Below are 115343 nucleotides of genomic sequence, written 5' to 3' on the forward strand. Positions count from 1 at the left end.
GCTCTTTGCTTACGGTAGGTTTTCTTGCTCAAAGAAAAATAATGAGGCTTTATAATTATATTATAATTTTGGAATTCACTAGGCCATTTAGATGGAAAGCGTTCAATACTGCTAGGATAAAAAGTTGGAGCGTACAATATCGTAGGTAAATCATCCCTTAAACCATAGTCCTTTGATAAGGAAAGTCCCGAAACCTCTCCATTAAAGATAGGGTCCAGCTTACAAAAGCCAACATCTACAAAGACCCCTTCCGGATATCTATCTGCAAGCCTTTTTCTTCTGTATTCACCTTCAACAAATCTGACCGTCATAGCGCAATTAGATTTTGAATAATAACTCGTCTTCGGCCCTATTCCATGTCCTAATTGCGCACTCTTTGAAACATTATGTAGGTCATCTAAATAAGAGAACGTATTACCAAAGAACACCCAGTCAGCTTTCTCTTGCTGATAAAAGTTAGAAGCCTCTAAATCATCCTCCACCCATTTGAAAGACAGTCCATTATCCTTCGCTATTTTGATAATAATATCGTTATGGATACTGTCATAAAAAACAAATGTTGTGGTCACTCCAAGTTTTAGCAACTCATTGTGGACTGGTAAATACTGAGGTAGGTAATATAGACTTTTAGTATCAAAAATAACTTTCATGTAGAAACTCTCTTAAGCAATAGTTTAAAACTCAATCTCGAAATCATTGCAGTATCAAGAATCCACACCAAATAAGTCTCGTGTATAAATTTTCTCTTTCACTTCAAGGACATCATCTGTCATACGGTTAGCCACGATCACATCAGAGATATCATTAAACTCTTTTAAATCTTTAATCACTCTAGAGTTGAAAAAGTGCTCTTCTGTTAAAGCAGGTTCATATACAACGACTTCCACCCCTTTGGCTTTGATTCGCTTCATGACACCTTGAATCGCGGACGCTCGGAAGTTATCAGAACCCACTTTCATGACCAAGCGATAAATTCCTACAACTTTAGGCTTGTTTTTGAGGATAGATTCGGCCACAAAGTCCTTACGCGTTGAATTTGCATCGACAATGGCGCGCACCAAGTTGTTTGGCACTTTATCGTAGTTCGCCAAAAGCTGCTTGGTGTCTTTTGGTAAGCAATAACCACCATAACCAAATGAAGGGTTGTTGTAGTGTTTACCAATTCGAGGATCTAGGCCAACCCCTTCAATAATCTGGCGACTATTGAGTTCATGAGATTCCGCGTAGCTATCCAGCTCATTAAAGAAAGCAACACGCATTGCTAAATAAGTATTGGCAAACAATTTAATGGCTTCTGCTTCGGTAGAATCTGTCAGCAATACATCTATGTCTGTTTTTTCTGCCCCTTGTACAAGAAGGTCTGCAAACACTTGAGCTCTCTCCGATTGCTCTCCAACAATAACGCGAGAAGGGTATAGATTATCGTAAAGTGCCTTACCTTCTCGTAAAAACTCGGGGGAAAACAGTAAATTATCAGTCAAATATTTTTGACGAGCAGACTTAGTAAAACCGACAGGAACCGTTGATTTCACAACCATTATGGCATTTGGATTGATTTCCATAACGTCTTTGATAACAGACTCAACATGACTGGTATTAAAATAGTTCGTCTCTGGGTCATAGTCTGTTGGTGTGGCGATAATGACATAGTCCGCATCAAGAAAAGCAGCTCTTTTATCAAGTGTTGCAACAAAATTTAACTCTTCTTCAGCTAGATAACGCTCAATATCTTTGTCTTCAATTGGCGATACTTTACTGTTCAGCATATCTACTTTTTCTGGAACAATATCCAAAGCAACAACCTGATTGTACTTCGCTAACAAAAGTGCATTTGAGATACCAACGTATCCAGTTCCTGCAACAGCAATCTTCATTAACCTTTGCCCTTATCCATCATAAACGCCATAACTATATAGCTAGCTATTTTACAGCCTGTTACACAATTAAAAACGTCTAATTTATCTTTTTTACTAATTCAAAGGAAAAAGTCATGAAAGTGACGTTTCTCGGAGCATTCGTTTAGCCCATTGACTCCAAGATCCAACGTACACTAAATGTGCTTCTATTCCCGCATAATTCAACGCCAGCACATTATGACAAGCTGTAACACCAGAACCGCAATAGTAAACATAATCACTGCTTTTGGACGATAGCCAGTCCTGCCACTCAACATGTAATTGCTCTGCAGGTTTGAAGTAACCATCAGCATCCAAGTTATCACTAAAAGGACGATTTATCGCACCGGAAATGTGTCCAGCAACAGGGTCTATCGTTTCATTCTCACCATTAAAACGATCAGGAGCTCTCGCATCTACCAATTGAAACCGATCTGTTTCGAAATTTTCGACAACCGCTTGCTCATTAACAGCCCAAGGAAAATCCACCTCAAACTGATAATCAACTGATTTGCTCCTCTCACTCTCTAAAGACACAGGCAATCCAGCTTTCAACCATGCAGGAAAACCACCATTTAATACACGAACATTGATACCCTGTTGAATTAGCATCCACCAGGCTCGAGCAGCAATCGCGCCGCCCATGTCATCATAAACTACGACTTCGCTTTCAGAACAGACCCCCCAATCTTGCAACTGTTTAGAAAACACGACCGACTCAGGCAAAGGATGCCGCCCCGTCATTTCTGTCTCAGGAGATGCAAGCTGATGATGAACATCAACAAAAATAGCTTTGGGAATATGCCCTTTTTGATATTCAAACAACCCCTTTGAATGGTCCGTTAAATAAAATCGGCAATCCAGCACAATCACATTTTCCTGCTCAAGCAGTACACTCAGTTCATTTGCATCTATCAAGCTTTTTAATAACACAATCATTCCTTAACAAGGCTAAAATTGACAAGCAAGCTTTTGTTAACGCTTACAAGCCTACTTTGGTTCTTCTGTTTTTGTTAATATTCACACTAATTATTTCAACTTCCGAGTTTTTTTATGTTACGTATTGATATCATTCTTACAGAGCAAGGTTTAACTAAGTCTCGCTCTCAGGCTCAAGCTTTTATCAGCGCAAATCGAGTCTCATACAAACATAACGGAACATGGTTGAAAGCAAACAAACCTAGCTTAAAACTCTCCCCTGACGTAGAGCTCAACATTACCCAAGATGAGTCTGATAAATACGTTTCTCGCGGAGCATTAAAGCTAGAAGGTGCGCTATCGCATGCTCAACTAGACATTAAAGGTTTCAATGTAATAGATATCGGCCAGTCTACCGGTGGCTTTAGTGATTGTGTAATACAGCACGGTGCAGCCCATGTGGTCGGAATCGAAGTTGGCCATGATCAATTAGATTCACGTTTACGCGATAACCCAAACATAACTTGCTTAGAAGGCATTAATGCTCGCAATCTTTGTATTGATGATTTAAATGAGCACTTTCCTGAAAACGGTTTCGACTTGGTTGTAATGGATGTTTCTTTTATCTCTCAAACAAAAATCCTCCCACAATTGCCTGCATTGCTGAGTGAGAGCGGCCACTTAATCACATTGGTCAAACCACAATTTGAAGTAGGCAAAGAATTCATTGGCAAAGGGGGAATCGTAAAAGACCAAAAGCGTGTAAGCCAGTTAAACCATAACATTCAAGCTTTTGTAAAAGAACTGGGATTTGAGACTCAATGCTACATTGAAAGCCCAATCAAAGGCGGAGATGGCAACCAAGAATTCTTACTCTGGGCTACTAAAGCCCAATCGTAAAAAAGAGAGCTTATAGTATTTCGTCATAATTTAGGTGTTGGTTTGGAGTGATTTCCCTAGCTTCTTTTTCTTCCAATTCAGTGATGTAGTTTCTCGCCATATAAAAACCTAAACAGCCGAATATGACAGAACCAATCGCTTGGCCAAACAGTATTCCCTCAGCGCCCATAACCAAAGCAAATATCGTAATCAAAGGCCAAGTTCCTAGGGTCGCACGGCCAAAGTTAAGCAAGGTGCTATTAAAAGGCTTTCCTAAATTATTAAACACGGCGATGGCGATAAACAGCAAACTCTGAAAGAAAAAGCTAAAAGAAACAAAGGTCGCAAAAAAGCGGATCAAATCAGCACTTTCTTGCGTTGCACTAAACACAGACACCAGCCAATCTTGTATTTGATATAAACATAAACACAAGAGAACACAGTAACCAAACGCATATATAACCGCACCACTAATAGCATCGTGCATACGATCAAAACGACCAGCCCCGTAGTTTTGTCCTAAAATCGGCCCAACAGCCCCAGACAAAGCAAACACGCCAGCAAAAACAACAGGAATAACACGACCAATAATCGCCATAGCTGCAACAGCATCGTCTCCAAATGATGACGCATGCTCCATAACAATTGCGTTCGCCAAGGGAGAAGACATATTCGTCAGCATAGCAGGTACAGCGATAACTGAAATGGATTTCACATCTTTGAAGAAATCCATCAAATCAAATTCAGACAACATCTTGTGGACATAAACTACGCCATAATATGACACAGCCACCATGGAAAAACGGGCAATCAACGAAGCAATCGCAGCACCCTGCACACCTAACCCGAATGCAAAAATAAAGATAGGATCGAGTACCGCATTAATTAACCCACCAACTAAGGTGGCATACATAGCACGACGCGCATCGCCCAAAGCACGCATAATTCCAGAACCAATCATGCCTATCATCACGGCTGGCATTCCAAGAATCAATATCTGTAAATACCCGGTTGCCAAATCTAAAGTAAGCCCTGTCGCACCAACAAACAGAAGGATATGAGGGATTTTAGGCCACAAAAACCACACCACGGAAGAAGAAAAAATAATACCAAATGCCAATACATTCACGGACCGCCGTTTGGCTAACTCTAAATCCCCTTTGCCTATTGCCTTTGAAACCAAAGCCGTCGCAGAAATAGAAACAGCGATACTCAAAGAAATCGTAAAAAACATAATAGCACTGGAAAAACCAACAGCAGCAACCGCCTCTTTCTCACCCAACATAGAGAGAAACAGCATATCAACTAGATCGACAAGAAACATGCACATCAACCCAAATGCACCTGTCATCGACATAACAGCAACATGTTTAAAAGTTGAGCCTTGTGTGAGTTTTGCCGAACTTGGCATTTTTTCTCCTGAAAATACGGCCTAAAACACAGTTTATAAGCCATCGCTGAAAATAAAAAAACCGGACAAGCAAGCTCTTGTCCGGTTTTTTTATTTTCTCATGTCTCGCCTTTTGAGAGAATCCTTACTTTACCGATAACGCTAATGAATAGAGGAATTTTCACGATTAAATACGATTTTCTCTACATCGGTAAAACGCTCTGCGAAATGCACCGTCATTCCCTCTTTTACTGAATCCGGTAACTCATCAAAATCACGACGATTAGGCTCTGGCAAAATCACTTCGTTAATTTTACTTCGTTTAGCCGCAATAATCTTTTCCCGAATACCGCCCACAGCGAGCACTTGTCCTGTTAATGTTAGCTCCCCCGTCATGGCCAATCCTCGACGAACAGACTCTCCTTTCGCCAACGACAGTAAAGCCGTCGCCATAGAAATACCCGCACTTGGACCATCTTTCGGCGTTGCGCCTTCTGGCACATGCAGATGCACCAATGACTTATCAAAGAATTCAGGGGATTTTTGGTAACTCTTTGTATGGGAGAAAACATAAGAATAGGCAATTTCTGCCGACTCTTTCATGACATCACCCAGTTTACCGGTCAATTTCAAACCTCTCGTAAGCTCATGCACTTTATTAGCTTCAATTGGCAATGTTGCTCCGCCCATAGAAGTCCAAGCCAAACCAGTAACGACACCCACTCCTTGCAAAGTCTTTTCGGCACGGAAGTACGGCATACCAAGCAAGGCTTCTACATCTTTCACCCCCACATTAATGTGCTCTTTTTCGCCTGTCATTAATTCAACAACCGATTTTCTTAACACCTTTTGTAGAAGTTTATCCAACCCTCGAACACCCGCTTCACGAGCATAATGCTCGATGATATGACGCAATGCGGCATCAGTAATATTGAGCTGTTTCTTTAGCAGCTTGTTTTTCTTAAGTAATTTAGGCCATAAATGCTGCTTGGCAATGGCAAGCTTCTCATCTGCGATATAGCCAGACAAGCGAATAACATCCATACGATCCAATAAAGGCGATGGAATGGTATCAAGCTGATTTGCAGTACAAATAAACAAAGCTTTCGACAAATCAATGCGCATATCCAAATAATGATCAAGGAACTCACTATTCTGCTCAGGGTCTAGCGCCTCAAGTAAAGAAGATGCAGGATCACCTTGAAAAGAAGAACCGATTTTGTCGATCTCATCTAACATGATCACAGGGTTTTCCACCTCAACATCTTTTAGCGCCTGTACAAATTTACCCGGTAGAGCGCCGATATAAGTTCGTCGATGACCTTTAATCTCAGCTTCGTCACGCATTCCCCCCAAACTAAATCGATAGAACTTACGGTTTAATGATTCCGCAATGGATTTACCAATCGAGGTTTTGCCTACACCAGGAGGGCCAACCAATAACAATATGGAGCCGCCCATTTCACCGCGATGCGCACCAAGCGCTAGGAACTCGACAATGCGATCTTTTATATCGCCTAGGCCTGCGTGGTGAGATTCGAGAACATCACGAGCAAGTTTGATATCTAAATTATCTTCAGAATGAACACCCCAAGGCAACGATGTTGCCCAGTCCAAGTAATTCCTTGTCACGCCATATTCTGGTGAACCGGTTTCAAGAATACTCAGTTTATGAAGCTCATCTTGTATTTTATCGTTCACTGCTTTTGTCAGTGTTTTACCTTCCAGTCTGGCTTCAAATGTTTCCACATCGGAAGTGCGATCATCTTTTGAAATCCCAAGCTCTTTTTGGATAACTTTAAGCTGCTCCTTGAGAAAAAACTCTCGTTGATGCTTGCTAATTTTATCGTTTACTTCGGCACTGATTTCATTATGCAAACGCGCAATCTCTAGCTCTTTCTTCAAAAGAGTCAAAGATAAACGCATACGCGCTTGAATCGATTTTGTGGCTAACACTTCGTACAAATCCTCCGCCTCAGCAGAGGTGATGGAAGCTGCAAAATCCGCCAGTAATCCAGACTCATTGAAAGAGAAACGCCCTAAATACAGTTTTAAGTCTTCGCTAAACAGAGGATTTAAGCGTATCAACTCCTTAATCGCATCCAGAATTGCAATGGAATAAGCCTTAGATTCGTCGTCCTTGACTGTTGAGTCATTAATATAGCGAACTCGAGCAAGATAAGGAGCTGTCTCACTTAACCACTCAATCACCTCGAAACGCTTCACACCTTGAGCCAAAAAAGTCAGTTTTTCATTCTGTTTTTCCGCTTTATGGACACGAGCCACACACCCTATCGAGCGAAAAGCATCAACAGTCGGTGCTGCTCCATTCTCTTTTTTATCTGAATAAACTAATCCAACGGCTGCCTGTGGATGTTCTGCAATTCGCTCCAGAGTGTCTTCCCATTTATCCGCATCCACCATAACAGGCTGAATTTGAGCAGGGAAAAAAGGCCGACTGGTGATTGGCAGTACAAATAAAGTTTCTGGTAGCACATCATCTGGTAATGCCAAACCTTTTGGGTCGCTAACCACAACACTTCCGTCTTCTTGGCTTAAATTGTCGTCGTCTTGTATATCTAAATATTGTTCGTCATCAATCATAAGAAACGTCTCAATAATTCCCGTTCTTTTTCAAAGCAATGAAAAATTAACATGGTGATTTATCTTTTATTTCCTCTTATGTAATGACGATCTAGCTAAAAACAACACTTAACCTGAGCTTTCAGCATTCTTCCTCACTTATAAAAATCAACCAAGAGGACAAGATTAGTTATTTGGCCTCTATTCACTTAATGCTATTATAAAAAGTATAAGCACAGCACAAACCCACTTTACCTCCAAAGTTCAAAATAAAGGACAAGCCGATGACCCGCGATGAACTACTTAGTACCTACAATGATATTTTTGTAATCGAGCACCCTTTTGTAAAACACAAACTCACCAGCCTACGCGACAAAAATACCAGCACGAGAGAGTTCCGCATGTTAGTGGAAGAACTTGGAATTCTAATTGGCTACGAGGCAACGCGCGACTTAGAAACGCAGGATATTGAAATTGAAACCCCTCTTGAAAAAGCTATGTGCCCTGCGCTGAAAGGGAAGAAACTTTGTATCGTGACTATCATGCGAGCTGGCAATGGCTTAGCAGAAGGCGTTCTTAAACTGTCTCCTTCTGCACGCGTTGGGCATGTTGGCTTGTATCGAGATCCAGATACCAAGCAGCCGGTAGAATATTATTTAAAAATGCCACATTCCGTGAATGAGCGCACCATCATTGTTGTCGATCCTATGCTTGCAACAGGTAATTCAGCAATTATGGCCATCGATAAAATGAAAGAAATGGGGGCAGCAGACATACGGTTCATTTGTCTTTTTGCGGCTCCAGAAGGAATAGAAGCATTCAAAAAAGCCCATCCAGATGTTGCAATGTACATAGGGGCAATCGATCGCGGATTAGATGATCATGCATATATCCGCCCAGGTGTTGGCGATGCTGGCGATCGTATCTACGGAACTCGATAATCACTAAACCATTAACCCACTAAAAAAGAGCCTCTTTTCTGGTTAAGAAAAGAGGCTCTTTTGCAAGATGCGAACAAGGTCAAAAAATCAGCTCTTCAGGGCTAGAAAAGCACCGGCACTTGCCATGATTCCCCCTGACGTACGGTTCAGCCTCTTCATTGAGCGCTCGGATTTCATTAAACGTCTGGCTTGTGAAGCCCCGACAGAAATTAAACTGATTCCCAACATCAGAGCAGTGAAAGCAAGTACTGCCGCAATCACAATATCAAAACCACTTAATACCGTTAAATCCATGAAAGTGGGTAAAAATGCGATATAAAATAGAATCACTTTAGGATTCGACGCAGAAATCATAAAACCTTGTATAAAACTTGCTACTTCGCTTTTTGACTCAAGCTGAGTAACCCCCTCAGAAGACGTAGCTACTGGCACCACCCACATTTTCCAACCAAGATAAATAAGATACGCAGCGCCAATATAGCGTATCGCCAAGAAAACACCTTCCCAAGTTGATGCAATCGCAGCTAGACCAAAACAAGCCATGACTAAATAAACAATGTCACTCATCACCATGCCAAGACAAAGAGAAACACTGGCTCGAGCGCCTTTTGTCATGCTTTTAGCAATCACAGCAAACACGCCTGGACCTGGCGTCACCGCAAAAATCAAAATTGCAAAGAAAAAAGTAATACCGCTTTCTAGTGTCATTTCTCTTACTCCACGCCACAACTGGCTAATACCATACGAGTAATAAACTGTTTTGCTTCTTCATAGTCGGAATCTTCTAAAGTGTCTTTTTGCAAAACAATTTTCACCTGCGCGTCAAAATCAGCATACGTCTGAGTCATCGCCCAAATACTAATAAAAAGATGCTCAGTAGACACGGGCGCCATCAAACCTTGGTCAATCCAAGTTTGCAATGTCGCTTTTTCACGAGCCAATTCAGTAACAAACAAACGTTTTAAGTAATCGAGAACAAACGGCTCTTCTCCAATCAACGCCATTGCAAACACTTTTGAAGCATTTTTGTTCATTCGAGATTGATCAACTTTCTCATCAATATAACGAGTGAGATTAATTCTAGGCCCATCTTCAATATTAAATTCGCTTACAGAATCAAGCCAAAGTCGCAAAATACGCTCAAGAACAGCTTCTAATAAATCTTTCTTAGAGCGATAATAATAATGAATATTCGCCTTTGGCAGCCCTGCTTCATTCGCAATCATTTGTGTTGTCGTTTTCGCCAAACCTTGGCGCGCAAAAACACGCTCAGATGTTTCTAAAATAAGCGCTTGGTTCTGTTCTCTAATATGGGACTTTAGCTGATCTTTTGCTCTTGTTGTTTTAGTCAAGAATATGCCTCACTGCTTACAGATACACTAAGAAAGCCTTCATACTGAAGTCATTCAATATAAATCATAAGAAAGTAGGATAGCATTTTTTAGAATAAGCACGAAGAAATTAGCAGCATAAAAAAAGGGAGCCGAAGCTCCCCATTTCCCCTCGTAGCAGAGACCTGATGACTATAGGCATTCGTCATTAGGCTAACTGCTACACCACGTTGGCGCTGTGATTGATTGCAATAAAAGCATTGCAGAATCAATGTTTTGAATCGATGGAGAAACCATCGTCAGTAGAAAGAAGTATCTACCGAAAACACACTGTGCTTTCATCATTCATTTTCAGAGAAAAACACAATGGCTTATGTAAGTCATACATTGATTATATGCAGCTGATTTCACAGTGCAATAGGTAGAAGAAAAAAACTGATCGATCGGTCAATTTTTTTTGATTTATTGTGCTTTTTTAGAAGGTAAAGATCTAGAAACAAGGTTCCGACCTTTCTTTTTAGAGCGATACAAGGCCTCATCCGCCCTTTTTAATACAGAATCTGGAAGCTCTCCTATATCAGCAAAAGCAACGCCAATACTTACCGTAACGTTAACATCCACCTCTCGCTTCTTTTTTGGCTCCAAAACCTGAACCAATGTTTCTTGTATATTTTCACGAACCAATTCTAAAATTTCTACGATTTCATCAACTCGATCATGACGAAAAACAACAGTAAATTCCTCCCCACCATAACGAAAAGCTCGACCTGGACTAGAAAAGCGCCTCAGCTGATTCGCAACACTCTTTAACACTTTATCGCCCATGTCATGACCATAAGTGTCGTTAAATTTCTTGAAGTGATCGACATCGACCATAGCCAATGCATATTGCTTTGGTAAACCAACCAACTTTTCATTCAACGCGCGCCTGCCTGGTAATTTGGTCATATCATCAAGATAAGCCATACGATGACTCTCCATTAACAAAAACCAAATCCACAGTAAAAACTGAGCAGAAAGGAGTACATCAAATTGAATATCTGATATCGCGAAATGACTGATGATTAGCAGACTTACAATACTCATCAGACCGCAAGCCCTAAAAGCATCACCACTTAACCACCAAGCAACACTGATCGCAGAAAGACTGACCGCCAACACACACCAAAGTAGAACAACAGACCAAGTGGTTGCCGTCTGAAAGAAAGCTTTATCTAAGAAAGCAAACGACACCCAGTTACGTTCGATGGCATAACACCAACTCACTAACATCAAAATAAATAAGGCACGATTGATCGCAAATCGATTAAAAAAACCTCGCTCTTGAACAAACCCAAGCAAAGCAATACAAAAACATGAAACCACTAAATAAGCTGTTAAAGACCCGCCTTGATCAAAGTCACCATATAACTTCGGAATCAAGAGCAAAAGCACCAAGAGAAGGACACGCCCCTTGTTGAAATGCCATGAAAGCAGCCCCCCCACACTAGCTAAAATCACAGGTAACAAAGGCAACAAACCAAGCCACAGAGATGACAGATGGTTTACATATAAACTGGTATACACACTGACAATGAGGATTAAAAATGGTGCCAACAGTGACTTCAAACGCTCAGACATATTAGCTCAAACCCAAACAATTATTCGAATAAAAAAGTAGATACATGACCTGTAAACAACGACTAAAAATGACACTTTGACTTAACTAGAGTAAATATTTACATTTCTTCATATAGTACTATTATGCATTATCTTGACTGTAGAAATACATCACTGACATATAAGTTTAAAAAAAGTAATTTCATTAATGAAAACAAAGAAATTAGAACATTTCCGATAAAGTGAGCAATCTATCCCACAATTTTTTGGAAGCTAAACAAAAACTAAAGCTATTAAATGGTTTTAGTTTTTTAGATAATAGTACTACCTTTAAGATAATGATTACGGGCTACGCGGAACCTTTTAGGTAAAAAAGCATAGCATGAAACGTATTTGAAATTTTGGCTTTTTTTATGAACAAGAACAAAACTTTAGACGTCTATTTTGTGATCATCATCCTCCTACTGATCATTCTGGGTGTCTTCATTCACAGCAATGAAGACCAGGAAAGCCCTAATTCTATTAGCGGAGTAGAAAATCTAGGCTCGTTTGAGTTTGACGAAGGTGAAGCCACGCCTTTTGAAAAAGCATATTTCAAATCCCACCCAATTAAATCTGATGTACCTGATTTTTCAACCATCGCTAATATAAAAGCTCGAAAAGCCGCTTTTTTCAATTTTCTAGCTCAATTTACATATGAAAAGAACAAGCTCACACAAGATGATCGAAAACGGATAAATGTACTGTTAAACAAAAGCACTATGTCGAAAAGAGAAAATCTGTGGGTATCAACAATGCGCAAATATCATAAGCTCCAACCTTTAGACACTTACTCCAAACAAGACTTAGAAGAGCTATTACACCATGTTGACATTATCCCTACCTCTCTTGTACTGGCTCAAGCAGCCAATGAATCTGCTTGGGGTACCTCTCGCTTCGCCACTGAAGGCAATAACTTTTTTGGTCAATGGTGCTTCAGTAGAGGCTGCGGCTTAGTCCCCACTTCTAGAGATGATGGAGCCGACCACGAAGTTCGCAAATTCCATGATGCAAGGGAATCTGTTTTTGCTTACATTGATAACTTAAACAGTAACTCAGCATATAAGAAATTGAGATCGATTCGCAGTTCATTGCGTGAGAATAACAAAGCTATCACTGGTTTAGCTTTGGTTTATGGACTAGAGCACTATTCTGAACGTGGTTATGCTTATATTGAAGAAATCGAAGCCCTTATAAATTACAACAAACTATGGCGCTTTAACAAATCACACCCCAATACAAAAGCACAATAAATCCATATAAGTATTAGGAAATCTCTTCTATGGGGTGGCTAAGAGTGCCCCCCTTCATTACAATACCGTAATATTTTACCCACTCACCAAACGAGGAAATTCAATTGGCCCGTTTACCTGTTATTGTTGGCTTTGGCGGAATAAATTCGGCTGGTCGTACTTCTTCACATCAAGCATATCGCCGAATTATTTTTGACCTTTTACCAATCTCTATCCAGCAGGACGTTTTACTAGATCTTGCCACTCTGACTAATACGGCAGAATATAAAAATGGTATGTGGCACACTGAGAACGGAGAATCATTAGATTCTGCATCCCTTATCGATAGCATTGGTGACTCTTTACTCGCTCGCACATTAATTCGTCGTATTCACCCTGACCTTTTCGATGTAGATCACGTTGTTTTACATAAATCAACGACATTGAACGCCAGTGCTCCTAATGAAAAATTACGCTTTTCAACAAAAACTCGCTCACTACCAAAAGAGCGTCCAACAAATTGGCAAGTCACCAAGGTCTCAGACACACTGAGCGAAGTTGTTGTCGATGGCAGTTTAGAAACCTTTATAAAAGACACAAGACCTTTATCTGTTAAAGCCGCAGGACAATTGCCAACAGGATTTGATCCTTCCAAACTTTACCAGAGCCGCAACCATCCTCGCGGTTTGCAAATGACGGTATATGGCGCATCTGATGCAATAAAAAGTAGCGGAATCGACTGGGAAGTTATTCGTAGCAAGGTTGCCCCTGATCAAATGGCTGTTTATGCAGCAAACTCCATTGGCCAAATGGATGACCTTGGGTTTGGTGGTATGCTTAAATCTGCCCTAATAGGTAAGCGTACAACATCAAAACACCTTCCTTTAGGTTATGCGCAAATGCCTGCTGACTTCGTTAATGCCTACATATTAGGCAGTGTCGGAAGTGTTGGTACTTCTATCGGTGCATGTGCAACCTACTTTTTCAATTTAGAAAAAGCCATTGATGGCATCAAATCAGGAAAGTTCCGTGTTGCTATGGTTGGAGGAAGTGATGCTCCTATTACGGCTGAAATCATTGAAGGCTTTAGAACCATGGGAGCTTTGGCAGAAGACACAGCTCTCCTTGCCTTAGACCAAATTAGCAATCAAGCAGAGCCAGACCATACTCGCAGCTGTCGCCCTTTTGCACAAAACTGCGGCTTTACTATTGGCGAGTCAAGCCAGTGGACACTGCTGATGGATGATGAACTTGCAATCGAACTTGGTGCAGAAATTTACGGCGCTATTCCTGCTGTATTCTCTTATGCTGATGGACACAAAAAATCCATCTCTGCGCCTGGCATTGGCAATTATCTAACTATGAGCAAAGCCATGGCATATTTGCAAAACATCATTGGTAATGATGGCTTAACTAAGCGCACCTTCATTCAAGCTCATGGCACTAGCACACCGCAAAACAGAGTGACTGAATCTCACGTACTAAGCAAAGCCGCCACCAGCTTTGGTGCGACTGACATCCCCGTTGTTGCCATGAAAGCTTTCTTAGGTCATTCCCAAGGAACCGCTGGCGGAGATCAACTTCATTTATCTCTAGGTGTTTGGAAAGACGGTATTTTACCTGGAATCACAACATCCCACGCAGTAGCTGATGACGTTTATCAAGATGGTTTGAAATTCCAACTGAAGCATGAAGCGTACGGCAAAGATTACTTTGACGCAGCTCTTCTTAACTCAAAAGGTTTCGGTGGAAACAATGCAACAGCTGTTTTGCTGTCACCAAATCAGACAATGAAAATGCTAGAGAAACGCTATAACACTGAACAGATAGACGAGTACAAAACAAAAAATGCCAAGATACTTGAAGCAGCAGAGCAATATAATCAAGCGGCTATTAAAGGAGAAGCTTTGCCTATCTACAAGTTCGGTTTCAATGTACTTGGTGGTGAAGATCTAGACATTTCTAGCAATGAAATCCAGCTACCGGGATACGATGTCGCAGTGAATCTGAGCGATATCGAAAATGAATTTAGCGATTTGAAATAAGAATTCATCTATCAGCCTACGCCTAAACTAAGGTGTTGGCTGATCTATCTCTTGAATAAATACTTTTTTACAGCAACTCACTCCTGCAAAAATTTCTAATCTTTAAATATCGATCTGGAAGTTCGAGACAAGGGTAGTATCAAAGCTGTCAACAGGGTGTTCACCAAACCATAAGATAAAAGATACACCTCTTCAGATAAGCTAAGTTCTAAGTGCAAACTCACAAAGAACAAGTTTGGAAGAACAATAAAAAGCCATATCCCCACCACCAAACAAAATTGCCCAAAGATAGATAAAATCTGAACTTTCCCTAGCAACCAAGCAATGAACAACAAATACATAAAAGCAGAAAAAGCGAACATCAAGACAGCTTTAGCTTCCGGCTGTTGCTGGCTAGCACCTTCCAGTAATGGTCTCCCCAAAAATAATGAAGGGGTTGATGCATACCAAAGCACGCCAACAATGATCTGAAAAACAAACACTAAGATTATTGCTTTAAAATTCATTCTATACACATCATCCACCTTTTCGATTTATGAGCACCTCAAGCCCATCAACTACTGCGCTTGATATAATTCTTTAACCAAATTTCGTAGTTTTGAGCGCCATGGTCTTTGCTTAATACCAAAGTGATTAAACACCCTTCTACAAGATAACGACTGCCTACGCATTACATGATCTTGTACGTCAGGAAATACATCACCAATGGCTTCAACTTCTACTTGAGCTTTGGGGTCAAACTGACCTGACGTCGCCACAATGGCTTCAACCAGACCAATCCAACTTATTTCTTCTGCACAACAATAATGATAGATGCCTGTATTCGTCGAACCGTAATGTCCTTGATTCACCATAGAAAAAATAACTCGAGCTAAATCAGAAATAGGTGTTGGACTACCAATCAGATCATCTTTATAAGCAAGGTTCACACCATCTTGTATTAAACCAAGAGTCCTGCAAACAAAATCATCCCCTTGCCCACTGAATAACCACCCTGTTCTGAGCACAATATTTTTAGGGTTGCTCAATACAATCGATTCTGCTTTTACTAAAGCCTGGGCATAAGGCTCTGTACTATCTGGCTCATCTGTTTCTGAATATGGAGCATCTTTATGACCAGAAAATACTCTTGCACTGCTAATCATAAGCAGCGGCACTTCGACTTTATTACTTAAATAATTCAATACTGACTGAAAGGCAGAGTAATCATCTTGCAAGGCATAACGCAAACTTAGAGCATCAATCACCACATCAAATTGCATAGCAGCGAGCTCTAGCTCTGCATTTTCACCCAACAAGATAGTTTCTTCAGGACACAACCATTCAAACTCGCTCCTTTCTTTCGGCAATTGCAGTAAAGAAGAACCTACTTCGGTATTGCTCCCTAAAAGAAGAATGCGGATTGGCGCGTTAATATTTTGTACTGTATTCAATGTAAATCCTCATGCCACATAGGGAAAATTCTCAGTAGATTAGCACAAGTCTGTGCGGTTATCTGCTCCACACTTTCATCTCGTACCATCGCCGCATGCTGTGCCACAGCGAGAACAGAAAGTGGTGTATTCATCTGCCCTTGAGAACCATATAAAGGCATATCTGGAGAATCCGTTTCAAGCACAAATGCACTGCTTTCTATGGCGTTTAATACTCTGTGCGCTTTTTGAGCTCTAGGATAAGTAATGGTACCGCCAATCCCAAGCACAAACCCCATATCTAAAAAGCGCTTTGCTTGCTCAAAGCTACCATTGAAAGCATGAACAATGCCGCCACGTTTAAATCCAGCTTCACGTAAACATTTAAAGAGAAGGTCGTAACTTTTTCGCGCGTGCAGAATGACGGGTAAATCAAGCGCTTTAGCCACTGACAGCTGCTGGGAAAAGAAAGTCACTTGAATCGCCATATCAACCGACCCAGGCCACAAATCCAAACCGATTTCACCAACGGCCACCACTCGATCAGTCTCACATTGATGACCAAGTAGCTCAATTTGATCAAGCGATGCGTCTTTCAAGAAATAAGGATGCAAGCCATAAGCAACACGCCATTGAGGGTAACGTTTTACTAGAGACTCAAGGTTTGACCAGCTTGAATACTGAGTGGCAGGCACAAGAAAACCTGACACACCACTATTGCAGCAATCTATCATCAATTGATCACGCTGATCATCAAACACACTGAAATCTAAATGGCAGTGACTATCAATTATCATGTTTAAAAGATTACATGATTTACTATATAAAGCACTAGCTATGACGCAGACAAAAATAAAAAAGCCGCACTATAAAAGTACGGCTTATAAAAAGAAAGACACAAAAATACTTTAAAGCGATGGTCCTGCTTTTTTAATCACCTCAGAGACGGTATCAAACTTCCTAAAGTTCTCTACAAATTGAGCGATCAAGTTTTGAGCCTGTTCTTCGTATGCAGTTTGGTCAGACCAAGTTTTTCGAGGGTTAAGTAATAAACTATCCACACCTGGAACCTGTAATGGCACATCTAAATTTACATCATCTAAATGTTCTGTCGTCGCGCCAATCAATACCCCCGATTGAATAGCCGCAATAACCGCACGAGTTGTTGGGATGCTAAAACGCTTACCACCTTTACCATGAGCGCCCCCAGTCCAACCTGTATTGACTAGATACACCTGACTACCAAACTCTTCGATACGTTTGATCAGCAGATCGGCATAAACATCCGCTGCACGAGGAAAGAAAGGCGCACCAAAGCAAGTAGAAAAAGTGGATTTTATCCCCGTTCCAGCTCCAACTTCCGTAGAGCCAACCAAGGCAGTGTAACCACTCAGAAAATGATATGCCGCCGCTTCCTTAGAAAGAATCGAGACAGGAGGTAAAACACCCGTTAAGTCACAAGTTAAAAAGATAATCGCATTAGGTTCGCCAGCATGGTTATCCAATGCTCGTTTCTCAATATGCTCACGGGGATAACCAGCACGACCATTTTGACTTAAGGATGTATCGGCATAATCCGCAACTCGCGTATCAGCATCTAATACAACGTTTTCGACAATAGTGCCAAATTTAATCGCATCCCAAATAATAGGTTCATTCTTCTGTGATAAATCAATTGTTTTTGCATAGCAACCACCTTCAATATTAAAGACTGTTCCTTTCCCCCAGCCATGCTCATCATCACCGATTAAAAAACGCCCTGGGTCGGCAGATAACGTCGTTTTTCCTGTGCCAGACAGACCAAAAAACAAAGTAACATCGTCATCAGAACCTACGTTAGCAGCACAATGCATAGGCAAAACATCGTGCTCTGGCAATAAGTAATTTTGCACAGAAAACATCGCTTTCTTCATTTCACCGGCATAACGCATACCGGCAATTAACACTTTACGCTCAGCAAAATTTAAGATGACACAGCCATCTGAATTTGTGCCATCTCTTTCCGGCTCACAGACAAAGTTTGGAGCGTTTAAAATCTGCCACTCATTTTTTGATGAAGGATTATAAATGTCTGGACGTATAAACAAATTACGCCCAAAAAGGTTATGCCACGCCGTTTCCGTACGCATGAGAACTGGCAAATAATATTGATCACCCGAGCCGACATGAAGATTCGACTCAAAAGACTCACGCCCATCCAAATAACTTGCCACTCGAGCCCATAACGGAGCAAATTTTGCTTCAGGAAAAGGCCGGTTAACCCCACCCCATTGGATATTATTCTTACTAGATGCTTCCTCTACAATATAACGATCCATCGGAGAACGCCCTGTACGAGCGCCAGTTTCAACAACAAGCGCTCCATTATCCGCAAGAACACCTTCATTATTCAGCAACGCTTTTTCAACTAGCTGAGGTGTCGTTAAGTTTCTATGTGTTCGAGTCACACTTGTTGGGGCATTCATTTTGCTAAATCCTCTGAGCAATAAAAGTTAATCTGATTATTTGAATTATTATCGGTGCTTTTTTAGACACCGCCAAATACTAACAAAGCATTCTAAGAAAGCATATCCTTAGAACATTATGTTATTTTATTACCATTTTGAAAGAATGAATAAAAATATAAGCCTTTGATTTGTATGACAAATTAACAAAAAATAGACTTTTTAGCTATATTTGAGGAAGACCAATACTTTTTAGTATTTTTGCGCCCAATGATCTTGTAATTTTCTTTCTTTTTCTTTCTCCACTTCGTCAAAAAAACCCCTTTTAACCAGCGATTTAATAGAAATAAAAAGTAAATTTATTGCCTTAGCTCAATAAACAGACATTAATTGTGTGGGATTTCTATTAAATGACATCAAAAAAACATAATTTTTTAAACTTTTCATGCATTCAATATGTCCTGAACTGTCTCGCTTCGTGATAAGATTAGTTCTTCAATTTCCCCTAATTGTTCAAAAGGTTGATCGATATTTATGTTAAAAACGAATCAGAACTGCAATATTGGATTTGTCGGCCTGGGTGTCATGGGTAAAAACTTAGCCTTAAACTTAGCCGATCATGGTTACCGAGTTGCTGGTTTTGATCTTGATACACATAAAGTAAAAGACGTCCTTGATACCGAGACAAAAGAACGCCCTGATACAGTAACAGACGCTAGAATCATCGGTTGTTCAAGCATGGAAGAGATGCTTTCGAACTTAGTAAAGCCTCGCGTTATCGTGGTTCTGGTTCCTGCAGGAAGCCCTGTTGATGCTGTATGTAACAACCTTATTAGAGCTGGCCTAGAAGCCGACGATATTGTTGTAGATTGCGGTAACAGCCAATGGACTGACACCATTCGTCGAGAATCCGAGTACAAAGAAAAATTCAAGTTCTTCGGCACAGCCGTTTCAGGTGGTGAAGTAGGCGCTCGCTTTGGCCCATCATTAATGCCAGGTGGCGATGCAGATTCCTGGAAATACCTACAGCCAATGTGGGAAGCCGTTGCCGCTAAAGTGGATAAAGATGGCAAACCTATTGTTAGCAACACTCCTGGCAAGCCTGTTACAGAAGGCGAACCATGCACAGCTTACTTGGGACCAAATGGTGCAGGTCACTATGTAAAAATGGTCCATAACGGCATCGAATACGCCGACATGCAACTTATCTGTGAAGCCTATCACCTACTTCGCTCCTTATTAGGCTATGAGCCAGAAGAAATTGGCAAACTTTTTGAAAAATGGAACCAAGGCGTTTTAAACAGTTACCTTGTCGAAATCACAGCGGACATTCTTCAGCAATATGATGAAGCAACTGGTGCACCATTAGTCGATATGATTCTCGACAGCGCAGGCCAAAAAGGCACTGGTCGCTGGACATCTATCAGCGCAACTCAAATGGGCGTTCCAGCAGGTATTATCAGCGAATCTGTTTACGCTCGCGCACTCAGCACATTAACCGCAGAACGTGAACACGCAGCAGGGAAGTTAGTTACTGATGTAGAAAGTGGTGAAATCGAAGCCGAAGAAGTTGAAAAGGCGATTGAACAAGCGCTCTACTGCGCGAAAATTTGTGCTTACGCACAAGGCTTCCAACTCATGCGTGCCGCTCAGAAAGAATACGACTGGAAACTGAACTTTACTGACATCGCTAAAATCTGGCGTGGTGGTTGTATCATTCGAGCTTCTTTCTTACAGAAAATCGCTGATGCCTTTATAGATAATCCAGAGCTTGAAAACCTACTTCTGAACGATTACTTCGCAGATGCTATGGCAAGCAAACAAGCAGGTCTTCGCAAAACAGTTGTTCTAGCCGCTCAATCAGGCATTCCTGCTCCGTCGATTTTCTCTGCTCTTGCCTACTTTGATGGCTACCGCTCTGAGGTATTACCAGCCAATCTATTGCAAGCACAACGCGACTACTTCGGTGCTCACACGTATGAGCGAGTCGATGCTGAGCCAGGCCAGAAGTTCCATACTTATTGGCAAGAAGAAGGCCGACCAGAGCGCAAAGCGTAATCTGTAAAAGCCCAAAATAGCCATAAAAAAAACCGCAAACTGAATAAATCAGTTCGCGGCTTTTTTATGCGCTCAACTTTCTAATCTTTCGGCTTAAACTGTCGCCCTTGCCTCCTACTTTTGCCTTTCATTCTTAATACATAGGCGATTACTTCTTCATCTGCTTTTCCATTGAGGTTAGCATGCCTCTTAACATACCAAGCTCTTGCTGATCTAATCGAGAGCGCTGGAATAGTCGGCGAAAACGCGTCATCACCTGCATTGGCATTTTAGGATCTAAGAATTCTGTTTGGACCAATACTTTCTCAAGATGCTCAAGTAAGTAGTCAATTTGCTCTACATTGGCAGCAGGCACATCCCATTTGCTTTCCACCGCTGGTGCGTCTTTCATTAACAATGATTTCATACGCAGTTCATAAGCAATTACTTGCACAGCAGCTCCTAAGTTCAGTGAACTGAAGGTTTCAACAGACGGAATATGAACATGATAATTACAGCGCTGTAACTCTTCATTTGTTAAGCCTCGATCTTCTCGACCAAAAACAAACGCCGTTTCTAAAGCCTCATTAAATACCAAATCAGCCGCTTCTCTTGGATCAACCAAAGGCCAAGGAATATTACGTTCACGAGCACTGGTTCCGATAACTAATTGGCAATCCGCCAAGGCTTCTTCCAATGTTTCCACGACTACAGCATTTTCCAATATATCCGTCGCACCAGAAGCTCGGCTCACCGCTTCATCACTTGGGTACTGCTTAGGTGCAACAAGATAAAGGTCTGCTAACCCCATGTTTTTCATGGCTCGAGCAGCCGCCCCAATATTGCCGGGATGGGAAGTATTAACAAGGACAATTCTGACTTTATTTTGCATTCTATGAGTCCAACAATAGCGATTTAATAAATCCACGTATCTTATCAGATATTTATTACAAAGCCTTAAACTGATCAGTTTTTCATCAAAACTTAACTAGTAAAGCTGGCTGTATTGAGCTAGAATTCGCGCTCTTATTTAGGCCATCCGCTCATTTTTTATCCAATGGAATAAAAATCAGCTGGTCGCCCGCTCTTTAACACTTACTCTTAAATACTTTAATTTGGCAACTTGTCGTCCTACTGACGGTATGTGCTTTTAATGACGGAATAATCGACGGTAAATTATGCAACCTAGAATCAATGTCGCACTTAAGGCAGCTCGCTCTGCTGCAGAATATATAGTTCACTCTCAAGAGAAATTGCTTTTTGATAAAGAACAAGGTCAATCTGCTGAACACGTTTATGAAACTGTTTGCTCTGGTGCTGAACGCAGCATTGTTTACCACCTAGAAAAAGCCTACCCAGAAGACACAATTACTACTCGCCTTCAAGGTACAGTACAAAAAGGTGAAGAAGGCGAATGGATTATTGATGCGATTCAAGGTCAACATTTGTTTTCACGAGGCTTAACTGGCCACGTCATTACTATGAGCTATTTAGTTGCCGGTAAAGTGGAACACGCTCTTGTGCTAAACCCACATACAAAAGACGAATTTTACGCAAGTAAAGGCCGTGGCGCTTATCTAAACAACTCCCGTATTCGCAGCAGTACAGCTCGTGAATTGAATAATGCAACATTGGCAGCTCAATTCCCTGCGACAGATCGCACATCAACTTATTTGTCTGGTCAATTTGCCGTGCTTACTGAAGTTGCAGAAAAAGGCGCACGCGTTGTAATGCAAGACGCTCCAGCTTTGATGTTAGCGAATGCTGCAGCAGGTCGTCTTGACGGCGCTTGGGGTATTAATCTTCGCGAATGGGAAATGCAAGCACCTTTGTTTATCGCAAAAGAGTCTGGCTGTTTGTTCGCAGGCTTTGATGGTTCGCCAAGCTTAGAAAAAGGCAATGTACTATGTGCAGCGCCTCGTCTATTTAAAGCACTACTGCCTACGCTAAATAAACACCTTAGCGTGTAATATCCAAAACATATAAAAAGGGCCTCTTTCCTATTGCGAAAGAGGCCCTTTTTTATTGTCTGCAACAAGCTTTACTCTGCTAAAAACTCATTAACATCAATGTTTATGGTGATGGTGCTCGTGATGATGTTCCTGCACATCGTGGGAATCACTCACCTCTTCACCCGGGTAAAATAAACCAATATCCTGACGAATTTCATCTAATGTCGCCATTAACTCTAGGCTGTCTTGCCAACTGTGATTAGGGCTTTGAAGTAAGCCTTCCTCAAGACATCGATTTACTTCATCAACCTCGAATTGATAACCATTACCTGGGAAGTCGAATTCCACAGCGCGCTCTTGATCTTCACCTATTACGATGCGGCATGACTTAGCTTTAAACCATTCTGAAGCGATTTCAATATAGCCTTTCGAGCCAGACAACACAGCGCGATTAGGATTATAAGAGATCAAAGACGCCTCTAGTGAAGCCAGCTGTCCGCTTTCCCAACCTAATAAAATCTGCTCAAAGACATCCACTTCTGTGTCTCCGATCACCGCTTGATTTTGTATGAAATCCGGTTTACCGAAGAAAAGTTGCGCTAAGAAAATAGGGTAAATCCCAATATCCAATAAAGCACCGCCGCCCATTTCAAGCTTCATCAAGCGATGCTCAGGATCAGTCGGAGCAAGGAAGTTAAAGTTGGCTTGAATACTACTCAAAGTGCCAATATTCCCTTCTTCAACCCATTCAAGAACTTGTTCAACAACAGGATTAAAGCGTGTCCACATTGCTTCCATGACAAAGACATTATTTGCCAAAGCAAGGTCGTAAAGCTCTTTAGATTGACTTTCATTAAGCGTAAATGGCTTCTCACAAAGCACCGCTTTGCCCGCTAAAATACAAGCTTTAGTCAAATCATAATGATAAATATGAGGAACAGCGATGTAGATAACATCCACTTCATGACTGTTAATCAGCGAAAAATAATCCACAAAGGCTAACTCAATATCAAACTCCGTTGAAAATTTATCCGCAGACGCCTTATCACGAGAAGCAACCGCACGGAGCTCGCCCGACTTCACATAACGAAAGTCACTTGCGAATGAATGGGCCACCTGACCGGTACCAATAATACCCCAGCGTATCTTCTTCATAGGATTGTCCCCACAGACATAATCAACAGACAGACACTAGCAAAAAGGTTCAGTGCCTAAAAACGCCCACAGTTTGACGTCAATTAGAATGATAGTCCACTGGCATTTTTTTATCTTTATTACTGAAAAGAAAATTGATCTATGCCAGCTGGCTTTTAGAAAATGACAGGGTAGAGAATCTAATGTGAGCGCTTCTTGAAGTCACTTTTTTGAAAAGTTTTAAAAGGCATGACTAACAACGCCTTCAAAGAATTCGGCTGGTAGGTTTTTGTTCCTGGAAAACCTATGTTCAAATTTTCATCGCCGTTAAGCGCCAGCTTTCTTTTGCTACGAAACGCCGCATCCCAAATACTCAGAAAAAAACCGTAATTGCTGTTGGTTTCTTCAGACATTCTAGAGTGATGAATACGATGCAAATCTGGCGTAATGATGACAAGTTGAACTAATGACTCAAGCCATTTTGGAAGCCTAGCGTTTGTATGGTTAAACATGGCGGATGCGTTTAACAACATATCAAAAATCAACACAGCCTCAACAGGAATGCCTAATACAAGAACCGCCGAGGCTTTAATCACGAGAGACAAAAGGATTTCAATTGGATGGAAACGTATTGCCGAACTGACATCTAACTCAGGATCAGAATGATGAACACGATGAAGTCGCCATAATAAGGGAATCTCATGAAACAGCCTATGCTGCCAATAGATAAGACAATCCAGCGCCAAGACACTGAGTAAAACCACGCCCCAAAAAGGCAAGTTAAACGTATTAAATAGGCCGAAATTCTGACCAAACACTGCCACCAAAGATAAAAGTAAAGGTTGCGCAATACGGACACACAGAGCACCAAACATAAACAGCACAATATTATGCTGCCAACGCTGACGCCATTGTAAAAGAACGCTTCTTGGACGCTGCCACTGCCAAATCAGCAATGCGCTAAACACCAAAAGAAACACACTTATACGTAAGTTAAAATCAATCATATTGCGCTCTGCCTAAACGGGTGTAAGCCCACTTGCTGTTAATGACAACAGCAATGGACTTCTATTTTCCTGACAAGTTCCACCCTAGAATGTTGCTGAAACTTGCTACATCAGCTTGCTTGATGTGTTTCCAACGCACTTTCTATGCGCTGTATCGCCTCTTCAAGTACTGACTTAGGACAGCCAAAATTCAAGCGAAGAAAGTTAGCATTGCCAAAATCTTTACCATCGGACATGCCGACACCCGCATCAACAAAGAATTGATAAGGATTCTCCAAACCTAAAGCAGACACATCCAACCACGCAAGATACGTAGCTTCTAAATGCAGCATTTTTATCGGTGTAGCAGATAGCCTCTCAGCTAACAGATTTCGATTCTCAGCCAAATATTGTAATAATGCTTGATGCCATTCCTGCCCTTCTTCGTAAGCAGCTATGGCAGCCGTTAAGCCCAACATATTTGGAGAAGCAATCAATCCTGCTCTTTCTTTATTAAAGGCTTGACGCAGCTGGCTATTTTCGATCACAGCAAAAGCATAACCAAGACCCGCAATGTTAAAGGTCTTGCTCGGCGCCATTAGAGTAATGGTTCGATTGGCGGCGTCTTCGTTCAAACTTGCAAAAGGAATATGCGGTAAATCGTCTAAAATTAAGTCGCAGTGAATTTCATCGCTCACAACAATTAAGTCGTATTTTTCTGCCAACTTATGAATCGCCAACAACTCTGCTTTTGTATAAACCGTGCCACCTGGGTTATGAGGATTACACAGTAAAAGCATCTTGCTGTTTGATTTCGCACAGGCCGTTTCGAGTTCAGCCATATTCGGAACCCAACGACCATTCTCAACAAGCATACCGACACTGGTTAACTCTCGGTCAGCCAACAAAGGCGCTTTTGTTAGGTGATAATAAACAGGCCCTGGAACAACAATGCCATCACCTTCTTTAGAAAATACTCGAACACTTAAATGCAAAGCACAAACAAGACCTGGTAAGTGCACTAAATGCGTCCCAGATACATTCCAACCATAACGCTTAACAAGATGTGACTGTATGGCTTCAACTAAAGCCTTGGGTGTATGCGTATAACCATAAACCCCTTCTTCAACTCGCTGATTCAATGCTTTTTTAATACAATTTGGAGAGTCAAAATCCATATCCGCCACCCACATTGGGATAACACTCTCTGGGTATTTAGACCATTTATCACTACACATCTTAGAACGATCTATTAATACATCAAAAACAGAAAAAGAAGTACTCATTCACCAAAGCTCCGATTGTTTATATTAACTAGATAATTAACACGATCCTGACCACCACACAAAATATTGGAAGCAATTTATACATAAAAAATCTCATTTATTTATCTCAAACCGACATAATAGCTAAAGAAAAAGACAAAGAAATCTTTAAATTAAACAAATATCCTTATAAATCATAAAGTTAAATTAATTAGAGCGCTAATGTTTAGAATTATCAAGGGTTGACCTGATTTACACATTCAGCCTAGTATAGTTTTAATTAAACGGCCGTTTAATTAAAAAGGATGAGAAATGCCTAAAGTTGGAATGCCTGAAATACGTAAACCTCAGCTTATCGAGGCAGCAATTAAAGCCATAGATAAATATGGTTTTTCTGGTGCGACCGTCAGCTTAATAGGGAAAAAAGCGGGTGTATCACCAGCCATTATTAACCACTATTTCGGTGGTAAAAACGGCCTTTACGAAGAAACAATGAAAAGCTTAATTCGCGAGTTCTTTCAAATTTTATCTGAAGAAATTGCAAAAACGAAAAACAAATCGGTAAAAACAAAAGTAATGGCAATAGTCAGAGCCAGCTTTAGCCAATCTCAAACTCAGCCTCAAGTAGTGAAAACTTGGATGGGATTTTGGGCTTCGGCAATGCACACACCGTCTTTGTACCGATTACAGAACGTTTACTCTAAACGCTTAAATACTGCATTAGTGTGCGTGTTAAAGGAAAAGTTCGAAGTAAAACAAGCACGAGAAATCGCCTTAATGATAGCGGCATTAATTGATGGCATGTGGCTTCGAGGATCTTTAGCGGGCGGCATAAACAAAGAAGTATCTGCCCAGCTCATTGAAAATTATCTGGATCTGGCATTTCAGAGCCAAGTAGATCCAATTAATTAAAGCAGCAAATTCGTTCAAATTTCGTAATTTCACGAATTGCGGTGTCTGATATTGGCGCTGTATTTACTTATAAACCTGGTTTTATCAAAAAAGAGGATAAGATATGTTCAATAAGACGAAAAAAACAGCACTAACCATCAGCATCGCAGCGGCTTCTGGCTTAGCTGCAGCAGATTGCTCAACGGTTAGATTTTCAGATGTCGGCTGGACTGACATCACAGCAACAACCGCCGTCACAAGTGCAGTTATAGAAGGCTTAGGCTACGAAACAAAAACACAATTATTATCCGTACCCGTTACTTATACATCTCTTGCCAATGGAGATATTGATGTTTTCCTAGGTAACTGGATGCCGACCATGCAAGCAGATATCGAACCTTATCTTGCCGCTGGCACAGTGGAAGATCTAGGACCAAATTTAGTCGGTGCAAAATACACTCTAGCAGTAAGCAAAAATGCCTATGACGCAGGCGTGACAGATTTTTCTGATATAGCCAAACACCGCAAAGAATTTTCCGGTCGCATTTACGGTATCGAACCTGGCAATGACGGCAACAGAATTATCCAAGACATGATTGACTCTGATGCTTTTGGTTTAAGTTCATTCCGAGTTGTTGAATCCAGCGAAGCAGGTATGCTTTCCCAAGTAAGCCGTAACACTCGCCGTGATAATTGGATTGTTTTCCTTGGTTGGGCGCCTCACCCAATGAACGCAAACTTTGAAATGGAATATTTGGCTGGCGGTGATGACTACTTCGGCCCTGATTTTGGTGGTGCAAATGTACATACCAATATCCGTAAAGGTTACGTTCAAGAGTGCCCTAACGTAGGCAAACTACTAACAAACCTAACATTCTCCCTCCCAATGGAAAATGAAATCATGGGTGCAATCCTTGATGACGGAAAAAATCCGGCTCTGGCTGCAAAAAATTGGTTAAAAGCCAACCCAGAAGTGCTTGACGCATGGCTAAGTGGCGTAACAACTCAATCTGGCGGGAACGGCCTAAGCGCAGTTAAATCACACCTAGGCCTTTAATTCCAGAACGCACCCTTCGTGACACACAATCGCCTAGGGTGCACTATTTGTTACATCGGAGAACATATATATGAATTGGCTGACGGATAATAAAATCCCTCTTGGCACTTGGATGGAAAACTTTGTCGATTGGTTAGTCTCTGCGGCTTCCGGTTTTTTTGATCTAATCTCTATTATTTTAGAAACCATGATTGTCTCCATGGTTGATACCATTGAATCTATTCATCCCCTCATTGTCATTGGAATTGTTTTAGTCGGAGTTTGGTTCCTCCATCGCAGTATTGGCTTATTATTTTTTATAACCGCTGCTCTACTTTTTATTATTAATATGGGGTATTGGATTGAAACTATCCAAACTCTTGTATTGGTGGTTTCAGCAACGACTATCAGTGTGCTGATTGGTGTGCCTATTGGCATAGCGGCAGCACATCGTCCTTGGTTGTACACCATATTGCGACCAATGTTAGATTTGATGCAGACCATACCAACCTTTGTTTACCTTATCCCTACGCTTATTCTATTTGGTTTGGGTTATGTCCCTGGTTTGATATCCACCATCATCTTCGCTATTGCTGCCCCAATCCGCTTAACCTATTTAGGTGTGAGTAAAGTACCAAATGAATTACTAGAAGCCGGCTTAGCATTCGGTTGTACCAAATCTAAATTACTCTACAAAGTAGAACTGCCTGCCGCTATGCCAAACATTATGGCAGGGGTCACACAATGCATTATGTTGTCTTTATCTATGGTAGTGATCGCAGCACTGGTTGGCGCTGATGGACTCGGAAAGCCGGTCGTGCGCGCCTTAAACACAGTCAACATTTCACAAGGTTTTGAAGCCGGTATCGCCATTGTATTAGTGGCTATTATGCTCGATCGTATTTGTAAGTCTCCATCCACTAAGAGTGAAGGATAATTTATGGCCGTTGTAAAAATTGAAAACGTCGATATTGTCTTTGGCGACAATAAGGCTCAAACGCTTTCGCTCATGGATAAGGGGCATACTCGAAACGAAATCATTGAAAAAACAGGGGATGTTGTTGGCGTACAAAAAGCCAACATAGAAGTAAATGAAGGTGAAATTTGTGTATTAATGGGATTATCTGGATCTGGCAAGTCCACCCTATTACGGGCCATCAATGGTTTAAACAAGATAGCTCGTGGTCGCTGTCTAGTTAAAGACGGCGAGAATATGGTTGATATGGCCGAATGCAATGAAGCAACCTTACGTCACATGCGTACACACCGTGTTTCTATGGTCTTTCAAAGCTTTGCCTTAATGCCTTGGTTAACCGTTTTAGAGAACGTTGCCTTCGGTTTAGAAATGCAAGGTATGCCCAAGTCAGAACGTCTCATCAAAGCACGTGAGCAACTCAAAATGGTTAGCCTTGATAAATGGGCGGACAAAAAACCAGACGAACTGTCAGGTGGTATGCGCCAGCGTGTTGGTTTGGCTCGAGCCTTCGCCATGGACACTGACTTGCTCTTAATGGATGAGCCTTTTTCAGCACTTGATCCATTGATTCGTACACAGCTGCAAGACGAGCTGATTGAGCTGCAACAGCGCCTCAATAAAACTATTATTTTTGTTAGCCATGATTTAGACGAAGCGCTGAAGATCGGTACTAAAATTGCGATCATGGAATCCGCAAAAATCATTCAAGAAGATACACCAGAAGAAATTGTCTTGAATCCGGCAACTGAATACGTTGAAAACTTCGTCGCCCACACTAACCCATTAAATGTCTTATGTGGTCATTCCTTAATGACACCATTCTCTGAACTTACCATGCAAAACGATAAAGTAATTTTAGAAAACGGTATGTGGCTTAATGTAAGTGATGGCAAACTCATTTCCATTCAAGATCAAGAAGGTCAAGTACCCACCATTTCTTGGACAAAAGACATGGTTCTCGACAACATTCCAGACAATGCCATTTTTATTGTGCCAAGCAATATCTCTATGCGTGACGCTGTCGACATTCGTTATCACTCCAAACATTTCATGGTGTTAGAAGAAAACGAAAAGTGTGTAGGCGTTTTGACCGACCACAACTTCTACCATGCATTACTGGGTAAGCATTTTGAGCGAAATGTCGAAGCGGCCTAATTTTCTTAATATCTATCACACTTGATTATTCGGAATTAAAAAGCAGGTTTTATGAAAAAACATCATAAAACCTGCTTTTTATAACAACAAATAAATTAATATCCCTCGTACCAAACTCATTGATTAGTGATTGCATTCAAAAATTCTATCGGTATAGTCTGCCGAAATATTGACCAGTTCAAACTTGCTTTTTAATACGCAGCTAGCTCAAAGGATATTGCATGTTAAAACAAACCTTATTTCCCATCTGGGGCTTGCTTTTTGGCATCGCTATTTTGACCATGGCAAGTGCGCTACAAAGCTCTTTGATTGGTATTCGTGCCTCCATCGAATCCTTCAATACGACAGCGACTGGTTTGATCATGTCAGCCTACTACCTTGGCTTTATTATCGGTTCTTTATTGGTTCCGAACTGGGTCAAAAATGTAGGTCATATTCGAGTGTTTGCCGCCGTCGCCTCCTTGGCTTCTATTACCATTTTGATGCAATCTGCCATTATTAACCCTTGGTTCTGGATGCTAATGCGAATGGGCACAGGTTTGTGTTATGCGGGCTTATTTATTGTTACCGAAAGCTGGTTAAATGATATCGCCACAAATAAAACCCGTGGCCGTTTGTTCTCGATTTATATTATTGAAATTTGGGCTAGCCAAACTCTGGGACAATTTTTATTGAACCTTTCTCCACCTGATGGATATGACCTTTTCATCTTAACGTCTGTCTTGATTTCTCTCGCCTTGGTGCCGTTATTGCTCATTCGCACACCGTCGCCAACGATCAACGTCCCAGAAAAGATCAATATCATTTCTCTAATGAAAACCGCACCTTTGGGTTTCACTGGAGTGACGATTGCAGGTGTCACATCCGGCTCTTTGCTGGGCTTGGGTGCTTTGTATGCAAAAAGCATTGGGATGAATATCGCTGAGATTTCGCTTTTTATCGGTGCTAGCTATGTGGGCGGCATGCTATTGCAGTGGCCAATAGGTAAGTTATCAGATCGACAGGATCGTCGTGTCACCATTCTTTGGGTCAGCATTGTCGGAGCGCTGTCCGCTTTAATCATCCCGCTAGGCTATAATCTTGATAGCCAAGTCGTCATGATGGCAGGTATGTTTTCGGTAGGTGCATTTGTTTTTCCTATGTACTCTTTGGCATCATCTCATATGAATGACCAGTTGCGTCCAGAACAAATTCTCTCTGCCAGTAGTGGTATGATCCTACTAAATGGTGTGGGTGGAATGATGGGACCTCTTGCTGCTGCGTCATTGATGGATCTCATCCAGATAAACGCTTTATTCTGGTTTGTTGCTGCTCTGAACATGCTTGTGGCTTTGGTAGCGATATACAGAATCCATTACCAGCCTGCGATGATTATCGAAGATCAAGGGGATCAAATTCCTGTGGCTTTGACCGTTTCTTCTGTTGCAACAGCGGAAATGCTTGTAGAAGCGGATTCCTCTATTACTCCAGTGGAAGAAAGCCACGAGGTAGAAATCAAACTTTAACGCATTTCTCCACAATGCAGTCGCACAGTTTTTATCAGATTAGGATAAAGGCTGTGTGGCAATTTTGAAGGCAATAAACCAAATCAAAATAGCATTAACACGATTAAACCAACGCCAAAATTTCGTACTTTCTAGCCACTTTGCACACAACCGACCAACAAAAGCCAAAGATAAAAACCAAATCAACGAAGCCAATGCGCTACCTAAGACAAACTCCCACTTGTCGTCTTGCCATTGGTTTGCCAAGCTGCCAATTAGAATCATAGTATCCAAATAGAAATGCGGATTCAGCCAAGTCACCGCAAAACCCATCATACACAAAGGCCAAAGCGCGAGCCGTTTAGAGTATTGCTCTAGAATCAACTGTTCATCTTGAAAAGACGATCGCCATTTACCCCACGCAAACCACACTAAAAAGGCAACCCCACCCCAACGTGAAGCTGTTAACAACCAATCATGGCTTTGTAAAATCAAACCTAGACCGAATGCCCCTAACGTAATAGATAAGACATCACTCACAATAAACAACAGAGCAATCGGGAACGCATAATGCCGTTTTAAAGCCTGCTCCAATAAAAAGCTATTTTGTGCTCCTACCGCTATGATTAAGCCACCACCTGTGATTGCACCACTGATCAACGCCAACATATCTACTGCTCTCCTTTAATTTCGCTTGATATTACGCAAAGCAGGATATAAATTAAAATTAATTAAACTAAAAATACATTAGAAAAAATTATGTTTGATTATAAAGCACTTGCCAGCTTACAAGCGGTTCTACGATTTCAAAGCTTTGATAAGGCTGCGAATTATTTAAACCTCACTCAATCTGCTGTATCACAGAACGTCAAACGCCTTGAGCGAGATTGCGGCCGCCCTCTGCTTATTCGCGCTCGCCCTGTGGTTGCTACACCGCTGGGTGAACAAATGCTTGCTCACTTCAATAAAGTTTCCATACTTGAAGAGGGCTTACAGGAAGCCATTCAAGGCAAGACGTCCAATTACCCAATTAACATTGCCGTTAACAATGACACTCTCGCCACTTGGTTTATTCCTGTCATCAAGGATTTTTCTGCAACCAATAACACCAAATTGCACATTAAAGCGGCAGACCAAGCCAACACTCGATCCTTATTGCAAACAGGAGAAGTCGTTGCCTGCCTTAGTCAAACAGGCACCCCTGTCGCAGGTGGTGATTCCATTTTCCTTGGCAATATGCATTACGAACTGGTCGCCACGCCAAGCTTCATTGAGGTTTATTTGAAAGGTGACTTGAGCCCAGAATCCGTCTTGCAGTCCCCTTCTCTTATTTATGATGAACACGATGAACTTTGGGGGCGATATCTCGATGAGTGCTTACAATTAAAGGCTGATATACGAAACAGTCATGCTTATCCTTCGTCCCATGGCTTTGTCGAGTTAGTAATGGGTGGCACAGTCTGTGCTTTAGTTCCTAGTGTACAAGTACAAGAACAACTAAAAAATAAACAGCTGATTTCCCTGTTTCCAGACAAACAATTAGCCTTGCCACTTTATTGGCATTGGTACAAACTTAACTCTCCTGTTTTGGATCGGTTAACTAAAGTGATAAAAAATGTCACAAAAGATGCTTTATACTAAGGAATTAATAGGAACGGGCGGGCTACCACTTTATTTTTTCATAGCCATTTTACTAATACCATTTTAAGGAAAAATTATGATTCGCAAATGTCTATTCCCTGTTGCTGGTTACGGTACTCGATTTTTACCAGCAACTAAATCTATGCCAAAAGAGATGCTTCCTGTCGTAAATAAACCTTTGGTTCAATATGGTGTAGAAGAAGCAGAAGCAGCAGGACTCAACAACATCACTTTCGTAACAGGTCGTGGTAAACGCGCAATTGCAGACCACTTCGACATCAGCTACGAGCTAGAGCACCAAATCTCTGGCACCAATAAGGAGCAATATTTAGACGGTATCCGTCATCTAATCGACAACGTAAACTTCTCTTTCACACGCCAAAACAACATGCTTGGTTTGGGCCACGCTATCCTGACTGGCGAGCCACTAATCGGTGATGAAGCCTTTGGAGTTGTACTTGCTGATGACCTTTGCTTTGGTGAAGATGATGGTGTTATGGCGCAAATGGTTAAACTCTACAACCAATTCCGATGCACCATTGTGGCCATCGAAGAAGTTCCAGAAGAGGAAGTGCACAAATATGGTGTGATTAAAGGCGAGTCAATGATGGATGGTTTGTACCGCGTCACGGACATGGTAGAAAAACCGAGCAAAGAAGAAGCTCCATCAAATTTAGCCATCATTGGCCGTTACATTTTAACGCCAGACATCTTTGACAAAATCCGTAACACACCAGCCGGCCGTAACGGAGAAGTTCAAATTACCGATGCTATTTTACAACAAGCTAAAGAAGGCTGTGTATTAGCCTACAAATTCAAAGGCAAACGTTTTGACTGCGGTAGTGTAGATGGTTTTGTTGAAGCAACTAACTTTTGCTACGAAAACATTTATAAGCAAGGCTAACTAGAAAGAAACATCAGAAAGCCACGTAAACCATAGGTTACGTGGCTTTTTTGTATTCTATCTTTTGGCTCTTAAGATAAAAAATACTGACTCAACCAAACACTGACTGGCACAGTAAATACAGAAAGCAACGTCTGCATAGTGATATAAGCAGACATTCTATCTGCATCGCCTCCTAACTGACGCGCCAAAGCGTAAGCTGATGTTGCCGTTGGCACCACTCCAAATAATACAGCAACTAAAGCTGGCAAACCTCTAACATCCAACCACCAACACATAATGCCAATCACGAGAGGAAATATCACAAAACGTGCTACCAAAGACATTAAAAATGTCATGCCAATAGAGCGAACCACTTCTAATCGGACACTGGCACCTACAGCTAGCAAGACCAATGGCAGAGCCGATTGAGACAACATTCCCATCACGTCTGAAATTAAGATAATCGGCGTTAAGCCCAACAAATTCAGGCCACTTCCTAGCACAATAGAAACAATTAAAGGATTACGAATCAGAGCTCCACTCAACAACCGCGGTAATGTTAATACAACACCATTTTTAGCAGGTGGTCGGTGCATCAGCACCATAGACACAACGAGAAACACATTAATTGAAGGGATCAATACAGACGCACCTAACGCAGCAAACACCAAACCTTCATTACCGTATAAGCTGCCTGCCAGAGCCAAAACGATGAAAGTATTAAAACGTACACCAGCTTGCAACATAGAAGAGGCTGTGGCCGATGGCACTTTTAAGAGCCATGCACTTATAAAGACAAAAACGGCAGCAATACACAAAGCGAATAAAAGAATGAAAGCGTACTTCGTCAACATAGGGTTGGTGAAGTCAATCTGCGATGTCTTATGAAACAACAAGGCAGGAAAAAGCACCCAATAAGACAACTTGTCGACACCAGGCCAAAAGCCTTCCATAGGAAAACGGAAGCGCTGGCAAATCGCGCCAGCAATTAACAACAAAAAAACAGGTAGCACAGCCAAAGAAAGAGAAAGCACCACTCCACCTCACAAAAAAGCACAACAATTAGAAAGCCAGAGAGTAACGCACACGTTTTCTTTTATGGTTTCTCTAAAAACAAAAAACTCTGACCAATGTTATTTTGATCAGAGTTTTTATATTTTGTGCGCCTTACTTGATTGGCTAGAACAACCTTGGAATTAGCCCCAAAGAATCCCTAAACCAACAAGCAAGTAAACAATGCTGACAACAAAATAGAAGGCATGAAAACCTTTTTCAAAACCAGGAAACGACACCTTCTGAGTGTAATCTGTAGCAATTTGCCAGCCTGCTAAAATCGAGTTAATCATAGCCAGTACTAACGTCACAGAAGAGTACACTTTAAACCATAAAGCACTGTGAATTGCGCTCCACGTTTCATAAGTTAATTCTGTTTGTGAAAGAACTAAACCTAAATAAACAAACAACCAAACAATGATCGCTATGTTGCTTACTCGTTGAAAAATCCACTCTTTTGTACCGCTGCGGTTCTCCCGCTTTAAACCTAAACCCATATCAACACACCAAATAGAAAACTAATGACAAGTCCCAAACCGATCGCCACTTTTGAAATCAACTTCCCACTTTCTAATTCTTCAAAGTAACCCAGCTCCTGAGTGATGTGCTTCAAACCAGCCATCGTGTAGTAACCCGCTGCGGTCATGAAACCCCAGATAATGAACTGAACTAGAAAATTCTCTGTTACCAGTTTCTCGATATTATCAAACCCTTCTGAAGAGCCTAATGAAACACATAAAACAGACAAGAAAAAAGACATCGCTACCCATAAGATTACCGCGCTGATTCTATGCAAAATAGAAGCAACCCCAGTAATGGGCAACTTAATAGTGTGTAAATCCAGATTAACTGGACGTTTATTTTTCATTTGAGGTTTCCTTTTTTATCCCATGTGATGATAAATATGAAAAGTGAATAAGAAGTACCTATTGTCGAGCACCATTATAAAACTCATTTTCTAGAATGCTAATAATTTACCTATTATTAGGTCAATTTTTTGAGTTTGACGGCCATTTCTCGAACCTAGCAGGTGTTTTATACTTGTTTCCAGTAAGAAGTAAGATCTAAATGCGCTGACTTTAATCTCTCGTCTTTTACAAGAATACGTTTCAACTTAGCAATAGTATGAGCTTCCGTTGCCGCCCAAACCCAAGTTTCAGAACTAAAAAACTCATCCGAGATTAATTCAACCGCCTCTATCAAGCTACTTCCTATGGTTTCATCTGGCTTAGAATAAAGCCAATGAACATTCGCTCCGGCATGAGGTGGCAAGCTAATTTCACTTTCTGCCGATGCCACTTCAATCCAAGCATCCACAATCGCTTCCTCAGGCAGTATCTCTAACCAACGTGCCAAAGCAGGAAGACTGGTTTCATCGGCTAAGAATACATAACGCTTAGCATTTAATGGCGGAGTTTTAATAAATCTGGGACCAAATATGCCAAGCTTCTGCCCAGCTTTTGCTTGTATCGCCCAAGGTCCGCCAACACCGATATGATGCAAAGCAAAATCGATCTCCACGGTTAAAGCGTTTGCATCAAAAGAACGAATCGTATAGTCACGAAATGGCGAAAAACGCCCTTCGTTTACACCTTCCCAATCAGCGCCCCAACCATCTTCTGGAACCGTTGGCATTCTCAACTCACCAGTTTCCATGTCAGGGAAAAACAATTTAACATGAGCTTCAGGAGACAAAAGGTGAAACTTAAAACCTTCTAAATCTTCCCCATGGAACATCACTCTGCGCAAAGTTTTCGATATATCTTTAACGCCAACAACCTTTATTACTCGCTGCTTCAGCTGAACTTCTTCCCGTTCATTATGTAAAATCGATGTCATACATCCTCAAGCCATCTATAAGGTCATCAAAAAACGCCACTAATATAAACGATAACCCTTCTCAAAAATACCAATTTTTATCTGTTCGACTTCAACAGGAAAACCACTTAAATACTATATAGCGCTGAAATCCCTATTCAGTTTTTGAGTCTATTTCTATTTAGATTTTAAAAAACGACAATCCAAACTCATGAAACAAAATATTGCCTAGGCGTCATCGAAAAACACTGCTGAAAAGCATACCCAAACGCCGAAGTAGACTGATACCCTACTTCCAGCGCCACCTGAGTCACCGACATTCCCTGTTCCAATAAACTTAACGAATGCAGCAATCGTATGCGTTGCCGCCACTCTTTAAAACCAAACCCAGTTTCGGCGAGAAAAAGACGACTCAACGTTCGGCTCGACATTCCCAACTCATTCGCCCACTGTGTCGACGTCATCGGATTACTTGGATCTGATTGCAGCGTCATCACTAATCGCTCTAATCTTGGATTCTTAGGCACCAAAACACCAAGATTATTCTCAGGTTGATCCGTTAACAAATCCAACAACACAGCAAACAACCTGTCGTCTTTTTCCTGCCAACTAAGATCCATATCACAACGATCCACCACAGAAAGAATCAACTCACGAGTCAATGGCGACACATTCAGCACCTTACTTTTGTCTCCTAGCCCAACCACCTTATCAGGACGAAAATACAAACTGCGAAACTGAGCACCCGACGGAGCCACGGTAGAATGCAGACAATTCGGCGGAAGCCAGATCGCCTTTTGTGGAGGAACCACCATCAATTGATCAGCGAACGCCACATTAAGTAAACCACTAGACGCATACATCAACTGATACCAAGTATGACTATGCGCCTTTCCTTGGTATCCAGCCGCCATGTCTTTTTGGCGTGCAATCACATATTCATCACCCGCGGTATTAATCTGCTCATTGGAAGACAGCAAGGTCTTGCCTGTTTTCTGTATACTTTGTCCACTTATCGACATAATCTGACTTTTTATAGAAAGAAAGACAAAAAAATACTTGATAAGCTCTCTTTCATCAATCCCTTTCCACGCATAAATAAGGCATCGCGATGAAAGACAGCGCAATACAAAACCAAACAACCACGTCCGATATACCAACAACACCATCATGGCGAACCCCAAAAAACTTACTGATTCTGATCGCCATCGCTCTGCCTATGGCCTTTGCCAGCTGGCAAGCCCTACTCAACAACTTCGCCATTGAAAAAGCCGCCTTCACAGGGGCAGAAATTGGCTTACTGCAAAGTGTTCGTGAGATTCCTGGCTTCCTCGCGTTTACCGCCGTATTCATTTTACTGTTCATACGCGAACAAAAATTCATGATGCTGTCGTTAGTCATGCTGACCATTGGCGTTGCCATTACAGGCTTTTTCCCTTCCTTAGCCGGATTGCTGTGCACCACACTGTTAATGTCAATTGGCTTTCATTACCTAGAGACCTTAAAACAATCCTTGTCTCTACAATGGCTGACAAAAGAAGAAGCGCCCGAAGTGCTCGGCAAACTCATCTCCGTTGGCGCACTGGCCTCTCTCATCACCTATGGCGTACTTTGGGTATTACTAGAGCAGTTTCAACTAGACTATCGTTGGGTGTACTTAATTGCCGGTAGCGCCTCTCTTTGCCTCGTGATTTTTATGTGGCTCGCCTTTCCAACCTTTGAAAGCAAAACCATACAAAACAAAAAACTCATCCTCAGAAAACGCTACTGGTTGTATTACGCCCTTGTCTTCATGAGCGGTGCAAGACGCCAAATATTCGTCGTTTTCGCAGGCTTCCTCATGGTTGAAAAATTTGACTACTCCGCCGCCGACATCACCTTACTATTCCTAATCAACTACGCCTTCAACTGGCTATTCGCCAAACGCATTGGCCGCCTCATTGGCGTGATTGGCGAACGCAAAGCCCTCATTTTTGAATACATCGGCTTAATACTCGTTTTTGCAGGCTACGCCTTAGTGGAAAATGAAACCATGGCGGCAGGATTATACGTAGTCGACCACCTATTCTTCGCCCTCGCCTTAGCGATCAAAACCTACTTCCAGAAAATTGCCGACCCAGCCGACATGGCCTCAACGGCTGGCGTTTCCTTCACCATCAGCCACATTGCCGCCGTCGTCATTCCGGTCTCATTTGGACTACTCTGGCTCGTCTCTCCTGCCAGCGTCTTCTTTGCAGGCGCCGCCATGGCCGCCGTATCACTCATCCTCGCCATGTACATTCCCAACCAACCAATGGAAGGGAATGAAGTCAGAACACAAAAACGCCAAACTGCATAAAACCAGAAAGTTAAACCCGTCGAATTTGACGGGTTTCGTTTTTCAAACAGTCCATTACTTGTTTATTCACCCTGTTTTACATATTCTTCCATGCAGATTTTATATATTAAAAATTCATACTTTGAAGAGTAAATAAGCAGCTCAGTCATAAAGGATAAGGAATGATCCCAAGCTACCAAGATTGTATGCGGCCCTTTTTAGAAGTTGCTCATCAAGCCAACGGCACAGAAGTTAAATTTCGCGATGTGATAAATCAGCTAGCCGACCAATTCGGTTTAACGGAGGCTGAGCGTGAGCAAACACTACCCAGCGGCAAGCAACCTATTTTTGACAACCGTGTTGGCTGGGCGAAAACTTACCTAACAAAAGCAGGCTTATTAGAAAGCACACGACGAGCGCACTTTTTAATCACCGCGCGCGGTGTTGCCGCATTGCAGGACACCAACACCAAAATAAACAGCGAATACCTCAAGCAATTTGATGAGTTTGTTTCCTTTACACAAAAAACAAACGATGCCAACACGCAAAGCATTGATGCGCAAGTCGATAACGAATCAGAAAAAGACATCACACCAGACGAAGCATTGCGAGCGGCTTATAAAAAGATTAACGATGCTCTAGCGCAAGACATTCTCGACAGAACCCGCAAAGTCACGCCAGCCTTTTTTGAAGACCTACTCATAGAATTACTCGTCGCCATGGGTTACGGCGGCACAGGCGAAGGCGCAGCGCACGCACTCGGTAAAACAGGCGACAACGGCGTGGATGGCGTAATCGACCAAGACCCGCTCGGCGTTGACCAAATTTACATTCAAGCCAAGCGTTATGCCCAAGGTAACAACGTCAGCGCTGGCGATATACGCGACTTTTTTGGTGCGCTTAATCTTAAAAAAGCCCACAAAGGCATTTTTATCACCACCTCAGATTTCACCTCATCAGCCATCGAGACCGCACAAAATTTAGGCACGCGCATTGTGCTTATTAACGGTACCGAATTAGCCAAACTCATGTTGCAATACAACATCGGCTGCCGCAATGAACAAACCCTGCACATTAAAAAAATTGATGAAGAATTTTTTGAGAGCTGAGTTTGAGAGTTAAGTTTGAAAATTAAATTGAAATAGAACTTTGAAGCATAAATAAAAAATACATAGCGTTATTTAAGTATTAGGAAACAACATAATGAACAAGCAACAACTGGCCGCTAAAATCTGGGAATCTGCCAACCAGATGCGTTCTAAAATTGAAGCCAACGAATACAAAGACTACATACTGGGCTTTATTTTTTACAAATACCTCAGCGACCAGCTCGTACAATATGTGACAGAACAAGGCATGACTGAGGCAGACATTAAAGCCCTCAGCGAAGACGACGCCGACACAATGAAATATGTGCAAGATGGCCTTGGTTACTTCATCAGCTACGACAATCTATTTTCCACTTGGATCGACCCCAAAACCGACTTTGACGAAGCCAACGTGCGCGATGCCCTGTCTGCCTTTAGCCGACTTATTTCCCCTAAGTATAAAAAACTCTTTGACGGCATTTTTAATACGCTAGAAACCGGCCTAAGCAAATTAGGCGAAAGCGCTGGCAAACGCACCAAAGCCATCAGTGATTTACTGCAACTGATAAAAAGCATCCCCATGAATGGCAACCAAGGCTATGACGTACTGGGTTACATTTACGAATACCTGATTGAGAAATTTGCCGCCAACGCAGGTAAAAAAGCCGGTGAGTTTTACACCCCGCACGAAGTGTCCTTACTCATGTCGCACATCATCGCCCATGAGTTACAAGATAGAGACACCATCGAAATTTACGATCCAACGTCTGGCTCTGGCTCGTTATTAATTAACATTGGTGAAGCCGTAGCCCAATACGCCAAAGGCAAAGACAACATTGTCTACTACGCCCAAGAGCTGAAAGCCAACACCTACAACCTAACCCGTATGAACTTAATTATGCGGGGCATTAAACCCAACAATATAAAAACCCGTAACGGCGACACACTGGAAGAAGATTGGCCTTATTTTGATGAAAACGACCCAACAGGCTCTTATGAAGTATTGTATTTAGATGCGGTGGTATCCAACCCGCCGTATTCGCAAAGTTGGGACCCAAGCCATAAAGAAACCGACCCACGCTATGCTCGTTTTGGCTTAGCGCCAAAAACCAAAGCCGACTTTGCCTTTTTGCTGCACGACCTGTACCACCTAAAACCTCACGGCGTAATGACCATTGTATTGCCCCACGGCGTACTGTTTAGAGGCGGTGAAGAAGGTGAAATCCGTAAGCAGCTCATCGAAAGCGACCATATAGACGCCATTATCGGTTTACCGGCCAATATCTTTTTTGGTACCGGCATTCCTACCGTTATTTTAGTGCTCAAGCAAAATCGGCAAAACAGCGACGTGCTGATTGTGGATGCCTCCAAACACTTTTTAAAAGAAGGCAAAAGCAATAAGCTGCAAGCCTCTGACATTAAGCGCATTACCGACACCGTAATACAGCGCCAAAGCATCGACAAATTCGCTGCCCTTGTCAGCAAACAAACCCTGCGCGACAACGACTACAATTTGAATATTCCCCGCTATGTGGACTCTTCCCCCGCGGCAGAAAGTTGGGATTTACACGCCACCATGTTAGGCGGCATTCCTAACAGTGAAATCGCCAGCCTAGAAAATTACTGGCACGCCTTGCCCCAATTGCACAGCGCCCTGTTTACGGCAAAATCCAGCGCCTACAGTGAATTAGCCATAGGCAAAGACGAAGTAAACGCCACCATAAGCCAACACCCACAAGTGCTTGAATTTATTAATAACTACAACCAAGTCTTTCATGGTTTTGACGACAGTTTAAACACCACTCTTGTACAAGGCTGGGCCAACGTAAATCGCAACCAACAAGAAGCCCAATTAAGTGACGACCTATTCACGCGCCTTGCGCCTATCGCCTTAATCGATAAATACCAAGCCTACCAATACCTTAATAACCAATGGCAAACCATTAATGCCGATTTAGAAATGATGCAAACCGAAGGCTTTGCCGCCACCATACAAGTTGACCCCAACATGGTGATCAAAAAGAAAGACGGCAAAGACACCGAAGTACAAGAAGGTTGGAAAGGCCACATACTGCCCTTTGATTTGGTACAGCACACTTACTTGAGTGAAGAGCTACAAGCACTGGCCGCGCAAGAAAGCCGCCTAGCCGAAATCGCCAGCACACTGGAAGAAATACTGGAATCCTTCAGTGAAGAAGAAAAAGAGCAAGACACAGTAAAAGAAAGCAAAGACGGCTTTGCCAATGCAGAAGTTCACAAAGCCGCCAAAGCCCTGCTAAAAGAACAGAAGCAAAGCTATGAGAGCGAAAGCTACGAAGCGAAAATTATCAGCGTAAGCCAGTTGCTCGATGAAGAAAAAGCCCTCAAAAAAACGGTAAAAGACGACACCATTGCCCTACACCTAAACACCAAAACCACCATAGAAGCCTTAACCGACGAACAGGTAAATTACCTGTTGCACCTGAAATGGATAACACCACTCTGTAACGAGCTGGCCGCCATGCCCAACGCCGTGATTAACCAGCTCACCAGCAAGGTGCAAGCACTGGCGGACAAATACGCCGTTACTTACTCTCAAATAGCCAGCGACATAAAAAGCACTGAGCAAGAACTGGCAGAGATGATGGACGACCTTACCGGCAATGAGTTTGACCTGCAAGGCCTAGCCGAACTCACTAACCTGCTAAAGGGCCAATAAAATGAGTGAGACTAAGCAAGCAAAAGTGCCAGAAATCCGTTTTAAAGGGTTTAGTGGGGAGTGGGGAGTAGTTGGTTTACTAGATAACATTGCAAAAATTATTGACTTTCGTGGTAGAACACCCAAAAAACTAGGTTTGGATTGGAGCGCTTCAGGATACAGAGCATTGTCAGCCTTAAATGTTAAACAAGGCTATATTGATTTTTCAATTGATCCACACTTTGGAAATCAGGAACTTTATGACAAATGGATGAGTGGCTCTGAACTCCATAAAGATCAGGTTTTATTTACAACTGAAGCACCGATGGGAAATGTAGCTCAAATTCCCAATTCTGATAAATACATTCTAAGCCAAAGAACAATTGCTTTTGTTGTTAAACCTAAAGTTATCACAGAAAATTTTCTAGCTGTATTACTGAGAAGCCCGAAAGTATTCCAAGAACTTTCTGCACTTTCTAGTGGTGGGACGGCTAAAGGCGTCAGTCAAAGAGTTTTAGCTAAAATTAACATTACACTACCAAGAGAATTAACTGAACAAACCTCCATCGGCAATACCTTCCAAAAGCTCGATAATCTAATCAATCAGCACCAACAAAAGCACGACACGCTCAGCAATATTAAAAAAGCCATACTGGAAAAAATGTTCCCCAAACAAGGGGAAACCGTGCCAGAAATTCGCTTTAAAGGGTTTAGTGGGGAGTGGGAGGAGAAAGAGTTAGGTACAGATGTTGCTGAAATTATTGGAGGCGGTACTCCGAGTACAGCAATATCTGAATTTTGGGACGGTGATATCGATTGGTATTCACCTACTGAAATTGGCAAGAGAGTGTATGCAAATGGTAGTGAGAAAAAAATTACAGCTCTAGGCCTGAAAAGCTCATCTGCAAAAATACTTCCCGCTGGTAATACTGTTCTTTTTACTAGCAGAGCGGGAATAGGTGATATGGCAATATTGGCAAAACCTGGCGCTACTAATCAAGGTTTTCAATCATTGGTAGTTAAAGAAGGGTTTTCACCTTATTTCCTCTACTCATCTGGAAAATTAATCAAGGAGTTCGCTCTGAAGCATGCATCGGGCTCTACCTTTTTAGAGGTTTCAGGTAAACAGCTCGGTCGAATGAAAATACTTATGCCTAACTATGAAGAACAAACCACCATCGGTAATTACTTCCAAAAGCTCGATACCTTAATCGATCAACACCAGCAGCAACTGACTAAACTCAATAACATTAAGCAGGCTTGCTTAAGCAAGATGTTCGTTTAACAAGGAAGCCCCATGACCACCTTTACCACAGAAGCAGCGTTTGAACAGGCCTTTATTGAGGTGCTTGCCCAAAAGGGTTGGGGGCAATACCCCGTGTTAAAAAATCAAACCGAAGCGGATTTACTGCAAAATTGGGCCAACATTTTATTTGAGAACAACAAACAGCAAGACCGATTAAACAATGTGCCGCTTACCCCCAGCGAAATGCAGCAGATTATTGAACAGATCAGGGAGCTAAAAACCCCGCTTAAACTAAATGGTTTTATAAATGGCAAAAGCGTGGCCATTACACGGGATAACCCCGCCGACACCTTGCACTTTGGCAAACAAGTCAGCTTAAAAATTTACGATCGCCAAGAGATCGCCGCCGGCCAAAGCCGTTACCAAATTGTGCAACAACCCAAGTTTGAACGCGGCAGCCCTTTACGTAACGACCGCCGTGGCGATGTGATGCTGTTAATTAACGGTATGCCGGTGATCCATATTGAGCTAAAACGCAGCGGCGTACCCGTTAGTCAAGCGGTCAACCAGATAGCAAAATACAGCGCCGAGGGCATCTTTACTGGGCTGTTTTCTCTTATTCAAGTGTTTGTGGCAATGGAGCCAAACGAGACAAAGTACTTTGCCAATCCGGGAACAGAAGGCGCTTTTAACCCCAACTATCAATTTAGCTGGGCGGATTTTAATAACGAGCCAATTAACCACTGGAAAGAAGTCATTTCTCGTCTTTTGTCTATTCCTATGGCCCATCAGCTGATTGGTTTTTACACCGTGGCAGATGATACCGATGGCGTGCTTAAAGTCATGCGCAGTTACCAGTATTACGCCGCCAATGCCATTTCCGACAAGGTGGCGAAAACCAATTGGTCGCACATTACCCGCAATGCCGACCGCCTCGGTGGCCATATTTGGCATACCACGGGTTCTGGTAAAACCCTCACCAGTTTTAAATCCGCCCAATTGATCGCGCAATCGAAAGACGCCGACAAAGTGATTTTTTTAATGGATCGCATTGAGCTAGGCACCCAATCTCTAATGGAATACCAAGGTTTTGCGGGCGATGATGAAGAAGTACAAGCAACAGAAAACACAGACACCTTGGTTACCAAGCTAAAAAGCGCCGACCCAGCTGAAACCTTGATTGTTAGCTCCATTCAAAAAATGAGTAATATTTTTGAAGCGGTAGACGATGCTGGCACCGCCACCAACAGTGCTGATATCGAAAAAATCCGCGCTAAGCGTTTGGTGTTTATCATTGATGAAGCCCACCGTTCCACCTTTGGCGACATGCTACAAACCATTAAACGCACCTTTTCCAGCGCGTTATTTTTTGGCTTTACAGGCACGCCTATTCAAAAAGACAACGAAAAAAGCGGCAATACCACGTCAACCGTTTTTGGTGACGAATTACACCGTTACAGCATTGCCGATGGTATTCGCGATAAAAACGTACTGGGCTTTGACCCTTATAAAGTTTCTACCTTTAAAGACAAAGAAATAAGACAAGCCGTCGCTTTAGAGCAAGCCAAAGCCCAAACCGTAACGGAAGCCATGGCCGAACCTGCCAAGAAGAAAAAGTTTAACCAGTTTATGAACGATGTGCCCATGGTAGGCTACAAAGATGAGGCGAAGAAATACCATAAAGGCATCGAAGACTATGTGCCAAAAGAGCAATATTTAACCGACGAACACCAAAAAAAGGTGGTAGAAGATATTCTGGCAGAATGGGATGTATTGAGCCAAGGGAGTAAATTTCATGCCATCTTCGCCACTCATAGCATCCCTGAGGCGATTGATTATTACCGCCGTTTAAAAGCTGCTAAGCCTGAACTAAAAGTATCCGCCTTGTTTGACCCAAACATAGATAACAATGACGGTGGCGAGCGTGACTCTACGTTCAAAGCTGACGGCCTAGAAGAAATTATGGCCGACTACAATGCCCGATACGGCCAAGATTTTGACTTTGCCAAGCACGCTCAATTTAAAAAAGATTTAGCCGCCCGTTTGGCCCATAAAAAGCCCTACGCACGTATACACACAGAGCCAGAAAAGCAGCTTGATTTGCTGATTGTGGTCGACCAAATGCTGACAGGGTTCGACTCAAAATGGCTCAATACGCTGTATTTAGACAAGGTGATTAAATACCAAAATATTATTCAGGCTTTTTCGCGTACCAACCGCTTATTTGGCCCAGATAAACCTCACGGTACGATTCGCTATTATCGCTACCCCAACACCATGGAACAGCACATAGAAGACGCGGTTAAACTCTATTCTGGCGACAGACCCATAGGTTTATTTGTTGACCGTCTTGAAAACAACCTAAACACCATGAACAGCTTAGTGGCAGAAATCACAGACTTATTTGCGAACGCTGGTGTACAAAACTTTGAGAAGTTACCAGACGACTTGGCCGCTTGTGCTAAGTTTGCCGATTTGTTCAATAGCTTTAATCAGCTTTTGGAAGCCGCCAAAATACAAAGTTTTAACTGGAACGAACTCGAATATTCTTTTGGCGACAACAATGAACGCACGGTAAACCTAGCACTTGATGAACAAGTTTATTTAGGCCTAGCCCTACGTTACAAAGAACTGGTAGGGAAAGACGACAGTGAGGGTAACGGAGATGGCGGCAATGTACCGTTTGACCTTAATGGTTATCTGACTGAAATAGACACCGGCAAAATAGACGCCGACTACATGAACAGCCGCTTTGAAAAGTATTTAAAGGAACTGGATAAAAACCAAAGTAAAGAGAGTTTAGAAATCACGCTGAACGAATTGCATAAATCCTTTTTATCATTAACACAAAGCGAGCAAAAATACGCCAAGCTTTTTTTACACGACTTACAACGTGGCGATGCACAGCTAATCGAAGGTCACAGTTTTAGAGACTACATTAACGATTACAAAGGCAACGCTGAAAATGACCAACTTAATACTGTTGTGAACGCCTTGGGTTTAGATAAAAGCAAATTGGTGGCACTCATGGCAGATAAACTCGACGAAAATAACCTAAACAACTTTGGTCGTTTTGATGCCCTAAAAGAAACCGTCAATAAAGAACAAGCCAAGGCTTATTTAGAAAAATTAGATGGCATAACACTGGCCCCTTTCAAACTGAATATGCGCATTGACCAGTTTCTTAAACAGTTTATTTTTTCACAAACGGATGAGTGCTAAAGAGACATTATAGAAGCAGCAAGACCTAAAGCTGAATCTAAGTTCTTGCTGTCCTAAACACTAGATTCAGTATATGTAATTTTAACCTTTATCTCTTCTTTAGTGTTTCTAATTACGGCGAATATGCCAGAATTAGAAATTGCTAAAGAAATATTCACGCATACAAGGCTCTCGCTTATACGACTTCCTTTTTGAGTGTCTTATTTTCTGTACAAGGTTCATTTTTTCCTTCTGTTTGCGCATTGTATTTTATTGTAATTACGGCAGAATACATAAGGTAAATCATTCACTTTAATTGCCCTTTCCACTCGATAAAAAAGGACTCTACAAACATTATGTTTAAGCATCTTAATGCCGTTGCTGGCGACCCTCTTTTGGCGCTTATCGTTGCTCATCAACAAGATCCAAACCCCAAGAAAATTGATTTGGGTGTGGGGGTCTATAAAGACGATAACGGTAATACACCTATTTTAAATACGGTGAAAAAAGCAGAAGCCATTTTGCTTGAACAAGAAAGCTCTAAAAGCTACCAAGGCGTTTATGGTGCGGCAGAGTTTGAAAGCGTTATTAAGGATTTGGTTCTGGGTGAAGGGAATCCTTTAATTGCATCTGGTCGTATTCGATCAACACAAACACCAGGCGGCACAGGCGCGTTAAAAGTGGCAGCCGATTTTGTTAGTGCAAACTTAAAAGGCGCTCGCCTTTGGGTAAGTGATCCGACTTGGGGAAATCATAAGTCTATTTTTGATTCTGCCGGTGTGGAAATTTTGGATTACCCTTATTACGACCCAGCGACGAACGGCCTACGCGTTGACGACATGATGGCGAAGCTGGAAGCAGAAGCAAAAGAAGGCGATGTGTTGCTTGTTCATGCATGTTGCCATAACCCAACGGGGATTGATCTACAGCTTGATCATTGGAAAGTATTAACTGAGTTCGTTAAGCAACGCGGTTTATTACCTTTGGTGGATGCGGCTTACCAAGGTTTTGGTGATGGGTTAGACAAAGATTTGGCCGGTTTGCGTCACATGGCTGCAAACGTTCAAGATATGTTGATTGCGAATTCTTTCTCTAAAAACTTTGGTATTTACCGTGAGCGTTGTGGTGGATTAAGTGTGATTGCTGCATCAGCCGATGAAGCCGATGCGGCTTTTTCTATTATTGGCCAAGCGATTCGTGCGAATTATTCTATGCCACCATCCCATGGCGCCGCGGTTGTGTCTACGATAATGAATGACCCAGCATTAAAAGCGGAGTGGGAGTTAGAAGTCGCTGAAATGCGAGACCGTATTAATGGCTTACGTGAGAAGCTGGTCAATAAACTAGCGGCGTCTGGTGTGAGTAAAGATTTTGCCTTTATTCAAGATCAACGCGGTATGTTTTCTTATTCTGGCTTAACGCTAGAACAAGTTCGCACTTTGCGCAGTGAGTATTCCATTTACATTGCGGATACTGGCCGAATGAGTGTTGCAGGTGTCAGTGATGACAATATTGATTACCTTTGTGAAAGCATTGCTAAAGTCGTTGGTTAGCTCCATTAGATAATTAGCAATACCAGCAAAAAGGCCGAGATGATCAAAATCATCTCGGCCTTTTTTATTTTATGGTAAAAGAGTATTTAGTGAAGCACTCGAGTATCGCTCAATCGCGGCACCGTTTGCATTTCAGGATGAAAATGTTGCACCAAACGAAGAATAGAAGGTTCTAGATTTTCTCGCCAAAAGTCGATTTCTTCTTCCACCATGTTTTTCTGTCTTTCCCAGCCGGCTTCTGTACCAAATAAACGAGCAGGAGCGAGCACTTCGTCAAAGAATTCTCGGTCGCCATCTAGGCCAATACCAATCAGTTTTGCTCCGCGAATAAAGCCAACACACCATTCATCGACAATGATTTTTTGCCGACCATCCACTTCTTGTTCTAAATAAACTGGGTAAAAGTCGCCAAATAATAAGCTGTTCATGGTTTCCATATACATGATCAAAACAAGGCTTAAGAACTCATCTTCTTGCTCTGTATTTTCCCAAATAGGTTGATCTTCATCCGCACCCCAAATAGCGTTTAGCCAAAGGTCTGGCTCTAGCTCTTTTAATGAGCAACCTAGCGCAGTTAAAAATCCATCTAACTCAGATACACAAAGCAGCGATCGGTCACCACCAAACATCATTAAGTAGTGATCAATTTTCTCATAAAGCACTTCTTCGCTTATGATATCATCGCTTGTTGTCTCGGACATTTTTCTTTCCACTTATGTTACGCTGAACACAGTTAAACTACATCGTTTATGATGATTCGACTCTATTTATTCTAGTCTACTATCGCCAAGTTACCGTAGGTTTCTAACCAGTTTTTACGGTCACTGGCACGCTTTTTAGACAGTAATTTGTCAAGCAGCTCATTAGTATCTGGCTTGTCTTCCATTGTTAGCTGTATCAAACGGCGAGTATCTGGCGCCATCGTGGTTTCGCGTAATTGAGACGGGTTCATCTCACCCAAGCCTTTGAATCGCTGAACATTTGGTGTACCACGTTTATTCTCAGCAGCAATTTTATGCAGAGTAATGTCTTTTTCTTCATCATCTAGTGCGTAATGCACTTCTTTTCCAAGGTCGATTCGATACAAAGGCGGCATGGCAACAAACACATGACCATTGTTTACCAAGGCTGGGAAATGACGAACAAACAAGGCACAAATTAGCGTAGCGATGTGCAGTCCATCAGAGTCGGCATCGGCCAAAATACAAATTTTTCCATAACGAAGACTACTTAAATCTTCATCACCTGGATCAACACCCAAAGCGACGGAAATATCGTGAATTTCTTGTGATGCTAACACTTGCCCAGAGTCCACTTCCCAAGAGTTAAGGATTTTCCCCCGTAGCGGCAAGATAGCTTGGAAGTCTTTTTCACGGGCTTGTTTTGCTGAGCCACCAGCCGAATCCCCTTCCACAAGAAACAATTCACTTCGTGAAGAGTCTTGTCCTGAGCAATCTGCTAATTTGCCTGGTAATGCAGGACCTTGCGTGACTTTTTTGCGAACCACTTTTTTGCTGGCTCTCAGGCGCTTTTGTGCACTGTTGATAACAAGGTCAGCTATTTTCTTACCGTCTTCAACGTGCTTGTTTAACCAAAGACTAAAGGCATCTTTCACTGTCGCTGAAATGAAAGCCACGATTTGACGAGAAGACAGGCGCTCTTTGGTTTGCCCTGAGAATTGTGGTTCTTGTAGTTTGGCGGACAAAACGTAACTGCAACGATCCCATACATCTTCTGCGGTGAGTTTGATTCCACGAGGCAATAGGTTGTGAAATTCACAAAACTCACGAATGGCTTCTAGTAAACCAGTTCGCAAACCATTTACGTGTGTACCGCCTTGTGCCGTTGGAATCAAGTTAACATAACTTTCTGTGATCAGCTCTCCACCCTCTGGAAGCCACTGAACAGCCCAATCAACACCTTGAGTTTTTTCTGTTACGCCACCAATAAAAGGCTCTTCTGGTAATAACACAAAGCCTTGGTTGGCAATGGCAAGGTAATCTTTTAATCCATCTTGATAGAACCATTCTTCACGAACTTCTTCTGTGCCGCTTTGATCAATAAAAACCATATGTAAGCCAGAGCAAAGTACAGCTTTGGCTTTTAATAAATGCTTTAAACGAGAAAGGGAGAATTTAGGACTATCGAAATATTTACTGTCTGCGGTGAACTTTACTTTAGTGCCGGTGTTCTTTTTACCGACGGTGCCGATTTCTTTCAGTTCTGAAGTTTTAAAGCCATTTTCAAAACCAATATGGTATTGAATACCGTCACGCTTCACCCAAACTTCTAAAGATGTTGATAAAGCATTTACAACAGAAACACCTACACCGTGTAAACCACCGGAAAACTGGTAGTTATCACCTGAAAATTTACCACCAGCATGTAGTTTAGTCAGGATCAGTTCCACACCAGACACACCTTCTTCTGGGTGAATATCAACCGGCATACCACGACCATTATCTTCTACACTAAGCGAACCGTCTTTATAGAGTATAACTTCTATACGGTCAGCATGTTTTGCTAGGGCTTCATCTACTGAGTTATCTATGACCTCTTGACCTAGGTGGTTAGGGCGTGTGGTGTCCGTATACATTCCTGGACGTTTTTGAACAGGCTCTAAGCCGCTTAGAACCTCTATCGATCCGGCATTATATTCTTTTGCAGACATGCGCTTTTTTTCTTCCAAATTGATAATGCGATGCAAGATTTCTTGTGTATCGCATCAAAACGTAAATTAGATTACTAGAGTCTATCACTGGTTTACACCGTGTGAAATAGTCCAATAAAAGCAGTAGCTTACTCTGTAAGTATTTCAGCGAAGCGAAATATCTCTTTTGTGAAACGGTCAAACTCTGTGAAGCTATGATCGCCTTTTTGTTCATGCGTTAATCGTGCGATTTTAGGGAAGGCATCAAGCGCCGCTTGGTAATCCAGTACTTCATCTCCTTCTTGCACCATTAGCCAATATAATTCCGGCGTAGGATTCGTCACCACAAGCTGTTGAAGCTCGGCCATGTGAGCTTGAGTCAGTTCATATTCTTCTTGAGTATAAGGGTTATATTGTGGCCCTAAATGCTCTTTCAGTAGCTCAGGAGCTTGCACCGCTGGGTTCACTAATATGGTTTTTAGTTGGTACTTTTCCGCAAGATAAGCCCCATAAAAACCACCTAGCGAACTGCCTATTAGCGTAATTCCTGTTGCTTTTTTCTCTTTAATAATTGCTTCAAGCTGCCTAATTGCTTGAGCCGGCTGCCAAGATAAGCGCGGAGAAATAACAGCGTCTGGCTGATTTAAAGCCTTTGCGGCATTACTTAATATTGTTGCTTTATGGGACATTTCTGAGCTGTTAAAGCCATGAATGTAAAGTAAGCTACTCACAGTGGTTCTCTTTGTATTAGGCAAATTGGAAAGACAGCGTGTTGTTTAACCTGTGTCCGTGCTTTAGACATAGTTCCAATAAATCCGCCAACTGCTGGTTTAAGCGAAACTTTTCATCCCGATGCAACATGGCGTCGTTAGGATACGGATAAGCACCTTGATACTGTCGGTGTCCGTCGGTAATTTCAGCAAGACCAACATCATGATAAAGTCGGATAGTCATAGAAAGTGTGGTTTTGAAGAGCAACTCTTTTTCAATTTCTGGGCCAAACTCTAAGGTAATTTCAGATGTAAAACGGCTTTCTTGACCTAAAGTTAGCCTTAAGCGGCTTTCTTGGTCACCCACACTGTGAATCGCAAAATGCCACGCATCCAGAGTTTCTTGGCCACGCATAAGCTTGCCCAAGCGACGGTAATTCAATTCGCCGAGCATCTGCAAGCTAACCAAATCTGGTACGTAGTCGTTTACCTTCTTCTTTGTCATGTGAGCCTTTGTTACATCTGTCATTCTGCTGAGGTTTTTCCTTTTGTAAAAGCTTTTCCAGCTACTTTTGAATCATCTAGTAAGGCATTTAATTGATGATTCATCCGCATATCTTTATCTTGCCAGTATAGATTAAACCAAGCAAAAAAGTGTTCCCTATCTTTATCGGACGCTCGATAGTCTGACGCCAAAAGCGTGTTTGGAAGAGCCACTTCTCGAACCATCACTTTCACTCGACCAATACGACCACAGAGCAAATCCCAACCTGTGATGTTGGATTGCTCGTACAATACGGTGATATCAGTAATTTGTTTAATCGTTTGAGGCATAGTTTGCAATATAAAGCCTACGCCACCCGCTTTAGGTTTTAATAAACATGTATAAGGAGACTCTTGCTGCTGATGCTTAATATCAGAAAAACGCGTGCCTTCAACAAAACTCATGATTGAATTTGGACGTTTCAACAAACGATTGCAAGAACGTTTTGTGGTGGCTAAATCTTTACCAGCTAAACTAGGATTTTTTTCTATTTGTGTTTTTGTATAACGCTTCATGAATGGGAATCCCATTATATAAGTGGCTGTTCCCACCAATGGCAGCCATATAAGTGCTTGTTTCATAAACACTCGTGGTAAAGGGCGACGACCACGCAGTTGAGCGAAAATAACGAAAACATCAACCCAAGACCTATGATTGGCGATAATCAAATGCCAATGCTGAAAATCGGACTTCATGTTCTCATCAAGTTCCCACTCCACATCAAGTACACGATGAAACCACCATTCGTTTGATGCGACCCAGCCGTTATAAAGCCAATCAAAGCTTTGCTCTGCAAATACCTCGTACTTCGATTGTTTTAACAAAAGTAGAGGCGAGACAAGATGAACCAATAATGTCCAGAAAAAAGCGTTCATGCTCATAAATATGAAAGATGTCACACCAACAACAGGCTGTAAGAAAGGCCTTTTTTTAGATGAGAATACGGCTTCTTGATTCATAATGCTAAACACACCAACACTTAACCAACTTCATTTTATTTAGAGCAAGCCATTGCAATCCCATGATAGTGCTGGCGTTTTCTATATCTTGTTCTAGTAAAGCAATCGCTTCATCAGATGACATCAAGTGCAGTTTAATGTCTTCATTTTCATCGTCTAAACCATGAGCTTTTGTCAAATCCACTGAACTAGAATCAAACTCACCAGCATACATACGCAGATATTCGACTAAACCACCCGGTGATGGCACAAATTTGAACATGTATTCAAGACGCTTTACGACAACACCGGCTTCTTCTAAGGATTCTCGACGAGCGACTTCTTCATCTGTCTCGCCCTCTTCGACCATGCCAGCGACAAGTTCAAGCAGCCATGGCGACTCACTTCTTAACATAGTTGGGCGGAATTGCTCGATCAGTAATACTTTATCCTCTACAGGGTCAAATAAAAGCACACAAATCGCATCGTTTCGCACCATCATCTCGCGAGTCATCGGATTGCTCCATTGACCATTAAACTTCTTGTGTTTCAATGTCAGTTTACGCATTTCAAAAAAGCCTTTATAAAGGCATTCGTCTTTTAAAACATCGACATCTTTTTTGCTGTATGTTGGTTTAAAGGTCATATTATCTTGCCTTATACAAACCACTATTTTTTCAGTGGTTCAATATGATTCATTTATCATGGTTGATTTCGTGAGGTTTTGACCTTCAACTCTAACTTGATCTAAAGTCTACTCATCTCATTATAAAAGCCATAAATTGCGGAGTGTCATTCATGGAAAAAGTACGTTGCTCTTGGTGTTTAGGATCGCATGAATACATTCATTACCATGATACCGAATGGGGTGTGCCTGTTTACGACGACCAAAAGCTGTTTGAATGCATTGTACTAGAAAGCGCTCAAGCAGGTCTAAGTTGGATTACTATTTTACGAAAACGTGAAGGTTATCGAGCCGCATTTTATAATTTTGATCCAGTCAAAGTAGCCAAAATGACGAAAGAGGATGTGGAGAGGTTAGTAGTAGATGAAAGCATTGTTAGACATCGCGCAAAGATAGAAGCCACCATTAATAACGCACATGCTTTCTTAAAAATTGCAGAGGAATTTGGTTCTTTCAGTGATTATTATTGGGCATTTAGCGACAGAAAAGTCATTAACAACACGATAAATACACACGAAGATGTACCGGCGGTAACCGGGTTATCAACAAAATTTGCAAAAGATTTGAAGAAAAGAGGCTTTAAGTTTCTTGGAGCAACGACCTGTTATGCCTTTATGCAAGCAACTGGCATGGTAAATGACCACTTACAAGATTGTATCGCCAGAGAAAGACCTTATGTAGGCTAATTGGGATCTATGCTTCGTATCTTTTCAAGATGCGTATGAATCGTTTTTGCTACTCGGTTTGCGCCTTGATCATCCACTAAATTCTGTGCTGTTTTGCGAGCTTTTTCTTGCCACATTTCATCTAGCCATAAACTGTTCAGCTGTTTAACAAGAAGTGTTACTCGCTCTTTCTGGATATCCGGAGTGACCCCATCAAAACGAACTGTGCGACACCAATCTAATGGAACATGCTGCTCTAATGATCGCGTTTGATTGTCCGCCACTTGTGCAAATACAGTAGGGACACCCAAACAAGCTAACTCAAATAAGGTTCCACCAGCGGCAGAAACAGCTATTTTAGCGCACCTCATCAAAGGAGTTACATCTGTCACATCCCTTTCAATCTCTATATTTTCCTGTTGACAGAAAGTCATGACAGAGTTGGCATTCACCGCGTTCTTACCAAGCATCACCAAGATATTTTCTCTGGGAAAACCCGAATACAACAAAGACTGTAAGATAGGTAAAGTGAGAGCAAGAGGATCGGTTCCTCCTAACGTAATAAGCAGCTTATGAGGACGATGATTTTCCTTTTTCTGTGTTTTTAAAGCATGAGGAAAATAAGGTCTTAATAAAGCATATCGGCTCCCAGTGAGAGGGTTCAGTACAGAGGAAGCGTATATTTCATTCAATGGATTTAGCACCCAAGTAGCCGAAAAGTCGCCTCTATCATTCATATCATCTAGCACCAGTAAATTCTTTTGATGCTGGTATAAACGATTAATATCTGAAGCTTGATAGCCGTAATGGTCTAAAACCACCAAATCAGCCTGTTCTGCTAATGGAAGGAAATCTGCCTCTGAATCAATGAGTCTGTCGCTCACGTCTGAAAGCTCAGCATAACGACGATGGGCGACAAATTCACAATGCCAACCCAAAGCTTGAAATGCGTGAATTAGTGCTTGGCAACGAACTCTGTGCCCCATGCCAATTTCGACAGAGGCATCCGCTCGGATAAAGGCTTTCACTTTCTATTAGCCATTATAATATGTGATGAGGTGGTCATTACCCTCATCAACATATTCAGAGGCTTGTTGAAGCATGTTTGGCATTTCCTCTAAAAATTCACCCCACTGTTCAAATAGGTGGCGAGCACGCATCACGGTTTCTTTTTCATTCTGATATTTAAATATAAATTGAATGATCAAGAAGGAGGAATAAGTAAAGGAGCCAATTAACAGGTCATAAATATGACGATGAATACTGCCTTTTAAAAAGTAAATATGACGATGGTGCGACCAAAGTAAATCACACACTTGCTCTCGCGTTGTGATGGTTTCATCCCAGCCTTGTTGCAAGGTGCGACTGATTTTACAGAAATCGCCCACTGAAATAAGCGCTTCGGCAGGTTGGTTTAGCAACATTTCTGGTGGTTCAGTGAAGAAGATGCTCTCTAAAATATCAATCACTTCCTGATGATTGATTTTTGGGTCCATGATCAAAACATCTTCGAGATGAAGCGGCGTTACACCTTCTATTTTGGCACCATCAGACAGGTTGAAACTGGCGAAATTTCGACGTTTGTTAAGCTGTCGTGTTAATGATTCAAGCTGCACTCGTGAAGTGTCCATCATTCCTGTGGCAAAAATAGTACCGCCGAAATTACCTTCGCGCTCGACTAGCTTTGCCTCTTGGAAAGTTTGGAAGCCAGACTCTTTACCATCTTTGTAATAACCACTGTGCACTGAATGATGGCTCGTCTTGTCTTTAAAACCATTATCAACACCAAGGTAATAAACGTTATTAAAACCAAAGAAATGAACATAAGATAAAGCTAAGTTCGCCACTACAGGGTTGCAATAATTCAACTGCACGTATTCTGTTGTGTCACCATGGGAGCGGGCTTGGTTTAGCATCAAAGAGGTAATCGCTTCACCCGGTTTCATTGCCATGCCAGAACGTTTGAAGCAATCAAAAAGGCCAGGGTGCATAACATTGACAGACAAGCCCCAAATTTTATCTAGATAATCTTGGTCCAAAAATAGAAATTTATCGACCGTCTGCTTTAATCGTTCAATATCCACATGAATATCTGGTGTTACACCTAACTTCTTCAGTGTATTGATCGTCGAGCCACAGCAAATCAGTAATACTTGATCTCGAACTTCTTTAACTAATTCAATGCCTTGGTCTAATGATGGACCATTACCTAAAATGAATACTGGAATGTCTTTTACCCATTTAGGTAAAGCATCTTGCCCAGGGAAGTGAGCAACTTTTGTTTTAGGTAGTGACGTTAATCCTTGTGCGATACCGATCAAAGCATCATCAAAAAAGCCCCACCCCATTACTTGGCGTGCGTAATGCTTTTTAAAATAATCAATAGCGGCATTATTTTCTAAGCTGGAATAAGACACATACAAATAGGTTTCTGGCGCCATGAAGTAGCCATTTTCTTCTAGCTGATGAAGGTATTTGTCAGTGAAGTCTTCAGCGTTTGTTCCTAAAAAGAAATGTATTGTACGACCATCGTTATTGAACGTTTCTAAGACATGCTCCCATTCAATGGCAAACAATGAATAATAAAAAAGGTCCAGATCACGCTCATATATGTATAAATGTTTGATAGAGCGTTGCGCAAGAATAGCTTCAAGTTGGTAGCCAAATTCAAGTCCAAATAGAATTGTTGAACCAACAAATTCAGGCCAGCCTTCTGATTCTTCAAGGCCTTGTAATTGGATTTCAACCTGATCGAGCATTTTATTGCTGTAATGAACATGACGGCTCGGGTGGTTTTCAGTCCGCTCTAAATTCAATACAGTTTTATTCGGTGTTTTAAAAGCTTGAGCAACTTTTTCGGAAGCTTCTTTTCTAGGATTATCGGTAAAAATCGGAGTTCGGGTGTCGTCACGAAAGAGGTTTAAATCACCACTCTCTTCCATATAAATATGACGCTTTTGAGGTTGATAACCTTGAAAAGATTCTGAGATATGCGGCATGATCCGAGAAAATACCGTCATATTGCGGATGTATCGGTCGGTTAATTCTTGATCATACTCTTTGAGGCGTTCTACACCTTTTTCAAATAAGGAAACAAATGCTTCAGCATACTCAAGAGAAGGTATTGGTTCCTCATTACGCATTTTTTACGCCTTTATATTTCCGCACCCCTTTGCGGGACTTATTCGTTATATAAAGTTGTCGCTGCATTTCTTTATGTACATCACGAATAAGTTGTGTAGCAGATTGATGAATAGTGATGAATTGCTTTATTTTGTTGTTGCTTTCTTGGTCATTCGGAAACGGTTTGATAATGCGAATGAAGCTGTCATTTTCTTCGCATAACAGCTGTATTTTTTCAATGTCCTTGTCTATCACACATTGCTCTAACTCAGCACTTAACTCCGTTAAGTGAGACACATCAAGCATTAAACCGCCTCAACTCGAGCTTCGTTTCTTTCATCATATGCAACTTGTTTATCAGCAGGAGAAATCTGATCCCAAGCCCCTTTAATTTGTAAAAGCAATCCCATAACCTGATCAATGATCGATATATCTTTAGTTGCACTCGCTTCCGTGATGCGGACAGTCATATACTCATACAATGATTCAAGATTATCCACCAACTCTGGGTTCACATCTCTATCTAGCGCATCTCTCAGTGCATTAATAATTTCAACAGCGCGGGTTAACGAGGCTGATTTGCCTTCCCAATCAGAGCGCTCAATACAACCTTTACCTAAAGCAAGTTTTTCAAGTGCACCTTGCATTAGCAGTTGAATGATACGATGAGGATCAGCGGAAGCTAAGTCAGACTTTATTGAGTCTTTTCTATAAGCTTGGATCCCTTTACTCTTGTACATAAATAACCCCATTACATCTGTATTTCAATTTTTGATAAATTACATCTGAGATAAAACAGTATTTAAATAGTTCCCTTGAGCATTCATGTTTGCCAAACGAGAATCCAAACCTGTGAACTTGTCTCGAAGAGATTCTTCATACCGAGCCATACGGTCTTCGTAGTTTTCCAACCTTATTTCAGTACTATCAATCGATCCTCGAACAGATTCTTTTAATGAGTTCGTCATCCCTCTTGTGCCAGTGTAATTATCTAAAAGATTTTCTAGAGACTCGGCTAATCCATTTTCACCTGTCATTAAAGAGACAATATCGCTGTACCCTCTTTTGACTGCATCATCAAATTTGGCGCTATCAAAGCTCAGCACACCCCTGTTATCCATCTTGACACCAAGGTCAAAAATCGATGTAAATACACCATTATCACTTCGCCCTGTCATTAACTGAGTTGACAATGACGACTGCAAATTACGGATCATACTATTGCCATCTAAGGCTGCATTTTTGTCTGTACTACGTTTAAACAAACTTACCATTTCATTATATGACTGGATAAACTGTTCAATGGTTTCTTGAACTGTTTTTTGATCAAAGCTGACATCTACTTTTGTCGCTTCATCTGTGACAGCCAATGCTTCGATAGATAAACCAGCGACAGCATTATCAAAAGTATTTGTCTCGTTCCTAATCTGAATGCCATCCACTGTAATCACAGCATCACGGGCTTGTTCTCCCAGTGGCGTATACAATCCCGCAGACATACCTTCTGTAGAAACACTGCTTAGACCACTGAAAGAGCTGCTCGTTATTGCGACTTCATCGTCATCTTCTTCAGGTTCAAAAGTGTCTTCTTCCTTATCTACAGTCTGTTTAACGACAGCTTCTTCGATTTCTTTAATGTCATCTTCAGGAATTGGGCCATCATTTGCGAAATCTACATCATCGCCAGCTAAATCCAACTCATCAGGTTCTTCTATTTCTTCTGGTTCTTCTTCTACTGGTGGTTCTTCTTCTACTGGTGTTTCTTCTACGACGGGTTCTTCTACTTTATCCTCTTCAGGAAGAGCTTCTTGTTCAATAGGTGAAGAGTTGAAAATGCGCAGTGTATTTCCGGCACCTTGAATCGTCGATGTTGCGGTAAAGAAGAGGTTCCCATTGCCATCGTCCACTAAATTAGCAGATACACCAAAGTTATCTTCCGATGTATTAATTAAGTTACGAAGTTCAGAAAGGGTTGTTCCAGCAGCAACAGAAATTGAAAATTCATTGTCGCCTGCTTTTAAAGTAAGAGTGTCGTCTTTCTTTGTAATGACATCATCTGCGGAAGTGAATACTCCAGGAGCCGACATAACGCGGCTGCCTTTGGCAACTTGATTGATGTCAATTGAATAAGATCCATTTGAGGCGGTATTGTCTGTAGTAACAGACATGACCTCTTCGCCTTCTTCTTGAGCTATTTTTGCATCACGCCCAGTAAAAAGATCTTCGTCATTTAAGGTTTGAACTGTATTTTTAAATGTATCAATAGCAGATCCGACCTGACCTAATGCTGACAGTTCTGCTTCGTATCCATTTATTTGATTTTGATAAAGTCGGACTTTTGCGTCTTTTTGAGCACTCACCATTTCTTTTACGAGGGATTCCAGGTCTAAACCAGACCCGGCACCCAATGAGCCTATAGACATAACTTTATCTCCTAACTTATCTACATTATTTGCTACCTAATCATGCTTCACTGTTTACCAAGGTTCCCCTGATATCGCTAAGCTGACTCATAATAGCATCAATTCTTTCAGACATTTTGAGAAACTCTTCCGTCGGAATCTGACGGACGACATCTCCTGTCGACTGATCTAAAACTTTAACTATATTTTGCTCTTGTTCTTCCGCCATTTCAAAGGTTAACTGCACATTCAATTGAGACATTTGTTCATTCATCATCTCAATATCGCGTGGTTCAACTTTAACAAGAGAACTAGAAGAGCGGGCATCTTTGCTTTCTTGATCTGTTTTTGCTGTATCGGCCATATCCTGAACGACTTTAGCTTTTGCCTGACGGATCGTTGCGAAATTTTCCGCTGCCCTTTGTTCAGGGTTAACAGAATAGCCGATGCTTTGTTTAGAAAAATCACTGGTATTAATAGACATCCAAGATCTCCTTCAAATAAACAAAAGCTGAGACTACTTCATAAGTAAGTCCCAGCTTTACTTCCGTGACCATCTTACCTAACTTAGCCTAAAAGAGACAAAGCGGTTTGTGGACGTTGGTTTGCTTGAGACAATACAGAAGAACTTGCTTGTTGAAGAATTTGCGTACTTGTTAGTTTCGCAGTTTCTTCCGCAAAGTCAGCATCACGTACACGAGATCGTGCAGCAGATACGTTTTCTGCAATGTTACTTAAGTTACTGATAGAAGAGCCAAAACGGTTTTGAATCGCACCCAAATCTGCACGTTTAGAGTCAACTGCACTAATCATATTATCGATAATATCAATCATACTTTGTGCGTTAGCAACAGAGGATACAGACGCACTTGTTACACTGATTTGCACAGTAGATGCACTACTTGATAGGCCTGACATAGTGAAACCACCATTGGCAGCGTAATCAATTGAGTTATTTGCACCACCACTCGTCATACTGAAGCTAATAGTTTGGTTTGAATCAGCACCTACTTGGAAAATACCTTCATATTCACCTGCTAATAACTTTTCACCACCAAATGTTGTGATATCAGCAATACGGTTGATTTCCGTAGATAGCTGCTTGATTTCTTGTTGGATAGCAACACGATCATCGTCAGAGTTAGATCCGTTAGCAGACTGAATCGACAAAGTACGCATACGTTGCAACATACTTGTTGTTTCGTCCAAAGCACCTTCAGCAGTTTGCGCTACAGAAATACCATCGTTCGCATTACGTACTGATTGGTTAAGACCATTAACCTGAGAAGTCAATCGATCCGAGATTTGAAGGCCTGCGGCATCATCTGCAGCGCTGTTGATACGCTGACCAGAAGACAAACGCTGGAAAGAGACATCTAAGTCATTACTAGAATTCATCAACGAACGCTGCGCATTTAAAGATGAAGTATTTGTATTTACGTAAAGAGCCATCATAGCCTCCTAAATTTTCATTAAATCCTGCAAAGAAGCAGATCGTATTAAGGTTTTCGACAAGAGTTTGAAAACCTTTAGTCAATTTCGGAAAATAATTTCCTAAAGTCGGAAAAAACCTTCCTAATATTCGGCAAAAATATGCCTAACTAATTGTTTTAAATAAACTTAAAGCAATTAAATCTTTTTTCTCTTTTTTTTATGAAAAATGCATTTTTCTCATTAGAATCATCATTTCTCATACAAAAAAGAGCATTTATCCGGGTTATTTTGTCTAGCCAGCACTTCCAATAAACAAAAAAACTGACTAAACCAAACCGCCACCGAAACAATCCGCCACCCTCCCTTTCTGTCAAACTCCAAAAAAGGCAAGAAGGCGCCTCACCAGAACAAAAAGCATCCGCTTTTTGCCATAAAGATTATCCTTCCATCACCGCCTCAATTTCACAGTGGCTAAAGCGTTTCTAAACTCAAAAAACACACCTAGAATTAACAACAGACAGCTACCGAAATTTTGTGTTTTGCCCTCGCGAGCATCATCAATACTCAAGAGCTAAAATCCTCATCAAGTAGACATTTACCCTGCGTAATCATGTTTCTTTTTGACTAGCTATTTTCAATACACGGATTTATCCGTCTAAACCTACTTTTCAAAGAACACAAAAAAACTATTTAGTAATAAGTCCTAAAAAGTGATTTGTGGATTTCCCACTTTTTAGTCAACACTGTCCCGCTAATAACTTTTTCCACTAGCAACCCGAGCCACTTTTGAGATCGATAAAAATAGGCGACAAATGCTCTGCCACAAGCGCGAGTCACAACAAAACTTTCACTCAAACCATCAAAATAAATCGCCCAATTCAACAGTCCAAATCCACTCACATATTTCAGATACAGAGCAGCTATAAGCATTAACGACTTACAGCCGCACAAAGCTCCATAAAAAAGACATCAATGTTCGCTTTGCAAAAATGTTCGGTCTGCAAAAAATAGATTTTTCACAAGCACAGCTAATATCAAGACAACTCAGTGACTCACTCATCTAGATAGGCTTTTCAAATACAGCCATTCGCTTACACATAAGCCAGCCTTCAGCTTTAAGCCAAACATTCACTTATCTCGCGATGATGGCCTTTAACAAACATGATCTTGTGAACGCTCTGCACTCCAGCTTCCAACCGTGCAGAACATACGTGCCAAATAATCTAGCCATAAATCACACACAGTTCTCATCTAGGCCATTTAACGGATCAACCAGTAAACCGAGCTTAAAACCATTAGCAGTATTCCTGGAACAAACGGACAACAAGCATTTAAGCCTCACAAACATCGAGCATTCCACCCAAAGCACCTAAGCCTGCCGCTTCCCGAAATCGAGCCAAGCAATAAAGCACATAACACTGTTTTTAAAGCGTACGAACCCATTCATCTGACTGCGCCTTTTTAGACACACCCAAGTCGTCATACAAAATGCTCTTAAGCCTTGGGGCAAACATGCATCTGTCCTCTGTGGTTTTCTTTAATCATCAATATTTTTCTAATAACCTGTACTCCAATCTTTTTCTGCTTAATAAAAAGCCATCAAAAAAGTCGTTATAAAAATGAACAACAAAGCATTCAATTAAGCCTTTGACATAACCCGTAAGAAACGCGAATCAAATCCACTAACAATGCTTCCAAACACAGAGACGCAGGCAAACACTTACATTTCACGATCATGCAAAAGCCTCACAAAAAAGACCTAGATTTGTCGCGTACTAGTATTGGTTCTGCAAAAAACTGCGCTTTGCAAACATCACTTCCATCAAGGCAAGCGGACTCATTCATCGGAATGTGCTTTTTAAAACACACCCAAACCATTAGATGTAAAAAGCTCTTTAGCCCTCGGCTAAACATGCTCTTACGCTTCCATGATTTTTCTTAACCATCTTTGTCTTATGAATAATCTGTACTCCAATTTTTTTAGCATTAGCCAAAAGCACAACACCTTGTTGTAGCCAAGCTTCAGCAATAAAATATTTTTGTGGGCTCAAATAGCCAAGAACGCGCAACATTCCTCAAAATGAAACATGGCACTCGCTCAAAGACCTTCCCCCTTAAAACTGCTTTTACTGGTCAACTCGCCACCCCTTGGCTAAAACAAACAAGTGATGAAAAAGTGTTGCTTCAATAAAAAACTCTAAGATTCTTCTTACCGTTACGTTGCATAAGAAGTTCATATCAAAGTCAGCCAAGGGCAAAAAAACGGTTACCTTTCTTAATCAACCTAACGCCATAGCTCTCTTTGATATAAACCTCACTCTTCCCTTTTCTCCTTTAAAACATTCCCTAAACAGTGGAAAAACCAATATTTAGGTAAAAAAATGCCGGGTGAAAAAATCCACCCGGCTTAAAAGGCACCTCTAGGAGAGAGAAGTAGCCTGATTCCCGAGACAATACTCGAATATTTTGAATAAGCAGCAGTCTAGTGCTGCTTTACATCATCCTGTTTTATTTAATTATTTATCAAATTAGTTCCCTAAAAGAGATAACGCTGTTTGTGGACGCTGGTTTGCCTGAGACAGAACGGTACTACTCGCCTGTTGCAAAATTTGCGTACTTGTTAGATTTGCAGTCTCCGCTGCAAAGTCAGCATCTCGCACTCGAGCTCGAGCAGCTGAAACATTCTCAGCAATGTTACTCAAGTTAGTAATGGTTGAACTGAAACGGTTTTGTATCGCACCTAACTCTGCTCGCTTATAGTCCACCGCTGCAATCATCGAGTCGATAATCGCGATCATACTTTGCGCGTTTACTATCGTTGATACAGATGCCGTGGTTTCACTCACTTGGGAAGATGCCTGGTTTGATAGGCCAGACATGGTAAAACCATTATTTGCCTGATAATCAATCGAGTTATTTGGCCCACCAAACTCCATCGTAAAACTGATTGTTTGGTTTGCATCCGCACCTACCTGGAATATCCCTTCATAAGTACCGTCGAGCAAGTTAGCACCACCGAATGTTGTTGTATCAGCGATTCGATTAATCTCTTTAGATAGCTGCGCCATTTCTTGCTGTAGTGCCACACGATCTTTGTCTGAGTTAGACCCGTTTGCCGCCTGAATAGACAAGGTACGCATACGCTGTAGCATGTTAGTTGTTTCGTCTAAGGCTCCCTCTGCCGTTTGCGCTAGAGAGATACCATCGTTTGCATTTCGTACAGATTGGTTCAAACCATTAATCTGTGAGGTCAAACGATCGGAAATTTGAAGACCCGCAGCATCATCTGCTGCACTGTTAATTCGACGACCAGAAGATAAACGTTGAAAGGACGTATCAAGGTCTCGACTGGAGTTATTCAACATACGCTGAGCGTTCAGCGAGGACACATTAGTATTTACGTATAAAGCCATTTTTTCTCTCCTAAAAATATTTTATTATCGAGACAACCTTTTGATTTAATTATATATTTGGTTTTTGTCTCTTATTAAAGTTATCGACACCTTAGCGTTGACCTTTAATATTTTTTTTGATTTTTTTCATGTTTCAAAGCTTTCTAAAACATAAAAAAGCGTCACTCAAAGTTATCGTGCAAGAGGTCAATAACTTTAAAAATAAAGGCAAAAAAAAGCGTAAATAGATGAAAGAAATCAAAATGCGAAAAAAACTAAGAAAAAACACATAGAACACTAAAGTTTTTAGAAAATCGGCCTCAATTATCAGCTCAAAAAGCGGACAAACTGATCGAAAATGAGACTCTATAAGAGTAGAAATCACAGAAAAGAAAAACGCAAAAAACAAGTTTTACACAAAAAGTAAGACATAAACGATGAACGGTGAACGGTGAACGGTGAACGGTGAACGGTGAACGGTGAACGGTGAACGATGAACTATGATATGTGATCGATAAATTGCAACTTCAGAGACTGAGGGTCAACTTCTTTCTCTATCACCACTTCAGTTCTCAAATTAGCAGACTTATTCAATTCAATATCTGACGGCTCAATAAAGGACTTATTCGTTAGACTGTAAACTTGGCGCACTAAAGAAGGCTGAAAAGCTTTATTTAATGTCAGAACAAAACCAACTCGGCCATTCGATAAGGCAACACAAGAGCCCACTGGTACACTGCCTATATGCTTCAGGAATACACTCAATAATTCTTTATCGAATGCCAAGCCTGATTCATCGCGCATTTTCCTCCAAGCCTTAATCGGCCCCATAGAAGGCTTATGAGGTTGCTCGGAAGTCATTGCATCATAAGCATCAACAATGGCCGCAATCTTTCCATAAACGGAAATTTCTTTATCCTGCTTACCTTCAGGGTAGCCAGTGCCATCCATTTTCTCATGGTGGTCATACAGCATTTGGTAAACTGCTTTTGGAATACCTTCACACTTTTGCAAGATTTGTTCACCAAACTGTATGTGTTTGCGAAACAAATCAAATTCCCCAGAAGTCATCTTTGTTGTTTTAGACATCATTGCACTAGGTAAGCGGAAACGCCCTAAATCAAACAATAAGGCACCAAGACAAATAACCTCTATATAAGCGTTAGAAAGTTTCAAAGCCTTCGCAAAGTGAACTCCAAGAACTGCCATTCCCATAGCATGTTGCTCTAAATAGATAGAAGCGTCTTTGATATGGCGAATTGCCATTAAGGAAAAATTATTGCGTGTATGAGATTCAATTAGACGACGACAGAATTTCATCAGCTCAAGTATCTCTAATTGTTCACCTCGCTTGAACAACTCAACTTGCGCTGATAACAAGAGGTGCCCATCTTTGAACAACTTAAAAGCTGTTACTGTTTCACCATCAAATGAGGTTGGAATATATTTACTTTCGATATGCTTTTGTTGAGCTGTAGATGCCTTTATATCATTTCGGGTCACTTCAGCTGAAAGTTTGAGAGTTTCTGACGCTGATACTTCAGAAATATTTTCTGCTTCTGTTTCATTGCTCATACGAGCTTTATAGCTAAGAATATAATCTCTAGTATGTTCGTTTAGTTCTTGTCGAAGATAACGAAATAAACTCTGCTTTCTGGTGTGCTTCGTACGTAATTCTTTGGTATTAAAACCAGGCTGAAGTTTTTTTAAACTTTTAACAGAACGTCCTGTAGCAATAGACATACACAAGAAAAGAAACCGCTCCTCAGCATCATACAAACGCTCACGGCGGCTATTTAATAATTTATGATCATTAGCGTAATAAGGGTCATAAGGAAGGAAAGAAGCATCTAGTGTAGAACTTAAGATATCAAATGCCACCTGCCTCATGGCAATACTGACCACTCGTTCTTTTCGGCCATGCAGCCCAATCAAGGTTTTCACGCGCTTACTGTTTAATACTTTTAGCTTGATTTCCATAATATCGAGTATTTCATTGATATCAAAATACCCAACATTAATATCAGCACCAAAGCATGACTCTACATTAAACGCTGGCATTGCCTACCCTATATCCAAAACTTACATTTGATTAAACAGTGACAAATTACTAATACGAGAAAATACTTTTTGGGAAGCAGTTAGTGCAGACTCTTTCATAGACAATTCTGTAGCTGCCTCAGAAATATCCAAACCACCAATTCGGTCTTGAGCTGTTGCATTTGATAACTGATTGGCAGAACTAAACTCTTCTCTATCTTGAAGCACATTCAATCTGGCCCCCACATTAGAGCGCCCTTCTCCAACCATTTGCTGAGCATTATTAATGCTGGTTGTGGCATCAAAAAACGCTTGTTCACGCTCTTCAGATGTGGAGAACTTATTTTTTAGAACATCAAGAGTATCATTGATCTCATTCAAAACGTTATCACGCCTTGGCTGATCTAAGGAAATATCCACTGCAGAGCCAGGCTCACCTCTTAGAATAAATAACATACCGCCAAAGGTAATCGGCTTACCGGCAGTATAAGAACCAGATAAAACGGTCTCACCGTCATTATTCACAATACTGTAAGTACCAGGTGTTCCATCAAACGCTCTACGCCTTTGCTGATCCTCTCTCTCATCAGAACCGACATAAAGATAGTCATTTAAATCAAAATCCTCACCTTCCTCAAGCACTGGTAAGGTTGTCAAAAAATACCGGTTAGCGTCAGGGTTTTCTGGATCATAATGATCTTCCATAAATTGATCAAAATCACCTTGGTTTTGTACTTTGGCTGATAAAGAGACATCCCCAAGAATCAAATCAGAAGTAAAAGATCGGTTCGTCCAGATATCCTGGAACAGTTTCTTTCCTGAATCTGTAACAGGTATCCTCATACCTTCTGAGATTTGTGCAAACTTTTGCCCTTCATTCCCTGTCCATTCGTAACGCCCATTACTACTAAGGACAAAAGGAGGCCCTAACGAATCTGTGCCAGCAAAGATATATGTACCATCTGCACTTCTTGCATTCATCAGTTCAGCCATAGTTTCTGTTATCATTGAAATCTCTTGCGCTATGGCTTCAAGATCTTCTTGGGTATTAATATCATTTTGCGCCTGTATAAAAAGCGTACGCACTTCGTCAAGCGAATCATTCAAACTGTCTAGCGCAACTTCTTGATACTCAAGATTGCTGGTTGCCATCTTCATTGCATCATCGAACAACTTAAGCTTATGCGAATCAGCTTGGTACATTAATACTTGACTAGCACCAACAGGATTGTCACTCGGCTTCACAATATCTGTTTGCGCTCCGATTTTTTCCTGAATATTCAAGATTTTTTCATTAGCCTGACCAATAGCTCGACTCGATTGACTAAAGATTAAATTATTTGTCACTCGCATAAACTTACCTCATTATCCCAAGCAGTGTCTCAAACGTGGTACGAGCTGCCGTCACTACTTGCGCAGAAGCTGAGTAAGATTGCTGATATTTAAGCAAGTTGACAGCCTCTTCATCTAAACTCACTGCGGACAACCTATCTCGACGAGCCATACTATCATTCATAATAATTTCACTCGACTCCGCATGCCCAGCCACTTCAGCAGTTTTACTTCCCACATAGGCGATAAAGCCTGCAAATGATTTAACTAAACTCGCTTCACCCTCAACGAGCAATTTATTTTGCAAATTCACCAGAGCCAATCCATTAAAGTTATCGGCAGGACCTACATTATCTGTACCAATAGAGAACTCATCTCCAACTTGAGGTCGAGAAGACACAGATACATCAAAGCCTGCATCACTCGCCAATCCGGCTTGCTCTAACAAATTACTATAATGCGTTACATTCTTCACTTCGGCCAATTCAGTACCCGACGCATCATGCACGATGTATGAAGTCGGCGATGTAAAATAAATCTTATGCGGTGTATTTGGATAAAGTGTCGCATCAAATGCAAAAGCTGAAGTGCTCGGGTCCGTATTTGTGATGGACTCGAGGGAAATCTTTGCATCAGACAAGTTATTTGAATCTGTATCCACGCCAATTGGCGCACTTAACGCTAAAGCATCACCATTCTTCGCATAAAGCGCCAGATTTTTTGCGGCGTCTTCTGTTGGGATAAAGCGAAATTCATCGTTTTCATCAATTTTATCGAAATCTGCAACTCGGATATCTAAACCCAACTCTTCAATTTTATAATAGCCATGACTGTTCGGTGTAAGCACTGATGGATCAAATATCACAGACGGCCCATTTGCTCTGCCATTTTCATCGTATTTCGTAATAGCAAATCGGTCATCATCCGTTCTGGTTAATTCATAGGTATCTCTCGTGATCTTTGCAGATTCTCCAGCGGATACTCGAACCGTGATATCCGATAACTTATGTAAGTTATCTTTCGTTGAGTAGATCTCAATATCACCCAATGTAAAGAGGTCTCGTCCAAAGTCACCATACGCATCAAGACCTTTGGCATTTTGTACATTCATAGCATCAGCAATCGAGATAGCGTGCTGCCCTAAAGTACGGTCGGCGTATTCACTAAATTCAGATCTAAAGTCAGCCAGACCACCAATACTGCCACCAAGTTCATTGGTCTTCAGTGCGACATTGTAATCCCCAAAATCCACAACCAAACGTATTTTTTGAGGTTCTAATGGGTCCGGAAGCACTTTGAGTTCCGTTGGATTTTGGTTCATAACCACGGGCTGACCATTCTTCAATTGAATAGTCATTAAACCTTTATCGCTAAATTGCACCTTGATATCCAAGTATTGCGATAACTCTTTTGCTAACTGTTCTTGCTGATCTCGTAATTCATTAGCAGGAGAAATAGAAAGCCCTTCTTCTCTCAAAATCTTATCATTAAGATCAGATATTTTCGTCGTAATAGTATTCAGCTCCGTTAATGATGCAGACAACTGCTCATCAACCAGCTTTTCTTGGCGAGTTACAATATCTGATAAAGTTTGATATTGCTCTACTAAATTATTGAGACTGGAATGAGCAAGCTGCCTTAAAGACGAAGATGTTGGATCATTATTTGCAGTTTGTAACGCATCAAAAGCCTCATTCAAATAACCAGTAAGCGCAATACTGTCTTCAGCTAGCAGATTATCTGCCACCGTCATCATAGAATGATAAGTATCATAATAAGCATAATCGGATTGGTCAGATCGCATCTGAGCACTGACGAAATTATCAACAAGGCGAGAAGTGTCATGAATAACAACACCACCAATCGGAGAGCTGGTCGTATCGGTTCGCTGACGGCTGTAACCCTCAGTATCCACATTGGCCGTGTTCTGCCCTGTCGTATTAATACGAGCATTACTAGACTGAAGTCCAGTCAAACCAATTGAATATAAACCTGAGCTCATTTGCTCACCTCTAGTATGTTGTTTAAGAAATAACTCACATCTTAATTTGTCACTTTAAGACAGTTACTGCAAAAACCTTACCAAAAGTAATTTTATGAGACTTTTATTTCTACAACCCTTGAAACCACTGGCTTTCAAGGATGCTATTTATTTTTTCAGAGTACTTAGGATCCGTTGCGTAACCCCCTCTCTGTAATGAAGCGGCAAACATTGACGCGTCGTCTCCAGACTGAAGGGCATCTTTATACCGTTCACTGGAACTGAGGAAATTAGCGTAATCATCGAAGCTTTGACTAAAGGAATCGTAGGCTCGAAACGCGGCCTTTTCACGCTTAGCAACACCGTCTCGAAACTCTAAAGTATTAACAACTGCTCGGTCTCCTGACCAACGGCTATCCGCCTTAATACCAAATAAATTAAAACTTGCCGCACCATCTTCTTTAGCAATGGGGTACTTCCCCCAACCAGTTTCAAGAGCCGCCTGAGCCAGTATTGCTTTAGGATTAACACCAAGTTTCTCTGCAGCTTGTTGGGCATGAGGCCATAAGCTCTCAACAAATTCATCTGGAGAGTTAAATACAACCGATAAGGCAGAAGGGGTCGCAACAGCATCATCACCAGAAACGGTTGAACTGGCTTGAGCGCTCTCTTCTTTTTGAACGGCTTGAACAAACTCTGTAGATGCTCGCTGGGCAAGCGCTTGAATTCTCACTAAATCTTGTTTCGCCACTTGGTTAAGGAAGTCGGTGTCTCCTCGTTCTTTTGCAGCAAGTGAACTGGCTTGACCTTGCTGCGTCTGATATTGACGTATTAATGCCTCAGACAAACCAATTCCGCCACTCGAAGAAAGGCTTTGTGACATCTGGGAATCCATCATGTCTTGATATTGCTTGGTTTGCGTACTAGAAAAAAGGCCACTTCCAATCGCCTCATTCGTGCTACGCATATTCTTCAGCAGCATGTTAATAAAAATGGACTCAAATTGCTGAGCCACTTCTTTTAACGCAGCATCAGGGTCTTTTTGAGCTTTTGTTTTTAACTCAGTAAGGTTCGAAAAGTCAGCAAAAAAATCTTGATTCGATGGAACAGAGTTCATAAAACGACCTATATAACAACTAAGTCTGCATTAATGGCGCCTGCTTGCTTTAACCCTTCAAGGATCGCCATCACATCACCAGGAGCAGCACCGACTTGGTTAACCGCTCTTACAATATCATTCAGTGACGCACCGGGGTCAAAAACAAACATGTGACCACTGTTATTACCTATCTCAATTCCTTCACGAGGCGACACTATCGTCTCCCCTCCTGTCACAGTTCCATCCTGACCAACAGTCGGAGGCACTTCTTGAATAGTCACGGTTAAGCTGCCATGTGTAATTGCCGCAGGAGATACTTTTACATGCTGGCCAATAATGATAGTACCTGTACGTGAATTAATCACGATACGTGCACGTTCTTCCGCCACATCAACTTCAAGGTTCTCCAGAATGGATAAGAAAGTCACACGCTGACTCGGATCTCTTGGTGCTGTTACTCGAATGGATGTTGCATCAAGCGTGGTTGCCACGCCATCACCCAATAAATTGTTAATTTTATCTGAAACCTGCTTAGCGGTTGTGAAATCAGGACGATTAAGGTTAAACGTCAGGGTATCGCCAGAGTTAAAGCTACTCGGAACCACTCGCTCTACACTTGCGCCATTAGGAATACGGCCAACAGTCGGGATATTTCCAGATGTCCGTGAACCATCCTCACCATTCGCACCTAATCCACCGATCACTAAATTACCTTGAGCGATAGCATAAACAGCACCGTCCGCTCCTTTCAAAGTTGACAAAAGCAAGGTACCGCCACGCAATGCGCTCGCATTACCGATAGAAGACGCTGTTACATCAATTTTTTGGCCCGGCTTTGAGAAAGCTGGCAAAGTAGCCGTTAAGGAAACTGCCGCCACATTCTTGGAGGTTGCACTTACCCCCTCTGGCAAAGTAACACCGAATCGAGACAACATACTGGCAAAACTTTGATTAGTAAAAGGCGTACTGTCGCCTGTCCCATTTAAGCCAATCACCAAACCATAACCAAATAACTGGTTTTCACGCACACCTTGAACACTGGTGATGTCTTTCAGTCGTTCCGCTTGCGCTGGAAAAGACAAAAGATATAAAACTATTAGCGCTACGTATTTCATTACATCACCTATTGAAAGAGAGTGTCTTCCGTTTATTTATATCATCAAATTCAAATTAGTAAGGCATGTTACTGGAATTCAGCAAACGACTGACCCAACCTTGTTCACTGCCTGCCGCTACATCGCCAGTACCAGAGTAGGTAATGCGAGCATCTGCAACACGTTCAGATTCAACCGTGTTATCAGGTGCAATATCTTGCTTACGAACAATGCCAGAGAAACGAATGTATTCATCACCTTGATTTAAGCGCAACCATTTCTCACCACGCACAGCTAACAGACCATTAGGGTACGCTCTAAATACTGTTACCGAGATAGTACCATTTAAGCTATTATTCTGGTTAGCTGAGGCATTTCCAGTGAAGTCCGTACCTTGCTGCGGCAAGGTTGTATCTACTCTCAACTCTTCACCTAACACAGTAGGGTTTTCAATCGTTGCAGAAGATGATTTTGACACTGTCGCAGCATTCGCTTTGGTTGAAGTCGTCGTCTCATTCAGGTTGATCGTTAGGATGTCACCAACCTTACTGGCCTTTTGGTCACCAAAAAACACATCTCCCATTCCCACCTGATATATTCCACCTGTTGGCGCTTGTGAAGGGCTCATTCCATTTGGATAAACAGGCGTATAATAAGGATCATCAGATTGGATATTTTGAGTGATCGAAGGGCCATTCAAAGGATCATCCCCGTCAGGAACATATCCTTTTCTAGCATCTTCCTCTGGTTCAGCCTCTTCGACTTCCTCTTCTTCCTCCTCATCCGTTACTGCGTCAATTACGGCATCTGCAACTGCGTCTGCCGCACCAGCTGCTGCCGCGTTCGCCACCGCTTGTTGATCTATGTCCCACGTCAAACACCCCGACAAGGACAAGCTACACAAAATCAAAAGGAGAAATTTAATCTTCATCATATTCCACACACTATTATAACTGCTGTATCGCAAAGCTCATCATACCATCCGCTGCAGAAATCACTTTCGAATTCATTTCATAAGCACGCTGAGTGGTAATCATATTCACCAACTCTTCAATAGAATTTACGTTGGAGGCTTCCAACATACCTTGAGCAAGGGTACCTAAAGAGTCTGTTCCTGGAACGCCTACCAATGGCGGCCCACTAGCATTTGTCTCAGTAAAAATATTCTGACCAGATGCGCTCAATCCTGTTGGATTAATAAAGCCCGCAATGTTAATTGCACCGACTTCCTGTGCATCCGCTTCACCAGACATTCGAACAGAAACGATGCCATCTTCGGCGATCATGATTTCAATGGCATTAGGATCTATTTGAATACCCGGCTCAACCACTAATCCGCCAGAAGTTGCTATTTGCCCCTCACTGTTCAACTGAAGGCTGCCGTCTCGCGTATAACCGATTGTTCCATCTGGCATCAAAACCTGTAAAAAACCTTTACCCTGAATCGCAACATCAAGCTGCCTATCAGTCATGTTGTAATCGCCGTTAGAAAAGTCTTTTTGCGTCGCTCCAACCTTAACACCTGTACCCAATTGCAAACCTGAAGGTAATTCAGCATTCTGAGCACTCAAACCACCAGGTGCTCGAACCGTTTTATACATAAGATCTTCAAATACAGCACGGTCTTTTTTGAAAGCCGTTGTCGAAACGTTAGCCAAGTTGTTGGCTACCACGTTCAACTGTTTATCCATTCCGCTTAAACCAGTCTTACTTACCCACAATGCTGAATTCATAATAACCTCTGTTATTCTATCTCTGATAACAATTATTTATTGATGTTGTCTATCAATGAAACCTAAGAAGCACGTTGTAATATTCGAGCTGACGAATTAGCGTTCTCTCGAATCGTGTCCATCATTTTGACATTCATTTCAAATCTTCTGGAAAGGTTCATGATGTGCGTCATTTCTTCCACCGCATTCACGTTACTACCTTCAACAAAGCCACTCACAAGTTGCACGTTAGGATCCAATTCAAACACTTGACCGTCACGGGAATGAATTAAGCCATCTTCTTCTTTCCGTAAATTTTGAGTATCTGGATTGACCAATTTAATTTGGTTCAATACAGCTACTTCATTGCCTGCGCCACCTTGAGGAACAATAGAAATCGACCCATCTGACATGATATTGATATTATCCAAAGGCGGTAAAAATATAGGACCGTCGACACCGGCGACTGGCAAACCTCGTCCTGTCACAAGTTGCCCTGCGGCATTAATTTGCAAGTCTCCGGCACGAGTGTAGGCCTCTTGGCCACGCTCATCATAAACCGCAATAAAACCTTCTCCGGCAACCGCAACATCCATATCTCGGCCAGTTTGAATCATGTCACCTTGGGTATAACGTGTCGCTGGGTTCTCTGTCATAGCGTACACACGGCTAGGATGATAATCCCCATAAACCTGCATAGAGCGGGCTTGTTCAAAGTCAGAACGAAAACCTGTTGTACTGACATTTGCCAGATTGTTAGCGTGTATCGTTTGAGCATTCATGGTTTGTACACCACCACTCATTGCTAAATATAAGGCCTTATCCACTGCCGCTCTCCTAGAAGAATTTGTTTCATTTAATTAATACATATCAAGAATCATACCAACTTAAAAAAACAAACAAAAAAAAGCCGAAACAACATAGTTGCTTCGGCCTAAATCTTCTCTCTCCAGAAAATTAACGAAGGTTTATTATCGTCTGTGTGACAGTATTTTCTGTTTCTAATGTTTTACTGTTTGCTTGATAATTACGCTGCGCCTCAATCAATGCAACCAATTCAGACGTTAAGTCGACATTAGACTCTTCTAACGCTCCACCTTGAATTTTTCCTAATGTGCCGCTATTTGGACGACCAATATCAGCTGGACCAGAGCTCTTACTAGCCAACCAAGACGTATGCCCATTAGGCATAAGACCGTCAGTACTATCAAAAGTTGCTAGGGCAAGCTGGCCAAGTGTTGCCGTTTGTTGGTTTGTGTAATTAGCAATCAAAAAGCCATCACTATCAAAGGAGATACCTTGCAGCTCACCAGCAGAAAAACCGTCTTGATCAAACGTATCTGTATTTGCCAATGCATACTGCGTAGAACCATTTAGATCCAATGGCGTAATACGACCGCGGTTTGTCGGATCAACCCCTAGAATCTCTAATGAAATCGGCTCCGCAATATCAAATGGAGGCAAACCTCGATACGCGCCAAGCAAGTTACCTGCCGCGTCAAAAGACACTGAAGTATTACTTTCCAAAAAGCGAGTATCTTCACCTGTTATAGGATCTTCAAAAGTTTCTTCACCGTCCATTGTCACGCGCAACTCGTAAGTATTCTCTTCACCTTGTTTAATAAAGTAGTACCCCAGTGTATGCGCTTCACCTAAAGCATCATAAACCGTTCGAGTATTACTGTAGTTGTATGTTTCTGGCTCAAGCGGATCAAATGCCTCACGCCCTACAGAGCTAGAATCTCTCACGTCTTCAGGTGCCAATGTTGAGTTAATCGCTATCCCACTCAATGTACCAGCCACTGTTAAAGGTGTTTTGGTTCCCGCTTCAATATCAGCTGTTGTTGGCTGCGCCCCACCGATATATAAAAGCTCGAATGGCAATTCATTCTCCCCATCACCATTATAATCCACCCCTTCTTGATCCGAATTAAAAGTCGCAAACGCTTCATCCATAAACGCAGCGCCAGTATCATCCAACATTGCACCATTTACTGTGGCGTGAACCTGGTAGGTATTTGGCAGCTCACTCTTAGCATAATAGTAGGTCACTATATTAGTTCTACCATTGGCATCAACAACACCTTGAGTTTGAGTAAAGTTGTAAGTATCAGGATCAAGCGGATCAAACTCAGCTTTTATGTACGGAGGGACATCTTCATTTTTAGAGTTCAAGTTAACTTTTAAAGACATTTCTGTCGTAGGCTCTGGAGGAATACGATCGTTTGGTATTGTCATATCTTCCAAATTACCACCAATGATCCCGTCAACGGCATTGTAGCCTTGCACATTGCTACCATCGTTCGTTACTAAGAAACCATTTTCATCTAATTTGAAGTTACCCGCTCGGGTATAGGATTGAGCAACACCAGCATCCAATACAAAAAAGCCAGCGCCATCCACAGCAATATCGAGGTTATTATCAGTATAAGATAAGTTGCCCGATGAAAACTCTTGGGAGACATTACTAACGCTCACACCAGAACCAATACTGTTACCACTACCAGCACCCAAAACGCTTGTATTATAAAGGTCATCAAATTCTATACGAGACTTTTTGAAACCCGTTGTGTCAGCATTGGCAATGTTATTACCCGTCACACTTAAATAATCAGCAGAAGCTTTAATGCCAGATAGTGCAGTATTGAATCCCATAATACTCTCCCAATTACCCTAAAATTTCTAATTCGTTTGTGAGTTTGATTTTGCCGTGGTTTTCCACATTCAAAACGGTTCCATCTTCGCCATTAATCGTAACACCTTGGATACGTGTCGGTAGACGTGTTGTCATAGCTGAGATTTCACCTTTATCATTCGTTGATGATGCTGCGAAGCGATATTCACCAGGCGGCAAAATATTTCCTTCATCATCTAGTCTGTCCCATTTGTAGTCGCCTGAATTCAGTGTAGACGTACGAACAAGAACATTGTTTTCATCGTATATTTTCAGTGTGGCCGTTTTAGAATCTTCTGGAATCGTTGTCTTCAGTTGAACATCATCCGAACCTTCAGAGATTTTTGCCGTACTTCCTTCCATCAAAATAGATCGCCCCACCAAAGTGGAAGCACTAAGCGCTTGATTAGAAGTCAAAGACGTTGCCATAGTTTCAAGCTGATCTGATATGCCAGTTAAACGCTCCAAAGAGCTAAACTGTGACATCTGAGCCACCATATCATTCGCATCTTGAGGTGCAGTTGGATCCTGCCCTTTAAGCTGCTCAATATATAGCTTCAAAAACACATTTTGATCCGCTAACGCGCCCGTTTCTTCTGTAGAGGTCGCAGGCTTTTCAACACCGGCTTTCGCCTTAGCTGAATCTGTCCCATATTGCGAGATCAGATTACCTAGGCCTTTAGTGTCAGATATATTTGCCATCTGTTAGCTCCTACGACTGCCCAAGTGTGAGCATTTTCTGCATCATACTTTTTGCTGAGTTCATAATTTCCACATTCGTTTGAAAAGATCGAGAAGCTGACATCATATCTGCCATTTCTTCTATTGGATTCACGTTCGGATAGAACACATACCCTTCTTCATTTGCCATTGGGTGATCTGGCTCGTATCTAGGCTGTAACGGCGCATCTGATTCAACAATGCCATCTACTTTTACACCCACACCAGCACCACTATCATCCATGCTGGCATTACTCCAACCAAACTCACGCATACTGTCATTCATCATTTGCGAAAATACAGGTTTACGAGCACGATAGGTTTGATCTGCTGAGCTAGCAACACTGTCTACATTTGCCATGTTACTGGCTACTGTGTTCAAACGTACTGTTTGAGCACTCATTGCAGATCCAGAAATTGTAAAAATATTACTTAAAGACATCGTAATTAATTCCCTGTAAGCGCTTTTTTCATGCCACTAATTTTTCTATCCAAAAACATAAAGCTTGTATCGAACTGTAAGGAGTTTTGCGCATATTCCGCTTGCTCTCTTTGCATATCGACATTGTTTCCGTCTAAAGAAGGTTGATTAGCGTTTCGATACAAAAGCGCATCGGAACCTGACGAAAAACCTTCTCCTGATATATGCTTAGAGTTTGTACCCGCTAATTGCAGTTTGTTACTAGCATCGTTAAGCATAGAATCAAAGCTGATGTCTCGCGATTTGAAGTTAGGCGTATCGGCGTTAGCGATATTATTAGCAAGCACTGCCGCTCTAGCACTTCTAAACTCTAGCGTCTTATCGTGTCCTGCAAATGCACTCGCAAAAGATATAGCCATTAAACCCTCAAATTAAAAACATCATAAACTAAATAATATAAAGCAATTATGATGCCAAAATAAAATTAACATATAATTCAATAGGTTATAGTTTTTATTTAGAGGAACGGCAAAAAGCGGCAAACCATAAACAAGGAAAACAAAGACAAAAAAACCCACCCTAAAAAATTAAGGCGGGCTTTTTAATAAGGCTTTTGCAATATTATAAGATTATAAGGCTTTAGCCTTGTAAACAATACCAGGATGACATTGTACAATCTCAAAGTAAGCTGAAAGACCACTCAACGCTTCTGAACCACCTAAGAACAAATAACCTCCGGGTTTTAAAGCTGCATGCATTCTTTTCAAAATATCTATCTTCAGATCACCAGTGAAATAAATCAGAACATTGCGACAGAAAATAACATCGAACTTACCCAAACCAGCAAATGAATCTATTAGATTCAAATAACGAAACTCCACTCTAGAACTCAAGTGAGACTTTATCTTCCAAGTTTGTTCATTGATCTTGTCAAAATGGCGTTTCTGAAAGTCTGCCTCTAAGCCACGAGCGATCGCTAAACTGTCATACTCACCTAGTTTTGCATGCTGAAGTATATTGGTACAGATATCTGTCGCAATAATTTTCTCACCAGCTTTCATCACACCTGGACGAGAAGCCTTAAAGTCTTCAATCACCATACTAATAGAGTACGGTTCTTGACCTGTAGAAGAAGCAGCAGACCAAACTCGCAAAGGAGTTGAAGACATTTCAGGTAATATCTTTTCTTTTAAAATAGTAAAAGGATGAGTATCACGAAACCAAAGTGTTTCATTGGTTGTCATTGCATTGACGACTTCTTCTTTAAGTTTTGCATTACCAAACTTTTCAAGTGCATCAACCAATTGCTCAATTTTAGTAAAGTTTTCTCGCTCTAAAATTCGCCCTAAACGGCTAGCCACCAAATATTGCTTATTATCGCTAAGGGATATACCACATACCTTTTGAAGGTATTCCTTAAACCTAATATATCCATTAGGTGTGATTACATTTGTACTACTGAGCATTAAAACTCCATATATGGTAGAAGCCCATTAAATAAAACCAACCGAAAAGGAGCCTACCGACTATTCCGTTTGAGCCTGTACTGTTTCTATTGCTAATCGAGCCAACTCATCTGGCTGAAATTTTGCCAAAAAGCCATCTGCCCCAACTTTCTTTACCATCGCCTCGTTGAAAACACCACTTAATGATGTATGAAGCAGGATAAATAAATCTTGTAAGCGGCTATCGTTCCGAATCGCGGTTGTTAGGGTATAACCATCCATTTCAGGCATCTCAATATCTGAAATCACCATGGAAAATACCTCTGTAATATCTTTGCCTTCAGCCACTAGACTTTCAAGATGATCAAGCGCTTCACGACCATCATGCAAGACAGTTGTCTCAAAACCCACCTGCTCCATACAACGCTTAATCTGTTTACGAGCAACAGAGGAGTCATCTACAATCAGAATGTGGTGTTTTTTTGCATTTTCTTGAACGCTATCATCCACAATGCCAGCAGATATATCCTGACGGGTTGGCGCCACCTCAGAAAGAATTTGCTCAACATCGAGGATTTCAACCATCTCTTTCTCTACCTGACATACAGCTGTCAGATAATTATCATTAGACAAACCTTTTGGTGGTGGCTGAATATCACTCCAGTTCATATTTACGATTCTTTCTACGCCACGCACCAAGAATCCCTGTATACGACGATTGTATTCAGTAATTATGACAAAGCATTGATCAATATTTTCAATCGGGCTTGCACCTGTCGCCAATCCTAGGTCTAAAATGGGAATTGTTCCGCCACGAATATGAGCCACACCTCGAACAACATGTGAGCTATGAGGCATAGAGGTAAGTTTAGGGCATTGAAGAATTTCCTTCACCTTAAAAACATTGATACCGTAAAGATGCTTACCGTTTAAGCGGAATAATAACAGTTCTAGTCGGTTTTCACCTACCAACTGCGTACGTTGATTAACAGTATCCAAAACTCCAGCCATAAACGCCTCCAAAATGTGCAAACATCATACTGAGGTATCACCTCATAATTGTTAAGTTACATCATCCAATGATAAAGTGATTTATCAGATTTTACTAACTATCTTATTTATAACGTAATAATAAACAAAGAGAGCTAATCATGCGAATCATAAGGCTAACAATAGCCTTCTTTTACTTCCAAGCAAGTTTAATATTTGCAGAATCTATTGAAAAGCAAATTAATCACTACATAAACCAAGTAGAGATACCTCGATTACTAGAAATATATCCAGAAGCCGATGTTGCCGTTTCTTTGAATAACCTAGCAGCATTAAATTATTTACCTATCTGCGAAGCTGGCACCATTATAGTTACAAATCAAAGGCCTGAGGCCGATAAGCGCACAACTTATGAAGTTAGCTGTGATTCACCTGTATGGAAATCCTACGTACCAGTTACTCAATTCATCACTATTCCAGCAATCAAAACTATTTCCCCCATCAATCGAGGACAAGAAATAAACAAAACTAACACGGGTGTTGGCGATGTTGATATATCAACTTTAAGAGGCCAAGTTTTTACGGCAAAGAATCCACCTTACGGCCTGATTGCCTCACGCAACTTACGCATCAACACCTATATAACAGATAATTTGACCAACCAACCGACCTTAGTTAAAAAAGGCGACCTAGTGCTTATTACAGCAAGCAATGGGAACATTATAGTCAAGATGAACGGTGTTGCTTTAGAAAACGGCACAAAAGGACAACAAATACGTGTAAAAAACACCAGTTCTGAACGAATTGTATACGCCAAAGTTGTAACTAGCAGTGAGGTTCTTGTAAACTATTGAACATAGACACGTTGGCATACAATTAATTCTTTTTTATTTTTGATTACCACTAAAGTTTTTAGAGACATAGCCGACAATATAGACAGGCAAATCATAAAAGGGCGGAAAAACCCAATGGCAATACATTTAACAGGTCTATCAAACCAAGGCACCATCACTAAAAGCGAACGTTCGCAGAAAGATGATGTGGCAGGGAGCGCAACTGAAAAACAGAGCGCAGTAAAAAGTAGCGGAACGTTAGCTGATGACACAGTAAAATTAAGTGGTACAGCACAAACACTACAAAGCCAACAGTCTAAGATCGGTGACTTACCAGATATCGATATGGATAAAGTGGAACAAATTAAAAAAGCCATTTCTGCAGGTGAATACAAAATAAATAGCCAGCAGCTAGCGAACAATATGGCTTCTATGGATTCTCTTTTCTAAACTGTTAATCACTTAGGTTTTAAACGGTTTAACTTATGATTCCAATTGCATCCATATTTACCAGAAGCAAAGAGACTCTCGAAAAGCTCTCTATGCTTCTGGATGACGAGCGCCTTGCTTATAGCGCCTCAGACAGCCAAGTAATCATAGATCTATCCGCACACAAGCAAGCTTTGCTTGATGAAATGAACCAACTTAATGAGAAAAGAGTAAACATGCTCATTAAGTTCGACATTATAGATAGAAAAAAACCAACCGAAGAAGAGTTTAAGAACTGGTTAGACCAACAAGACAGCTCTATGGATGACGTTCGTCTACTCATGAGGGAATGTGAAAGCCTACTTAGAACCTGCAAGACAAAAAACAACACCAACTCTCGCATTCTAAATACACTGCAAAAACGCAACAAACATTTATTTGAGCTTCTACAAGGCCATAGTGGAAAAAACAAAGTGTATACTGCTCGTGGCTCGACTCGCCCAATCAGCAGTAAACAAACACTGGGCAAGGCTTAAACCAACTTAGTTAAATCTAACAATACCTTTTCTCACTACTCCTTTTACAAGGAAAAATCCTCTTTATAAACAATTAATTAACAATCATTAGGTTTAACCCAAAAATGAAAAATGATATAGTCACTCGCGAAGTGTCTCTGTAGTTAAATGGATATAATAGACCCCTCCTAAGGGTTAGTTGCAGGTTCGATTCCTGCCAGGGACACCACACTCTTGTAAATACCCTCCTCTCTGCGCTATCAAAAACTTCTCTGAGATTTCATTTACTTATCTTTCAAATCAACAACAGCAAAAAACTGACATATCTAAGGTTTATAGTTATCAGTCTATCGGGTTCATTTAATCTACCTAATGAAAAAGCATTGACCAAACAAACAGCATATGTGAAATTTCATATATTGTTATTCATATATAAAGCCAGATTCAAATTACTGATTATTTGAACGGCTACACCCAATAGAAGCACCTAACATGAATCTGCCTAACATCAACAAAGACTCTTTCCACCTTCCTGATGTGGATAAAATGAAAACCTCTTCACTTCCACACAAACCTCGAATATTGCTTTTATACGGCTCATTAAGAGAACGATCCTTCAGCCGTTTAGTCGTTGAAGAATGTGCAGAACTACTTAAAGCTTACGGTGCCGAAACACGTATTTTTGACCCTCAAGGTTTACCTCAGCCAGACACAGAAGATGAATCTCATCCTAAAGTTAAAGAATTGAGAGAATTAATGATTTGGTCAGAAGGCCAAGTTTGGTGCTCACCAGAGCGCCACGGTTCAATGACCAGCATCTTCAAAAGCCAAATTGATTGGGTTCCACTGAGTATTGGCGGTGTTCGCCCAACTCAAGGAAAAACATTGGCTGTTATGCAGGTATGTGGCGGCTCTCAGTCATTCAACACAGTCAATCAAATGCGAATCCTAGGACGATGGATGCGCATGGTGACCATCCCTAACCAATCCTCTGTCGCAAAAGCCTTTTTAGAATTTGAAGAAGATGGCCGTATGAAGCCCTCCCCTTACTACAATCGAATCGTCGATGTGATGGAAGAACTGATGAAATTCACTTTATTAATGCGAGACAAAAAAGAGTACTTTGTAGATCGTTACTCAGAGCGATCGGAAAGCGCAGAACAACTTAGCGAACGCGTTAATCAAAAATCATTATAAGGAGTTTTTCATGGGACTTTTTGAGCGTTATTTATCTGTATGGGTCGGCCTAGCGATTTTAGCTGGAATTGGGCTTGGCCATTTAGTGCCTGACGTATTCGGCGTAATTGCGACATTCGAATACGCACATGTGAACATTGCAATCGCCATCTTAATTTGGCTGATGATTTACCCAATGATGGTACAAATCGATTTCTCGTCCATCAAAGATGTAGGTAAGAAACCAAAGGGATTAGTATTAACTCTTATCATTAATTGGTTAATCAAACCCTTTTCCATGGCCTTTTTAGGTTGGTTGTTTTTCAAAGTTCTCTTCATTGATTGGGTTGATCCAAGCACTGCGACAGAATACATCGCAGGTATGATTTTACTTGGCGTTGCTCCTTGTACTGCCATGGTATTTGTATGGAGCCAAATGACCAAAGGCGATGCGAACTACACACTTGTTCAAGTATCCATCAACGATATCATTATGATATTTGCCTTTGCGCCTATTGCTGGCTTTTTACTGGGCGTAACCGATGTAACCGTGCCTTGGGAGACACTGTTATTGTCCGTTGTGCTGTATGTTCTTATCCCTCTCGTTGTTGGCGCCTTAACTCGCAAAAAGCTCGATAAAAACAATGACCACTCTAAGCTTGATAATTTCCTTGGGAAAATGAAGCCTTGGTCAATCATTGGTTTGCTTGCAACAGTAACACTTTTATTTGGTTTCCAGTCCAACACGATTCTTTCTAAACCTGAAGCGATTGTGCTGATTGCCATCCCTTTACTAATTCAGACTTATGGGATTTTTGCCATCTCCTACTGGCTCGCCAAAGCCATGAAATTGCCACACAATATCGCAGCGCCAGCTTGCATGATCGGCACTTCAAACTTCTTTGAACTGGCTGTCGCGGTGGCCATTTCTCTGTTTGGCCTTCATTCAGGAGCAGCGCTTGCTACTGTGGTGGGCGTTCTTGTAGAAGTCCCAGTCATGCTGTCTTTAGTTTGGTTTGCCAACCGAACTCAACACTGGTTCAAGTAAAGCATTGATTATAAAGGAGTTATAACATGATCGTGATCTACCATAACCCTGACTGTGGTACATCTCGAAACGTTTTAAATGTCATTCAAGCTGCAGGCTACACGCCAACCATCATTGATTATCAACAGGAAGGTTGGACGAAAGCACAGCTGCAAGGCTTTTTTCCGCAGCAAATCTAACACCAAGAGAGGCATTGCGTACGATAAAATCACCCACTGAGGAATTAGGGCTTTTATCCCTTGAGGTTTCTGATGAAGCACTATTAGACGCCATGATAAAACACCCAATACTTGTCAATCGCCCTTTAGTTTGCCCTTCCAAAGGGGTTCGTTTATGCCGACCAAGCGAGGCTGTTTTAAACTTATTGGATAACTGGCCTGCTACACCTTTCTATAAGGAAGATGGTGAGATGATCATTGACGAGCAAGGGAAGCGCGTAAAATAGCGCACAATAAATTTTAAGTATAAAAAAAGCGCCTAAAGCGCTTTTTTTATACTTAAATCGCAAGAAGACTATGAACTTACTCAGCTTCAACCAATTCAAAGCTATGAACGATTTTCACGCCACCTTTTTCCAACATCAAAGATGCAGAGCAGTATTCTTCTGCCGATAGCTTCACCGCACGAGCAACCACACTTTCTTTCAACTTACGACCAGTGACTACAAAGTGAACTCGAATCTCTGTAAAAACAGCAGGTACCGCATCCGCACGGTCTGCATCAATTTGAGCAACACAAGACACAACGTCTTGGCGAGATTTTTTCAAAATCCCAACCACATCGTAAGAAGTACAACCACCTAATCCAGCAAGCAGCAATTCCATAGGTCTTGGCCCTGCAACCTGATTGCCATCAATTTCTACTTTAAAACCAGAGCCTGTCTCGGCCGTAAAATGCACATCTTCTTGCCAGCTTACATTCGTTTTCATCATTTAACCTACATTATCTGTTGTGTCCGAAGTTATCTTTAATCAGTCGTAATGTCGTTGATTAAGACAGAAACAACTCAGCTAATTTTTCACCCGGATTGTCAGCGCGCATAAAGGCCTCGCCAACCAAAAAGGCATTAATATTCTTCTCACGCATTAGCGCCACATCATCTTGAGTGTGAATACCACTCTCCGTCACAATAAGACGGTTAGACGGAACGCTGTCCATCAACTCAAAAGTGTGATCTAAACTCAGCTCAAACGTGTGTAAATCGCGGTTGTTAATACCAAACAACTCGGTTTCTGTGTATTCCAACGCCAGCTCAAGCTCTGGACGATTATGTACTTCAACCAAGACATCCATACCAAGATCACGCGCCATATGATCGAGCTGACGTAGTTTGTCTCCGCTCAAGCACGCCGCTATCAACAAAATGCAATCGGCCCCAATGGCTCTGGCTTCTAATACTTGATATTCATCGACAATAAAGTCCTTACGAATAACTGGTAATCCACATGCACTACGAGCTTCAACTAAAAAGTCCTCATGACCTAAAAAGAAATCACGATCTGTTAAAACAGACAAACATGCCGCTCCGCCTTTTTCATAGGATCGAGCAATATCTGCAGGCACAAAGTTCTCACGCAGAACACCTTTACTTGGAGAGGCTTTTTTAATTTCTGCAATCACTCCCGCTTTGCCAATCGCAATTTGATGTCTCAAAGCATTAGCAAAACCACGAGGCGCGTTGTGAACATTCGTAACAGACGCAGCCACTTCTAAATTACTATAAGGTGTATGAGCTTTGCGCTCGTTAATTTCTTCGTATTTACGAGCAACAATTTTCTTTAAAATGGTTGGTGTTTCTATTTGCATTAGGCTGCCGCTCCTATTTATTTTTATTACTGTGAGTCGGGATTCATAAAACAGCGTGTAAAACTCGCCAACTCAGACATTTTAACTCTAGCGGTACCACCACCAATGACATCTTCAGCAATGTTCACGCCTTCTGCCAAAGTATCGGCAATACCTGAAACATAAATCGCTGCGCCCGCATTTAACGCTACGATATCTCGTGCAGGGTTAACTTTACCTTTACCTTCTAGCGCTGTTTTAATCAACGCCAAACTGTCACTTGAGTCTACGGCCTGAATCGTATCGATTGATTGCAATGGAATCCCAAAGTCTTCTGGCGAAACCGTATACTCTGAAACAACGCCATCTTTTAGTTCTGCCACAAAAGTGGGTGCGGCAATACTCATTTCATCCAAGCCGTCTTCCGAATGAACCACCAAAACATGCTCACTGCCAAGCGCTTTTAACACTTCAGCAATTGGGCGAACCCACTTACGATCAAACACACCCATCACTTGGCGCTTCGCATTTGCAGGGTTGGTTAGCGGCCCAAGCAAATTAAAAATCGTACGTGTCGCCATTTCTTTACGAGGACCAATAGCATGTTTCATCGCTGAATGATGATTAGGTGCAAACATAAAGCCTAAGCCAATTTCTGCCACACATCGAGAAACTTGTTCAGCATCCAAACCAAGGTAAATACCAGCCTGCTCCAGCACATCTGCGCTACCTGATTTAGAGGAAACAGAGCGATTGCCATGTTTCGCAACTTTACCGCCTGCTGCCGCAACCACAAAAGCAGATGCAGTCGAAACATTAAATAAGTTTCCGCCGTCGCCACCTGTTCCACAGGTGTCTACAATATGATCAGAATCCAAATCCACTTTGTTTGATAAATCACGCATAACTTGGGCAGCAGCGCTAATTTCTTCGACCGTCTCGCCCTTCATTCTTAAACCAATTAGAAAACCACCAATTTGTGCTGGTGTGGTTTTTCCAGTCATGATGTCACTCATCACCGTACGCATTTCATCGCCACTCAAATCTTGGCGCTCAACAACGGCAGCAATCGCTTTTTGAATATCCACCAGCCTCTCCTATCGTGTTAAAAAGTTTGCTAATAAAGCATGTCCTGCCTCAGTAAGAATCGACTCAGGATGAAATTGCACTCCTTCAATCGCCAACTCTTTATGTCGAATTCCCATAACCTCTTCTTGTTCACCCGCGTCATTTTGACACCAAGCCGTTACCTCAAAACAATCCGGCAAAGTATTAGCAGGCACAATCAAGGAATGATAACGTGTCGCCATATGCGGGTTAGGCAACCCCGAAAATACCGAGGTATTTTGATGATGTATAAGTGAGGTTTTACCGTGCATAACATTTTTAGCACGAATCACTTCTCCACCAAAGACCTGAGCAATACTTTGATGGCCTAAGCAAATACCTAATATCGGAATTTTTCCAGCAAATGCCGCAATGGCAGTCATTGAAATGCCCGCTTCATTAGGCGTACAAGGCCCTGGAGAAATCACCAAATGAGTAGGGGAAAGTTGCTCAATATCTTCTATCGATACTTCATCATTACGATACACCTGCACATCCGCGCCCAATTCACGAAAATACTGCACAAGGTTATAAGTAAAAGAGTCGTAATTATCGATCATTAACAGCATGTCAGATTAACTCATGAAACTGCTTTTCTGAGGCTCTATTTGCCTGTTCAAAACATTGGATAAAGAAGAATCGAAAAAAATAGTCCGTGATTTTAAAGGATTTGCACGCTGAAAACTATTATTGTTCTGCTCCTTTCATTACTTTCTTGATTAGCTTGGTTTCTCAATACTCTGGAAATATTTCAATAATTCTTTGCAAAAACAAAGCCTTGTTTGGTAAACAAACTATTGTATAAGACACTAGCTCACATGCTATCTTTACAGTCAATTTTTCAGTGTTTTTTAAGGATCTCCTGTGCATAGCCAAGTCGCTGACCTCATCGAAACTCTTATCAATGACGAACACTCAACAGAGTCCATCAATAAAGCTATTTCAGAGCTTACTCCTGATGATGTAGCACTGGCACTAGAATCTATCCCTCTTGCCCAAAGGCAGCAGGCTTGGGCGAACATCAAGCAAGCAAACCGCCTTGATATCTTGGTTGAAATGCGCGGAGAATCTCGTCAATTGCTTTTAAAAGAGCTAGACGACATCGAAATAGAAACCCTGTTCACTGATGTAGACGCGGAAGACCTTTTAGAAATAGCCGATTCCTTGCCGGGTCGCTTAGTTGATATCGCTCTAAACCAGATGGACAACAAACAACGTGAATACTACCAACAAGGTATAGTTTACGACGATGACGTTGTCGGTCGTTGGATTGATCACGATTTGCTGATTGCTTCACAATCTATTCGAACATCAGAAGCACTTAGATTGTTGAAAAAAGAAACACCAAGTTATACGGACATGGTGTACTTGGTAAACCGCACTGGTCGCTGGGTTGGCTGCGTAAAGTTCGACAAACTTTTCAAAGCTCAAGGTCATGAACCTATTTCCAGCCTCATCGATGAGGAATGCTCTTTTATTCGATCTAATACAGAGTTAACCAAGGCAGCAGAACAATTAGAGCGCTCTGCTTTTTCTGCGTTGCCTGTGGTGGACGAGAGTCTAGTCTTATTAGGTCGCTTCCATGCAGGCCTTGCTATGGAGACTTGGCGTTTAGAGCATGAAGCACAACAAATGGCGACAGCAGGTTTGAATGAAGAGTCGGATCTATTCGCACCAATAAAACGCAGCGCAGCAACCCGTGGCATTTGGCTAGGCATTAACTTGCTGACGGCTTTTTTAGCATCGGCTTTTATTGGAATCTTCGAAGCGACCTTGCAAGAGGTCGTCGCCTTGGCAGTATTAATGCCTGTCGTTGCATCCATGGGAGGCATCGCAGGCAGTCAGACATTAACCTTAATTGTTCGCGGCTTGGCGCTCGGGCAAATCACCCGAAGCAACTTAAAATCCTTACTCAGTAAGGAGCTAAAAGTCGGTGGTTTAAATGGCATTTTATGGTCTATTGTCATTGGCTGCATCACCCTTTGGTGGTTTGAAAGTCCAATGCTTGGTACGGTAATCGGCTTGGCCATCATTGTAAATATTTTAATGGCAGCCCTGTCTGGCGTATTGATTCCTGTATTGCTCGATAAATTGAAAATCGACCCTGCTTTATCTGGCTCCGTTATTTTAACCACGGTAACCGATATTGCTGGTTTTGTTGCCTTTTTAGGCTTGGGTACATTGCTATTACTTTAAGAAGAGATCTTAGAGAAATAAAAACCATACATGAACCGTACAACAGAAATAGAGAACTTATAATGAATTGGGAAACAGCACAAACATACTTAGGTCTAGGTGACACAGACATGCATTGGGTTGTCCGTGTATTTTTGATTGTCTCAGTCACCTTAATCGTCAATTTTATTGTCCATCGTATTTTAATGCGTCTCGATAAACAGCTAGAGTACACGAAAACACCTTGGGATAACGTACTCATTATCGCGGCACAAAAACCTGCTGGCGCCTTTATTTGGTTGGTCGGTCTAAGCGTTGCAGCAGAAATTTCAGGAACAGAGATCGACCCAGATTTATCATCCTTAATTTCAGCTGTCCGAGAAATAGGCGTCATAGTTCTATTAACTTGGTTTATTTTGCGCTGTATTACCGAAAGCGAAAAAGCCATTGTTAATTCAGACAAGGTAAAAACCAATGTCGATTACACAACCGCAAGCGCTATTAGTAAGTTATTGCGCGCTTCTGTCATCATCACATCTGCTTTGGTGGTATTACAAACGCTTGGCTACAGTATTTCAGGCGTATTGGCCTTTGGCGGTATTGGCGGCATTGCTGTTGGCTTTGCTGCGAAAGACTTATTGGCAAACTTCTTTGGTGGATTAATGGTCTACTTGGATCGGCCTTTTGCCATTGGTGATTGGGTTCGTTCACCAGACCAAAATATTGAAGGCATTGTAGAGCATATTGGTTGGCGGCAGACTCGCATTCGCACCTTTGATAAGCGACCGCTATACGTTCCAAACGCAACATTTTCTCTTATATCTGTCGAAAACCCGTCTCGGATGACACATCGTCGTATCAATGAAACCATTGGTGTACGTTATGATGACTTTAGCCTTTTGCCAACTATTTTGGCTGAAATTAAGAGCATGGTTGCGAATCACGAAGACCTCGATACAGAGCAAGTCTACATGGTGAACTTCAACCAATTTGGCCCCTCTTCTCTGGACTTCTTTATCTACGCCTACACGAAAACAGTAGATTGGCGAACTTTTCATAATGTGAAAGAAGATGTTCTCTTCAAAGCAATGAACATCATTGAATCTCATGGCGCCGAAGTGGCCTTTCCTACTCACACAGTTCATATGACAGACAATGGCAATATGCTGCCACCAGCTGAAGTCGAATCGTCTTCAAAGAAATAACATTTAAGCCATAAAAAAAACGCCAAGTGGATATGCCACTTGGCGCCTCTAAATCAATTCTTACGAATCTATTTCATTAGAATCACATTAGTAATTCGGCTAAGTCGTCCATCACCGCATCAGCCCCTAAACCTGCAAGATCAAAGCCTTGATGATACCCATAAGTCACCAAAGCACACTTGAATCCAGCATTTTTCGCTGCGTTAAAATCGGTAATCGAGTCTCCAATCATCAAGCATTTTTCAGGCAAGGCTTCGATCGACTCACTGCAATGCAACAAAGGCAAAGCAGAAGGCTTCTTCTCCTCCAGTGTATCGCCACCCAATAACCAGCCAAATTGCTCAGTCAGTCCAAAATAATCCAACATAGGCTTAACAAAAACGCTTGGCTTATTCGTGATTAATGCCACAGGCACACCATTATGTTTTAGTGCTTTTAATAAGGCCGTCACGTTAGGATATAAGGTCGTTCTGTCAGTTAAATGAGCGTGATAATGCATCAGAAAAATTCGATAAGCTTCTTCATGCTTTTCAGCATCAAGGTTTGCCCACTCCAACGCTTGTTCGATCAATTTAGCAGAACCAAAACCCACCCATGTACGCACCAAGTCTTCACCAGCCAAAGGCGCACCAAGCTCAGCTAAAAACGCATCTACTGCACCCGCAATATCAGGAACACTGTCAACCAAGGTGCCATCTAAATCGAGACACACCAATTCAGGCCAACCTTCAAACCATTTTGAAAAAAGTTTCGGTGTTTTCATTAGCGCACACTCGCCAATTCAGCTCGCATGGAATCAATCACAGCTTTGTAATCGTCTTTACCGAATATGGCAGACCCAGCAACAAAGGTATCCGCACCGGCTTTGGCAATTTCTGCGATGTTCTTTTCACTGACGCCGCCGTCAACTTCAAGTCGAATATCGTAGCCGCTCGCATCAATCAACGCTCTCGCTTCACGCAATTTGTCTAATGTTCCTGGAATAAATGACTGCCCACCGAATCCAGGGTTAACCGACATTAACAGCACCATATCCACTTTATCCATAACATGCTTAAGATGATGCAAAGGCGTTGCAGGGTTGAAAACTAGTCCTGCTTTGCATCCACCGTCACGAATCATCTGCAAAGATCGGTCTATATGTTCACTGGCTTCTGGGTGAAAAGTAATAAAAGAAGCACCCGCTTCAATAAAGTCGCCAATCATGCGATCAACAGGCTTCACCATAAGGTGGACGTCAATATCGGCCGTCACACCATGCTTACGCAGTGCTTTACAGACCATAGGACCAATCGTTAAATTGGGAACATAATGATTATCCATCACATCAAAGTGTATGATGTCTGCTCCCGCTTCTAAAACCTGATCGACTTCTTCGCCTAATCGAGCAAAATCGGCAGCAAGGATCGAAGGTGCGATGATAAAATCATTCATATCTGACTCCAGCGGTGACACAATAAAAGATAGTTTGAAAGTATGTCATTATTTTAACAAGGCACACAAAAGAAGTATTGAAAACAATGAAGAAAAATACAGCGCTGTTTAATATTTTATTGACGTTTCTATCTCTGAGCGCTTGTAGTCTATCGCTTGCTGAAACTTCTGCTCCAGTGAATGAGGCAACAGATGATAACAAAGAAGACAGAAGCTATATTACTCCAACCCCTCAAGCATCACGCATAAGCGCACTGGAAACCTCGCTAAGAATCCGGCACCTCTCTCATCAAATCGACACATTGAAAGCTAACGAAGAACCGTTTCTAACGCTTTATCAACCTTCGTTAACCAGCTCAACCCAAGGCTGCGTCATCATTCTACACAGTGACAATGAACATCCAGACTGGCCAGATGCGGTTGCGCCCTTGCGCAATGCCTTGCCAGAACACAGCTGGTGCACAATTTCCATCGAAGTCCCAGACATTATCAAGCGTGCGGAAGCGATAAGCACACAAATTATTGTTCAAGAAGACAACGCCCAAGCAGTGGAATTGCCAAATCAAGATGTGGTATTTGCACGAATTCTTGCCACGATCACTAAAGCACAAAGTAATGAAATAGAAGAATTCACCCTTTTGGGTTACAAAACTGGCGCGGCGTACGCGTTGAACTTCTTAGCAAATAATCCAGACACGGCGAGTGCATTAATGCTCATCGATATTGAAACACCTGCGACAACAAGTCATTACAACCTGGCTCAGCAGGTTCGTGGAATACCTCAGCCAATCCTTGATTATTATGTAAACAACCATGCAGGAAGTAACCAATTCGCCATTTGGCGCAAACAATCAGCCAACCAAAGAGAAGAAGCAGTGGGTGATTTTATCCAATTGGATGCTGTGCCAGACAGAGTGACAGGGAAGAAAAGTAAACAACTCTTGGTGCAGCGCGTTCGTGGTTTTTTGAAGCAAAACACTAATCAAATAGACCAAAGAAAGACATTACCAAGCGTAAAAAAAGGGCTTTTCTATGAAAGCCCTTAATTCTAAATAACAAAGTATTTTATAAAAACAACCTACTCAAGCTCATTTACTTACGAGCTTTTTTAACCAACTCATAAGCGGATTGAATTTCCTGCGTCTTTTCCTTAGCCAACTCAATCATTTCCTTAGGCAAACCTTGTGAGCTTAATTTATCAGGATGATTCTTGCTCATTAGTCTGCGATAAGCCTTTTTAATATCAACATCCGTCATATCTTCTGTTACACCTAATACTTCATAGGCTGATTTCAGTAAGTCTTTTGAGCTCACACCATCCGAAGAAGAGTGATAACCCTGTCTAAAATGTGCTTGCTGCTTAACTTGAATGTGTAGGGCTTCAAATTCCGCCACAGACACACCAAGGTAAGCACATACTTGAGAAACAAAAGATTTCTCTTCAACACTAAAATGACCGTCTGCATAAGAAGATACAAGCAAGACTTCCAACAAGGTTCGAGTAAGATTGCCAGGGCCAACCACCTCTTTGAAATTATTCAAAACCGCGTTTAAATCAAAATTGGCCGATTTACCTTCATTAAAAAGCTGTTTAGCTTGCTCTTGTGCTGCAGGAGATAATCTCAGACGCTGCATAACAGCTTGCGCCAATTGAATCTCAGCTTCAGATACCTGACCATCAGATTTAGCCAATCGTCCCATTAAAAGAAATAATGTACGAAAGAAAGTTTCCTGTTGTAAGCGCACATTTGCACGCCCACCAAAACCGTTAAACGATCCACCTGCCTGACTTCTATCAATAGCACTACCGATAAAAAAACCAATAAGAGCGAGAAAGAAACCGCCCAAAATATAGCCTAAAATGGCGCAAACAATTTTCCACATAAAGATATTTCTCCAGAATCGGTAGCCCCTATGGGCCTGCTTAGATTATCATTTGTCTCACAACATGGACCCGCTGATGGGCAGCATCCGATTTCGGACAATAATTATTGGTAACAAGTATACCTCGCATGGTTAAGCATTTACGAACCTACGCCTTATTTTTGCAAAGTCTTTTCATATTGCCACTTGCTCAGGCGCAAGATAATCAATGGGACTGGGTTCCTAGAGACTCTTTGACAGCTGAGCAGCAAGCTCAACTCAGTCAATACTGCAAAGGGGCTTATGTTAACACTTGGCAGCCGATAAGCTCTCCAAACACACATCTTATATCCGATCTAATCGTCCGGGATAGAAGCGGTGTAATACACCTTGAAGGAGCGGCTGAAATTACACAGCCAGAATCCACATTATCTGCCGCTCAGATTGAAGTTGTTCCTGACGAATATTATCAAGCCAGCGGTAATGTTGTGCTACGTAGCAAAACTCAGCTGATTAGGAGCTCTAACAGCTATATTTCCAATAATGGCCAAACAGCCACCAAATTTACTGATGCACGCTTTCTCAATCATGACACTGGTGCTCGGCTCGAAGCGGACTCTTTGCTATACAATAAGAGCGGTGTAGCCTTTATAGAAGAAGGCTTCTTCACCACATGCGAACCTACTGATGAAAGCTGGAAACTTTACGGTAGCTCAATCGAACTGGATCCAAACAGCGGCTTTGGTACGGCGAAGCATGTTCACATCCGTATTGCCGACATCCCTGTTTTCTATTTCCCTTGGTTACGCTTCCCTATCGATGACCGCCGCCAAACAGGCTTTTTATTTCCTAGCTTTGGTTATTCAGGTTCAGATGGTTTGAGCTTATCAGCACCTTTCTACTGGAACATCGATTCAAACCTTGATGCGACTATTACTCCTAACTACATTCAACAGGAAGGGGAAGGCATTGATTTAGAAGTTAGACATCTAAGTCCATATGGCACCACCACGTATGAACAATCGACTTTTGAAAGCGATGATGAGGGTAAACAGACTCTGATCAAATTCACAACCAAGCAAAAGTTCAACTCACACATCACTACGGGCGTCACATTAGAAGACAATCCAACAGAAAACTTATACCCAGAAGCAAACACCACATCGATTGCTGAAAAAGACAACTACGAGCGCAGCGCCTACATCAGTTTCAATAGTGGTAACTTCTTAAATAAGGTCACTTACCTAACCTATCAAACCCCTGATAACTCAGAGGACAAACCATTTGAATGGCGCCCAAGAATAAGCAGTTCTTATGTCACCAGTTCGTCTTATTTAAACTACTCGTTGACCACACAATACACCGACTTTTATGACCCAGATGAAGATGACTTCGATGGAGAGCGTCTTGTATTAAATCAAGACATCAGCCTTGATTTTAGCAATGCTTGGGGCAGTATTTCTCCGGGCGTTTTAGCTCAGTATCGAGACTACAATGTACATGACTACACAACAGGATCGGACAGTTCTTCCTCTATTGGCCATCTGACCAGCTACCTTGATTCTTCGATAACTTTCGAGCGCCAACTCACTGTAGGTCGTCAAACACTAACGCCTCGACTTAATTACCTAAACTCGCCTTACCAAGATCAAGATGACATCAAAGACTTTGATGGCAGTGACCTAACGCAGACTTACTCACAAGCTTTCAGTCACAAGCGATTTAGCGGTGATGATCGTATCGGCGATACAGAACAAATCACATTTGGTTTAGAAAGCCGTATATATGATGAAAACAATAATGAGAAATGGGCACTCAAAGCAGGCCAGATCTTTTATTTAAAAGACCGTTATGTTGATATTAGCGGTGACACAGATGAAGATACGGCCATTCATAACGCAGAACAGAGTGATTTACTCACATCTGTCAGTTACAGTGGCGACCGTTATAGCTTAACGAACAATTTAAATTACGATTTAGATGAAAACGATGCCAGCTTAGTGCAGTTTATTGCCGCTTTAGAGCCTATCGATGATATAAAGATCAACTTAAGTTATTTATACTCCCTCGATAACAGCGATTCAGATGACGATGCACATCAAGCGGCTATTGGCACCATTCTCCCTGTCAACCAAAATTGGTCAATGTATACACAATATACATATGACTTCTTAGATGAAGATTTCTCAAGACAAATCTTTGGATTAGGCTATGAGAACTGTTGCGTGAAAGTTTCGTTGAGTTATCAGGATTGGATTGATGACGATGATGGATCTGATCGAGGCGTTTTCTTACAATTTACTTTACGCGGTCTAAGCTCCGCTGGCAGCGCAAACAGCGACGCAAGCAGCATTGCAGATACCTACTGGAACCAAGGAAAAGTTGGATATTAACCATGAAGTTGTTTTCTTTTTTATTTTTTACAGCCCTAGCAGTGACACCGCTTCAAACACTTAATGCGACCCAAACCAAAATTGACGGCATTGCTGCGATTATTGATTCAGCGCCTATTTTAGAAAGCGATATTTCAAATCGCTTTCAAATTGTAAAAGACCGTGTACCAGGCGGTGTGATGACAGACAATATTCATCGTCAAATCCTTAACCAAATGATTGATGAAGTCTTGCAAGTTAATTACGCCCGCAAAATTGGTATGCGCACGTCAAGCTCAGATGTTGACCAAGCGATTCTGGGCGTTGCACAAAATATGAACCTAGACCTTCAAGGTTTAAAAAATGTGCTTGCCAGCAAAGACATTAACTTTGCTCGCTATCGAGAGCAGATTGAACAGGAAATCTTAATCAACAACGTTAAACGCGAGATTATTAGAAAGCGCATTTCGATTACAGACCAAGAAATTGATGATTACTTGAGCTCCAACACAAGTATCACTAAAGAAAAAGATCAGGTTCACCTTCGCCACATTATTATCCGAGCGACAGATCCAGATAAAGCCAAGGCAGAAATTCAAGCCATTGCAGAAAACACGCGCACCGAAGCAGATTTCATTCAGCAAGCCGTTGAAAAATCTGACGGTCAGTTTGCTATTGAAGGCGGTAATTTAGGCTGGCGCCCACTTAATCAATTACCACCTCTTTTTGTTCGTGCATTAGATTCAGATACGGGCCCATTAATTGGTCCTATAGAAAGTAACGCTGGTTTCCATTTATTGTGGCTAATTGAGGAACGTTCACCGTCCGTGACCTTGCAACAGCAGACAAAAACTCGACATATTCTCATACGTCCAAATGAAATTCGAGACATGTCACAGACACAAGTTTTTGCGGATGAGCTATATAACAAATTAAAAGCTGGTGCAGATTTTAACGAGCTTGCGAAAGAATACAGTGAAGACCAAGGTTCAACGTTACAAGGTGGTGATCTAGGTTGGGTAACACCAGGAACCATGGTTCCAGAATTCGAGACCATGATGGATCAAACTAATGTTGGCGATATTAGCAAACCGTTTAGAACTCAATTCGGCTGGCACATTCTGCAAGTTGAAGGCCGAAGAGAAGCGGACATTAGCGATAAAGTAAAACGCCAAAATGCTCAACAAGCACTTACCGCTCAAAAACAAGACGTTGTGTTAAGCAGTTGGTTGGATGAGTTACGCGCCGATGCCTTCATCGATAGAAAATAGAATTGAGAGACAAAAAAATGGTAAGTGATACACCACATTCTCTTCCCATTATCGCCATTACCTCTGGGGAACCAGCAGGTATTGGCCCTGACATTATTATCAGTGCATTAAGCGAGCAAACTTTCCATGCTCGCTTAATTGTTCTTGCCGATCCTGAACTATTAAGGAGTCGAGCTGAAGTTCTTGGCTTAACACCTAAAATCATTTCGCTTAAAAACGCCAATGAGGCATCCCCTCACAAGCAAGGTGAAATCTCTGTATTGCCAATACAACAGGCGAAACAAAGCACAGCAGGTGTTCTTGATATAGCAAATTCTCCCTATGTGTTAGAAACACTCAAAATTGCAGGAGAAGGCTGTATTCGTGGCGAATTTAACGCCATTGTCACACCGCCGGTTCATAAAGGTATTTTGTGTGAAACAGGAACGCATTTTTCTGGCCATACGGAGTTTTTCCAAGCTCAATGTCAATCACCACATGTGGTCATGATGTTGGCCACAGAAGCCATGAAAGTCGCGTTAGTCACCACACACTTACCGTTAAAAGACGTATCTTCTGCTATTACTGAAGAAAGCATTAGCCTTGTGGTAAAAGCACTTCACAAAGACCTTCAAGAAAAATTTGGCACTCCACAACCAAAAATTCTCGTCTGTGGACTGAACCCTCACGCTGGCGAAGACGGCCATTTGGGCATGGAAGAAATAGACACAATCATCCCCACTCTAAATACACTCCGTTCTCAAGGTTTAGATTTGATTGGACCTCTGCCCGCTGACACTCTTTTCACACCGAAATACCTAGACGATGCAGACTGCGCTTTGGCCATGTATCACGATCAAGGCTTACCTGTGTTAAAATACTCAGGATTCGGTAACGCCGTAAACATCACATTAGGCTTACCTATAATAAGAACATCCGTAGACCACGGCACAGCGATTGATTTAGCTGGCACAGGCAAAGCACATAACGGCAGCCTAAAAGTGGCCATTCAACATGCTATTAACATGGCAAATAACGCAAAAAAGTTTTCTAAATGAGCAAACCACAATCCCATAAAGCCAGAAAAAGATTCGGCCAAAATTTCCTTCATGATCATGGCGTTATTCGTCGAATCGTTGCTTGTATCGGTCCTAAAAAAGGTCAACGAATTGTTGAAATCGGTCCTGGTAAAGGGGCGTTAACAGAAGGCATCATCAGCGTCACAGAACGCATGGATGTGGTCGAACTTGACCGAGATTTAATTCCGATTCTAAAAGTAAATTTATTCAAGTTTCCAGACTTAACCGTCCACGAAGCCGACGCAATGAAGTTTGATTTTTCGTCATTAAAAACAGACGAACAAAATATTCGTGTAGTCGGTAACTTACCTTATAACATTTCTACACCGCTTATTTTCCATCTATTAAGTCATGCCGATGTGATTGACGACATGCATTTTATGCTTCAAAAAGAAGTAGTCGATCGATTAGCGGCGCGACCGGGTGACAGCTTATATGGCCGCTTAAGTGTTATGGCGCAATATTATTGTGCTGTAGAGTCTTTATTTGTGGTTGGGCCAGAGTCGTTTGACCCAGCGCCAAAAGTCGATTCAGCGATTGTCCGAATGACTCCCTACAAAAGCTTACCATTCACCGTCGGTGATATTAAGAAATTGGAAGACATGGTTCGTATCGGTTTCCAACAACGTCGTAAAACCCTACGCAATAACTACAAAGGCGTATTAGACAACGATGACTTTGCGGCATTGAACATCGACCCAGGGTTGCGCCCTGAACGTTTGGACGTTGAAGATTTCGTTAACATCACAAACTATGTGATGAAGAAGGAAGCTTAAATGGAAAAACATGACGTCGTTGTTTCTGTACGCTCAGAATACCTTCCGAACCAATCAACACCAACAGAGTCTCGTTATGTGTTTGCTTACCATGTTTCCATTACCAACTGCGGAACAGAAGCGGCAAAGTTGCAAACACGCCATTGGGTATTAACGAACGGCGATAAAAAGGTACAAGAAGTCAAAGGCAGCGGTGTGATTGGCGAATACCCTCACCTTCAATCAGGCGAATCTTTCCATTATACCAGCGGCACGGTGATGGATACGGTGGTTGGCAGCATGCAAGGCAGCTACCAATTTATAGCAGACGACGGTACAGAATTTGATGCGATTATTCGCCCATTCACCTTATCCGTTCCCAATCAGGTGCATTAAAGCGTATGGCAACTTATGTTATTGGAGACTTGCAAGGCTGTTTCGCTGAGCTCATACAGTTGCTAGAGAAAATCCAGTACGACTCTAACCAAGACAAACTCTGGTTCGCTGGCGACTTAATTAATCGCGGTCCCTCGTCTCTCGAAACCTTACGCTTCATTAAGTCATTAGGTCAGAATGCAACCGTTGTTTTAGGAAATCATGATCTGCATTTATTGGCGGTATCTTACGGTCATGGCGATCTCAAACGCAAAGACACCTTAACCGAAATACTCATGGCAAGTGACCGTGATGAATTAATGACATGGCTACGCCAACAACCACTTTGCCATTATGATCCGCAGTTAAATGTTATTATGTCTCACGCTGGCATTCCGCCATGCTGGAATTTACATACGACACTGGCACTAGCAAAAGAAGTAGAAGACAAACTTAAATCCGAGACGGTTGATGAATTTTTTGCCGCCATGTATGGTAACAAGCCAAATAAATGGCATGACGAGTTAACAGGTACAGATCGACTTCGTACCATTACTAACTACTTAACTCGTATGCGTTTTTGTGATGCCAACAGCAAACTCGACCTGAAGTCGAAAGAGGGTGTCGGCACCGCAACACAAGGCTATGCGCCTTGGTTTAAATATCCCACACAGCTCCCAGAAGGTTGTCAGATTGTTTTTGGTCACTGGGCTGCTATTGAAGGGAAAACTCAGCAAGAAAAAATTCATGCGTTAGACACCGGCTGTGTCTGGGGAGGAAGCTTAACCGCTTTACGCCTAGATGACATGCAACGCTTTAGCACTCCTTGCTCTCTCTAACAGGAACCTATCATGACTTACACTTGTATCGACATTGCAGACGCTTTACCTATCATCGAAAATAATGCCGCGGTTGTGGACATTCGCGACTTAGTGAGCTTTGAAACGAGCCATATTTCTAATGCCATTAGCCTAACGAACGACAATGTACAAAGCTTCATTAGCACAACGGAAAAACAGCAACCTATCATTGTTTGCTGCTATCACGGCAACAGCAGCAAAGGCGCTGCAGAATACTTGGCTTCAGAAGGGTTTCAAGAAGTTTACTCTTTAAATGGTGGTTTTAGTCAGTGGAGCGCCATGTTTCCAGAGCAATGTGAAATGGGCCTTTAAGAAAATATGACATCTTATCAAGTTTACCTTGTGGGTGGCGCAGTAAGAGACGCCTTACTTAATATCCCAGTGGTTGACCGAGATTGGGTTGTCACTGGCGCCACACCCGAGCAACTTGAACAACAAGGTTACCAACAAGTCGGCAAACAATTTCCTGTTTTCTTAAACCCGAAAACAAAAGAAGAATACGCCCTTGCCCGCAAAGAAAGAAAACAAGGTGCAGGTTATACCGGCTTTATTTGTGATTTTTCACCAGACATCCGCCTTGAAGAAGATTTAGAACGTCGAGACCTCACAATCAACGCGATCGCGAAGAGTGAAGACGGTACCTTGATTGACCCATTTAATGGGCAGCAAGATCTGGATAATCGTATTTTTCGTCATGTTTCAGACGCCTTTGTGGAAGATCCACTTCGCGTTCTTCGCGTCGCACGCTTTGCCTCACGCTTCCATCATTTAGGTTTTTCCATTGCCCCTGAAACCTTGTCACTAATGCAAAAAATCAGCGCGTCGGGTGAATTGACCGCTTTGAGTTCAGAACGCGTATGGAAAGAGCTTGAGAAGGCATTAAACACGGAACATTCCAGCGTTTTTTTTCAAGTATTGAAGGACTCGGACGCCTTAGAGGTTTTGTTTCCAAATTTCACTTGGCTCGCGGATGACAAAGTAAACAATGGAACAAAATTCAGCCCCGCACAGCGTTGGGCAATACTTTGCCAACACACTCCATTAAAAGATTTGGTAGCGCTACACCAACGGATAAAAACACCAAATCAATTTAAAATTCTCGCCGAGCAAGTCCGTCACTTCTTAGAAAGCCACTCACTTATCATGAACGCAGCCGATTGGGAAAATTGGCTTATGTCTGTCAACGCCATAAAAAAACCTCAACCTTTTGTGTTATTGATTGAGGTTCTGAGCCATTTAACAAGTAGTGATCAACAAGACTGGCAAGTATTGCGCGACACAATATCAACCATCAATGCAGCCAGCTTAATGAAACAAGGCTTTGCAGGTGCAGAATTAGGCAAAGCGTTAAAGCAAGCACGAATCGACACGCTCGACAAAATCACCTCGCCTTTTATTCGCTAATCGCTCGATGAATTTTCACACCAACTGCATTGGCTGCTGGCACAGCACCCGGCTTACGTAAGGTCAATGTGACAGCACTTAACGTGAAGGTTGCAATCAATTCTGCCGCAAGCCGCTCGGCTAAGGTTTCAATAAGCTCAAACTGATGGTTCTCACAAAATGCCACAATGAAGTTTGAAATCGCTTCGTAATCGAGGGTTTTCGTCAGGTCGTCTGTTGCTGCTGGAACACGGTTATCATGTTCCATTTCCAGATCGAACACTAAATCTTGTTGAATCTGCTTTTCCCACTCATAAACACCAATCACAGCGCGCGCTTTTAAGCCTTCAATAAACACTAGATCTTTCATCATTAAGGCACCTTTAATGGCGGTAATTCAGACAAAGGCCAACGAGCACGAATAGACAAATTCAGCTCGGAGGATTGTCCATTCAATAATCGTTGAGCGCCTGCGTAAGCGATCATCGCACCGTTATCCGTACAAAACTCTGGACGCGCATAAAAAACATTCGATTTAATTTTTTTAAGCTGGCTTTCTAGTTGCTCACGCAGTCGCTGGTTTGCGCTCACACCGCCGGCGATAATCAATTGTTTTAAGCCTTCTGCTTCCAAGGCTCGACGACACTTAATCACCAAGGTGTCGACAACCGCTGTTTCAAAAGCTAATGCAGCATCTGCTTTAAACTGTTCATCACAACGATCTTCATCAAGCGCGGCGTGTATAGCCGTTAAAAACGCGGTTTTCAAACCACTAAAGCTGAAATCCAAACCTGGACGATCCGTCATAGGACGAGGAAATTTAAGACCAGAATCTGGATTCCCCTGTTTTGCTAATGCCGCAATTTGCGGACCGCCTGGATAAGGTAGACCAATCATTTTCGCAGCTTTATCAAAGGCTTCACCTGCGGCGTCATCCAAAGATTGCCCCAATAAACGATATTCACCAATGGCGTCTACTCGCACCAACTGTGTATGTCCACCTGAAACCAACAACGCAATAAACGGCATTTCCGGTTGAGACTCTTCCAGCATTGGCGCCAAAAGATGACCTTCCATGTGATGCACGCCAAGTGCAGGAATATTTAATGAATAAGCCAAAGAGCGCCCTATCGTTGCCCCCGCCATTAAAGCCCCGACTAAACCCGGGCCACTTGTGTAAGCAATGGCATCAAGCTCTTTTTTCGTCATATTGGCTTCTTGCAACACTTCATCAATCAAAGGCAAGGTTTTGCGAACATGATCTCGAGACGCCAATTCAGGAACAACACCACCATATTCAGCATGCTGAGCAATTTGAGAATAAATTTTATGTGCCACTAAGCCGTTATCCGTATCGTAAATCGCAATACCAGTTTCGTCGCAAGAGGTTTCTAATCCCAACACTTTCATCAGAACAATCTCATTAATAATTTGCGCGCATTGTACCTTATCTCTGAACGCCAGTGCAGCGTAAAGGTGAAAACCTCTCTCTGGCTCGATTAAAGAATAGTCATTAGACAAGCAAATCGAAAAGCATTATAATGCGCGCGTTTTCAATGTTTAAATTAAAAGGCAGGTGATTTTTCACGTTTAGCACATAGCTTACTAAGTGAGCAACTATGGGGATCTAAACACAACTCTTGGAAAAATATTAATAGCTACAGACGCGATATCAGTCTGTTCAGGGTTAGAAAAATCGATCATCTTAATGGGTGGTCTACTCTGTTCAACAAAAGCGCGCTTTGAAAACCCACTAAACACGGGTATGATTCACGCCGTTTTTGTGAATACTTAAACTTAAAAAAACATATTGAAAGGTAATAACATGCCAGCAGTAAAAGTAAAAGATAACGAACCATTTGACATCGCTCTACGTCGCTTCAAGCGCTCTTGTGAAAAAGCAGGCGTTTTGGCTGAAGTTCGTCGTCGTGAATGCTACGAAAAACCAACAACGCTTCGCAAACGTGCTGCAGCAGCTGCTGTAAAACGTCACGCTAAGAAAGTTTCTCGTGAGCAGAAAAAATTCCAACGTTTGTACTAGGCCTATCTGCCGTTTGGCAATTTGCTAAAGAACAAATGTTCGCCTAGATAGATTATATGTTTTACATATTCTCCATTTAAGCTTATAAAAAAACGGCTAGTTTATAAACTAGCCGTTTTTTTTGGTTATCAAAACACCTTTAACACCGTGAGAGAGAACCCCATGTCAGAATTGAAAAAACACATTTCGGACGCGCTAAAAACAGCAATGCGCGCAAAAGAAAAACAACGCGTAACGGTTATTCGTACCATTTTATCTGAATGCAAAAAAATTGAAGTCGATGAGCGCATTGAGCTAGATGACGCTCGCGTGTTGGCTGTTTTAGATAAAATGAACAAGCAACGTAAAGATTCTAATCAGCAATTCATCGACGGCGGTCGCGAAGATTTGGCAAAAGTAGAACAAGAAGAAATGGAAATCATCAGCGAATTTCTTCCAACACCACTGACAGACGATGAAGTCGGTGAGATCGTTAAAGCCGCAATCACTGAAACCGGTGCCAGCTCAATGCAGCAAATGGGCGCAGTAATGGCACTTGTTAAGCCTCAAGTTCAAGGCCGTGCTGATATGGCGCAAATCAGCAAACAAGTAAAAGCACAATTAGGCTAATACCATGGCGGGACGTATTCCTGATCAGTTTATCGATGAGCTTCTAGCTCGAACCGACTTAACCGATGTGGTTGCGTCTCGTATTAGCTTAAAAAAAACCGGACAGAACTACAGTGCACTCTGCCCTTTCCACAATGAAAAAAGCCCTTCTTTCAGCCTCAACCCCAACAAACAATTTTATTACTGCTTTGGCTGTGGCGCTGGCGGCAATGCCATTTCTTTTGTCATGGAACACGATCATGTGGATTTTGTTGATGCCATTGAGACACTTGCGAAAGACGCGGGCATGGAAGTTCCGAGAGAACAAGGCGCGCCTGATCGTTACGAACAAAATGCTGAGCTACTAAAGCGCCTGTCTGAAAGCGCTCTGTTTTATCAAGAACAGCTAATCAAACACCCAGATAAAAGAAAAGCGACAGACTATTTATCCAAAGATCGAGGGTTATCAGGGCAAATCGCCAAAGTATTTGGGCTAGGTTACGCCCCTTCAGGTTGGGACAATTTATTAAAGCGCGTTGGCACTCGTGCCGAAAGCCAAGAGCAGTTATTACATGGCGGCATGCTGATCGAGAAAAAAGATCAACCAGGCCACTATTACGATCGTTTTCGTGATCGCATTATTTTCCCAATTCGCGATTCTCGCGGCCGTGTCATTGCATTTGGCGGTCGCGCTTTTGGGGATGAAAAACCCAAATATTTAAACTCCCCGGAAACACCTGTTTTCCAAAAAAGCCAAGAACTTTACGGCCTATTTGAAGCCAAACAAAATACGCCTGTACTCGACCAAATCATTGTGGTCGAAGGGTATATGGACGTTATTGTGCTCGCACAACACGGTATTACCAATGCCGTTGCCACGCTTGGCACCTCAGTAAATAGCCAACATATACGTAAGCTATTCAAATTGGTCAGTAAGGTTATTCTTTGTTTCGATGGTGACAAAGCGGGCCGAGCGGCTGCCATTCGAGGCTTAGAAGCGGCCTTGCCTGTGATGCAAGACGAAAAGCAAATACGCTTTTTATTTTTGCCTGAGGGAGAAGATCCAGATTCATTAGTAAGACAAGAAGGCAAAGACGCTTTCAATCACAGGCTCGAAGACGCGTCTTCTCTGTCACATGTTTTACTTGAACACGCTCGAAACCAAGTTACGCTTGCCGACGAAGAAGGCGAAGCGCAATTCACGCGAAACGCCATGTCCATGATTCAACAGATCCCAAAAGATCTGACGTTTCGCTCTATTCTTATCAAGCAGTTAAGTGATCAATCTGGCATTGACAGTGACACGCTTGGTAATACGTCAATTCCCAAACAAAGGCACGAACCAAGCAGTCAAAATACGAGTCAATACACAGAATCGCATGAACAAGCTCCACACATTGGCTACGACGAAGACCATTACCCCCCTGCATACGATGAATATGAAAGTCATTCAAACCATGACTATGGCAATACACCTAATCAGCATGAAGGTCATAAGAAACCGCCTTTCAAAAAGGGTGGTAAATTTAAAGAGAAACAGGCTCACTTCCCTCCTGCACCTTCTAGCTTAAGCCGTATAAGACAAGCCTCTATATGTTTGCTACTCCACCCACACATAGCAAAAGAGGTCGAAATCCCTGATCCTCTGATAAATAAGGCCAATGAAGAGTTGCAAAACTTCTGTAAAATTTGGCGTTACTTTTACAAAAAACCTAATAACAACGTTGGTCACTTAATTGGTGAAACAACGGATAGTCTTTTTATGTCTGAGATTTACGCGTTACTAAATCATCCAGACGCAGCGATAAAAACGAAGATTCCAAATCCAGAAAAAGAGGTGATTGACACAATTTTGTTTTATGAAAATAAACTTGGCGAAGAGTACTTGAAAAACAAGGGACCCGCATCCATAGATACAAAGGAAAGTAAGCAAGATATACTCAAACGCATTGAACAGATAAGACAAAAAAAATCTTAACCCCTGCCTAAATCACAGTCAAAAAAAGCAGGATTTTCTGGAAAAAAATAATCGTTTTTAGTATAATCCGCGGCTTGCTAAACATCTAAATGAATTTCTAACGATAGGTTGTCGAATGCCAGACACTCAACAGTCACGCCTCAAAGAGTTGATCGCCAAGGGTAAAGAACAAGGTTACCTAACTTTTGCTGAAGTTAATGACCACCTCCCTGATGACCTTTCTGACCCGGAGCAAGTTGAAGAAATTATTGCCATGATCAATGACATGGGCATCACAGTTTCTGAAATTGCACCAGATAAAGATAGCCTTCTAATGGAAGAAGGCGATGCCACGGACGAAGCAGCCGCAGAAGAAGCCGCTGCAGCCTTAGCCGCTGTAGAAGGCGACATTACCAGAACAACAGATCCCGTTCGCATGTACATGCGAGAAATGGGTACGGTTGAACTATTAACCCGTGCTGGTGAAATTGCTATTGCAAAGCGTATTGAAGAAGGTACGCGTGAAGTAATGGCTGCTGTTTCTTACTTCCCTGGCGCAGTTGACGTTTTACTTGATACATACGCGAAAGTTCAAGAAGAAGAAGGTCGTCTAAGCGACATCTTTAGCGGATTCATCGATGGAGATGGAGAAGAACCTGTCTTTGAAGAATTGATGACAGAAGAAGTCCCTGTTGAAGACGACGCTGTCGATACTGATGAAGATGACGATTCAGATGACGAGGAAGAAGAGACTGATAACGGCCCTGATCCTGAAGAAACGGCTTTACGTTTCAATGAAATCTCGCGTATCTACGATGAACTAAAAGTTTTACTAGAAACCAAGGGACGCCAAGACCCTGAAGTAAAAAGTAAGCAAGAAGAATTAAGCATTAGCTTTGCCCCAATCAAATTAGTTCCAAAAATATTTGATGACTTAATTGATCGTGTTCGTTCTCGTATGACTAAAATACGCGACCAAGAACGTTTAATCATGCAAGTTTGTGTGCGTAAATCAGGCATGCCTAGAACTGAGTTTTTGAAACGTTTCCCAAGTAACGAAACGAACCCTGACTGGTTAAAAGAACAAATTTCTTCTGGTGCAGACTATGCTAACGCTCTAGAAGAACACGAAGCGGAATTTATGCGTAGTCAGCGCAAACTTCGTGCTGTAACCAAAGAAACTGGCCTAACCATTGCAGAACTAAAAGAGATTAACCGTCGCATTTCGATTGGTGAAACTCGTGCACGTCGTGCGAAGAAAGAAATGGTAGAAGCAAACTTACGTTTGGTTATCTCGATTGCTAAGAAATACACCAACCGTGGCCTACAGTTCTTGGATCTTATTCAAGAAGGCAACATTGGCTTGATGAAAGCGGTCGATAAGTTTGAATACCGTCGCGGCTATAAATTCTCGACTTATGCCACTTGGTGGATTCGTCAGGCAATTACTCGCTCTATTGCCGATCAAGCTCGTACTATCCGTATTCCAGTACACATGATTGAGACGATCAACAAGCTAAATCGCATTTCTCGTCAAATGCTACAAGAAATGGGTCGCGAGGCAACGCCAGAAGAGCTAGCTGCTCGAATGGATATGCCAGAAGATAAAATCCGCAAGGTATTGAAAATCGCGAAAGAACCGATTTCTATGGAAACGCCAATTGGTGATGATGAAGATTCACATCTTGGCGACTTCATCGAAGATGATGGCGCGGAATCTCCTATCGATATCGCCACGATTGAAGGTTTACGTGAATCAACCACTATGGTTCTTTCTGGCCTAACAGCCCGTGAAGCCAAAGTATTGCGCATGCGTTTTGGTATCGATATGAATACTGACCACACTCTTGAAGAAGTGGGTAAGCAGTTTGATGTAACTCGTGAGCGTATTCGCCAAATTGAGGCAAAAGCGTTACGTAAATTACGTCACCCAAGCCGCTCAGAACATCTACGAAGCTTCCTTGATGAGTAAGATCTAAGCACTTCAAAAAAACCGCTGCTATAACCAGCGGTTTTTTTATGCCTAAAAAAACTAATTAAAACAAGTATAAGCAACAAAACTGTCATACACTCTAATTAGAGTATGGATAAAGACAGTGAGGCTAAGCTTGCTAAAAAACCATAATTTCAAAGAACACTTTTCTCACCAGCACCCTTTTATATGGGGAGCAAAGCTCACACTAAAGAATCTATCTTTTACTCACTATTCCCCCTCACTATTAACCTCAACCAGTACCATTTGTTTCATTCGCTTATTTATTTTCAAACATCTTGCACTCACTTCAGGAGTAATGCTCTATGGAAAAAATATACGTTCTTGATACCAATGTATTGTTACATGACCCTTTAGCAATTTACGCTTTTGCGGAACACAAAGTCGTCATTCCTATGACAGTTTTAGAAGAGCTGGACGTCATCAAAGACAGGAGAGATAAAGACGTTAGCCGTGAAGCTCGTGTTGCCATTAATACCATAGACAAAATAGTGGGCGATGCCTCCCCAAAAGCACTTCAAGCAGGCATTCCTATTCGAATATTAGACAGCCAAGACACAAGCCAAGGAAAAGGCAGTGAGGGAACCTTAGCTATTTTCCCTGACCAACAAATCACACTCACTGACAACATCCCCTTCTTGAATGGAAATCATGACCATGCCAATGATAATCGAATTATAAATGTGGGATTAAGCCTGCAAGCGACACACCCTAGATCTTCAGTATGTTTAGTCACAAAAGACATCAATATGAGAATCAAAGCTAAAGGATCTGGCTTAGAACGCGTAGAAGATTATCGAAAAGATCGCGTATTAGACGACTTAGATCTAATGAGTAAAGGCTACATTCATTTTGATGACAGCTTTTGGTCAACTATCAATAGTGTGAAAACAGAGGCTCATGGACGCCATACAGTACATGTGATTAGCAAAACCTCTCTACCTAATATTTACCTAAACATGTTTGTTATAGACGATGAAGATTTCATCGGTTTTGTGGTGAATATAGACCAAGAGTTTGTCTACCTTCTCGACATTAATAGACAACAGCTTATGAACCAGAACTTCTGGGGAATCCATCCACGTAACTTAGAACAAGCAATGGCTTTTTATCTTCTCCGCCATGACAACTCAGATTTAATGGTAATGACAGGCCCTGCTGGCTCAGGGAAAACACTACTCGCACTTGCCTATGGACTACAAGTAACTATGGAAGAAAAGCGCTTCAATAAAATCATTGTAGCTCGCTCTACACCCCCAATGGCAGAAGACATTGGCTTCTTACCTGGCACAGAAGAAGAGAAAATGGCTCCGTGGCTAGCTGCTTTTGATGACAACTTAGAGATACTTCATGGCGCAGATGAGCATTCATTTAGCAGCATCGATTACGTCAAACAAAAAGCAAACATCCAATTCAAATCTCTCAACTTCATGCGCGGCCGATCTTTTAACAACGCCTTAATCATTGTTGATGAAGCTCAAGGCCTGACTCAATTCCAACTAAAATCCATTGTTACTCGAATCGGTAGTAATTCAAAGATCATTGTTTTAGGCAACTTGGCACAAATAGACAACAAATATATTACGCCGCTCACCTCAGGTCTCACTTATCTCGTGGAAAAATCTAAATCCTTTAAATACGCGAGCATCATGCATGTAAATGGCATAGAACGTAGCCGATTAGCGGAGTTTGCAGAAGAAAATCTCTAGTACTTTTCGAGCAATAAAAAAGGGAAAGGCTGTCGCCTTTCCCTTTTTTTGCGAAGTACTAAGATCTTATTGAGAAACAGATTTCGCTAATGCAGTAATTTCATCCCATTTACCAGCACGCACTAAGTCTGTTGGAACAATCCAAGAACCACCAACACAAAGCACATTTGGTAGAGCTAAGTATTCACGGAAGTTGTTCTCACCAATTCCGCCTGTTGGACAGAATTTAATTTGTGACAACGGTCCGCCAAATGCTTTCAGCGCTTTAACACCACCATTTACTTCAGCTGGGAAGAATTTGAAGTGGTCATAGCCATGCTCCATACCCAACAGAATATCCGAAATCGTCGCAACAGCAGGCAAGTAAGGCACGTCGTACTCTTTACCTGCTTTCAAAAGATCTGCTGTCATTCCTGGGCTAATGATAAACTGAGAGCCAGCTTCAATCGCTTCTATATATTGAGCACGAGAACAAACCGTACCAGCACCAACAATCGCTTCAGGCACTTCTTTACGAAGTGCAGTGATTGCTTCTAATGCTACAGGAGTACGTAGTGTCACTTCTAAAACAGGAACACCACCCGCAACAAGAGCTTTACCCAAAGCAACAGCTTGTTCAACATCGTCAACAACAATTACAGGAACTACAGAAGTTGCAGTCATTACCTGTGCTGCAGTATAAGAAGTACTCATTATATTTTCCTTTTTTATAATTAATAATCGTGCCAGTTACGACCATCTTTAATTGGTAACGCCATTGATGCCGCAGGTCCCCAAGAACCAGAGGCGTATTCTTTCGGGCGTTCACTTGTTTGGCTCCAAGCGGACATTATACCGTCCACCCATTTCCAAGCCGCTTCTACCTCATCATACCGCATAAACAAGGTTGCATCATTACGCATAACATCTAATAACAGACGCTCATACGCTTCTGGACTACGTTTATCATTAAATGCTTCCGTTAAACTCAAATTCAAGTCTACTGGTTGTAAATTCATACCTTCGCTTGCGCCAGGCACTTTATTCATTACTGTTAAGGAAATTTTCTCTTCTGGTTGAAGACGAATAACCAACTGATTACGCTGTAGCTGGCGATTACTTTCATCACTAAAGATACTGTGAGGAACGGCTTTATATTGAATAACAATTTCAGAATAACGCTGGCCTAAACGCTTACCAGTTCTTAGGTAAAACGGCACACCTGCCCAACGCCAGTTATCAATATCAGCTCGTAAAGCCACAAAAGTTTCGGTTCTTGAATCTGGGTTGCTTCCCTCTTCATCAAAATAACCTTTTACATCTTTCGCTTTAATCATGCCTTTTGCATATTGGCCACGAACTGTTTTCGTGTACGCATTTGCACCTGTGATTGGTCGTAATGCCTTTAGCACTTTGATTTTTTCATCGCGCACAGAATCAGCATCCATTCGACCTGGAGGCTCCATAGCCACAAGACACAATAACTGAATCAGGTGGTTTTGCACCATGTCTCGCATAGCACCGGCTTTGTCGTAATAACCCCAACGGCCTTCAACACCAACCGTTTCAGAGACTGTAATTTGCACATTATCGATGTGCGCACTGTCCCATAAAGGTTCAAATAAAGTATTACCGAAACGAATAGCCAATAGATTTTGTACTGTTTCTTTACCCAAGTAATGGTCAATACGGAAAGCTTGCTGCTCGTTGAAGTTCTTCATAACTTCGTCGTTAATTGCACGAGAGGACACCAAATCGCGACCGAGAGGCTTCTCCAATACAACTCGCATACGCTCTTCATTTAAGCCATGACTTGCCAAGGAAGAACAAATAGAACCAAACAGATCTGGAGAAGTCGCCAAATAAAATACGACATCGCGATCATCACCACCGACCTGATGATCATTAAGACGAGAGAAATCAGACTCTTGCTGCGCATCAACGGAAACGTAGCTTAAACGCTCTTTGAAGCGAGGCCATGTTTTTTCGTCTCCAACACTCGATGGAACAAATTCATCCAATGCAGCACGAACTTTCTCTTGGTACTCAGCGGTGCTTACTTCTCGTCTCGACGCACCAATAATACGGGTCGTTGGAGCAAGCAAACCATCCATATCCAAATGGAACAAAGCAGGAAGCAACTTACGCATCGCAAGATCGCCACCACCACCAAAAATTACAACATCACAGGCTTTTAAACTTGCCTTCATTTTTCATTCTCCAACTAGACTAGGCTTTCGAGACGAGATAGGAAGCGTAACAAGCACATCCCATCAGCCCTGGATATTCAGACATAACAACAAAAGTAGGAACAGGCGAAACAAACTCTTTCATACGCCCTTTATCTTGCATGGCTTTACGAAAGCCACTTTTTAGAATTTCATTTACATATCGAGGAACAATACCACCTGCGATATAAACACCACCTCGAGCTTCTACAGACAAAACAAAGTCACCAATAACTCGCCCTAAAAACACAAAAAACTGCTCAAGAGCGGCAACGGCAATAGAGTCATTTCCCTGAGCCAAGACTTCGCCAATTTCTGGAGCGGTTAAACGTTTCGCCACTCCATCACGCATAGCAAGCGCTTCATAAATATTTTCAAGCCCCATTCCAGATAGCACTCGCTCAGCTGAAACACGCTCGTGGCGAGATCGAAGAAAGGTAAGAATATAGTCTTCAATCTCATTACAAGAAGACAAATCTATGTGTCCGCCTTCTCCAGGCAAAATAATACTTGGTCCGTTTTCTTGTGGTACCACACATGACACACCCAACCCTGTTCCAGGACCAACAACCCAACAAGGCTCTTTTGCATCTGCTGGTTTCGCTTCGCCAATTTCAATCACATCATCTGATGAAAGGACTTTTAAACAATGTCCAACCGCATCGAAATCATTTAACAAAGCTACAGCTTTATCTTTGCCGAAATAAGACTCAATCTCTGATCGAGTGAAATACCAAGGATTGTTAGAGAAGCGAATTACTGGCTTGTTTACAGGGCCGGCAATAGCTAAAACAACGGCGTCAATGTCTGCTAGTTCAACACTACAATGATTAATGTATTCAGATACTGCATCAAAAAAGTTATCGTAATCCTTACAAGGTAGAACTCTAACTTCTAGTGGTTCATATTCGTGAATCGGAACAATAGCAAAACGCGCATTTGTTCCGCCTAAATCAGCAATTAACGCATGGGACATAAACGAACCCTAATTATTTTTTTGAAATTTTACAACAAAATTAACCTGAAAAATACCATATACACGAAAGCAAGCATCTAAAAATGTAATAAAATTACAAAATCAGCGCAATTTATTCAAAAATTTAAACACTTTCGTTGGCACTAGTCTCTTACGATTGTTTTTATAGTCGTAAAGGCGTTCATCAGCCACTTTTAGCAAATGTTTATAGTTATTTGGAGCATCAGATAGGACACTTGCACCACCATAACTGATCGTAATAGGAACCAGATTAGATTTATACCTTAAAGGGTTAGCTTGAAGGTATTCTTGAATAGATTCAGCTACCAACATCGCCTGTTTATAGCTTTTTCCAGGCATAACAAACACAAACTCATCGCCAGCAAATCGGAAAGCCAAGCCTTGTTTATGAACATACTTCAATAATCGCTTGGCAATGTATTCTAAAACTTCATCACCACAGTTATGCCCTAATGTGTCATTAATCGATTTAAAAGCATCACAATCAATAAATACTACGGTAAGATCACGCTTCTGTTGCTTAGTACGAGTAAATTCGCGATCTAGCATTAATTCCAATTGACGACGGTTTAACAGCCCAGTGAGTGGATCACGAGTCGCTAAATATTCAAGCTTCTCTCGCGCAGTCACATTGCTCAGACAGATAGAGATCTTAATGGCTAACTGATCCAATAAAAATGTGTCTTTTGTAGTGGCATCGTAACGGGAACTGTCTGAGTCAGCTTGGCAAAATAACCCCACCAACTCGCCATCTATGGTCAAAGGAGAGATAGCCACAGAAGAAATAATGTCACGATACACACTCGGGATGATATCTCGACATTGGCTTAAATTCGTATTAACAAGAACCGTTTTATTACTCGACTTAATGATATCTATCATAGAACGCCGTTTTGTAAACAATACCCGATCACGTAAATCTGGCATTTTTTCCAAGCTCTCTATGAGATGAGACAAAGGGGCTTCGTTGATTAGATTTACCCACACATAAGGCACATTAAATTGTTTTTGCACTTCACGAGTAAGAGTTGAAACGAACTGATCACAACGAC

Annotated in this window: 106 protein-coding genes and 1 tRNA gene (2 of these 107 cut by a window edge); 44 read left to right on the forward strand and 63 right to left on the reverse strand. The window is 41.7% G+C overall.

The annotated features are described in order from the left end of the window. The 3 genes from ABFY09_RS01920 to ABFY09_RS01930 form a co-directional block, all read right to left on the reverse strand. Positions 1 to 650, reverse strand: partial view of a CDP-glycerol glycerophosphotransferase family protein gene (locus tag ABFY09_RS01920; RefSeq protein ID WP_347982606.1) — the 5' portion only. Its footprint begins 418 nt before the window's first position; only the first 650 of its 1068 coding nucleotides appear in the window; its start codon is at positions 648 to 650; its stop codon lies beyond the left edge, outside the window. A 54-nt stretch (positions 651 to 704) separates the two neighbouring features. Next, positions 705 to 1874, reverse strand: a complete 1170-nt coding sequence (locus tag ABFY09_RS01925; protein ID WP_347982607.1) for a nucleotide sugar dehydrogenase — start codon at positions 1872 to 1874, stop codon at positions 705 to 707. Between the two features lie 114 nt (positions 1875 to 1988). Continuing rightward, on the reverse strand, positions 1989 to 2828 hold the full coding sequence (locus ABFY09_RS01930) for a sulfurtransferase (RefSeq protein ID WP_347982608.1): 840 nt from the start codon (positions 2826 to 2828) through the stop codon (positions 1989 to 1991). Positions 2829 to 2948: 120 nt separating this feature from the next. Between ABFY09_RS01930 and ABFY09_RS01935 the strand changes: the two genes are divergently transcribed. Then, on the forward strand, positions 2949 to 3713 hold the full coding sequence (locus tag ABFY09_RS01935) for a TlyA family RNA methyltransferase (protein WP_347982609.1): 765 nt from the start codon (positions 2949 to 2951) through the stop codon (positions 3711 to 3713). Between the two features lie 10 nt (positions 3714 to 3723). Here the strand turns inward: ABFY09_RS01935 and ABFY09_RS01940 are convergent, their stop codons facing one another. Further along, positions 3724 to 5103: an MATE family efflux transporter gene (locus ABFY09_RS01940; protein WP_347982610.1), complete on the reverse strand. Its 1380-nt coding sequence runs from the start codon at positions 5101 to 5103 to the stop codon at positions 3724 to 3726. Between the two features lie 141 nt (positions 5104 to 5244). Further along, entirely contained in the window at positions 5245 to 7686 is a 2442-nt protein-coding gene (gene lon / locus ABFY09_RS01945; RefSeq protein WP_347982611.1) for an endopeptidase La, read from the reverse strand. A gap of 263 nt (positions 7687 to 7949) precedes the next feature. Here lon and upp point away from each other — a divergent pair, with 263 nt between their 5' ends. Beyond that, entirely contained in the window at positions 7950 to 8606 is a 657-nt protein-coding gene (upp, locus tag ABFY09_RS01950; RefSeq protein ID WP_347982612.1) for a uracil phosphoribosyltransferase, read from the forward strand. Positions 8607 to 8693: 87 nt separating this feature from the next. On the opposite strand, the gene ABFY09_RS01955 is transcribed toward upp, so the two are convergent. The 3 genes from ABFY09_RS01955 to ABFY09_RS01965 form a co-directional block, all read right to left on the reverse strand. Further along, complete coding sequence (locus ABFY09_RS01955) at positions 8694 to 9314, reverse strand: LysE family translocator (protein ID WP_347982613.1); 621 nt, start codon at positions 9312 to 9314, stop codon at positions 8694 to 8696. A gap of 5 nt (positions 9315 to 9319) precedes the next feature. Then, complete coding sequence (locus ABFY09_RS01960) at positions 9320 to 9958, reverse strand: TetR/AcrR family transcriptional regulator (protein WP_347982614.1); 639 nt, start codon at positions 9956 to 9958, stop codon at positions 9320 to 9322. 441 nt (positions 9959 to 10399) lie between these two features. Next, positions 10400 to 11557: a GGDEF domain-containing protein gene (locus tag ABFY09_RS01965; protein ID WP_347982615.1), complete on the reverse strand. Its 1158-nt coding sequence runs from the start codon at positions 11555 to 11557 to the stop codon at positions 10400 to 10402. Positions 11558 to 11949: 392 nt separating this feature from the next. Between ABFY09_RS01965 and ABFY09_RS01970 the strand changes: the two genes are divergently transcribed. Both ABFY09_RS01970 and ABFY09_RS01975 read left to right on the forward strand, forming a co-directional pair. Then, the gene (locus tag ABFY09_RS01970; RefSeq protein WP_347982616.1) at positions 11950 to 12828 is read left to right on the forward strand and encodes a glucosaminidase domain-containing protein; all 879 of its coding nucleotides are present in this window, start codon (positions 11950 to 11952) and stop codon (positions 12826 to 12828) included. A 104-nt stretch (positions 12829 to 12932) separates the two neighbouring features. Beyond that, a complete protein-coding gene (locus ABFY09_RS01975; RefSeq protein WP_347982617.1) occupies positions 12933 to 14852 on the forward strand; it encodes a beta-ketoacyl synthase N-terminal-like domain-containing protein in 1920 nt (639 codons plus the stop codon). Positions 14853 to 14947: 95 nt separating this feature from the next. Here the strand turns inward: ABFY09_RS01975 and ABFY09_RS01980 are convergent, their stop codons facing one another. The 4 genes from ABFY09_RS01980 to ABFY09_RS01995 all read right to left on the reverse strand — a co-directional run bounded on the left by ABFY09_RS01980 (position 14948) and on the right by ABFY09_RS01995 (position 18729). Then, positions 14948 to 15358, reverse strand: coding sequence for a hypothetical protein (locus tag ABFY09_RS01980; protein ID WP_347982618.1), 411 nt, complete (start codon positions 15356 to 15358; stop codon positions 14948 to 14950). Positions 15359 to 15409: 51 nt separating this feature from the next. Next, entirely contained in the window at positions 15410 to 16285 is an 876-nt protein-coding gene (locus ABFY09_RS01985) for a sugar nucleotide-binding protein (protein ID WP_347982619.1), read from the reverse strand. After that, entirely contained in the window at positions 16282 to 17061 is a 780-nt protein-coding gene (locus tag ABFY09_RS01990; protein WP_347982620.1) for a TatD family hydrolase, read from the reverse strand. Before ABFY09_RS01990 ends, ABFY09_RS01985 begins: the two co-directional genes overlap by 4 nt. 111 nt (positions 17062 to 17172) lie before the next feature. Then, on the reverse strand, positions 17173 to 18729 hold the full coding sequence (locus ABFY09_RS01995; protein WP_347982621.1) for a phosphoenolpyruvate carboxykinase: 1557 nt from the start codon (positions 18727 to 18729) through the stop codon (positions 17173 to 17175). A gap of 513 nt (positions 18730 to 19242) precedes the next feature. Between ABFY09_RS01995 and gndA the strand changes: the two genes are divergently transcribed. Then, positions 19243 to 20766 carry an NADP-dependent phosphogluconate dehydrogenase gene (gndA, locus tag ABFY09_RS02000; RefSeq protein ID WP_347982622.1) on the forward strand — a complete coding sequence of 508 codons (1524 nt, stop codon included), beginning with the start codon at positions 19243 to 19245 and terminating at the stop codon, positions 20764 to 20766. Positions 20767 to 20914: 148 nt separating this feature from the next. On the opposite strand, the gene trmJ is transcribed toward gndA, so the two are convergent. After that, a complete protein-coding gene (gene trmJ / locus ABFY09_RS02005) occupies positions 20915 to 21637 on the reverse strand; it encodes a tRNA (cytosine(32)/uridine(32)-2'-O)-methyltransferase TrmJ (RefSeq protein ID WP_347982623.1) in 723 nt (240 codons plus the stop codon). A gap of 286 nt (positions 21638 to 21923) precedes the next feature. Here trmJ and ABFY09_RS02010 point away from each other — a divergent pair, with 286 nt between their 5' ends. Continuing rightward, on the forward strand, positions 21924 to 22715 hold the full coding sequence (locus ABFY09_RS02010; protein ID WP_347982624.1) for an inositol monophosphatase family protein: 792 nt from the start codon (positions 21924 to 21926) through the stop codon (positions 22713 to 22715). Between the two features lie 96 nt (positions 22716 to 22811). Here the strand turns inward: ABFY09_RS02010 and ABFY09_RS02015 are convergent, their stop codons facing one another. The 3 genes from ABFY09_RS02015 to ABFY09_RS02025 form a co-directional block, all read right to left on the reverse strand. After that, entirely contained in the window at positions 22812 to 23852 is a 1041-nt protein-coding gene (locus ABFY09_RS02015; protein ID WP_347982625.1) for a Gfo/Idh/MocA family oxidoreductase, read from the reverse strand. A 179-nt stretch (positions 23853 to 24031) separates the two neighbouring features. Next, positions 24032 to 24838, reverse strand: a complete 807-nt coding sequence (locus tag ABFY09_RS02020) for a sterol desaturase family protein (RefSeq protein WP_347982626.1) — start codon at positions 24836 to 24838, stop codon at positions 24032 to 24034. A 110-nt stretch (positions 24839 to 24948) separates the two neighbouring features. After that, positions 24949 to 26103 (reverse strand): PatB family C-S lyase, encoded by a 1155-nt coding sequence (locus tag ABFY09_RS02025; protein ID WP_347982627.1) that lies wholly within the window; start codon positions 26101 to 26103, stop codon positions 24949 to 24951. A 291-nt stretch (positions 26104 to 26394) separates the two neighbouring features. Between ABFY09_RS02025 and betI the strand changes: the two genes are divergently transcribed. The 5 genes from betI (at position 26395) to ABFY09_RS02050 (ending at position 31645) form a co-directional block, all read left to right on the forward strand. Then, positions 26395 to 26994, forward strand: a complete 600-nt coding sequence (gene betI / locus ABFY09_RS02030) for a transcriptional regulator BetI (RefSeq protein ID WP_347982628.1) — start codon at positions 26395 to 26397, stop codon at positions 26992 to 26994. Positions 26995 to 27097: 103 nt separating this feature from the next. Then, positions 27098 to 28030 carry a choline ABC transporter substrate-binding protein gene (locus ABFY09_RS02035; protein WP_347982629.1) on the forward strand — a complete coding sequence of 311 codons (933 nt, stop codon included), beginning with the start codon at positions 27098 to 27100 and terminating at the stop codon, positions 28028 to 28030. Between the two features lie 70 nt (positions 28031 to 28100). After that, positions 28101 to 28946, forward strand: coding sequence for a choline ABC transporter permease subunit (gene choW, locus ABFY09_RS02040; protein ID WP_347982630.1), 846 nt, complete (start codon positions 28101 to 28103; stop codon positions 28944 to 28946). Between the two features lie 3 nt (positions 28947 to 28949). Next, positions 28950 to 30140, forward strand: coding sequence for a choline ABC transporter ATP-binding protein (gene choV, locus ABFY09_RS02045; RefSeq protein WP_347982631.1), 1191 nt, complete (start codon positions 28950 to 28952; stop codon positions 30138 to 30140). 221 nt (positions 30141 to 30361) lie between these two features. Next, the gene (locus ABFY09_RS02050; protein WP_347982632.1) at positions 30362 to 31645 is read left to right on the forward strand and encodes an MFS transporter; all 1284 of its coding nucleotides are present in this window, start codon (positions 30362 to 30364) and stop codon (positions 31643 to 31645) included. A 39-nt stretch (positions 31646 to 31684) separates the two neighbouring features. Here ABFY09_RS02050 and ABFY09_RS02055 read toward each other — a convergent pair whose 3' ends face one another. Continuing rightward, on the reverse strand, positions 31685 to 32293 hold the full coding sequence (locus ABFY09_RS02055; protein ID WP_347982633.1) for a LysE/ArgO family amino acid transporter: 609 nt from the start codon (positions 32291 to 32293) through the stop codon (positions 31685 to 31687). 90 nt (positions 32294 to 32383) lie between these two features. On the opposite strand from ABFY09_RS02055, the gene ABFY09_RS02060 reads away from it, so the two are divergent. Together ABFY09_RS02060 and galU are read left to right on the forward strand one after the other, a co-directional pair. Beyond that, positions 32384 to 33265, forward strand: a complete 882-nt coding sequence (locus ABFY09_RS02060) for an ArgP/LysG family DNA-binding transcriptional regulator (protein ID WP_347982634.1) — start codon at positions 32384 to 32386, stop codon at positions 33263 to 33265. A gap of 76 nt (positions 33266 to 33341) precedes the next feature. Continuing rightward, entirely contained in the window at positions 33342 to 34169 is an 828-nt protein-coding gene (gene galU / locus ABFY09_RS02065) for a UTP--glucose-1-phosphate uridylyltransferase GalU (protein ID WP_347982635.1), read from the forward strand. Positions 34170 to 34240: 71 nt separating this feature from the next. Here the strand turns inward: galU and ABFY09_RS02070 are convergent, their stop codons facing one another. From ABFY09_RS02070 to ABFY09_RS02090, 5 genes are all read right to left on the reverse strand, one after another. Beyond that, positions 34241 to 35185, reverse strand: coding sequence for an AEC family transporter (locus tag ABFY09_RS02070; protein ID WP_347982636.1), 945 nt, complete (start codon positions 35183 to 35185; stop codon positions 34241 to 34243). Positions 35186 to 35347: 162 nt separating this feature from the next. Beyond that, positions 35348 to 35701, reverse strand: coding sequence for a succinate dehydrogenase, hydrophobic membrane anchor protein (sdhD, locus tag ABFY09_RS02075; protein WP_317004830.1), 354 nt, complete (start codon positions 35699 to 35701; stop codon positions 35348 to 35350). After that, positions 35692 to 36072 (reverse strand): succinate dehydrogenase, cytochrome b556 subunit, encoded by a 381-nt coding sequence (gene sdhC, locus ABFY09_RS02080; protein ID WP_347982637.1) that lies wholly within the window; start codon positions 36070 to 36072, stop codon positions 35692 to 35694. Before sdhC ends, sdhD begins: the two co-directional genes overlap by 10 nt. Positions 36073 to 36239: 167 nt before the next feature. Next, positions 36240 to 37043, reverse strand: a complete 804-nt coding sequence (locus ABFY09_RS02085; RefSeq protein ID WP_347982638.1) for a siderophore-interacting protein — start codon at positions 37041 to 37043, stop codon at positions 36240 to 36242. Between the two features lie 188 nt (positions 37044 to 37231). Continuing rightward, on the reverse strand, positions 37232 to 38044 hold the full coding sequence (locus tag ABFY09_RS02090) for a helix-turn-helix transcriptional regulator (protein WP_347982639.1): 813 nt from the start codon (positions 38042 to 38044) through the stop codon (positions 37232 to 37234). A gap of 89 nt (positions 38045 to 38133) precedes the next feature. Here ABFY09_RS02090 and ABFY09_RS02095 point away from each other — a divergent pair, with 89 nt between their 5' ends. From ABFY09_RS02095 to ABFY09_RS02120, 6 genes are all read left to right on the forward strand, one after another. Next, positions 38134 to 39360, forward strand: coding sequence for an MFS transporter (locus ABFY09_RS02095; RefSeq protein ID WP_347982640.1), 1227 nt, complete (start codon positions 38134 to 38136; stop codon positions 39358 to 39360). A gap of 161 nt (positions 39361 to 39521) precedes the next feature. Beyond that, complete coding sequence (locus tag ABFY09_RS02100) at positions 39522 to 40448, forward strand: restriction endonuclease (protein ID WP_347982641.1); 927 nt, start codon at positions 39522 to 39524, stop codon at positions 40446 to 40448. A 94-nt stretch (positions 40449 to 40542) separates the two neighbouring features. Continuing rightward, positions 40543 to 43125: a type I restriction-modification system subunit M gene (locus ABFY09_RS02105; RefSeq protein WP_347982642.1), complete on the forward strand. Its 2583-nt coding sequence runs from the start codon at positions 40543 to 40545 to the stop codon at positions 43123 to 43125. 1 nt (position 43126) lies between these two features. Beyond that, positions 43127 to 44389 carry a restriction endonuclease subunit S gene (locus tag ABFY09_RS02110; RefSeq protein ID WP_347982643.1) on the forward strand — a complete coding sequence of 421 codons (1263 nt, stop codon included), beginning with the start codon at positions 43127 to 43129 and terminating at the stop codon, positions 44387 to 44389. Between the two features lie 12 nt (positions 44390 to 44401). After that, positions 44402 to 47572: an HsdR family type I site-specific deoxyribonuclease gene (locus tag ABFY09_RS02115; RefSeq protein ID WP_347982644.1), complete on the forward strand. Its 3171-nt coding sequence runs from the start codon at positions 44402 to 44404 to the stop codon at positions 47570 to 47572. 335 nt (positions 47573 to 47907) lie between these two features. After that, positions 47908 to 49104, forward strand: coding sequence for an amino acid aminotransferase (locus ABFY09_RS02120; protein ID WP_347982645.1), 1197 nt, complete (start codon positions 47908 to 47910; stop codon positions 49102 to 49104). A gap of 86 nt (positions 49105 to 49190) precedes the next feature. On the opposite strand, the gene ABFY09_RS02125 is transcribed toward ABFY09_RS02120, so the two are convergent. The 6 genes from ABFY09_RS02125 to ABFY09_RS02150 all read right to left on the reverse strand — a co-directional run bounded on the left by ABFY09_RS02125 (position 49191) and on the right by ABFY09_RS02150 (position 54592). Further along, entirely contained in the window at positions 49191 to 49805 is a 615-nt protein-coding gene (locus ABFY09_RS02125) for a UPF0149 family protein (protein WP_347982646.1), read from the reverse strand. Between the two features lie 71 nt (positions 49806 to 49876). After that, positions 49877 to 51775 (reverse strand): DNA topoisomerase IV subunit B, encoded by a 1899-nt coding sequence (parE, locus tag ABFY09_RS02130; RefSeq protein WP_347982647.1) that lies wholly within the window; start codon positions 51773 to 51775, stop codon positions 49877 to 49879. A gap of 128 nt (positions 51776 to 51903) precedes the next feature. Continuing rightward, positions 51904 to 52485: a YqiA/YcfP family alpha/beta fold hydrolase gene (locus ABFY09_RS02135; protein ID WP_347982648.1), complete on the reverse strand. Its 582-nt coding sequence runs from the start codon at positions 52483 to 52485 to the stop codon at positions 51904 to 51906. Positions 52486 to 52501: 16 nt separating this feature from the next. Further along, positions 52502 to 52993: a DUF1249 domain-containing protein gene (locus tag ABFY09_RS02140; RefSeq protein WP_347982649.1), complete on the reverse strand. Its 492-nt coding sequence runs from the start codon at positions 52991 to 52993 to the stop codon at positions 52502 to 52504. After that, the gene (locus ABFY09_RS02145) at positions 52990 to 53967 is read right to left on the reverse strand and encodes an acetyltransferase (protein WP_347982650.1); all 978 of its coding nucleotides are present in this window, start codon (positions 53965 to 53967) and stop codon (positions 52990 to 52992) included. The genes ABFY09_RS02140 and ABFY09_RS02145 overlap by 4 nt, the downstream gene beginning before the upstream one ends. A 4-nt stretch (positions 53968 to 53971) precedes the next feature. Continuing rightward, positions 53972 to 54592, reverse strand: a complete 621-nt coding sequence (locus ABFY09_RS02150; protein WP_347982651.1) for an NUDIX domain-containing protein — start codon at positions 54590 to 54592, stop codon at positions 53972 to 53974. Between the two features lie 152 nt (positions 54593 to 54744). Here ABFY09_RS02150 and ABFY09_RS02155 point away from each other — a divergent pair, with 152 nt between their 5' ends. Beyond that, positions 54745 to 55317 (forward strand): DNA-3-methyladenine glycosylase I, encoded by a 573-nt coding sequence (locus ABFY09_RS02155; protein ID WP_347982652.1) that lies wholly within the window; start codon positions 54745 to 54747, stop codon positions 55315 to 55317. Here the strand turns inward: ABFY09_RS02155 and ABFY09_RS02160 are convergent. The 22 genes from ABFY09_RS02160 to ABFY09_RS02265 all read right to left on the reverse strand — a co-directional run bounded on the left by ABFY09_RS02160 (position 55314) and on the right by ABFY09_RS02265 (position 81176). Continuing rightward, on the reverse strand, positions 55314 to 56324 hold the full coding sequence (locus tag ABFY09_RS02160) for a UDP-2,4-diacetamido-2,4,6-trideoxy-beta-L-altropyranose hydrolase (protein ID WP_347982653.1): 1011 nt from the start codon (positions 56322 to 56324) through the stop codon (positions 55314 to 55316). The two genes, ABFY09_RS02155 and ABFY09_RS02160, sit on opposite strands and share 4 nt — an antisense overlap. Positions 56325 to 56330: 6 nt before the next feature. After that, positions 56331 to 58439, reverse strand: coding sequence for a 6-hydroxymethylpterin diphosphokinase MptE-like protein (locus ABFY09_RS02165; protein WP_347982654.1), 2109 nt, complete (start codon positions 58437 to 58439; stop codon positions 56331 to 56333). Continuing rightward, positions 58432 to 58725 (reverse strand): hypothetical protein, encoded by a 294-nt coding sequence (locus tag ABFY09_RS02170; protein WP_347982655.1) that lies wholly within the window; start codon positions 58723 to 58725, stop codon positions 58432 to 58434. The genes ABFY09_RS02165 and ABFY09_RS02170 overlap by 8 nt, the downstream gene beginning before the upstream one ends. Continuing rightward, positions 58725 to 59159 (reverse strand): flagellar export chaperone FliS, encoded by a 435-nt coding sequence (fliS, locus tag ABFY09_RS02175; RefSeq protein WP_347982656.1) that lies wholly within the window; start codon positions 59157 to 59159, stop codon positions 58725 to 58727. Before fliS ends, ABFY09_RS02170 begins: the two co-directional genes overlap by 1 nt. A 39-nt stretch (positions 59160 to 59198) precedes the next feature. Beyond that, positions 59199 to 60842, reverse strand: a complete 1644-nt coding sequence (gene fliD / locus ABFY09_RS02180) for a flagellar filament capping protein FliD (protein WP_347982657.1) — start codon at positions 60840 to 60842, stop codon at positions 59199 to 59201. A gap of 40 nt (positions 60843 to 60882) precedes the next feature. After that, the gene (locus ABFY09_RS02185) at positions 60883 to 61305 is read right to left on the reverse strand and encodes a flagellar protein FlaG (protein ID WP_347982658.1); all 423 of its coding nucleotides are present in this window, start codon (positions 61303 to 61305) and stop codon (positions 60883 to 60885) included. A gap of 83 nt (positions 61306 to 61388) precedes the next feature. Beyond that, positions 61389 to 62273 (reverse strand): flagellin, encoded by an 885-nt coding sequence (locus ABFY09_RS02190; protein WP_347982798.1) that lies wholly within the window; start codon positions 62271 to 62273, stop codon positions 61389 to 61391. Positions 62274 to 64783: 2510 nt separating this feature from the next. After that, on the reverse strand, positions 64784 to 65668 hold the full coding sequence (locus ABFY09_RS02195) for a flagellin (protein ID WP_347982659.1): 885 nt from the start codon (positions 65666 to 65668) through the stop codon (positions 64784 to 64786). A gap of 477 nt (positions 65669 to 66145) precedes the next feature. Next, positions 66146 to 67708 carry an HD domain-containing phosphohydrolase gene (locus ABFY09_RS02200; protein ID WP_347982660.1) on the reverse strand — a complete coding sequence of 521 codons (1563 nt, stop codon included), beginning with the start codon at positions 67706 to 67708 and terminating at the stop codon, positions 66146 to 66148. Between the two features lie 21 nt (positions 67709 to 67729). Beyond that, positions 67730 to 69040 carry a flagellar hook-associated protein FlgL gene (gene flgL / locus ABFY09_RS02205; RefSeq protein ID WP_347982661.1) on the reverse strand — a complete coding sequence of 437 codons (1311 nt, stop codon included), beginning with the start codon at positions 69038 to 69040 and terminating at the stop codon, positions 67730 to 67732. 4 nt (positions 69041 to 69044) lie between these two features. Next, the gene (flgK, locus tag ABFY09_RS02210; protein WP_347982662.1) at positions 69045 to 71021 is read right to left on the reverse strand and encodes a flagellar hook-associated protein FlgK; all 1977 of its coding nucleotides are present in this window, start codon (positions 71019 to 71021) and stop codon (positions 69045 to 69047) included. Positions 71022 to 71130: 109 nt separating this feature from the next. Next, the gene (flgJ, locus tag ABFY09_RS02215; protein WP_347982663.1) at positions 71131 to 72117 is read right to left on the reverse strand and encodes a flagellar assembly peptidoglycan hydrolase FlgJ; all 987 of its coding nucleotides are present in this window, start codon (positions 72115 to 72117) and stop codon (positions 71131 to 71133) included. An 8-nt stretch (positions 72118 to 72125) separates the two neighbouring features. After that, positions 72126 to 73214: a flagellar basal body P-ring protein FlgI gene (locus ABFY09_RS02220; RefSeq protein ID WP_347982664.1), complete on the reverse strand. Its 1089-nt coding sequence runs from the start codon at positions 73212 to 73214 to the stop codon at positions 72126 to 72128. Between the two features lie 55 nt (positions 73215 to 73269). After that, positions 73270 to 74127, reverse strand: a complete 858-nt coding sequence (locus tag ABFY09_RS02225; protein WP_347982665.1) for a flagellar basal body L-ring protein FlgH — start codon at positions 74125 to 74127, stop codon at positions 73270 to 73272. Positions 74128 to 74140: 13 nt separating this feature from the next. Continuing rightward, positions 74141 to 74926, reverse strand: a complete 786-nt coding sequence (flgG, locus tag ABFY09_RS02230) for a flagellar basal-body rod protein FlgG (protein WP_347982666.1) — start codon at positions 74924 to 74926, stop codon at positions 74141 to 74143. A 62-nt stretch (positions 74927 to 74988) separates the two neighbouring features. After that, positions 74989 to 75732: a flagellar basal-body rod protein FlgF gene (flgF, locus tag ABFY09_RS02235; RefSeq protein ID WP_347982667.1), complete on the reverse strand. Its 744-nt coding sequence runs from the start codon at positions 75730 to 75732 to the stop codon at positions 74989 to 74991. A 130-nt stretch (positions 75733 to 75862) separates the two neighbouring features. Beyond that, positions 75863 to 77560 (reverse strand): flagellar hook protein FlgE, encoded by a 1698-nt coding sequence (locus tag ABFY09_RS02240; RefSeq protein ID WP_347982668.1) that lies wholly within the window; start codon positions 77558 to 77560, stop codon positions 75863 to 75865. 13 nt (positions 77561 to 77573) lie between these two features. Further along, positions 77574 to 78281, reverse strand: coding sequence for a flagellar hook capping FlgD N-terminal domain-containing protein (locus tag ABFY09_RS02245; RefSeq protein ID WP_347982669.1), 708 nt, complete (start codon positions 78279 to 78281; stop codon positions 77574 to 77576). Between the two features lie 10 nt (positions 78282 to 78291). Then, a complete protein-coding gene (gene flgC / locus ABFY09_RS02250; protein ID WP_317004866.1) occupies positions 78292 to 78741 on the reverse strand; it encodes a flagellar basal body rod protein FlgC in 450 nt (149 codons plus the stop codon). A gap of 5 nt (positions 78742 to 78746) precedes the next feature. Further along, positions 78747 to 79139: a flagellar basal body rod protein FlgB gene (flgB, locus tag ABFY09_RS02255; RefSeq protein ID WP_347982670.1), complete on the reverse strand. Its 393-nt coding sequence runs from the start codon at positions 79137 to 79139 to the stop codon at positions 78747 to 78749. A gap of 210 nt (positions 79140 to 79349) precedes the next feature. Beyond that, entirely contained in the window at positions 79350 to 80186 is an 837-nt protein-coding gene (locus ABFY09_RS02260) for a protein-glutamate O-methyltransferase CheR (RefSeq protein WP_347982671.1), read from the reverse strand. A 60-nt stretch (positions 80187 to 80246) separates the two neighbouring features. After that, on the reverse strand, positions 80247 to 81176 hold the full coding sequence (locus ABFY09_RS02265) for a chemotaxis protein CheV (protein WP_347982672.1): 930 nt from the start codon (positions 81174 to 81176) through the stop codon (positions 80247 to 80249). Positions 81177 to 81316: 140 nt separating this feature from the next. On the opposite strand from ABFY09_RS02265, the gene flgA reads away from it, so the two are divergent. The 8 genes from flgA (at position 81317) to ABFY09_RS02305 (ending at position 85601) form a co-directional block, all read left to right on the forward strand. Beyond that, the gene (flgA, locus tag ABFY09_RS02270) at positions 81317 to 82009 is read left to right on the forward strand and encodes a flagellar basal body P-ring formation chaperone FlgA (protein ID WP_347982673.1); all 693 of its coding nucleotides are present in this window, start codon (positions 81317 to 81319) and stop codon (positions 82007 to 82009) included. A gap of 114 nt (positions 82010 to 82123) precedes the next feature. After that, positions 82124 to 82438 carry a flagellar biosynthesis anti-sigma factor FlgM gene (gene flgM, locus ABFY09_RS02275; RefSeq protein ID WP_347982674.1) on the forward strand — a complete coding sequence of 105 codons (315 nt, stop codon included), beginning with the start codon at positions 82124 to 82126 and terminating at the stop codon, positions 82436 to 82438. Between the two features lie 35 nt (positions 82439 to 82473). Beyond that, entirely contained in the window at positions 82474 to 82953 is a 480-nt protein-coding gene (locus ABFY09_RS02280; RefSeq protein WP_347982675.1) for a flagellar protein FlgN, read from the forward strand. 133 nt (positions 82954 to 83086) lie between these two features. Then, a tRNA-Arg gene (locus ABFY09_RS02285) sits at positions 83087 to 83161 on the forward strand. A 263-nt stretch (positions 83162 to 83424) separates the two neighbouring features. Next, a complete protein-coding gene (gene arsH, locus ABFY09_RS02290; RefSeq protein ID WP_347982676.1) occupies positions 83425 to 84129 on the forward strand; it encodes an arsenical resistance protein ArsH in 705 nt (234 codons plus the stop codon). A gap of 10 nt (positions 84130 to 84139) precedes the next feature. Continuing rightward, entirely contained in the window at positions 84140 to 85156 is a 1017-nt protein-coding gene (arsB, locus tag ABFY09_RS02295) for an ACR3 family arsenite efflux transporter (protein WP_347982677.1), read from the forward strand. Positions 85157 to 85182: 26 nt separating this feature from the next. After that, positions 85183 to 85335, forward strand: coding sequence for a hypothetical protein (locus ABFY09_RS02300; RefSeq protein WP_347982678.1), 153 nt, complete (start codon positions 85183 to 85185; stop codon positions 85333 to 85335). A 14-nt stretch (positions 85336 to 85349) separates the two neighbouring features. Further along, the gene (locus ABFY09_RS02305) at positions 85350 to 85601 is read left to right on the forward strand and encodes an ArsC/Spx/MgsR family protein (RefSeq protein ID WP_347982679.1); all 252 of its coding nucleotides are present in this window, start codon (positions 85350 to 85352) and stop codon (positions 85599 to 85601) included. A 76-nt stretch (positions 85602 to 85677) separates the two neighbouring features. On the opposite strand, the gene ABFY09_RS02310 is transcribed toward ABFY09_RS02305, so the two are convergent. From ABFY09_RS02310 to ABFY09_RS02325, 4 genes are all read right to left on the reverse strand, one after another. After that, on the reverse strand, positions 85678 to 86085 hold the full coding sequence (locus ABFY09_RS02310) for an OsmC family protein (RefSeq protein ID WP_317002860.1): 408 nt from the start codon (positions 86083 to 86085) through the stop codon (positions 85678 to 85680). Between the two features lie 61 nt (positions 86086 to 86146). Next, on the reverse strand, positions 86147 to 86962 hold the full coding sequence (gene trpC, locus ABFY09_RS02315; protein ID WP_347982680.1) for an indole-3-glycerol phosphate synthase TrpC: 816 nt from the start codon (positions 86960 to 86962) through the stop codon (positions 86147 to 86149). A 26-nt stretch (positions 86963 to 86988) separates the two neighbouring features. After that, the gene (gene trpD, locus ABFY09_RS02320; protein WP_347982681.1) at positions 86989 to 88029 is read right to left on the reverse strand and encodes an anthranilate phosphoribosyltransferase; all 1041 of its coding nucleotides are present in this window, start codon (positions 88027 to 88029) and stop codon (positions 86989 to 86991) included. Between the two features lie 9 nt (positions 88030 to 88038). Continuing rightward, positions 88039 to 88617, reverse strand: coding sequence for an aminodeoxychorismate/anthranilate synthase component II (locus ABFY09_RS02325; protein ID WP_347982682.1), 579 nt, complete (start codon positions 88615 to 88617; stop codon positions 88039 to 88041). A gap of 295 nt (positions 88618 to 88912) precedes the next feature. Between ABFY09_RS02325 and ABFY09_RS02330 the strand changes: the two genes are divergently transcribed. Continuing rightward, positions 88913 to 90244, forward strand: coding sequence for a magnesium transporter (locus ABFY09_RS02330; RefSeq protein ID WP_347982683.1), 1332 nt, complete (start codon positions 88913 to 88915; stop codon positions 90242 to 90244). Positions 90245 to 90306: 62 nt separating this feature from the next. Then, positions 90307 to 91428 carry a mechanosensitive ion channel family protein gene (locus ABFY09_RS02335; RefSeq protein WP_347982684.1) on the forward strand — a complete coding sequence of 374 codons (1122 nt, stop codon included), beginning with the start codon at positions 90307 to 90309 and terminating at the stop codon, positions 91426 to 91428. Positions 91429 to 91510: 82 nt separating this feature from the next. Here the strand turns inward: ABFY09_RS02335 and ABFY09_RS02340 are convergent, their stop codons facing one another. Together ABFY09_RS02340 and rpe are read right to left on the reverse strand one after the other, a co-directional pair. Beyond that, entirely contained in the window at positions 91511 to 92191 is a 681-nt protein-coding gene (locus ABFY09_RS02340; RefSeq protein WP_347982685.1) for a phosphoglycolate phosphatase, read from the reverse strand. Further along, positions 92191 to 92862, reverse strand: a complete 672-nt coding sequence (gene rpe, locus ABFY09_RS02345) for a ribulose-phosphate 3-epimerase (RefSeq protein ID WP_347982686.1) — start codon at positions 92860 to 92862, stop codon at positions 92191 to 92193. The genes ABFY09_RS02340 and rpe overlap by 1 nt, the downstream gene beginning before the upstream one ends. An 86-nt stretch (positions 92863 to 92948) precedes the next feature. Between rpe and ABFY09_RS02350 the strand changes: the two genes are divergently transcribed. Beyond that, positions 92949 to 93908, forward strand: a complete 960-nt coding sequence (locus tag ABFY09_RS02350) for a DUF3530 family protein (protein WP_347982687.1) — start codon at positions 92949 to 92951, stop codon at positions 93906 to 93908. A 46-nt stretch (positions 93909 to 93954) separates the two neighbouring features. On the opposite strand, the gene djlA is transcribed toward ABFY09_RS02350, so the two are convergent. Beyond that, positions 93955 to 94746 carry a co-chaperone DjlA gene (gene djlA / locus ABFY09_RS02355; protein ID WP_347982688.1) on the reverse strand — a complete coding sequence of 264 codons (792 nt, stop codon included), beginning with the start codon at positions 94744 to 94746 and terminating at the stop codon, positions 93955 to 93957. Between the two features lie 128 nt (positions 94747 to 94874). On the opposite strand from djlA, the gene lptD reads away from it, so the two are divergent. Genes lptD through ABFY09_RS02395 form a run of 8 tightly spaced genes read left to right on the forward strand, consistent with a single transcriptional unit; the run spans position 94875 to position 102820 of the window. Next, a complete protein-coding gene (gene lptD, locus ABFY09_RS02360; RefSeq protein WP_347982689.1) occupies positions 94875 to 97118 on the forward strand; it encodes an LPS assembly protein LptD in 2244 nt (747 codons plus the stop codon). Positions 97119 to 97120: 2 nt separating this feature from the next. Then, positions 97121 to 98368 (forward strand): peptidylprolyl isomerase, encoded by a 1248-nt coding sequence (locus ABFY09_RS02365; RefSeq protein ID WP_347982690.1) that lies wholly within the window; start codon positions 97121 to 97123, stop codon positions 98366 to 98368. Between the two features lie 17 nt (positions 98369 to 98385). Then, positions 98386 to 99405 carry a 4-hydroxythreonine-4-phosphate dehydrogenase PdxA gene (gene pdxA, locus ABFY09_RS02370; RefSeq protein WP_347982691.1) on the forward strand — a complete coding sequence of 340 codons (1020 nt, stop codon included), beginning with the start codon at positions 98386 to 98388 and terminating at the stop codon, positions 99403 to 99405. After that, positions 99402 to 100202, forward strand: a complete 801-nt coding sequence (gene rsmA / locus ABFY09_RS02375; protein WP_347982692.1) for a 16S rRNA (adenine(1518)-N(6)/adenine(1519)-N(6))-dimethyltransferase RsmA — start codon at positions 99402 to 99404, stop codon at positions 100200 to 100202. The genes pdxA and rsmA overlap by 4 nt, the downstream gene beginning before the upstream one ends. After that, complete coding sequence (gene apaG / locus ABFY09_RS02380) at positions 100203 to 100577, forward strand: Co2+/Mg2+ efflux protein ApaG (RefSeq protein ID WP_347982693.1); 375 nt, start codon at positions 100203 to 100205, stop codon at positions 100575 to 100577. A 5-nt stretch (positions 100578 to 100582) separates the two neighbouring features. After that, the gene (locus tag ABFY09_RS02385) at positions 100583 to 101395 is read left to right on the forward strand and encodes a symmetrical bis(5'-nucleosyl)-tetraphosphatase (protein WP_347982694.1); all 813 of its coding nucleotides are present in this window, start codon (positions 100583 to 100585) and stop codon (positions 101393 to 101395) included. 12 nt (positions 101396 to 101407) lie between these two features. Then, on the forward strand, positions 101408 to 101728 hold the full coding sequence (glpE, locus tag ABFY09_RS02390) for a thiosulfate sulfurtransferase GlpE (protein WP_347982695.1): 321 nt from the start codon (positions 101408 to 101410) through the stop codon (positions 101726 to 101728). A gap of 6 nt (positions 101729 to 101734) precedes the next feature. Beyond that, a complete protein-coding gene (locus tag ABFY09_RS02395; protein ID WP_347982696.1) occupies positions 101735 to 102820 on the forward strand; it encodes a tRNA nucleotidyltransferase in 1086 nt (361 codons plus the stop codon). On the opposite strand, the gene folB is transcribed toward ABFY09_RS02395, so the two are convergent. Together folB and tsaD are read right to left on the reverse strand one after the other, a co-directional pair. Continuing rightward, positions 102810 to 103169: a dihydroneopterin aldolase gene (gene folB, locus ABFY09_RS02400; protein ID WP_347982799.1), complete on the reverse strand. Its 360-nt coding sequence runs from the start codon at positions 103167 to 103169 to the stop codon at positions 102810 to 102812. The two genes, ABFY09_RS02395 and folB, sit on opposite strands and share 11 nt — an antisense overlap. A 2-nt stretch (positions 103170 to 103171) precedes the next feature. Beyond that, positions 103172 to 104209, reverse strand: coding sequence for a tRNA (adenosine(37)-N6)-threonylcarbamoyltransferase complex transferase subunit TsaD (tsaD, locus tag ABFY09_RS02405; RefSeq protein WP_347982800.1), 1038 nt, complete (start codon positions 104207 to 104209; stop codon positions 103172 to 103174). Positions 104210 to 104624: 415 nt separating this feature from the next. Here tsaD and rpsU point away from each other — a divergent pair, with 415 nt between their 5' ends. From rpsU to ABFY09_RS02430, 5 genes are all read left to right on the forward strand, one after another. Beyond that, positions 104625 to 104840, forward strand: coding sequence for a 30S ribosomal protein S21 (rpsU, locus tag ABFY09_RS02410; protein ID WP_009835737.1), 216 nt, complete (start codon positions 104625 to 104627; stop codon positions 104838 to 104840). 162 nt (positions 104841 to 105002) lie between these two features. Beyond that, on the forward strand, positions 105003 to 105449 hold the full coding sequence (locus ABFY09_RS02415; protein WP_347982697.1) for a GatB/YqeY domain-containing protein: 447 nt from the start codon (positions 105003 to 105005) through the stop codon (positions 105447 to 105449). Between the two features lie 4 nt (positions 105450 to 105453). Continuing rightward, complete coding sequence (gene dnaG / locus ABFY09_RS02420; RefSeq protein WP_347982698.1) at positions 105454 to 107406, forward strand: DNA primase; 1953 nt, start codon at positions 105454 to 105456, stop codon at positions 107404 to 107406. A gap of 115 nt (positions 107407 to 107521) precedes the next feature. Beyond that, a complete protein-coding gene (rpoD, locus tag ABFY09_RS02425; protein ID WP_347982699.1) occupies positions 107522 to 109357 on the forward strand; it encodes an RNA polymerase sigma factor RpoD in 1836 nt (611 codons plus the stop codon). A 326-nt stretch (positions 109358 to 109683) separates the two neighbouring features. Next, positions 109684 to 111087, forward strand: a complete 1404-nt coding sequence (locus ABFY09_RS02430; RefSeq protein ID WP_347982700.1) for a PhoH family protein — start codon at positions 109684 to 109686, stop codon at positions 111085 to 111087. Positions 111088 to 111153: 66 nt separating this feature from the next. Here the strand turns inward: ABFY09_RS02430 and ABFY09_RS02435 are convergent, their stop codons facing one another. The 4 genes from ABFY09_RS02435 to ABFY09_RS02450 all read right to left on the reverse strand — a co-directional run. Further along, complete coding sequence (locus tag ABFY09_RS02435) at positions 111154 to 111780, reverse strand: bifunctional 4-hydroxy-2-oxoglutarate aldolase/2-dehydro-3-deoxy-phosphogluconate aldolase (protein ID WP_347982701.1); 627 nt, start codon at positions 111778 to 111780, stop codon at positions 111154 to 111156. Between the two features lie 20 nt (positions 111781 to 111800). Then, positions 111801 to 113276, reverse strand: a complete 1476-nt coding sequence (gene zwf, locus ABFY09_RS02440) for a glucose-6-phosphate dehydrogenase (RefSeq protein ID WP_347982702.1) — start codon at positions 113274 to 113276, stop codon at positions 111801 to 111803. Positions 113277 to 113295: 19 nt separating this feature from the next. Next, the gene (gene glk / locus ABFY09_RS02445; RefSeq protein WP_347982703.1) at positions 113296 to 114270 is read right to left on the reverse strand and encodes a glucokinase; all 975 of its coding nucleotides are present in this window, start codon (positions 114268 to 114270) and stop codon (positions 113296 to 113298) included. A gap of 102 nt (positions 114271 to 114372) precedes the next feature. Further along, a protein-coding gene (locus ABFY09_RS02450; RefSeq protein ID WP_347982704.1) for a diguanylate cyclase crosses the window boundary here: on the reverse strand, positions 114373 to 115343 show its 3' portion. 94 nt of this gene lie beyond the right edge of the window; the window shows 971 of its 1065 coding nt (coding positions 95-1065); its start codon lies beyond the right edge, outside the window; it ends in the stop codon at positions 114373 to 114375.

This window comes from Marinomonas sp. 5E14-1 (assembly GCF_039939215.1).
In the GTDB taxonomy this organism is placed as follows: domain Bacteria; phylum Pseudomonadota; class Gammaproteobacteria; order Pseudomonadales; family Marinomonadaceae; genus Marinomonas.

Coding starts and splice junctions, on each gene's coding strand:
- ABFY09_RS01925 (WP_347982607.1), bottom strand. CDS start 1,874: ATGAAGATTGCTGTTGCAGGAACTGGATACGTTGGTATCTCAAATGCA.
- ABFY09_RS01935 (WP_347982609.1), top strand. CDS start 2,949: ATGTTACGTATTGATATCATTCTTACAGAGCAAGGTTTAACTAAGTCT.
- ABFY09_RS01940 (WP_347982610.1), bottom strand. CDS start 5,103: ATGCCAAGTTCGGCAAAACTCACACAAGGCTCAACTTTTAAACATGTT.
- lon (WP_347982611.1), bottom strand. CDS start 7,686: ATGATTGATGACGAACAATATTTAGATATACAAGACGACGACAATTTA.
- upp (WP_347982612.1), top strand. CDS start 7,950: ATGACCCGCGATGAACTACTTAGTACCTACAATGATATTTTTGTAATC.
- ABFY09_RS01955 (WP_347982613.1), bottom strand. CDS start 9,314: ATGACACTAGAAAGCGGTATTACTTTTTTCTTTGCAATTTTGATTTTT.
- ABFY09_RS01965 (WP_347982615.1), bottom strand. CDS start 11,557: ATGTCTGAGCGTTTGAAGTCACTGTTGGCACCATTTTTAATCCTCATT.
- ABFY09_RS01970 (WP_347982616.1), top strand. CDS start 11,950: ATGAACAAGAACAAAACTTTAGACGTCTATTTTGTGATCATCATCCTC.
- ABFY09_RS01980 (WP_347982618.1), bottom strand. CDS start 15,358: ATGAATTTTAAAGCAATAATCTTAGTGTTTGTTTTTCAGATCATTGTT.
- ABFY09_RS01990 (WP_347982620.1), bottom strand. CDS start 17,061: ATGATAATTGATAGTCACTGCCATTTAGATTTCAGTGTGTTTGATGAT.
- ABFY09_RS01995 (WP_347982621.1), bottom strand. CDS start 18,729: ATGAATGCCCCAACAAGTGTGACTCGAACACATAGAAACTTAACGACA.
- gndA (WP_347982622.1), top strand. CDS start 19,243: ATGTTAAAAACGAATCAGAACTGCAATATTGGATTTGTCGGCCTGGGT.
- trmJ (WP_347982623.1), bottom strand. CDS start 21,637: ATGCAAAATAAAGTCAGAATTGTCCTTGTTAATACTTCCCATCCCGGC.
- ABFY09_RS02010 (WP_347982624.1), top strand. CDS start 21,924: ATGCAACCTAGAATCAATGTCGCACTTAAGGCAGCTCGCTCTGCTGCA.
- ABFY09_RS02015 (WP_347982625.1), bottom strand. CDS start 23,852: ATGAAGAAGATACGCTGGGGTATTATTGGTACCGGTCAGGTGGCCCAT.
- ABFY09_RS02020 (WP_347982626.1), bottom strand. CDS start 24,838: ATGATTGATTTTAACTTACGTATAAGTGTGTTTCTTTTGGTGTTTAGC.
- ABFY09_RS02025 (WP_347982627.1), bottom strand. CDS start 26,103: ATGAGTACTTCTTTTTCTGTTTTTGATGTATTAATAGATCGTTCTAAG.
- betI (WP_347982628.1), top strand. CDS start 26,395: ATGCCTAAAGTTGGAATGCCTGAAATACGTAAACCTCAGCTTATCGAG.
- ABFY09_RS02035 (WP_347982629.1), top strand. CDS start 27,098: ATGTTCAATAAGACGAAAAAAACAGCACTAACCATCAGCATCGCAGCG.
- choW (WP_347982630.1), top strand. CDS start 28,101: ATGAATTGGCTGACGGATAATAAAATCCCTCTTGGCACTTGGATGGAA.
- choV (WP_347982631.1), top strand. CDS start 28,950: ATGGCCGTTGTAAAAATTGAAAACGTCGATATTGTCTTTGGCGACAAT.
- ABFY09_RS02050 (WP_347982632.1), top strand. CDS start 30,362: ATGTTAAAACAAACCTTATTTCCCATCTGGGGCTTGCTTTTTGGCATC.
- ABFY09_RS02055 (WP_347982633.1), bottom strand. CDS start 32,293: ATGTTGGCGTTGATCAGTGGTGCAATCACAGGTGGTGGCTTAATCATA.
- ABFY09_RS02060 (WP_347982634.1), top strand. CDS start 32,384: ATGTTTGATTATAAAGCACTTGCCAGCTTACAAGCGGTTCTACGATTT.
- galU (WP_347982635.1), top strand. CDS start 33,342: ATGATTCGCAAATGTCTATTCCCTGTTGCTGGTTACGGTACTCGATTT.
- sdhD (WP_317004830.1), bottom strand. CDS start 35,701: ATGGGTTTAGGTTTAAAGCGGGAGAACCGCAGCGGTACAAAAGAGTGG.
- sdhC (WP_347982637.1), bottom strand. CDS start 36,072: ATGAAAAATAAACGTCCAGTTAATCTGGATTTACACACTATTAAGTTG.
- ABFY09_RS02085 (WP_347982638.1), bottom strand. CDS start 37,043: ATGACATCGATTTTACATAATGAACGGGAAGAAGTTCAGCTGAAGCAG.
- ABFY09_RS02090 (WP_347982639.1), bottom strand. CDS start 38,044: ATGTCGATAAGTGGACAAAGTATACAGAAAACAGGCAAGACCTTGCTG.
- ABFY09_RS02095 (WP_347982640.1), top strand. CDS start 38,134: ATGAAAGACAGCGCAATACAAAACCAAACAACCACGTCCGATATACCA.
- ABFY09_RS02100 (WP_347982641.1), top strand. CDS start 39,522: ATGATCCCAAGCTACCAAGATTGTATGCGGCCCTTTTTAGAAGTTGCT.
- ABFY09_RS02105 (WP_347982642.1), top strand. CDS start 40,543: ATGAACAAGCAACAACTGGCCGCTAAAATCTGGGAATCTGCCAACCAG.
- ABFY09_RS02110 (WP_347982643.1), top strand. CDS start 43,127: ATGAGTGAGACTAAGCAAGCAAAAGTGCCAGAAATCCGTTTTAAAGGG.
- ABFY09_RS02115 (WP_347982644.1), top strand. CDS start 44,402: ATGACCACCTTTACCACAGAAGCAGCGTTTGAACAGGCCTTTATTGAG.
- ABFY09_RS02120 (WP_347982645.1), top strand. CDS start 47,908: ATGTTTAAGCATCTTAATGCCGTTGCTGGCGACCCTCTTTTGGCGCTT.
- ABFY09_RS02125 (WP_347982646.1), bottom strand. CDS start 49,805: ATGTCCGAGACAACAAGCGATGATATCATAAGCGAAGAAGTGCTTTAT.
- parE (WP_347982647.1), bottom strand. CDS start 51,775: ATGTCTGCAAAAGAATATAATGCCGGATCGATAGAGGTTCTAAGCGGC.
- ABFY09_RS02140 (WP_347982649.1), bottom strand. CDS start 52,993: ATGACAGATGTAACAAAGGCTCACATGACAAAGAAGAAGGTAAACGAC.
- ABFY09_RS02145 (WP_347982650.1), bottom strand. CDS start 53,967: ATGAATCAAGAAGCCGTATTCTCATCTAAAAAAAGGCCTTTCTTACAG.
- ABFY09_RS02150 (WP_347982651.1), bottom strand. CDS start 54,592: ATGACCTTTAAACCAACATACAGCAAAAAAGATGTCGATGTTTTAAAA.
- ABFY09_RS02155 (WP_347982652.1), top strand. CDS start 54,745: ATGGAAAAAGTACGTTGCTCTTGGTGTTTAGGATCGCATGAATACATT.
- ABFY09_RS02165 (WP_347982654.1), bottom strand. CDS start 58,439: ATGCGTAATGAGGAACCAATACCTTCTCTTGAGTATGCTGAAGCATTT.
- ABFY09_RS02170 (WP_347982655.1), bottom strand. CDS start 58,725: ATGCTTGATGTGTCTCACTTAACGGAGTTAAGTGCTGAGTTAGAGCAA.
- fliS (WP_347982656.1), bottom strand. CDS start 59,159: ATGTACAAGAGTAAAGGGATCCAAGCTTATAGAAAAGACTCAATAAAG.
- fliD (WP_347982657.1), bottom strand. CDS start 60,842: ATGTCTATAGGCTCATTGGGTGCCGGGTCTGGTTTAGACCTGGAATCC.
- ABFY09_RS02185 (WP_347982658.1), bottom strand. CDS start 61,305: ATGTCTATTAATACCAGTGATTTTTCTAAACAAAGCATCGGCTATTCT.
- ABFY09_RS02190 (WP_347982798.1), bottom strand. CDS start 62,273: ATGGCTCTTTACGTAAATACAAATACTTCATCTTTAAATGCGCAGCGT.
- ABFY09_RS02195 (WP_347982659.1), bottom strand. CDS start 65,668: ATGGCTTTATACGTAAATACTAATGTGTCCTCGCTGAACGCTCAGCGT.
- ABFY09_RS02200 (WP_347982660.1), bottom strand. CDS start 67,708: ATGCCAGCGTTTAATGTAGAGTCATGCTTTGGTGCTGATATTAATGTT.
- flgL (WP_347982661.1), bottom strand. CDS start 69,040: ATGCGAGTGACAAATAATTTAATCTTTAGTCAATCGAGTCGAGCTATT.
- flgK (WP_347982662.1), bottom strand. CDS start 71,021: ATGAGCTCAGGTTTATATTCAATTGGTTTGACTGGACTTCAGTCTAGT.
- flgJ (WP_347982663.1), bottom strand. CDS start 72,117: ATGAACTCTGTTCCATCGAATCAAGATTTTTTTGCTGACTTTTCGAAC.
- ABFY09_RS02220 (WP_347982664.1), bottom strand. CDS start 73,214: ATGAAATACGTAGCGCTAATAGTTTTATATCTTTTGTCTTTTCCAGCG.
- ABFY09_RS02225 (WP_347982665.1), bottom strand. CDS start 74,127: ATGATGAAGATTAAATTTCTCCTTTTGATTTTGTGTAGCTTGTCCTTG.
- flgG (WP_347982666.1), bottom strand. CDS start 74,926: ATGAATTCAGCATTGTGGGTAAGTAAGACTGGTTTAAGCGGAATGGAT.
- ABFY09_RS02240 (WP_347982668.1), bottom strand. CDS start 77,560: ATGGGATTCAATACTGCACTATCTGGCATTAAAGCTTCTGCTGATTAT.
- ABFY09_RS02245 (WP_347982669.1), bottom strand. CDS start 78,281: ATGGCAAATATATCTGACACTAAAGGCCTAGGTAATCTGATCTCGCAA.
- flgC (WP_317004866.1), bottom strand. CDS start 78,741: ATGTCTTTAAGTAATATTTTTACAATTTCTGGATCTGCAATGAGTGCT.
- flgB (WP_347982670.1), bottom strand. CDS start 79,139: ATGGCTATATCTTTTGCGAGTGCATTTGCAGGACACGATAAGACGCTA.
- ABFY09_RS02260 (WP_347982671.1), bottom strand. CDS start 80,186: ATGCTCAGTAGTACAAATGTAATCACACCTAATGGATATATTAGGTTT.
- ABFY09_RS02265 (WP_347982672.1), bottom strand. CDS start 81,176: ATGGCTGGAGTTTTGGATACTGTTAATCAACGTACGCAGTTGGTAGGT.
- flgA (WP_347982673.1), top strand. CDS start 81,317: ATGCGAATCATAAGGCTAACAATAGCCTTCTTTTACTTCCAAGCAAGT.
- flgM (WP_347982674.1), top strand. CDS start 82,124: ATGGCAATACATTTAACAGGTCTATCAAACCAAGGCACCATCACTAAA.
- ABFY09_RS02280 (WP_347982675.1), top strand. CDS start 82,474: ATGATTCCAATTGCATCCATATTTACCAGAAGCAAAGAGACTCTCGAA.
- arsH (WP_347982676.1), top strand. CDS start 83,425: ATGAATCTGCCTAACATCAACAAAGACTCTTTCCACCTTCCTGATGTG.
- arsB (WP_347982677.1), top strand. CDS start 84,140: ATGGGACTTTTTGAGCGTTATTTATCTGTATGGGTCGGCCTAGCGATT.
- ABFY09_RS02300 (WP_347982678.1), top strand. CDS start 85,183: ATGATCGTGATCTACCATAACCCTGACTGTGGTACATCTCGAAACGTT.
- ABFY09_RS02310 (WP_317002860.1), bottom strand. CDS start 86,085: ATGAAAACGAATGTAAGCTGGCAAGAAGATGTGCATTTTACGGCCGAG.
- trpC (WP_347982680.1), bottom strand. CDS start 86,962: ATGCAAATAGAAACACCAACCATTTTAAAGAAAATTGTTGCTCGTAAA.
- ABFY09_RS02325 (WP_347982682.1), bottom strand. CDS start 88,617: ATGCTGTTAATGATCGATAATTACGACTCTTTTACTTATAACCTTGTG.
- ABFY09_RS02335 (WP_347982684.1), top strand. CDS start 90,307: ATGAATTGGGAAACAGCACAAACATACTTAGGTCTAGGTGACACAGAC.
- ABFY09_RS02340 (WP_347982685.1), bottom strand. CDS start 92,191: ATGAAAACACCGAAACTTTTTTCAAAATGGTTTGAAGGTTGGCCTGAA.
- rpe (WP_347982686.1), bottom strand. CDS start 92,862: ATGAATGATTTTATCATCGCACCTTCGATCCTTGCTGCCGATTTTGCT.
- ABFY09_RS02350 (WP_347982687.1), top strand. CDS start 92,949: ATGAAGAAAAATACAGCGCTGTTTAATATTTTATTGACGTTTCTATCT.
- djlA (WP_347982688.1), bottom strand. CDS start 94,746: ATGTGGAAAATTGTTTGCGCCATTTTAGGCTATATTTTGGGCGGTTTC.
- lptD (WP_347982689.1), top strand. CDS start 94,875: ATGGTTAAGCATTTACGAACCTACGCCTTATTTTTGCAAAGTCTTTTC.
- ABFY09_RS02365 (WP_347982690.1), top strand. CDS start 97,121: ATGAAGTTGTTTTCTTTTTTATTTTTTACAGCCCTAGCAGTGACACCG.
- pdxA (WP_347982691.1), top strand. CDS start 98,386: ATGGTAAGTGATACACCACATTCTCTTCCCATTATCGCCATTACCTCT.
- rsmA (WP_347982692.1), top strand. CDS start 99,402: ATGAGCAAACCACAATCCCATAAAGCCAGAAAAAGATTCGGCCAAAAT.
- apaG (WP_347982693.1), top strand. CDS start 100,203: ATGGAAAAACATGACGTCGTTGTTTCTGTACGCTCAGAATACCTTCCG.
- ABFY09_RS02385 (WP_347982694.1), top strand. CDS start 100,583: ATGGCAACTTATGTTATTGGAGACTTGCAAGGCTGTTTCGCTGAGCTC.
- glpE (WP_347982695.1), top strand. CDS start 101,408: ATGACTTACACTTGTATCGACATTGCAGACGCTTTACCTATCATCGAA.
- ABFY09_RS02395 (WP_347982696.1), top strand. CDS start 101,735: ATGACATCTTATCAAGTTTACCTTGTGGGTGGCGCAGTAAGAGACGCC.
- folB (WP_347982799.1), bottom strand. CDS start 103,169: ATGAAAGATCTAGTGTTTATTGAAGGCTTAAAAGCGCGCGCTGTGATT.
- tsaD (WP_347982800.1), bottom strand. CDS start 104,209: ATGAAAGTGTTGGGATTAGAAACCTCTTGCGACGAAACTGGTATTGCG.
- rpsU (WP_009835737.1), top strand. CDS start 104,625: ATGCCAGCAGTAAAAGTAAAAGATAACGAACCATTTGACATCGCTCTA.
- ABFY09_RS02415 (WP_347982697.1), top strand. CDS start 105,003: ATGTCAGAATTGAAAAAACACATTTCGGACGCGCTAAAAACAGCAATG.
- dnaG (WP_347982698.1), top strand. CDS start 105,454: ATGGCGGGACGTATTCCTGATCAGTTTATCGATGAGCTTCTAGCTCGA.
- rpoD (WP_347982699.1), top strand. CDS start 107,522: ATGCCAGACACTCAACAGTCACGCCTCAAAGAGTTGATCGCCAAGGGT.
- ABFY09_RS02430 (WP_347982700.1), top strand. CDS start 109,684: ATGGAAAAAATATACGTTCTTGATACCAATGTATTGTTACATGACCCT.
- ABFY09_RS02435 (WP_347982701.1), bottom strand. CDS start 111,780: ATGAGTACTTCTTATACTGCAGCACAGGTAATGACTGCAACTTCTGTA.
- zwf (WP_347982702.1), bottom strand. CDS start 113,276: ATGAAGGCAAGTTTAAAAGCCTGTGATGTTGTAATTTTTGGTGGTGGT.
- glk (WP_347982703.1), bottom strand. CDS start 114,270: ATGTCCCATGCGTTAATTGCTGATTTAGGCGGAACAAATGCGCGTTTT.